At 71.6% G+C, this 115,343-nt stretch carries 72 protein-coding genes and 2 pseudogenes (1 of these 74 running past the window's edge); 44 read left to right on the forward strand and 30 right to left on the reverse strand.

Going from position 1 to position 115,343, the window contains the following annotated elements; all coding sequences use genetic code 11:
• A partial coding sequence (locus NQU55_RS27665; RefSeq protein WP_256791370.1) for a coiled-coil domain-containing protein occupies window positions 1-953 on the reverse strand: 953 nt, incomplete at its 3' end.
• 199 nt (window positions 954-1,152) lie between these two features.
• Between NQU55_RS27665 and NQU55_RS27670 the strand changes: the two genes are divergently transcribed.
• The 4 genes from NQU55_RS27670 (at window position 1,153) to NQU55_RS36620 (ending at window position 10,191) form a co-directional block, all read left to right on the forward strand.
• Complete coding sequence (locus NQU55_RS27670) at window positions 1,153-1,482, forward strand: CU044_2847 family protein (RefSeq protein WP_168093748.1); 330 nt, start codon at window positions 1,153-1,155, stop codon at window positions 1,480-1,482.
• 4 nt (window positions 1,483-1,486) lie between these two features.
• Entirely contained in the window at window positions 1,487-5,929 is a 4,443-nt protein-coding gene (locus tag NQU55_RS27675; protein ID WP_256791371.1) for a tetratricopeptide repeat protein, read from the forward strand.
• A gap of 210 nt (window positions 5,930-6,139) precedes the next feature.
• Window positions 6,140-6,943, forward strand: a complete 804-nt coding sequence (locus tag NQU55_RS27680) for a GNAT family N-acetyltransferase (RefSeq protein WP_256791372.1) — start codon at window positions 6,140-6,142, stop codon at window positions 6,941-6,943.
• Window positions 6,944-7,143: 200 nt separating this feature from the next.
• On the forward strand, window positions 7,144-10,191 hold the full coding sequence (locus NQU55_RS36620; protein WP_168094983.1) for an AfsR/SARP family transcriptional regulator: 3,048 nt from the start codon (window positions 7,144-7,146) through the stop codon (window positions 10,189-10,191).
• A 16-nt stretch (window positions 10,192-10,207) separates the two neighbouring features.
• On the opposite strand, the gene NQU55_RS27690 is transcribed toward NQU55_RS36620, so the two are convergent.
• The 11 genes and pseudogenes from NQU55_RS27690 to NQU55_RS27740 all read right to left on the reverse strand — a co-directional run bounded on the left by NQU55_RS27690 (window position 10,208) and on the right by NQU55_RS27740 (window position 35,345).
• Complete coding sequence (locus NQU55_RS27690) at window positions 10,208-11,437, reverse strand: MFS transporter (RefSeq protein ID WP_256791373.1); 1,230 nt, start codon at window positions 11,435-11,437, stop codon at window positions 10,208-10,210.
• Window positions 11,434-18,558: pseudogene (locus NQU55_RS27695) on the reverse strand (amino acid adenylation domain-containing protein); the annotation flags it as partial. The gene NQU55_RS27690 and the pseudogene NQU55_RS27695, both read right to left, overlap by 4 nt.
• Before the next feature lie 40 nt (window positions 18,559-18,598).
• The gene (locus tag NQU55_RS27700) at window positions 18,599-26,650 is read right to left on the reverse strand and encodes a non-ribosomal peptide synthetase (protein WP_256791375.1); all 8,052 of its coding nucleotides are present in this window, start codon (window positions 26,648-26,650) and stop codon (window positions 18,599-18,601) included.
• Complete coding sequence (locus NQU55_RS27705) at window positions 26,647-29,838, reverse strand: non-ribosomal peptide synthetase (RefSeq protein ID WP_168093123.1); 3,192 nt, start codon at window positions 29,836-29,838, stop codon at window positions 26,647-26,649. Before NQU55_RS27705 ends, NQU55_RS27700 begins: the two co-directional genes overlap by 4 nt.
• A 100-nt stretch (window positions 29,839-29,938) precedes the next feature.
• Window positions 29,939-30,751 carry a thioesterase II family protein gene (locus tag NQU55_RS27710; protein ID WP_168093122.1) on the reverse strand — a complete coding sequence of 271 codons (813 nt, stop codon included), beginning with the start codon at window positions 30,749-30,751 and terminating at the stop codon, window positions 29,939-29,941.
• Window positions 30,748-32,622, reverse strand: a complete 1,875-nt coding sequence (locus NQU55_RS27715; RefSeq protein WP_168093121.1) for a non-ribosomal peptide synthetase — start codon at window positions 32,620-32,622, stop codon at window positions 30,748-30,750. Before NQU55_RS27715 ends, NQU55_RS27710 begins: the two co-directional genes overlap by 4 nt.
• Window positions 32,615-33,646, reverse strand: a complete 1,032-nt coding sequence (locus NQU55_RS27720) for a TauD/TfdA family dioxygenase (RefSeq protein WP_168093120.1) — start codon at window positions 33,644-33,646, stop codon at window positions 32,615-32,617. Before NQU55_RS27720 ends, NQU55_RS27715 begins: the two co-directional genes overlap by 8 nt.
• Complete coding sequence (gene ddaH, locus NQU55_RS27725) at window positions 33,643-34,491, reverse strand: dimethylargininase (protein ID WP_168093119.1); 849 nt, start codon at window positions 34,489-34,491, stop codon at window positions 33,643-33,645. Before ddaH ends, NQU55_RS27720 begins: the two co-directional genes overlap by 4 nt.
• A 59-nt stretch (window positions 34,492-34,550) precedes the next feature.
• Window positions 34,551-34,763 carry an MbtH family protein gene (locus tag NQU55_RS27730; protein ID WP_168093118.1) on the reverse strand — a complete coding sequence of 71 codons (213 nt, stop codon included), beginning with the start codon at window positions 34,761-34,763 and terminating at the stop codon, window positions 34,551-34,553.
• A gap of 150 nt (window positions 34,764-34,913) precedes the next feature.
• Entirely contained in the window at window positions 34,914-35,195 is a 282-nt protein-coding gene (locus NQU55_RS27735) for a hypothetical protein (RefSeq protein WP_168093117.1), read from the reverse strand.
• Window positions 35,196-35,222: 27 nt separating this feature from the next.
• Window positions 35,223-35,345 (reverse strand): hypothetical protein, encoded by a 123-nt coding sequence (locus NQU55_RS27740; protein WP_256791376.1) that lies wholly within the window; start codon window positions 35,343-35,345, stop codon window positions 35,223-35,225.
• Between the two features lie 266 nt (window positions 35,346-35,611).
• On the opposite strand from NQU55_RS27740, the gene NQU55_RS27745 reads away from it, so the two are divergent.
• Window positions 35,612-36,580 (forward strand): helix-turn-helix transcriptional regulator, encoded by a 969-nt coding sequence (locus NQU55_RS27745; protein ID WP_256791377.1) that lies wholly within the window; start codon window positions 35,612-35,614, stop codon window positions 36,578-36,580.
• Between the two features lie 110 nt (window positions 36,581-36,690).
• Complete coding sequence (locus NQU55_RS27750) at window positions 36,691-37,314, forward strand: TetR/AcrR family transcriptional regulator (protein ID WP_168096890.1); 624 nt, start codon at window positions 36,691-36,693, stop codon at window positions 37,312-37,314.
• 85 nt (window positions 37,315-37,399) lie between these two features.
• On the opposite strand, the gene NQU55_RS27755 is transcribed toward NQU55_RS27750, so the two are convergent.
• Window positions 37,400-40,636, reverse strand: coding sequence for a bifunctional cytochrome P450/NADPH--P450 reductase (locus tag NQU55_RS27755; protein ID WP_256791378.1), 3,237 nt, complete (start codon window positions 40,634-40,636; stop codon window positions 37,400-37,402).
• A 534-nt stretch (window positions 40,637-41,170) separates the two neighbouring features.
• Between NQU55_RS27755 and NQU55_RS27760 the strand changes: the two genes are divergently transcribed.
• The 33 genes and pseudogenes from NQU55_RS27760 (at window position 41,171) to NQU55_RS27920 (ending at window position 92,148) form a co-directional block, all read left to right on the forward strand.
• A complete protein-coding gene (locus NQU55_RS27760) occupies window positions 41,171-42,202 on the forward strand; it encodes a hypothetical protein (RefSeq protein ID WP_168095207.1) in 1,032 nt (343 codons plus the stop codon).
• Window positions 42,203-42,487: 285 nt separating this feature from the next.
• Window positions 42,488-43,156 (forward strand): TMEM175 family protein, encoded by a 669-nt coding sequence (locus tag NQU55_RS27765; protein WP_256791379.1) that lies wholly within the window; start codon window positions 42,488-42,490, stop codon window positions 43,154-43,156.
• Between the two features lie 516 nt (window positions 43,157-43,672).
• Window positions 43,673-46,315: a DUF6603 domain-containing protein gene (locus NQU55_RS27770; protein WP_256791380.1), complete on the forward strand. Its 2,643-nt coding sequence runs from the start codon at window positions 43,673-43,675 to the stop codon at window positions 46,313-46,315.
• A gap of 7 nt (window positions 46,316-46,322) precedes the next feature.
• Entirely contained in the window at window positions 46,323-48,644 is a 2,322-nt protein-coding gene (locus tag NQU55_RS27775) for a hypothetical protein (RefSeq protein ID WP_168093752.1), read from the forward strand.
• Window positions 48,641-52,132, forward strand: coding sequence for a hypothetical protein (locus NQU55_RS27780; RefSeq protein WP_168093753.1), 3,492 nt, complete (start codon window positions 48,641-48,643; stop codon window positions 52,130-52,132). The genes NQU55_RS27775 and NQU55_RS27780 overlap by 4 nt, the downstream gene beginning before the upstream one ends.
• Window positions 52,133-52,161: 29 nt before the next feature.
• Window positions 52,162-53,661 (forward strand): hypothetical protein, encoded by a 1,500-nt coding sequence (locus NQU55_RS27785; RefSeq protein WP_168093754.1) that lies wholly within the window; start codon window positions 52,162-52,164, stop codon window positions 53,659-53,661.
• A gap of 174 nt (window positions 53,662-53,835) precedes the next feature.
• Entirely contained in the window at window positions 53,836-54,792 is a 957-nt protein-coding gene (locus NQU55_RS27790; protein ID WP_168093755.1) for a ComEC/Rec2 family competence protein, read from the forward strand.
• An 84-nt stretch (window positions 54,793-54,876) separates the two neighbouring features.
• Window positions 54,877-55,827 (forward strand): scabin-related ADP-ribosyltransferase, encoded by a 951-nt coding sequence (locus tag NQU55_RS27795; protein ID WP_168093756.1) that lies wholly within the window; start codon window positions 54,877-54,879, stop codon window positions 55,825-55,827.
• 47 nt (window positions 55,828-55,874) lie between these two features.
• Window positions 55,875-57,605: a hypothetical protein gene (locus NQU55_RS27800; protein WP_168093757.1), complete on the forward strand. Its 1,731-nt coding sequence runs from the start codon at window positions 55,875-55,877 to the stop codon at window positions 57,603-57,605.
• A 191-nt stretch (window positions 57,606-57,796) separates the two neighbouring features.
• On the forward strand, window positions 57,797-58,930 hold the full coding sequence (locus NQU55_RS27805) for a M91 family zinc metallopeptidase (RefSeq protein ID WP_256791381.1): 1,134 nt from the start codon (window positions 57,797-57,799) through the stop codon (window positions 58,928-58,930).
• A gap of 57 nt (window positions 58,931-58,987) precedes the next feature.
• Window positions 58,988-60,730, forward strand: a complete 1,743-nt coding sequence (locus NQU55_RS27810; RefSeq protein WP_168095955.1) for a hypothetical protein — start codon at window positions 58,988-58,990, stop codon at window positions 60,728-60,730.
• Between the two features lie 58 nt (window positions 60,731-60,788).
• Entirely contained in the window at window positions 60,789-63,674 is a 2,886-nt protein-coding gene (locus NQU55_RS27815; RefSeq protein ID WP_256791382.1) for a type III secretion system effector protein, read from the forward strand.
• Window positions 63,675-64,476: 802 nt separating this feature from the next.
• Complete coding sequence (locus NQU55_RS27820; protein WP_256791383.1) at window positions 64,477-65,892, forward strand: sugar transferase; 1,416 nt, start codon at window positions 64,477-64,479, stop codon at window positions 65,890-65,892.
• Window positions 65,893-65,965: 73 nt separating this feature from the next.
• Window positions 65,966-67,282: a nucleotide sugar dehydrogenase gene (locus NQU55_RS27825; protein ID WP_168093910.1), complete on the forward strand. Its 1,317-nt coding sequence runs from the start codon at window positions 65,966-65,968 to the stop codon at window positions 67,280-67,282.
• Entirely contained in the window at window positions 67,272-68,537 is a 1,266-nt protein-coding gene (locus tag NQU55_RS27830) for a glycosyltransferase family 4 protein (protein WP_168093911.1), read from the forward strand. Before NQU55_RS27825 ends, NQU55_RS27830 begins: the two co-directional genes overlap by 11 nt.
• Window positions 68,534-69,934: a Wzz/FepE/Etk N-terminal domain-containing protein gene (locus NQU55_RS27835; RefSeq protein WP_168093912.1), complete on the forward strand. Its 1,401-nt coding sequence runs from the start codon at window positions 68,534-68,536 to the stop codon at window positions 69,932-69,934. The genes NQU55_RS27830 and NQU55_RS27835 overlap by 4 nt, the downstream gene beginning before the upstream one ends.
• On the forward strand, window positions 69,931-71,484 hold the full coding sequence (locus NQU55_RS27840) for a Wzz/FepE/Etk N-terminal domain-containing protein (RefSeq protein ID WP_168093913.1): 1,554 nt from the start codon (window positions 69,931-69,933) through the stop codon (window positions 71,482-71,484). Before NQU55_RS27835 ends, NQU55_RS27840 begins: the two co-directional genes overlap by 4 nt.
• A gap of 3 nt (window positions 71,485-71,487) precedes the next feature.
• The gene (gene asnB, locus NQU55_RS27845) at window positions 71,488-73,422 is read left to right on the forward strand and encodes an asparagine synthase (glutamine-hydrolyzing) (RefSeq protein WP_168093914.1); all 1,935 of its coding nucleotides are present in this window, start codon (window positions 71,488-71,490) and stop codon (window positions 73,420-73,422) included.
• A 29-nt stretch (window positions 73,423-73,451) separates the two neighbouring features.
• Window positions 73,452-75,665 (forward strand): bi-domain-containing oxidoreductase, encoded by a 2,214-nt coding sequence (locus tag NQU55_RS27850; RefSeq protein ID WP_168093915.1) that lies wholly within the window; start codon window positions 73,452-73,454, stop codon window positions 75,663-75,665.
• On the forward strand, window positions 75,662-77,689 hold the full coding sequence (locus NQU55_RS27855) for an alginate lyase family protein (RefSeq protein ID WP_256791384.1): 2,028 nt from the start codon (window positions 75,662-75,664) through the stop codon (window positions 77,687-77,689). The genes NQU55_RS27850 and NQU55_RS27855 overlap by 4 nt, the downstream gene beginning before the upstream one ends.
• A complete protein-coding gene (locus tag NQU55_RS27860) occupies window positions 77,683-79,230 on the forward strand; it encodes a right-handed parallel beta-helix repeat-containing protein (protein WP_168096485.1) in 1,548 nt (515 codons plus the stop codon). The genes NQU55_RS27855 and NQU55_RS27860 overlap by 7 nt, the downstream gene beginning before the upstream one ends.
• A gap of 1 nt (window position 79,231) precedes the next feature.
• Window positions 79,232-80,521: an O-antigen ligase family protein gene (locus NQU55_RS27865; RefSeq protein WP_168096486.1), complete on the forward strand. Its 1,290-nt coding sequence runs from the start codon at window positions 79,232-79,234 to the stop codon at window positions 80,519-80,521.
• A gap of 8 nt (window positions 80,522-80,529) precedes the next feature.
• Window positions 80,530-81,807 carry a glycosyltransferase gene (locus tag NQU55_RS27870; protein ID WP_256791385.1) on the forward strand — a complete coding sequence of 426 codons (1,278 nt, stop codon included), beginning with the start codon at window positions 80,530-80,532 and terminating at the stop codon, window positions 81,805-81,807.
• Window positions 81,804-83,039: a class I SAM-dependent methyltransferase gene (locus tag NQU55_RS27875; protein ID WP_256791386.1), complete on the forward strand. Its 1,236-nt coding sequence runs from the start codon at window positions 81,804-81,806 to the stop codon at window positions 83,037-83,039. Before NQU55_RS27870 ends, NQU55_RS27875 begins: the two co-directional genes overlap by 4 nt.
• A complete protein-coding gene (locus NQU55_RS27880) occupies window positions 83,036-83,830 on the forward strand; it encodes a glycosyltransferase family protein (RefSeq protein WP_168093728.1) in 795 nt (264 codons plus the stop codon). The genes NQU55_RS27875 and NQU55_RS27880 overlap by 4 nt, the downstream gene beginning before the upstream one ends.
• Window positions 83,827-84,504 (forward strand): PIG-L deacetylase family protein, encoded by a 678-nt coding sequence (locus tag NQU55_RS27885; RefSeq protein WP_168093727.1) that lies wholly within the window; start codon window positions 83,827-83,829, stop codon window positions 84,502-84,504. Before NQU55_RS27880 ends, NQU55_RS27885 begins: the two co-directional genes overlap by 4 nt.
• A gap of 3 nt (window positions 84,505-84,507) precedes the next feature.
• Window positions 84,508-85,542 (forward strand): NAD-dependent epimerase/dehydratase family protein, encoded by a 1,035-nt coding sequence (locus tag NQU55_RS27890; protein ID WP_168093726.1) that lies wholly within the window; start codon window positions 84,508-84,510, stop codon window positions 85,540-85,542.
• Entirely contained in the window at window positions 85,530-86,813 is a 1,284-nt protein-coding gene (locus NQU55_RS27895; RefSeq protein WP_168093725.1) for a DUF4910 domain-containing protein, read from the forward strand. The genes NQU55_RS27890 and NQU55_RS27895 overlap by 13 nt, the downstream gene beginning before the upstream one ends.
• A 5-nt stretch (window positions 86,814-86,818) precedes the next feature.
• Window positions 86,819-88,109: pseudogene (locus NQU55_RS27900) on the forward strand (hypothetical protein).
• Complete coding sequence (locus NQU55_RS27905; protein ID WP_168093723.1) at window positions 88,106-89,053, forward strand: glycosyltransferase family 2 protein; 948 nt, start codon at window positions 88,106-88,108, stop codon at window positions 89,051-89,053. Before NQU55_RS27900 ends, NQU55_RS27905 begins: the two are co-directional and overlap by 4 nt.
• Complete coding sequence (locus tag NQU55_RS27910; protein ID WP_168093722.1) at window positions 89,050-90,267, forward strand: polysaccharide pyruvyl transferase family protein; 1,218 nt, start codon at window positions 89,050-89,052, stop codon at window positions 90,265-90,267. Before NQU55_RS27905 ends, NQU55_RS27910 begins: the two co-directional genes overlap by 4 nt.
• On the forward strand, window positions 90,264-90,815 hold the full coding sequence (rfbC, locus tag NQU55_RS27915; RefSeq protein ID WP_168093721.1) for a dTDP-4-dehydrorhamnose 3,5-epimerase: 552 nt from the start codon (window positions 90,264-90,266) through the stop codon (window positions 90,813-90,815). The genes NQU55_RS27910 and rfbC overlap by 4 nt, the downstream gene beginning before the upstream one ends.
• A gap of 7 nt (window positions 90,816-90,822) precedes the next feature.
• The gene (locus NQU55_RS27920; RefSeq protein ID WP_168093720.1) at window positions 90,823-92,148 is read left to right on the forward strand and encodes a glutamate-1-semialdehyde 2,1-aminomutase; all 1,326 of its coding nucleotides are present in this window, start codon (window positions 90,823-90,825) and stop codon (window positions 92,146-92,148) included.
• A gap of 27 nt (window positions 92,149-92,175) precedes the next feature.
• Here the strand turns inward: NQU55_RS27920 and NQU55_RS27925 are convergent, their stop codons facing one another.
• The 10 genes from NQU55_RS27925 to NQU55_RS27970 all read right to left on the reverse strand — a co-directional run bounded on the left by NQU55_RS27925 (window position 92,176) and on the right by NQU55_RS27970 (window position 103,636).
• The gene (locus NQU55_RS27925; protein ID WP_168093719.1) at window positions 92,176-92,844 is read right to left on the reverse strand and encodes a phosphatase PAP2 family protein; all 669 of its coding nucleotides are present in this window, start codon (window positions 92,842-92,844) and stop codon (window positions 92,176-92,178) included.
• A 1,056-nt stretch (window positions 92,845-93,900) separates the two neighbouring features.
• The gene (locus tag NQU55_RS27930; RefSeq protein WP_168093718.1) at window positions 93,901-95,007 is read right to left on the reverse strand and encodes an HBL/NHE enterotoxin family protein; all 1,107 of its coding nucleotides are present in this window, start codon (window positions 95,005-95,007) and stop codon (window positions 93,901-93,903) included.
• A gap of 36 nt (window positions 95,008-95,043) precedes the next feature.
• Entirely contained in the window at window positions 95,044-96,090 is a 1,047-nt protein-coding gene (locus tag NQU55_RS27935) for a hypothetical protein (protein WP_256791388.1), read from the reverse strand.
• Between the two features lie 135 nt (window positions 96,091-96,225).
• Window positions 96,226-96,915 (reverse strand): hypothetical protein, encoded by a 690-nt coding sequence (locus NQU55_RS27940; protein ID WP_168097014.1) that lies wholly within the window; start codon window positions 96,913-96,915, stop codon window positions 96,226-96,228.
• 652 nt (window positions 96,916-97,567) lie between these two features.
• Window positions 97,568-98,788 carry an MFS transporter gene (locus NQU55_RS27945; RefSeq protein WP_168096526.1) on the reverse strand — a complete coding sequence of 407 codons (1,221 nt, stop codon included), beginning with the start codon at window positions 98,786-98,788 and terminating at the stop codon, window positions 97,568-97,570.
• Between the two features lie 127 nt (window positions 98,789-98,915).
• Window positions 98,916-99,446: a MaoC family dehydratase gene (locus tag NQU55_RS27950; protein WP_168096525.1), complete on the reverse strand. Its 531-nt coding sequence runs from the start codon at window positions 99,444-99,446 to the stop codon at window positions 98,916-98,918.
• Between the two features lie 101 nt (window positions 99,447-99,547).
• Window positions 99,548-100,789, reverse strand: a complete 1,242-nt coding sequence (locus NQU55_RS27955; protein ID WP_256791390.1) for an 8-amino-7-oxononanoate synthase family protein — start codon at window positions 100,787-100,789, stop codon at window positions 99,548-99,550.
• Window positions 100,786-101,667, reverse strand: a complete 882-nt coding sequence (locus tag NQU55_RS27960) for an HpcH/HpaI aldolase/citrate lyase family protein (RefSeq protein WP_168095860.1) — start codon at window positions 101,665-101,667, stop codon at window positions 100,786-100,788. The genes NQU55_RS27955 and NQU55_RS27960 overlap by 4 nt, the downstream gene beginning before the upstream one ends.
• Window positions 101,668-102,218: 551 nt before the next feature.
• Window positions 102,219-102,464: a hypothetical protein gene (locus NQU55_RS27965; protein WP_240976908.1), complete on the reverse strand. Its 246-nt coding sequence runs from the start codon at window positions 102,462-102,464 to the stop codon at window positions 102,219-102,221.
• Between the two features lie 140 nt (window positions 102,465-102,604).
• A complete protein-coding gene (locus NQU55_RS27970; protein ID WP_168095861.1) occupies window positions 102,605-103,636 on the reverse strand; it encodes a helix-turn-helix transcriptional regulator in 1,032 nt (343 codons plus the stop codon).
• Between the two features lie 305 nt (window positions 103,637-103,941).
• Here NQU55_RS27970 and NQU55_RS27975 point away from each other — a divergent pair, with 305 nt between their 5' ends.
• Together NQU55_RS27975 and NQU55_RS27980 are read left to right on the forward strand one after the other, a co-directional pair.
• Window positions 103,942-104,349: a VOC family protein gene (locus tag NQU55_RS27975; RefSeq protein ID WP_256791392.1), complete on the forward strand. Its 408-nt coding sequence runs from the start codon at window positions 103,942-103,944 to the stop codon at window positions 104,347-104,349.
• 188 nt (window positions 104,350-104,537) lie between these two features.
• Complete coding sequence (locus tag NQU55_RS27980) at window positions 104,538-104,861, forward strand: TfoX/Sxy family protein (protein WP_168095863.1); 324 nt, start codon at window positions 104,538-104,540, stop codon at window positions 104,859-104,861.
• Between the two features lie 824 nt (window positions 104,862-105,685).
• On the opposite strand, the gene NQU55_RS27985 is transcribed toward NQU55_RS27980, so the two are convergent.
• Complete coding sequence (locus NQU55_RS27985; RefSeq protein ID WP_168095573.1) at window positions 105,686-106,246, reverse strand: exonuclease/endonuclease/phosphatase family protein; 561 nt, start codon at window positions 106,244-106,246, stop codon at window positions 105,686-105,688.
• A 126-nt stretch (window positions 106,247-106,372) separates the two neighbouring features.
• On the opposite strand from NQU55_RS27985, the gene NQU55_RS27990 reads away from it, so the two are divergent.
• Window positions 106,373-106,618 carry a hypothetical protein gene (locus NQU55_RS27990; RefSeq protein ID WP_168095572.1) on the forward strand — a complete coding sequence of 82 codons (246 nt, stop codon included), beginning with the start codon at window positions 106,373-106,375 and terminating at the stop codon, window positions 106,616-106,618.
• Window positions 106,619-106,750: 132 nt separating this feature from the next.
• Here the strand turns inward: NQU55_RS27990 and NQU55_RS27995 are convergent, their stop codons facing one another.
• Window positions 106,751-108,019, reverse strand: a complete 1,269-nt coding sequence (locus tag NQU55_RS27995) for a glycosyltransferase family 4 protein (protein ID WP_168095571.1) — start codon at window positions 108,017-108,019, stop codon at window positions 106,751-106,753.
• 33 nt (window positions 108,020-108,052) lie between these two features.
• Window positions 108,053-108,886 (reverse strand): polysaccharide deacetylase family protein, encoded by an 834-nt coding sequence (locus NQU55_RS28000; RefSeq protein ID WP_168095570.1) that lies wholly within the window; start codon window positions 108,884-108,886, stop codon window positions 108,053-108,055.
• Between the two features lie 202 nt (window positions 108,887-109,088).
• On the opposite strand from NQU55_RS28000, the gene NQU55_RS28005 reads away from it, so the two are divergent.
• Together NQU55_RS28005 and NQU55_RS28010 are read left to right on the forward strand one after the other, a co-directional pair.
• On the forward strand, window positions 109,089-109,778 hold the full coding sequence (locus tag NQU55_RS28005; RefSeq protein ID WP_168095569.1) for a response regulator transcription factor: 690 nt from the start codon (window positions 109,089-109,091) through the stop codon (window positions 109,776-109,778).
• Window positions 109,778-111,346, forward strand: a complete 1,569-nt coding sequence (locus NQU55_RS28010; RefSeq protein ID WP_168095568.1) for a sensor histidine kinase — start codon at window positions 109,778-109,780, stop codon at window positions 111,344-111,346. Before NQU55_RS28005 ends, NQU55_RS28010 begins: the two co-directional genes overlap by 1 nt.
• A 276-nt stretch (window positions 111,347-111,622) precedes the next feature.
• Here the strand turns inward: NQU55_RS28010 and NQU55_RS28015 are convergent, their stop codons facing one another.
• From NQU55_RS28015 to NQU55_RS28030, 4 genes are all read right to left on the reverse strand, one after another.
• On the reverse strand, window positions 111,623-112,246 hold the full coding sequence (locus tag NQU55_RS28015) for a UbiX family flavin prenyltransferase (protein WP_256791394.1): 624 nt from the start codon (window positions 112,244-112,246) through the stop codon (window positions 111,623-111,625).
• Complete coding sequence (locus NQU55_RS28020; RefSeq protein ID WP_256791395.1) at window positions 112,243-113,226, reverse strand: Ppx/GppA phosphatase family protein; 984 nt, start codon at window positions 113,224-113,226, stop codon at window positions 112,243-112,245. The genes NQU55_RS28015 and NQU55_RS28020 overlap by 4 nt, the downstream gene beginning before the upstream one ends.
• 1,180 nt (window positions 113,227-114,406) lie before the next feature.
• Window positions 114,407-114,604, reverse strand: coding sequence for a DUF8189 domain-containing protein (locus NQU55_RS28025; protein ID WP_168096140.1), 198 nt, complete (start codon window positions 114,602-114,604; stop codon window positions 114,407-114,409).
• Window positions 114,605-115,082: 478 nt separating this feature from the next.
• Window positions 115,083-115,343 carry the end of a helix-turn-helix transcriptional regulator gene (locus NQU55_RS28030; protein ID WP_168096142.1) on the reverse strand. Its footprint extends 492 nt past the window's final position, so 261 of the gene's 753 nt are visible here — the last part of the coding sequence; its start codon lies beyond the right edge, outside the window — the gene reads right to left on this strand; it ends in the stop codon at window positions 115,083-115,085.

Genomic DNA, 115,343 nt, shown 5'->3' on the forward strand with positions numbered 1-115,343 from the left:
AGCATGACCCGCCCCTCCGTGTCCTGCTGCCGGTGTTCCTCCAGCACCCGCCGCAGCACCTCGTCCGCCTCACGGAGCCGCCGCCCGACCGCCTCCGTGACGCTCTCCACGTCCGCTGCGGTGACGAGCCCGCCCGGGGGGACGGCGGTGCTCCCGGCCGCTCCGGCGGCCTCGCGGAGCGCTCGTGCCAGCTCGCGGTCGGCCTGCGCGTGGCGGCTCAGGGCGGCGAGCTGCGCGCCCCGCTCGTCCCGGATGCGCTGCAACCGCTCGTGGCAGGAGGAGAGTTCCATGGCGTTCGCGCGCTGCTCGCCCTCCGCCGCGGCCAGCTCCGCCTGCGCCTCGGCGGCCCGCTCCAGGGTCCGGCGGGCCTGCGGGGCCAGGATCGCGAGCTGCTCCTCCGTGAGCCGTACGAGCGCGTCGCTGCTCGTGCGGAGCGCCTCCTCGGTCCCGGTGTCCCGCCCGCGCAGCTGTGCCAGCCGCTCGCCGATGACCTCCTGCTGTTCGCGCAGCGCGTCCAGCGCGACGACGAGCCTCTCCAGGCGGCGCAGCTCGTCCACCTGCCGGCGCAGCACCTCGTACTCGGCCAAGCGGCGGCGCAGGGCCTCCTCGGTCGCCAGGAGCTTCTCCAGGCCGGCGCGTTCGCGGGCGACCTGGTCGGTCGCCTCGGCGAGCTCCCGCACCAGCTCCTCCGTGCCGCGGGCCACTTCGCGTCCGGGCCGGGCCGCCGCCAGCAGCCCGGGCAGCACGCCGGGCAGGCAGCGGCCATCCTCCAGCGCGTCGTCCAGGTCGTACAGGGCCGCCAGTGCGGCGCTTCCGCTCTCCCCTCCGTCCACCCGGCCCAGGGCGGCCGCGGCCCACTGGAAGGCGAGGCCCAGTGTGCGCAGGGCGGCTTCCTGGTCGCTGAGGCCGGCGGTGGCCAGAAGGTCCGCGATCTCGCGTCGGGCGTCGTCCACGTTGTCCCCCCGTCGGGCCGGCCCCGGCCGGACCGCGAACGCGGCCGGTCCCGCCCCGCCCCGTTCCGCGCCGTCCGTCCGGCCGTCAGCGTGTCCGTCGATCAGTCTTTCCGACGGTCAGCGTATCGCCGCGAACCCGCCCGGAGCCGGTGCTCCCGCGACTATCCTGCACGCACGACAACCGGTGTTCGGGGGACTCATGGCCGAGTTGGTGCGTTTCAGCGGTCCTGACGGGGCGGCTCTGCTGGTCGAGGTGGACGACGACGGCCCCGGGCTGGAGCTCATCTCCCGGGACGCGAACGGCGTCGTGCAGGCCGCAGGGCGGCTGGAGGACGCGCTGACGGCCATCCGCCCGGCCCTCCGCTCCGTCGTCGACTCCGTCAAGGCCCTGGCGCCGGACGAGTACGAGGTCGAGTTCGGGATGAAGCTCAACGCCGAATCGGGCGTGGTGATCGCGAAGACGGCCGTCGAGGGGCACTTCAGCGTCAGGATCCACTGGAACCGCTCCGCCTCGCGCCCCGGCATGTGAACCGGTGTCCGCGGCTGCCCGGGAGCGCCCGCCCTGGCTGGTGGGCGTCCGCCGGTCCCCGGCGGAGGACCCCGTCGGCGCCGGGCTGCTGGTCACCCCGCGCCATGTGCTGACGTGCGCGCACGTCGTACGCCCGGGCCCGGCCCCCGAGGTGCCCGGGGCGCCGGTGTTCGTCACGTTCCAGTACGCCGGGGCGCACGACCCGGTCCCCGCCACGGTCGTGCCCGGCGGCTGGCACCCGGCCGGCGGTGCCGAAACCGGCGACGTCGCCGTCCTGGAGCTGGCCGGCCCGCCACCCGCCGGGGCCGGGCCGGCCCCGCTGCGCACCACGGACCCCGGCACCTGGGACCACCGCTTCCGCGCGTACGGCTATCCCAAGGAGCGTTCCCGCCAGGGGGTCCCCGTGCGGGGCGAGATCATCGGTCACGCCGGCAGCGAGTGGCTGCAGGTGGAGGCGAACCCGCACGGCGGCTGGGCGCTGGAACAGGGCTTCTCCGGCTCCCCGGTGTGGGACATGACGAGCCGGGGCGTGGTCGGCATGCTGGTCGCCCGCGACTCCGTGAAGAAGGCCGACCGGCGCACGGCTTACGCGATCAGGGTCGAGACGCTGGTCCGGTACTGGCCCCCGCTCGCCCCGTACGTGCACGACGCGACCACCGAGGAACTGCGGAGCCGGCTCGAAAGGCTGCTGTGGCTCCCGCTCACCGCGGAAGGGGAGATCCCCCGGATCGGCCGGGTGGACCCGTACGACATCGGCGTCGCCCGCTCCAAGTACGGCGACCGCCCGGGCGACGCCGCCCCCTACGTGCCCCGGCGCCGCCAGGACGAGGAGCTCGCCGCCGCCCTCACCGACGCCCGGTTCGTCCTGCTCGTGGGGCGCTCGAAGGCAGGCAAGTCCCGCACGCTGTACGAGGCGCTGCGAAGCGCGCTGCCCGGCGCACGGCTGATCGTGCCGCGCCGGCACGGACCGGACCACCGGGTCCTCGACGACATCAGCCGCCTCGTCCTGCCGACGGGCGGTGACCGGTCCGTGCTGTGGCTGGACGACCTGCACCACTACCTGCAGCCCGGCGGCCTGGACCTGCAGATCCTCGACCGGCTGGCCCGGCGGGACCCGCCCGTCACCGTCGTCGCCACCCTCCCGGCCAGGCAGCGGGCCGCCCTGACCGCCATGGAGAACGACGTCGGCCGCGTCGCCCGCACCGTCCTGGGCAAGGCGCGCACCGTCGAACTGCCGGCTCGCCTCGCCACGGAGGACGCCGAGCTCGCCCGGCAGTTCTATCCGGCGGAGGACTTCACCGCCCGCGGAATCGGCGAGCTGATGGTCGCCGCCACCGCCCTCGAACAGCGCTTCGACGACGCCGCCGACAGCTGCCCCGCCGGCCGGGCACTGGTCAAGGCGGCCACGGACTGGCACCGGATGGGCATGGCGGCACCCGTCCCGGAAGCCGCTCTGCGAGAACTCTTCGACGCCTACCTCTCCGCCGCCCGCTCCCCGTTCGACGCCGACGAGTCTCTGTTCCGGTCGGGCCTGACGTGGGCGCGCGAGCCGGTGGCCGGGAGCATCGCCCTGCTGGAGCGCGTCCCGGACGCCGACGGCGGTCCCGCGTACGCCGGGTCCCCGTACCTGTCCGAGTACCTGGACAGCCGGGCCGAGGACCCCTCCGCCGCCGTGCCCCTGTTCGCCTGGGAGTACCTCGCCGCACGGCAGCCGCACGCAGAACTGCTCCGGAGCGCGTACACGGCGCTGATCCGCGAGGAGCCCGGCATCGCCGTGCGGATGCTCCAGCAGGTCGCGCGGGCCGCGGACGACCCGGAGAGCTCGGCCCGGGCGTCCCTGATGCTCGGCGAGATACGCCTGTACGAGGGCGACTTCGCCCAAGCGGTGACCTTGCTGGGCACGGCGGCCTCCTCGGCCGTGGAGGACGTGGCCCCGCTGGCTCAGGTCGAGCTGGCCGGAGTGCTCGGCATGACGGGCGAGCGGGCCCGGGCGCGCGGACTGCTGGAAGCGGCCCTCGGCTCCCGGGACCCCCAGGTGTCGCAGCTGGCCCAGGTCGGCCTCGCGGGAGTGCTGGCCTTGCAGGGCGAGACACAGCGGGCCGAACAGCTGCTGGAGGCCGTCCTCGCCGCGGGGGACACCGAGGTGGCCGTCCTGGCCCGGACGCAATGGGCCCGTGTCCTCACCGGCAGCGACGCCCGGGGAATCCGGTCCGCCCATGCCGAGGGCCGCGAGAGCGGCAAGCCGGGCACGAGGAGCGGCGGTGTCCGCGCCGGCTCCGCCGAGCCCACCGAGCGGCCATGGGCGCTGTCCCGGACGGTGGGCGAGTCGCTCGCGGGCCAGATCACCGCACTGGCCGAGGCGAACCTCGGCTCGCTCTACGCCGGCCGGGGCAGACTGGACCGGGCCGAGGAACTGCTGAAGTCGGCGGTGAGCAGCGGCGGGTACCACGCCGCCCCCCAGGCCCAATGGGGCCTGGGGGAGCTGTACATCCTGCAGGGCCGGCATGCCGAGGCCCGGCGGATGCTGGAGTCCGTGCTGCTGTCCGGGCATCCCCTGCTGGTCCCGCCCGGCAAGGTCAGCCTGGGCATCGTGCTGCTGCACCAGGACGAGGCCGGTCAGGCCCTGCCCCTGCTGCGCGAGATCGCGGACCTGGAACACCCAGACCAGGGGCCGCGGGCGGCCTGCGTCCTCGGCGAGTGGTACGCCGCCCTGGGCGAGGCCGGCACCGCCCGCAGCTGGCTGGAGCGCGCCGTCGCCTCCGGCCACCCGGACTGGGCGCCCACGGCCCGCGTCGATCTCGCCGTCGTGGCGACGGCGGAGGACAGCAGGGCGGCCCGGCCGGAGGAGTTGCTCAGGGAAGTCATGGAGTCCGGCCACCCCCACCAGGCGCCCCGGGCCGCCGACTTCCTGGGCGACCTCCTCGCAGCCGACGGCCGAGTGACCGAAGCCGAGGACGCCTACCGGACCGCCATCGACTCCGGCCACCGGGACTGGGCGCAGATCGCCCGGATCGACCTGGCCTCCCTCCTGGCGGCCGCCCGGGGCGGCACGGCCCGGGCACGAGAACTGCTCACGGCAGTCATGGAGTCCGGCCACCCCCACCAGGCACCCCGGGCCGCCGACTTCCTGGGCGACCTCCTCGCAGCCGACGGCCGAGTGACCGAAGCCGAGGACGCCTACCGGACCGCCATCGACTCCGGCCACGGCGAATGGTCGCTGATCGCCCGGATCGACCTGGCCGTCATGCTCGCCGACGGCGGAGACTTCGCACGCGCCGAGGACCACCTGCGGGTCGTCGCCGCGTCGGACAACACCACGGTGGTGCTCTGGGCCACGGCCCTGCTCGGCATGGTCCTCGTGCACGACGACCGGCCGGCGGAGGGATTTCGCTGCCTGCGCCAGGCAGCGGCAGGGGGCGACACTCCCCCGGCGCAGCTGGCCCGCTTCCATCTGGCGAAGTTCCTGCTGGAGGGTGCTGCGACCGCCGACGAGGAGGCCGAGGCCCGGGAGTTGCTGCGGTCCGTGGTCGACGGCACTCCCTCGGACGTCACCGAGGCGGCTCGCGCCTACCTGTGCATGCTGCTGCTCCGCAGGGGCGACCACGCTGCCGCGGAGGAGCTCCTGCTCGGCTCGGACGGGGGCGGGGGCACGGGCAGAGACGGCACCGACGCCGACATGGTCGCGGCAGCCTTGCTCGACGCGGGCGAGTACCTGCTCGACGCCGGCGAACTGGAGGCAGCGGGGGAACTCCTCGAAGGCGCCCTGAACCGGAACGCTCCCGCGTCCGCGCCCCGGGCCACGGCCCTGCTCGGCGTCGTACGGCGCTCCGCCCATGACTTCGAGGCGGCGCGGCGGTTGCTGAGCGACGCCCTGGCCACCGGAGAGCCCGGAATCGAACCGATGGCGCGACGCTACCTCGGCAGCACGCTCTTCCGCATGGGCCGTTTCCGGGAAGCCGAGGAGGTGCTGCTCCCCCTGGCCCGCTCGGAGAACGCCGAGCACCGGCCCCAGGCACTGCGCCTGCTGGGCCAGGTCCTGGCAGCGGACCGCCGCCCGGAGGAGGCGTACCCCTGGTTCGAGCGGGCCGTCGCATGCGGCGACGCGGAGACGGAGTCCGCGGCACGCTACGACTTCGCCGAGCTGCTCCTCAGCACGGGGCAGCGGAAGCGCGCCGAGGAGGTCTGGGGCCCGGAAGTGACCGGAGATGCTCCGCCGGAGTCGCTGACGCCGTCGGAAGCCCCCTCGAACCCGAGCACACACCCGCACACCACTCCGTCCAAGCCCCCCGAGCTCCCGGGGGCGGCCCCGCCGCATCCTCTTCCCGCTGCCCTGCTCTCCCTGCTGGGCGACGTCGCATCCGCCGAGGACGACGAACAGGAAGCGCGGTACTGGTACGACCTCGCGGAGGAACGCGCAGCCGCAGACGCCCGAAGGGCCTGTGACTGACGGTAAGCAGGACGGGACTCCTGACTGACCGTCGGGCCATGCCCACGAGGCCACCTGGTGCCCGAGCAATATCGGTTGAGATCCGTCCGCCTATCAGCGACATTACGTCGTTGGGCCGGAGGCGCGACGTAGGCCCGAGTCACTTCTCCTCGGGCCCCGCCCGCGCCCCTTCACCCGGATCACCGCACATTGACCGAACAGGAGCCATCCGTGGCCAACACTTGGCAGACCGCCCCCGACGCTCGTGTCGAGGATCGAAGCAGGCAGGACGGTCCGGATCGCCCCGCGGCCTTCGACGAGGCGGTGATACGCCAGGCCCGCAACTCGGCCGCGTTCTGGACCGCACTCGGAGACTCCCGCGGCCACGAGGTGATCCGCCGGCGCAGCTTCCTCGCCGTGCTCGGCGACGAGCGCGCCGGGACACGTTTCCTGCTGCAGGAACCCGATCTCGACGCGCACGAGCTCGCCGAGCTGACCGAGTTGGTCGGCCGATCGACCGGTCCGGTGGATGCCGAGGATCCGTTCAGTACCACCGACCTGAGCCACCTGGGCATGCGCAACTGGCAGATGCCGATCATGGTGCGTCCGCCCGGCCCTGTCGCCGCCCCCGCGATGGACGTGATCCGGGTCCGGCGCACGGACGAGCTGCAGACTACCGAGCAGATCGTGATCGACGGCTTCGAGCTGACGAGATTCGACCCCTACCGTCCCGGCGAGTTGTTCCCCTCGGCGCTGACCGAGCAGCCGGGCGTGGACGTCTTTCTCGCGGTCCTCGACGGCGAGGCGGTCGGAGCCGGTGTCACCGTCGTCCACGACGGGGTCGGCTGCCACTACTGGGTCAGCACGTCGTCGGCGCACCGCTCCCGCGGCGTCGGGCGGGCGGTCATGCTCGGCTCGCTCGCGCCCATGGCGAACCTTCCGGTGACGCTCACCGCCTCACGGCTCGGACGGCCGCTGTACGAGTCGCTGGGCTACACCGCCGTCACCGAGTCGACCTGGTGGTCCTCCCAATGACCGGCACCACGGCGTGACTCAGCGTCCCCGGCCAACCCGCGTGTAACAGGAATGTATGAGTGAGGGGTCGGGCGGAACGGTTCGCAAAGCGCTCCCTGACCCCCGCCCTCCGCGTCTCGCCGGTCAGGGCGGCTGATCGGCGCGCCGCCCCGGTCAGCACGCCCCATATGATGGGCAGCTGTCCGTCGGGACAGGAGGAGATGTCGCAATTGCCCGCGCCGCACGAGGTGACCCGCATCCGTTTGCTCGGTCCCGTCCAGTACGTTTCGGCGCAGGGCACGGCCACCCGTCCCGGCGCTCCGGGGGCGCAGACCGTACTGGCGGCCCTGGCCCTGCGCGCGGGCACCCTGGTGACCTTCGACAAGTTGATCGACGGTCTGTACCACGACGATCCGCCGTCCACCGCCCGGCGCGTGGTCGTGAACTACGTGCACCGGCTGCGGACGCACTTCGACCGGGTGGACACGGACGGCGGCGGGCGCCCGTCCTCGGTCATCGAGACCACGGCCGACGGATACGTGCTGCGGCTTCCCGAGGAGTGCGTCGACGCGCTGCGGTTCGGCCTGCTCACGGCGCGGGCCAAGCGGCAGGCCCGGGGCGGCGACCTGTCGGGCGCCGTGGCCTGCCTGGAGGAAGCCCTCGGGATGTGGCGGGGCCCGGCTCTGGCGGGGCTGCCCGGGCCCGGTGCGGAGGACCAGCGCCGTGCGCTGGCCGAGCAGCGCGCGTCCGCGGTGGAGCACCGCCTGGAGCTGCTCCTGGAGTGCGGGCACACCTCGGAGCTGGTGCCGGACATCCTGCGCGCTCTGGAGTCGTACCCGTACCGGGAGCGGCTGTACGGCGCGCTGATGGTGGCGCTCTACCGCTCCGGGCGCGGTGCCGAGGCGCTGCTGGCCTACGACGATGCCCGTCGGGTACTCGCGGACGAGCTGGGCATCGAGGCGGGGCCCGCGCTGCGGGGGCTGCACGCGGCCATCCTGGCGGAGGACAGGGCGCTCCTCGCGTCCCCTTCCGTGGTGGGCGGGGGGACGCCTTCGCGGGGCGAACAGGTGCGGCCGGCTGTTCAGGGGCCGCCGGTGCCCGCCCAGCTCCCGCCCGTGCCCTGTGACTTCACCGGGCGTCACGACCAGATATCCGCGCTGGTCTCCGCGCTCACCGGCGGCGCCGAGCACGCCGTCGCGGTCATCACGGGGATGGGCGGGGTCGGCAAGACCACCCTGGCTCTGCGAGCGGCGCACGCCGTTGCCGGGGCCTATCCCGACGGCCAGCTGTACGCGAATCTGCGCGGGCCGGACGGGACGCCGTGCGACCCGGCCGCGATCCTGACGGGCTTTCTGACGGCCTTGGGCGTTCCGCACGAGCGCTTCCCGGTGTCGCTCGCCGACCGCACGGCGCTGTTCCGCACCATGCTGGCGCAGCGCGCCGTGCTGGTCGTACTGGACAACGCCACCAGCGTGGCGCAGGTCGAGCCGCTGCTGCCGGGCGCGGCCCGGTGCGCCGCGCTGGTCACGGCCCGGGCCCTGGCGGCGATGCCCGCCGTCCTCACCGTGCCGTTGACGGGCCTGGGTCCCGACGATGCGGTGGAGCTGATCGGCAAGGTCGCCGGGGCGCGGCGGATCGAGGAGGAGCGGGATGCCGTCGCGGCGCTGGCGGCGGCCTGCGGGTATCTGCCGCTGGCGCTGCGCGCGGCCGGGGCCCGTCTGGCGGCCCGGCCCGCGTGGACCGTCGCGACGCTGCTGGAACGCATGTCGGACCAGGCCAGGCTGCTCGGGGAGCTCCGGGTGGGCGAGCTGACGGTCGAGGCGGTCTTCGAATTGTCGACGTCGCAGCTGGCTCCCGGGCAGGCCCGTGCGTTCATGACGCTGTCCGTGCCGCACTGCGCGGCCTTCGACATCAGGAGCGCGGCCGCGGTTCTCGAACTGCCGGAGTACGACGCCGAAGAGGTGCTGGAAGCGCTGGTCGACGCCGTGCTCCTGGAGACCCGGGCGCCGGGCCGCTACCACTTCCACGACCTGGTCGGCGCGTACGCACGGGCCAAGGCGCAGGCCGAGCTGACCGAGGGGGAACGCCGTACGGTGGTGCGCCGCGCGGCCGACTACATGTGCGCCAGTGTCGTCGCCGCGGTGCGGGCCTCTCAGCCGCTGGCCGGGCCGCTGACCGCGGAGATCCACCCGCGGCGGTCGGCGGGCGCGGAGGTGGGCGGCGGGCGCGAGGCGATGGTGTGGATGCAGGGTGCGCTGCCCACGCTGGTCGCGGTGGTCGAGCAGGCGGCGGCCAGTGGCGACCCCGACGCGGTGGCGCTCGCCGTGGACATCGTCACGCTCGTGCCCTGCTTCGAGGACGTCGTGCCGCTGGCGCCGTTCGCGCAGGCCGCGAGCGCGCTGGTCCCGGCCGCTCTGGCACACTGCGGGGGGCACATCGCGGGCACCGCCCAGTACGCGGCGGGGGTGATCCTCAAGAAGCACTCCTCCCCCGAGTCGCTCCGCCGCTCACGGGCACACCTGCTGAAGGTCCTGGAGATCTTCGAGGACGTCCCCGCGCCGGGCGGCGGCCACCGGCCCTTCCTGCTGGTGCTGTTCTCGCTGGCGATGCTGGCCGAACTGGACCTCCAGGTCGGCGACTTCGCGTCGGCCCGCACCTTCGCGGAGCGGTCGGTGGCTCTGGCCGCGGTCAGCGGCGACCGGGAGCTGGTGGCGCGGAGGCGCACCGTCCTGCTCCAGATCGAGGTCGAGGACCCGGACCGGCGTGTGGACCTGGACCGGATCGCGGCGCAGTGCCGGGAGCTGACGGGGGTCTTCACCCGGAGCGAGGACGAGAAGTGGCTGATCAGGGTGATGATGACGGAGGCGGACAGTCTCCTGCTCGGTGGCGGCCACGCGGAGGCGGCCCGGTTGTACCGGCAGGTGCTGGAACGTGCCCGGTCCAGTGGCCAGGCCCGCAACGAGACGGAGTGCCTGTTCCGGCTCTCCGGGGCTCTCCTGGCGACGGGGGACACCGCGGCTGCCGTCGACACCGCGCGCGGTGCCCTGGCCGGCGCTCGGCTGACCCAGGAACCGCTGCTGACGGCCCGTAGCCACGACGCTCTCGGCAGGGCCCTGCGGGCGGTGGGCGACGAGGACACGGAGGCGGACGCGCACCTGGTGCGGGCCGCGGAACTGTACCGGGGGCTGAGAGGGGCCGCGGATACGACGGCGGGCGCCGCGGCAGGGTCCCGTCCGGGGCCGGTGCCGCAGCACCCGGACGGGACCTGATCGCCTCGGCTGGAATTCACCCCACCGGCAGCTCCCTGCGGTTGCGGACCGGGCCGGGGAGGAGGAGCAGGGCGCACAGGGCGTTGCCCGCGTAGAGGATCCACAGGGCGCCGCGGTCGCCGAGGACGGTGGCGAGGGCGCCGCCCAGGAGGCTGCCGACCGGGACCGTTCCGTACATGACGAAGCGGATGCTGGAGCTGATCCGGCCGAGCATCCCGGGCGGGCAGTACGCCTGCCGGAAGCTGACGATGATCACGTTTCCGGCGACGATGCTCGCGCCGAGGCAGAAGTCCCCGACGAGGAAGGCCGCCAGCCCCGCGCCGTCGGTGGTGAGCGGGACCAGCAGCCCGAACGGGCCGCCGCAGAAGGCGCACAGCAGCACGGCCCGGGCGGTGCCGAACGTGCGGGCCAGCAGGGGCGAGACCACGGCCCCCAGCACCCCGCCGAGGCCGACGAGGGCGATCAGCACGCCGATGGTGCCGCCGTCGACGCCGACCGTGCGGCTCAGGAACACGATCGAGAGCGCCTGGGTGCCCGCGAGGAAGAGGTTCATGCCGGCGTCGCACAGCAGGATCGTCCGCAGGAAGGGGTCCCGGGCCAGGAAGGCGAAGCCTTCGCGGATCTCCGGGAGGAGGGCGGGGGCCCTGCGCCGCTCGCCGCCCGGCGGGCCCTCCTGCGCCCGGATCCGGGTCAACAGGAGCGCCGACGCGAGGAAGCTCAGGCCGTCCGCGAGGAATCCGAAGACCGCTCCCCCGGCCTGGACGAGCGCGCCGCCCGCGCTCGGCGCGACGACTTCGGCGGCCGATTCGCTGGTTTCGAGCTTGGCGTTGCCGTCCGCGAGGTCCTCGCGCGGCAGCAGGGCCGGGACATAGGCGCTGTAGGCCGCGCGGAAGAAGACGTCGGCGGTGCCGGACAGGGCGGCCGCCAGGAGCAGCTGGCCGACCGAGAGGGCGTCCAGCCAGGCGGCCGCCGCCACGGAGAGGAGCAGCACCCCCGAGACGGCGTTGCACACGATCATCACGGGGCGGCGGCGCATGCGGTCGACCCAGGCCCCGGCGGGCAGGCCGATCAGCAGCCAGGGCAGCCATGCGGCGGCGTTCAGCACGCTCATGGTCATCGAGCTCGCGTGCAGGGTGCCCACGGCGATCAACGGCAGCATCACGCGCGTCGCCGCACTGCCGGCCTGGCTGATCGACTCCCCCGCCCACAGCAGCCGGAAGTCACGGTGTCGCAGGGAGCCCTTCACCGGACGGGCCTGTCCCGGAGGACCGCGCCGATCCGCGCGAGCGGCTGCTCCGCCATCATCTCGCCGTGGGCGCAGTCGAGGTCGTGCCGGTCGATGCGGCCCGTCACGTAGGGCCGCCACGACTCGGGGCCGCCGGCGTCGGTATTGGTATCGGTGCCGGTATCGGTGTCGGTATCGGTGTCGGATTCCGCGTCGAGTGCCGCCGTGAAGAAGGTGACGTCGCCGTGGAAGCGGCCGGGACGGTGGTGGTCCGCGAGCGTGCCGTGGTGGACGAAGGCCTCGCCGACGGCCGCGATCACGTCCGTCCCGAGGCCGGCCAGCGGTCCGCCGGGGGCGCCTGCCAGCCGGGCGAACCCGGCTTCGTCGACCGGGGTGTCCGCCGCCACCGGGCAGCCCAGGGAGGCGAGGAGTTCGGCCAGCGCGTCCCCTTGGGAGCATTCCTGCGCGCCGTCCTCGGTGGGGTAGCCGTCGAGCATCACCAGTTCGGCGACCTCCGCTCCCCGTGCCTGGAGGTGGACCGCCACGGCGTGCGCGACGACCGCGCCGAACGACCAGCCGAGGAGGTGGTACGGGCCGGCCGGCTGGACGGTACGGATCAGGTCGGCGTAGTCCTCCGCCATGGCTTCGACGCTCGCGGGCCGGGCGGCCGGGTCGCGCAACGCCCGTGCCTGGAGGGCGTACACCGGCCGGTCGGGGCCGAGGTGCCCGGGCAGCCCCGAGTACACCGAGCCGATCCCGGCGCCGGGGTGCACGCAGAACAGCGGGGGCTGCCCGCCGCCGGTCCGGAGGGGGATCAGGGGAGTGAGCGCGTCGTGCGCGCCGTCCGCGGCGATGCGCGCGGCCAGCCCGGCCGCGGTGGGCGCCTGGAACAGGTCCAGGACACCGAGCCCGGTCCCGAGCAGGGTGCGGGCGCGGGACATCAGCCGGGCCGCGAGGAGCGAGTGCCCGCCGAGGGCGAAGAAGTTGTCCTCGACGCCGACTTCGGACAGGCCCAGGACCTCGGCGAACAGACCCGTCAGCGTCGCCTCCTCGGGCGTGCGGGGCGCACGGGAGCCCGCGCCCGCCACGTGGTCGGGACGGGGCAGCGCGGCCCGGTCCAGCTTGCCGTTCGGTGTCAGCGGAAAGGCCTCCAGTACGGAGAACGCCGACGGCACCATGTGCTCCGGCAGCAGCGACGCCAGCTCACGGCGCAGGGCGGCCGCTTCGAGCGTGCGGCCGGCCACGGGCACGACGTGGGCGACGAGCCACTTGCCGCCGGGGCCGTCCTCGCGGACGCTCACCGCGGCCCCGCCCACGCCCGGGATCCGGGCCAGGGCGGCCTCGATCTCACCCGGTTCGATGCGGAAGCCCCGGATCTTCACCTGCTCGTCCGCCCGGCCGAGGAACTCCACGACGCCGTCGCGGTCCCACCGCACCAGATCGCCCGTGCGGTACATCCGCTCCCCCGCCGCGAACGGACACGCCACGAACCGCTCCGCCGTCGCGGCCGGCCGGTTCAGGTAGCCGCGGGCCAGCCCCGCACCGGCGATGTACAGCTCGCCCGCGACGCCGGGCGGTACGGGCCGCAGCGCCGCGTCCAGGACGTACGCCCGCGCGTTGGCGACCGGGCGGCCCACCATGGGCCGGGTGCTGTCCGCCAGGTCCCACCACAGGGCGTCGACCGTGCACTCGGTCGGGCCGTAGAAGTTGAAGGAGAGCATGTCGTCCACCTGCCGCAGCCGCTCCCACAGGGCGGAGCCGGCGGCCTCGCCGCCGATCTCGAACACCCGAGGGGGACGGTCCGCCAGACCCTCTTCAAGGAGCTGTTCGGCGTGGGTGGGCGTGAGACCGATGACGTCGATGCGGGCGCCGGCGATGTGGCGCACCAGGGCGCCCGCGTCCCGGCGGACGTCGTCGCCGATGACGTGCAGCTCATGACCGGCGACCATCCACAGCACGTCGTCCCAGAAGGCGTCGAAGGACAGCGAGGTCATCAGGGCCACGCGCATGGGCCGGGCCCCGTACGCCTCCTCGGCGCGGGTCATGACGCCTGCGCGGTGGAAGGCATAGAGGTTGCGCAGCCCGGCATGGTCGGTGACGACGCCCTTGGGCCGGCCGGTGGAGCCGGAGGTGTGGATGATGTATGCGGCGTCACCGGGCCGCACTTCGCGCCCGAGGTTGCCCGCGGACTCGGCGGCGGTGGCGGGATCGTCGGCCGCCAGCCGAGGGATGTCGCCGAGCGGCAGTCGGTCCGCCGTCAGCGCGTCCGTGACGACGAGCGCAGGGGCGGCGTCCTCCAGCAGCAGGGCGATGCGTTCCGCCGGATAGCCCGTGTCGACGGGCAGGCAGACGGCGCCGGACTTGAGGACGGCGAGCAGCGCCACCACCGACTCCTCGGACCTGGGCAGCGCCACCGCCACCACCCGCTCGGGCCCCGCCCCGGCCCGTACCATGCGGCGGGCCAGCCGGTTGGCCCTGGCGTTGAGCTCGCTGAAGGTCAGCGCCGAGTCCTCGTGCACCACGGCCGTGGCCTGCGGTGTACGCGCCGCCTGGGCCTCGAACAGCTCCGGCAGGGTCGCACGGGGTGCAGGCAGCCCGGTGTCGTTCCACTGCACCAGCACCCGGTCGCGCTCCTCGGGTGAGAGCGGGTCCGCCGCGCTCACCGGCCTGGCCGGGTCGGCGGCGAGTCCGCCCAGGACCTGTGCGAGGGCCGCGCCGATGCCGGCCGTCGTGTGCGGGTCGAAGAGGTCCGCCGCGTAGTGGAGGGAACCGCTGATCCCGGCCGGGCCGCCTTCGGCGTCCCGCCGCTCCTGGACGTCGACGGTCAGGTCGAACTGCGCCACGTCGAAGCGGAGCGGCTCGTCGCGGACGTCGAGGCCGGTGAGGGACAGGGTGTCGTCGACAGTTTCCTGGAGCTGGAACATGACCTGGAACAGGGGGTGGCGGGCGAGCGAGCGGTCGGGGTTGAGGGCCTCCACGACGCGCTCGAAGGGAACGTCCTGGTGCTCGTACGCCGCCAGGTCCGCCTCCCGGACGCGGGCGAGGAGGTCTACGAAGCTGGGATCACCGGAAACGTCCGTCCGCAGCACCAGGGTGTTGACGAAGAAACCCACCAGATCGTCCAGGGCCTCGTCCGCACGACCGGCCACCGGAGTACCGATCGGAAGATCCGTACCCGCCCCCAGACGCGACAACAACACCGCCAGGCCCGCCTGCAACACCATGAACAACGTGCAGCCGCTCGTCCGCGCGAGTTCCAGCAGCCTGGCGTGCAGCGCGGCGTCCAGCTCCACCGGAACCGAACCACCCGCGTGACCCGCCACCGCCGGACGCGGGCGGTCGAAGGGAAGAGCCAGCTCGGAAGGGGTGCCGGCGAGGTGCTTCCGCCAGAATTCCAGCTGCTGGGACGCGACGCTGTCCGGGTCGTTCTCCTCTCCCAGCAGCTGACGCTGCCAGAGGGTGTAGTCCGCGTACTGCACCGGCAGCGGCTCCCACTCCGGAGCCCTCCCCTGCGTGCGGTCCTCGTACGCCCGCGCCAGGTCGCGGAAGAGCGGTCCCCACGACCATCCGTCGAGCGCGATGTGGTGGACCACCAGGGCCAGCACGTGCTCGTCCTCGCCCAGCGCGAACAGCGTCGCGCGCACCGGAGGCCGCCGGGCGAGATCGAACTCCTCCGCCACCAGACGCTCCAGCGCCTCGCCCGGACCGGCCGACCCGCAATCGACGACGTCCATGTTCATGGCGGGGGCCTCCGCCGCGAGCACCTGCTGGCAGGGCTCGCCGTCCACTTCGGGGAAGACCGTGCGCAGGGCCTCGTGTCGACCGGTGACGTCGATCAGTGCGGCGGCGAGGGCGGCACGGTCCAGCGGGCCGCGCAGGCGCAGGGCGAACGGGCAGTTGTAGTTGACCCCTTGCCCTGTACGGCTCAGGAACCACAGGCGTCGCTGGGCGAACGACAACGGCAGCACATCCGGGCGGTCGACGGCCCGCAGCGGCGGCCGGGCCGGGCCGAAGCGATCCAGGCCGGCCGCCAGGCCCGCGACGGTCGGGGTCCGGAAGAGGTCGCGGATGCCGAGCTCCACGCCGAGGCCGGTCCGGGCGCGGGAGATCAGCCGGGTCGCGAGGAGCGAGTGTCCGCCGAGGTCGAAGAAGTTGTCCTCGACGCCGACTTCGGGCAGGCCCAGGACCTCGGCGAACAGGCCCGCCAGGATGTCCTCGCGCGGCGTGCGCGGTGCACGGGAGCCCGCGCCCGCCGCGTAGTCGGGGCGCGGCAGTGCCTTGCGGTCCAGCTTTCCGTTCGGTGTCACCGGGAACGCGTCCAGCACCACGAACGCCGACGGCACCATGTGGTCGGGCAGCGTCGTCGCCAGCTCCCGGCGCAGTCCGGCGGCCTCGACCGTGCGGCCGGTCGCCGGCACGACGTACGCGACCAGCCGCTTGCCGCCGGGGCCGTCCTCGCGGACCGTCACCGCGGCCTGCGCCACGTCCGGCAGCCGGGCCAGCGCCGTCTCGATCTCACCCGGTTCGACGCGGAACCCACGGATCTTCACCTGGTCGTCGGCACGCCCGAGGAACTCCAGGGCGCCGTCGCGCCGCCGGCGGACGAGGTCGCCCGTGCGGTACATCCGCTCCCCCGCCGCGAACGGGCAGGCCACGAACCGCTCCGCCGTCAGGGCGGGCCGGCCCAGGTAGCCGCGGGCCAGGCTCACGCCCGCGATGTACAGCTCGCCCGCGACGCCCGGCGCCACGGGCCGCAGCATGCGGTCGAGGACGTAGACGCGGGTGTTGTCGAGGGGCAGGCCGACCAGGGGGCGTTCGCTGCGGGCGGCGTCCCACCACAGGGCGTCGACCGAGCACTCGGTCGGACCGTAGAGGTTGTAGCAGAGCATGCCGTCGGCTTCCCGGACCCGCGTCCACAGGGCGGCTCCGGCGGCCTCACCGCCGAGCAGAAACACCTTGGGGCGGTGCCGGGGGTCGGCCAGCAGGCCCTCTTCGACGAGCTGTTCCGCGTAGGTCGGCGTGACGTCGAGCACCTCGATGCCGCCGTCGGCGATGTGGCGGGTCATGGCGCCCGCGTCGCGGCGGATGTCGTCGCCGATGACGTGGAGTTCGTGCCCGGCGACCATCCAGAGCAGTCCTTCCCAGGACGTGTCGAAGGACAGCGAGGCCGTGAGCGCCACCCGCAGGGGCCGGGGCCCATGGGTCTCCTCGGCTCGGGCGATGACGCCGGCGCGGTGGTGGGCGTAGAGGTTGCGCAGCCCGGCGTGGTCGGTGACGACGCCCTTGGGCCGGCCGGTGGAGCCGGAGGTGTGAATGATGTACGCGGCGTTGCCGGGCCGCACCTCGCGTCCGGGGTTGCCGTGCGGGAACCGGGCTGTCGCCGGGTCGTCGACCAGTACCGGGTGCGTGCCGTCCGGCGCCGGCAGAGTGCCGGCGGTGGCGGAATCGGTGACGACGAGCGCGGGGGCCGCGTCCTCCAGCAGGAGGGCGATGCGCTCGGCCGGGTACTCCAGGTCGACGGGAACGAACGCGGCGCCGGCCTTGAGCACCGCGAGCAGTGCCACCACCGACTCCTCGGATCGCGGCAGGGCCAGTGCGACGACGGTCTCGGGCCCCGCGCCGCGCTCGACCAGGGCGTGGGCCAGGCGGTTGGCGCGGGCGTTGAGCTCGGCGAAGGTCAGTGCAGTGTCGCCGTGCACCACCGCCGTCGCCTCCGGTGTCCGCGCGGCGCGGTCCTCGAACAGCTGCGGGAGCATCGCCTCGGGGGCGGGCCGGGTCGTGTCGTTCCAGCCCGTCAGGACCCGCTCGCGGTCCTCGCCGGACATCGGCTCCGCCTCGCTCACCGGGCGGTGGGGGTCGGCCGCCAGCTGCCGCAGCACCCGGGTGAGGCTCGCGGCCATGCTGTCGGCGGTCTCCGGGTCGAAGAGGTCCGTCGCGTACTCGAGGCAGCCGCTGATCCCGGCCGGCCGGTCCTCGCCGTCCCGCCGTTCCTGGAAGTCGGCGGTCAGGTCGAACTTGGCGATGTCCCAGTCGACCGGCTGCTCCTCGGCCGCGACGCCAGGCAGGCTCAGGGCCGTGCCGGAGCCGTTCTCCAGCGTCATCATGACTTGGAAGAGGGGGTGGCGGGCGAGGGAGCGGTCGGGGTTGAGGGCCTCCACGACGCGCTCGAAGGGAACGTCCTGGTGCTCGTACGCCGCCAGATCCGCCTCCCGGACGCGGGCGAGGAGGTCAACGAAGCTGGGATCACCGGAAACGTCCGTCCGCAGGACCAGGGTGTTGACGAAGAAGCCCACCAGATCGTCCAGGGCCTCGTCCGCACGACCGGCCACCGGAGTACCGATCGGAAGATCCGTACCCGCCCCCAGACGCGACAACAACACCGCCAGGCCCGCCTGCAACACCATGAACAACGTACAGTCGTTCGACTGTGCGAGTTCCGACAGGCGGGCATGCAGCGCGGCGTCCAGCTCCACCGGAACCGAACCACCCGCGTAACTGGCCACTGCCGGACGCGGCCGGTCGAAGGGGAGGGAGAGCTCGGCGGGGATACCGGCCAGTTCCTCCTGCCAGAAGCGGAGCTGCTGGGCGAGCGCGCTGTCCGGGTCGTCCTCCGCGCCGAGCAGTTCGCGCTGCCACAGGGTGTAGTCGACGTAGCGGACGGGCAGCGGCTCCCACAGCGGGGCGGTGCCGGTGCAGCGCGCCGCGTACGCCTGCGAGAGGTCGCCCAGCAGGGGCGCCCACGACCAGCCGTCGCAGGCGATGTGGTGGATGACGAGGGAGAACACGTGCTCGTCGGCCGACAGGGCGAAGAGCTCGGCACGTACGGGCAGCTCGACGGTGAGGTCGAAGATGTGGCCCGCGGCCTCTGCGAGGGCGTCGGGCAGCCGCTCTTCGGTGGTCGCCACGTTCGTCAGCGGGGGCCGACGGTCGAGGACGTGCTGCACGGGCTCGCCGTCGGCTTCGGGGAACACCGTCCGCAGCAGTTCGTGGCGGCCGGCGACGTCCTCCAGCGCGGCGGCGAGGACCGCTCGGTCCAGCGGGCCGCGCAGGCGGACCGCCAGCGGGCAGTTGTAGGCGGCGCCCGTCTCGGCCATGCGGTTGAGGAACCACAGCCGGCGCTGGGCGAAGGACACAGGGAACAAGGGATCTCCTTGGGACGCGCGCACTCGGCGGAGCAGCGGATCAGTGGGCCGAGCGGCGCAGCGCGGGGCGCGCCTTCGGTGCGGCGGTCAGGCCGGCGGCGACGCCGGCGGGGGTGGGGTGCTGGAAGACCTGGCGGATGCGCAGTTCCAGGCCGAGCTCGGCCCGGACCCGGCTGATGAGCCTGGTCACCTGGAGGGAGTGGCCGCCCAGGGCGAAGAAGTTGTCGTCCGGGCCGACGGAGTCGACCTCCAGGACTTCGGCGAAGAGCGCGCACAGGGCCTGCTCCGTCGCCCCGCCGGCCGTGGCTTCTCCGGTGGAGGCGGGGGAAGTGGGGGGAGGCTCTTCGGCAGTGCGGTGGACAGTTCCCTGGCGCCGGGCGGGCAGTCCGGTGAGGGCGCTGAACGGCCGGTCGGGGTCGGCAGTGACGATGCCGAACAGCGCTTCGAGGTCGGCGGCCAGGTGCTGTGCGGTTTCGGCGGTGAACAGCTCGGTCGCGTAGGTCAGTTCGCCGTGCAGGCCGTCCGGTGTCCCGTCGGCGCCGTGCCGCTCCGCCATGTCGAGCGTGAGGTCGAACTTGGCGATACCGAAGGGAACCGGCCGGTGCCCGGTGGTGAGACCGGTCAGCTCCAGGCTGTCGGTAGGCGTGTTCTGGAGCTGGAGCATGACTTGGAAGAGGGGGTGACGGGCGGGAGAGCGGTCGGGGTTGAGGGCCTCCACGACCCGTTCGAAGGGAACGTCCTGGTGCTCGTACGCCGCCAGATCCGCCTCCCGGACGCGGGCGAGGAGGTCGACGAAGCTGGGATCACCGGAAACGTCCGTCCGCAGCACCAGGGTGTTGACGAAGAAACCCACCAGATCATCCAGGGCCTCGTCCGCACGACCGGCCACCGGCGTGCCGATCGGAAGATCCGTACCCGCCCCCAGACGCGACAACAACACCGCCAGACCTGCCTGCAACACCATGAACAACGTGCAGCCCTGCGACCGCGCGAGTTCCGACAGGCGGGCGTGCAGCTCAGGACCCAGCCGCACCGGGACCGAACCGCCGTCGTAGCTCGCCACCGCCGGACGCGGCCGGTCGAACGGCAGGGCCAGCTCGGCCGGAGCCCCCGCGAGCTCCTTGCCCCAGAAGTCCAGCTGCCGGGAGGCGACGCTGTCCGGGTCCGACTCCTCCCCCAGCAGCTCGCGCTGCCACAGGGTGTAGTCCGTGTACCGCACCGGCAACGGCTCCCACCCCGGCTGGTTTCCCTGCCGGCGGTCCTCGTACGCCCGTGCCAGGTCCCGCAGCAGGGGTTCCATGGACAAGCCGTCGGAGGCGATGTGGTGCATCACCAGGAGCAGGACGTGCTCGTCGGGAGCGAGACGGAACAGCCGTGCCCGGAGCGGCGCTTCGGCCGCCAGGTCGAAGCGGTGGGCCGTCAGGGACGCGATGGCCCGGTCCAGTTCCGGCCCGGTGACGTCCTCGGCCGTCAGCTCGGGGCGGGCCTCGGCCGGGGGCAGGACGCGCAGGGCCGGGTGACCGTCGATGTCGGGGAACAGGGTGCGCAGCGTCTCGTGCCGGGCGGCGACGTCGGCCAGGGCCTCGGCGAGAGCGGTGACGTCCAGGGTGCCCTGGAGCCGGGCGGCGAAGGGCATGTTGTAGGTGGCGGCCTGTTCCTCGGCCTGGTGGACGAACCACAGGCGGTGCTGGGCGTGGGACAGCGGCGGGTGGTCCGTGTGCTGCCCGCGTACCAGCGGCGGCCGGGCGCTTCCGGCATCGCCGGCCAGTGCGGCGAGCGCGGCCGGTGTCTGTGCCCGGAAGAGGTCGCGGATGCCGAGTTCGACGCCGAGGGCGGTGCGGGCCCGGGAGATGAGCCGGGTCGCGAGGAGCGAGTGCCCGCCCAGGTCGAAGAAGCCGTCCTCGGCTCCCGCTTCGGGCACGCCCAGGATCTCGGCGAAGAGGCCCGTCAGGATCTCCTCCCGTGGTGTGCGCGGGGCGCGGGAGGCCGTGACTGTGCGGTCAGGGGACGGCAGGGCTTTGCGGTCGAGCTTGCCGTTGGGCGTCAGCGGGAAGGCCTCCAGCGTCATGAACGCCGAGGGCACCATGTGCTCCGGCAGGACCGCCGCGACTTCCCGCCGCAGAGCGGCCGCTTCGAGCGTGCGGCCGGCCGCGGGCACGACGTACGCCGCCAGCCGCTTGCCTACGGGGCCGTCCTCGCGGACCGTCACCGCCGCCTGTGCCACACCCGGGACACGGACCAGCGCCGCCTCGATCTCGCCCGGCTCCACACGGAACCCGCGGATCTTCACCTGCTCGTCGGCACGCCCGAGGAACTCCAGGGCACCGTTGCGGTTCCAACGGGCCAGGTCGCCCGTACGGTACATCCGTTCCGCCACGCCGAACGGGCACGCCACGAACCGCTCCGCCGTCAGCGCCGGCCGGTGGAGATAGCCGCGGGCGAGTCCGGCGCCGGCGAGGTAGAGCTCTCCGGCGACACCCGGCGGGACGGGCCGTAGCGCCTCGTCCAGGACGTACGCCCGGGTGTTGGCCAGGGGGCGGCCGACGAGCGGGTGATCGCTGTCCGCCAGGTCCAGCCACAGGGCGTCGATCGTGTACTCGGTCGGGCCGTAGATGTTGACGCCGATGATGCCGTCGGCTTCCCGGACCCTCGTCCACAGCGCCGCGCCGGTGGGCTCGCCGCCGAGCTGGACGACCCGGGGGCGGTGCCGGAGGTCGTCCAGCAGGCCTTCCTCGATGAGCTGTTCGGCGTAGGTGGGGGTGATGTCGAGGACGTCGATGCCGGCCTCGGTGATGTGCCGGGCCATGGCACCCGCGTCGCGGCGGACGTCATCGCCGATGACATGCAGCTCATGGCCGGCGACCATCCACAGCAGCCCTTCCCACGACGTGTCGAAGGACAGCGAGGCCGTCAGCGCCACCCGCATCGGCCGGGTCCTCCCCCGTGCTTCCTCGGCGCGGGTCATGAGACCGGCGCGGTGGAAGGCGTAGAGGTTGCGCAGCCCGGCGTGGTCGACGACGACGCCCTTGGGCCGGCCGGTGGAGCCGGACGTGTGGATGACGTACGCGGCGTTGGAGGGCAGGACGTCGACGCCGGGGTTCGTGTGCGGGTGTCGTGCCGTCGCCGGGTCGTCGATCAGCACCAGGTGGGCGTCGCCCGCCGCCGGCAGGGTTCCGGCGGTGGCGGAGTCCGTGACGACGACTGCGGGGGCCGTGTCCTCCAGCAGCAGCGTGATGCGTTCGGCCGGGTACTCCAGGTCGACCGGGACGGATGCCGCTCCGGCCTTCAGGACGGCGAGCAGCGCCACCACCGACTGCTCGGACCTGGGCAGCGCCAGCGCCACCAGGCTTTCGGGGCCCGCGCCGTGCCGGGCCAGGGCGTGGGCCAGGCGGTTGGCGCGGGCGTTGAGCTCGGCGAAGGTCAGTGCGGTGTCGCCGTGCACCACCGCCGTCGCCTCCGGTGTCCGCACGACCCGGTCCTCGAACAGCCGCGGGAACGTGGCTTCGGGGGTGGTGAGGGCCGTGTCGTTCCAGTCCACCAGGATGCGCTCGCGTTCCCCGGCGGTCATCGGCTCCACCCGTCCGACCGGACGCAGCGGCTCGGCCGCCAGCTGCTCCAGTACCCGGGGCAGGCTCGCGGCCAGGCTCTCGGCGGTCTCCGGATCGAAGAGTTCCGCCGCGTACTCCAGCGCGCCGCTGATCCCGGCCGGTCCGCCCTCGGCGTCCCGCCGCTCGCGGACCTCGACGGTCAGGTCGAACTGCGCCGTGTCGAAGCGCAGGGGCTCGTTGCGGACGTCGAGGCCGGCGAGTTCCAGGGTGCCGGTGGTCTCCAGGAGCTGGAACATGACCTGGAAGAGGGGATGGCGGGCGAGCGAGCGGTCGGGGTTGAGGGCTTCCACGACGCGCTCGAAGGGCACGTCCTGGTGCTCGTACGCCGCCAGATCCGCCTCCCGGACGCGGGACAGCAGCTCCACGAAGCTGGGGTCGCCGGAGACGTCCGTGCGCAGCACCAGGGTGTTGACGAAGAAGCCCACCACGTCATCCAGGGCCTCGTCCGAACGACCGGCGACCGGCGTGCCGATCGGAAGGTCCGCACCCGCCCCGAGCCGCGACAACAACACCGCCAGGCCCGCCTGAAGCACCATGAACAAGGTGCAGCCCCGCGAGCGCGCCAGCTCCAGCAGTCTGGCGTGCAGGGCGGCGTCCAGCTCCACCGGGACCGAACCGCCCGCGTGGCTCGCCGCTGCCGGACGCGGCCGGTCGAACGGCAGGGCCAGCTCGGCCGGAGCCCCCGCGAGCTCCTTCCGCCAGAAGTCCAGCTGCCGCGCGACGACGCTGCCCGGGTCCGACTCCTCCCCCAGCAGCTCACGCTGCCACAGGGTGTAGTCCGCGTACTGCACCGGCAGCGGCTCCCACCTCGGGCCGTCCCCGGACCTGCGGGCCGCGTACGCCCGCGCCAGGTCGTCGAAGAGCGGTCGCCACGACCAGCCGTCGAGGGCGATGTGGTGGACCACCAGGGCCAGCACGTGCTCGTCCTCGCCCAGCGCGAGGAGCGTGGCCCGCACCGGCGGCCGGTGCGCGAGGTCGAACTCCTCGTTCGCCAGCCGCTCCAGGGCCCCGCCCAGGTCGCCGTCCCCGGCCTCCACGATGTCCAGTTCCACGTCCGTGGCCTCCGCCGGCAGCACCCGCTGGAACGGCTCGCCGCCGGACTCGGGGAAGACCGTACGCAGGGCCTCGTGCCGGCCGACGACATCCGCCAGGGCGGCGGCGAGGGCCGCCCGGTCCAGAGGTCCGCGCAGCCGGAGGGCGAACGGGCAGTTGTATCCGGCGCCTTGTCCCGAGCGGCTCAGGAACCACAGGCGTCGCTGGGCGGACGACAGTGGCAGGGCGTCCGGGCGGTCCACGGTCCGCAGGGCCGGCCGTGCCGGGCCGAAGCGGTCCAAGCCGGCCGCCAGAGCGGCGACGGTCGGGGTCGCGAACACCTGGCGGATGCCGAGTTCCACGCCGAGGGCGGTACGTGCCTGGGCGACGAGCCGCATGGCGAGGAGGGAATCACCGCCCAGGGCGAAGAAGTCGTCCTCGGCGCCCACCTCGGGCAATCCCAGCACGGTGGCGAAGAGACCCGCGAGGATCTCCTCCCGTCCCGGGCGGGGCCTGCGGCCGCCGCGTCCGGTGCCGTGCTCGGGGGCGGGCAAGGCCTTGCGGTCCAGCTTGCCGTTGGCGGTCACCGGCAGGGCGTCCAGGACGACCACGGCGGACGGCACCATGTGTTCCGGCAGCGTCCCGGCCAGTTCTTCCCTCAGCCGGGCGGGCCGGAGTTCGGCGCCGGGTGCAGGCACGGCGTAGAGGACCAGGCGGCGGTCGCCCGGCCGGTCCTCACGGACCACGGCGGCGGCCTGTGCGACGCCTCCGCAGCGGACGGCCGCGGTCTCCACCTCGCCGGGTTCGACGCGGAATCCCCGGATCTTCACCTGGTCGTCGGCACGGCCGAGGTATTCCAGGGTGCCGTGGCCGGTCCAGCGGACGAGGTCGCCGGTGCGGTACATGCGGGAGCCGGGCTCGAAGGGGCACGCGACGAACCGTTCCGCGGTGAGGGCCGGCCGGCCGGTGTAGCCGCGGGCCAGCTGGACGCCGGTCACGTAGAGTTCGCCGGCGGTTCCGGGGGCGACCGGCCGCAGCCGGGTGTCGAGGACGTAGACGCGGGTGTTGGCGGCGGGGCGGCCGATGGGGACGGTCGTCGCCGCGGGATCGGGGCGGCAGGGCCACAGGGTCACGTCGACGGCGGTCTCCGTGGGCCCGTAGAGGTTGTGGAGCTCCACTCCGTCGAGCGTGTCGAAGAAGGCCGTCCGGGTCTCGGGCCGGAGTGCCTCGCCGCTGCACACGACCCGGCGGAGCGTGCTCGCGGTGGCGCGGGCGGCCGGTTCCCGGAGGAAGACGCTGAGCATCGAGGGGACGAAGTGGGCGGTGGTGACGGATTCGCGGCGGATGAGGTCGGCGAGGTAGGCGGGGTCCTTGTGACCGTCCGGCTCGGCGACGACGAGCGCGGCCCCGGTGATCAGGGGCCAGAAGAACTCCCACACCGAGACGTCGAAGCCGCACGGCGTCTTCTGCAGGACGCGGTCGGCTGCGGTGAGCGCGTACTCCTCCTGCATCCACAGCAGGCGGTTGACGATGGCCGCGTGCGGCACCAGAACGCCCTTGGGACGACCGGTCGACCCGGAGGTGAAGATCACGTAGGCGGGGTGGTCCGGGGCGGGCGGAGTGCGCCGGGCGAGGGCGGCCGGGACGGTGGACGACGGCCCGCCGGGGCCGGGATCCGGTCCGTCGAGGACGAGTCTCGGGACGGGGCCCGGCGGCAGGTTCCGCCCCGCCTCGCCGGTGGTGATCAGCAGGGCCGGTGCCGCGTCGGCCAGCATGCCGTCGATGCGCTGCGCGGGCAGGCCCTGGTCGATCGGCAGATAGGCGGCGCCCGCCTTGATCACTCCGTACAGGGCCACGACGAGGCCGGCCGAACGCGGCACGGCCACTGCCACGACGTCCTCGGGGCCGATGCCGCGCGCGGTCAGCAGCCCGGCCAGGCGGGTCGCCCGGGCGTCCAGGGCGGCGTAGCTGAGGCGTTCGTCCCCGAAGACCACGGCGGTCGCGTCCGGGGTGCGGGCGACCTGGGCTTCGAACAGCTCCGGCAGGGTGGTGCGGGGCAGCGGCCGCGCGGTGTCGTTCCACGCGCGCAGGATGCGGTCGCGCTCGTCCCCGTCGAGGGGGTCGAGCTCGCCGAGGGTGCGACCGGGGTCGGCGGCCCACTGCTCCAGGAGGCGGGCGAGGCGGATGGCGAGCCGTTCCACCTGTGCCCGGTCGATGAGCTCGCCGCGGTAGTTCAGGCGCACTTCGAGCCGGGGTCCCGGTTCGACGACCAGGGTGAGCGGGAAGTGCGTCGGAGTGTCCCGGAACCTGATGGACACGTCGAGGTCCCGGCCCGGCAGGGCGGGAGTGGTGTTCACCGGGAAGTTGTCGACGACGACGTTGGTGTCGAACAGCGGCCCCTGGAGGCCGGCGGTGCGCTGGATGTCGGTCAGGGCCCGGTGATCGTGCTCCAGGAGCCCCACGCGCTGGTCCTGGAGCTGTTCGCCCAGGGCGCGCAGGGTGAGGCCGGGGGCGAGCCGGGCGCGGACCGGAACGGTGTTGATGAGCAAGCCGATCACGGTGTCGGCGCCGGGGAGCTCGGGGCTGCGCCCGCTGACGGTGCAGCCGAAGACCACGTCGTCGCGGCCGGTGACCTCGCCGAGCACCACCGCCCAGGAGGACTGGAAGACGGTGCTGAGCAGCACCCCGTGCCGGCGGGCCCGCTCCGTGAGGGCCGTGCCGGTGGTTTCTGCGAGCCGCACGACGACGGTTTCGGCCGTCGTCCCCGCCGGGTTCGCCGCTGCTCGGTCCGGCGGGGCGACGAGCGTGGGTTCCTGAAGCCCGTCCAGGGTCGTGCGCCAGGCACGGTCGGCAGCCGGCCGGTCCCGTCCGGCCAGCCAGGCCAGGTGGTCGCGGTAGGGGCGGGCCGGGGGCAGGAGGGCGGCGTCCGGCCGCGCTGCGGGCCCGGTGGAGTCCTGCGCGTACAGGGCGAACAGCTCGTCGAAGAGGATGGTGAACGACCATCCGTCCACGACGATGTGGTGGGCCGTCAGGATGAGCCGGTGGTGCCGGGGAGCCAGGGTGATCAGGGTGTGGCGCAGCAGGGGCGGGGTGCCGAGGTGCACGCCGAGCGCCCGGTCCTGATCGGCCAGTTCGTCGGCCCGCGCCTCGGCGGCTTCGGAGTCGAGCCGCTGCAGGTCGGTCTCGCGCCAGTTCACGGGGACGTCCCGGTGGACGACCTGGACGGGCTCGCCGGTCCTGCGGTGGGTGAATCCGGTCCGCAGTGCGGGGTGGCGTGCCGTCAGGGCGGCGGCCGATGCCTTCAGGCGCGCCGCGTCGAGTTCGCCCCGCAGCTCGACGACGTACTGGTCGACGTAGAGGCCGTGGTGCTCGCGGTCGAGCCGCGTGTGGAACAAGAGTCCTTCCTGGAGCGGGGTCAGCGGCAGGATGTCCTCAATCTTCGGCTGTGTCACGCCCACGTCCCCCCTTCGATGCCGCGCACGATCTCGTCGAACTCGTCCTTGTCGATCACCGGCAGGGCGTCCTCGCCCGGTCCGGGGTCCTCCGCGCCGGGTGATCCGGCGATCCTGGCGAGGGCCTCGACCGTCCGGTGCCGGAAGATCTCCCGAGGGGTGATCACCAGGCCGGCCTCGCGCGCCCTGGCGGCCAGTTGGATGGAGATGATGCTGTCGCCGCCGAGCTCCACGAAGGAGTCGTCGACGCCGACCGAGGCGAGGCCGAGCACCTCGGCGAAGACCGTGCACAGCAGTTGCTCCCGCGGGGTGCTCGGCCCGCGGCCCGGGGCGCCCGCGCGGAGGTCCGGGGCGGGCAGGGCCTTGCGGTCGAGCTTCCCGTTCGGGGTGAGCGGCAGCGCCTCCAGCGGTACGAAGACGGCGGGGACCATGTGTTCCGGCAGCCGCTCGGCGAGGTGCTCACGGAGCTCGGAGACCAGCGAGCCCACCCGGCGGGAGCCGACCGGGTCGTTGGTGTGGGCCGTGAGCGGCACCCCGTCCGATGCGGTGCGGCGGTAGGCGGGCACCGGATCGGCCACCGCGTCCGTACGGCCGGAGGCGCCCGCGTCGACGAACAGCGCCTCCATGGCACCGGTGTGAGCGGCGGGACCGCAGGTGACGGCGGTCCGGTATCCGAGCCGCTCGCCCAGCCGGTAGAGCTCCTCGGCGTCCACGGCGGCGGACCGGTCGTCGAGCGGGCCCTGGCCGTGCAGGGCGGCCACGACGGCTTCGGCGTCCTCGCCTGCGTCCAGCTTGCGCAGCGCGGCCAGTTCACCGGAGAGGCCGAGGTGCGGCACCCCGGTCACCCGGAGCGCGGCCGGGCGGCGGGATTCGAGGTACGCGGCCGTCTCCGCGACGGAGGTGAGCTCGTCGCCCCAGCGCAGCACGGTCTCCGCGGCCGGGGCGAGCGGCGCCCGGGGGTGCTTGTGCAGGACCACGTCGTAGCGGTGGCGGGAGAGCTCGTTGTGGTAGCGGCCCCGCTTGAGCTGGATGTCGACGGCCGCCACCTGGTCGGAGCCCTCGCCGAACGCCGCGAAGAGGTCGGGGTCGACCAGGAGCTCCTTCTCCATGACCAGGGCCTGTTCGACCGCGCGGCGCACCGCTCCCAGGTCCGTGTCACCGCCACGGCGGTGCAGCTCGACGGCGGTCATGAGGCAGCGGTGCAGCCGCAGGTTGCGGACGTCGCCGACGAAGAGCCGGCCTCCGGGGGCGAGCAGCCCGACGGCCCGTTCGATGACCTCCACGAGGTAGTCGGCGTTCGGGAAGTGCTGGAGGACCGAGTTGAGGATGATGGTGTCGAAGTAGTCCTCCGGCAAACCGTCGACCACGTGGGCGGCCTGGGCCCGCAGTTCGACCTTCCCCGTCAGGTGCGGCTGTCCGGCGAGTCCTTCGCGGAGTCCGTCGATGACCTCCGCGGAGAAGTCGGTGCCCCAGTACGCCTCGCAGTGCGGCGCCAGGTGGGCCAGGATGAGGCCGTTGCCGACTCCGAGCTCCAGGACCCGGCGCGGGCCGAGCGAACGGATACGATCCAGGATGTGGCCCCGCCAGACGTGCATCTGCTCCAGCGGGATGGGGGTGCCGTCGTAGACGCTGGTCCATACGGCGAAGTTCTCGCCGAACTCGCCCGCGGTCGCTTCGTCGCGGTAGACGTCCTCGTAGACGGTCAGCCACTCCTCGACCTGCCGGAGTTCACTCGCCTCGTCGCGCTCGGCCCGCCCGGTGGGTACGACGTAGGCGACCAGGCGCGGCTCGCCGGGGGTGTCCTCGCGGGCCACCACGGCGGCCTGCGCGACGTGGTCGTGCCCGGCCAGGACGGCCTCGATCTCGCCCGGTTCGATCCGGTGCCCGCGCACCTTCACCTGCTGGTCGGTGCGTCCCAGATACTCCAGTTCACCGTCCGTCCCCCAGCGCGCGAGGTCGCCGGTCCGGTACATCCGGCTGCCGGGCGCGCCGAACGGGTCGGCGACGAAGCGCTCGGCCGTCGTCCCGGGCCGGTCCAGATAGCCGCGGGCCAGGCCGGCTCCGGAGATGTAGAGCTCGCCGGGGACCCGGGGAGCGACCGGGCGCAGGGCCTCGTCCAGGACGTGGACGAGGGTGCCGCGCAGCGGACGGCCGATGGCCGGGGTTCCGGGCCGCGTGCCGAGGCGCGCGGTGGTGGACCAGATCGTCGTCTCGGTGGGACCGTACAGGTTGGTCACTTCGCTGCCGGTTGCCGTCATCGTCGCGGCCAGGTCGGGCGGCAGTGCCTCGCCGCCGACGAGCATCCGGAGCCCGCGCAGCGCCTGCGGGGCGTGGGTGAGCAGGAGCCGCCACAGCGAGGGGGTCGCCTGGAGGACGGTGCCTCCGGCCGAGGTGACCAGGTCGCCGAGCACCGCCGGGTCGCGCACCGTGTCCCGGTCGGCCAGCACCACGGTGGCGCCGGAGACCAGAGGCAGGAAGATCTCCAGGGCCGCGATGTCGAAGGACAGGGTCGTCACCGCGACCATCCGGTCCGCGGGCGTCAGGGGGATCCGGCTGGACATGTCGGTGAGGAAGGCGTCCAGCGCGGAGGCGGGGACGACGACGCCCTTGGGCAGTCCGGTGGAGCCCGAGGTGTGGATGGCGTACGCGGGGTGACGGGGGTCGCGCGGCGACCGGAGGTCCGCCTCGGCCGGGTCGGAGCCCGGGCAGTCCACGAGCAGGAGCCGGCACTCGGGCTCGTCCAGGACGAGCCTGCGGGGCCCGTCCTCGGCGTCCGGCAGGGCTCCCGCGGCCGCGCGGGTGGTCAGCAGCAGGTGGGGTCGGGCGTCGGCCAGCGTGAAGGCGATCCGGGCGGCCGGGTGCTCCGGGTCGACCGGCAGGTAGGCCGCTCCGGTCTTCCGCACGGCCAGGAGCGCCACCACCATGTCCACGGAGCGCGGGACGGCCAGGGCCACGAACCGCTCGGGTGCGGCGCCGTGCATGACGAGCAGATGCGCCAGCCGGTTGGCCCGGGTGTTGAGCTCCTCGTAGGTCAGCTCGACGCCTCCGGCCACGACCGCGGTGGCGTGGGGGGTGCGGGCGGCCTGGCGCTGGAACGCCTCGACGAGGCGGATGCCCGTTGCGGCCCGGTCGCAGCCGGGGTCGTGGTGTGCGAGGCGGTCGGTGCCGTCGTGCTGGTCCGTGGGCATGTCACATCACTTTCTGGAACCGGCCTGTCGGCCGGGAGGTCGAGGATCGGCGGGCGGCATCGACGGGCCCCTGGATCAGGGGGCGTCGCCGGTCATCCGCTCAGGCCGCCTTCTCCGGGTCCCTGTGCCCGGTGGCCGGGGCGTGCGGCAGTCCGTCCGGAGCCGTGAGGGCCGGAATGCGGTCCGGGAGGGTCCGCCACACCTCGGGGGTGTAGAAGTGGCCGCCGGGCAGCACGTCGTGCCGGTGGGCGGCGGTGGTGAGGGCGCCCCAGCGAGCTCCGGTGTCGTCCCCGACGACCGGGTCGTCGGCGCCGGAGAGGACCTGGAGGGGGACGCCGACCTTCGCCCCGCCGTAGGTGAAGGAGTCGCGGACCCGGAGGTCGGCGCGCATCAGCTCCACGGCCATCTCCGTCAGGTCCTCGTCGGCGAGGACGTACGCGGGCAGCAGCCCGTGGGTGCTCATCCAGGTGAGGAGTTCGTCGTCCGTCCCGCGCCGGTCGGGGAACCGGTCGCGCGCGGTCAGGCCCCGGTCGGGGGCGTTGCACGAGGACACGACCAGGGTTCGGGGCAGGAGGTCGCCCGCCGCGGTGAGCCGGGTGGTGACGTCGAACGCCATCCAGCCGCCCATGCTGTGCCCGAAGAGGACGTACGGGACACCGGGCGCGGTGGCGGCGCGGACGGCGGCCGCCGCGTCCTCGGCGAGGGCCTCCCAGCTGTCGGCGAAGTCCTCGGCGAAACGCCCTTCGCGGCCGGGGTAGCAGACGGCGAGGAGGTCGGTGCCGGCCGGCACGGCCGCGGCCCACTCGTGGTAGGCGGCCGTGCCGCCGCCGCAGAAGCCGAGGCACACCAGCGTCCGCTCCGCGCCCTCGGTCCGCTTCAGGGCGACCACCGTGGTGGCCGGTGCGGCGCTCATGCCGTCCTCCCCGCGCGCAGCGACTCGGCGTGCCCGGCGAGGTCGCGCAGGCGCGGGTGCCGGTAGATGTCCTTCGTCGGCACGACCACGCCGATCCGTTTCTTGAGCCGGGAGACGACGCGCAGCGCCACCAGGGAGTGGCCTCCGAGGGCGAAGAAGTCGTCGTCGGGGTGGATGTCGTCGCGGCCGAGGACCTCGGACCACACTCCGGCGATCAGCTCCTCGATCTCGCCGTGGAGGCCGCCGGGGCTGTTGGAGCTGCTGGAGCTGCTGGAGCTGCTGGAGGTGCTGGAGGTGCTGGAGCTGTTGAAGCTGTTGGAGCTGTTGGAGCCGTCGGCGCTGCTGGCGCTGCTGGAACCGTCGGCTCCGGAGCGTTCCGTCACGGCTTCCGGCGCCGGCAGGGCGCGTACGTCGACCTTGCCGCTGACGGTCATCGGCAGCACGTCGAGGGCGACGAACGCGGCCGGGACCATGTAGCCGGGCAGCGCCGCCGCGGTGTGCGCCCGCAGTTCCTCAGGGGTGGGGCCGCTGCCGCCGGACGTCACGTAGTGGGCGAGGAGGACGGTCCCTTCGCGTACGGTCGCCACCGCGCCGGTGACGCCGGGGTGCGAGCGCAGCGCCGCCTCGATCTCGCCGAGCTCCACCCGGAAGCCGCGGACCTTGACCTGCCGGTCGGTGCGGCCGAGGAACTCCAGGGTCCCGTCGGCGCCTTGGCGGACCTCGTCGCCGCTGCGGTACATGCGGGTGCCGTCCGCGGCGAAGGGGTCGGCGACGAACCGCTCGGCGGTGAGCGCGGGCCGGCCGGTGTAGCCGTTGGCCAGGCCGGGCCCCGCCAGGTAGAGCTCGCCGGCGGTGCCGGCGGGGGCGGGGCGCAGGGCAGCGTCGAGGACGTACGCCCGTACCCGCGGCAGAGGGCTGCCCAGGTGCGGGCCCGGGCCCTCGATGCGGCAGGCGGTGGCGTCGACGGTGGTCTCGGTGGGCCCGTAGAGGTTGTACGCCTCGATCCGGCCCTCGGTGTACGCCTCGGCGAGCTCGCGCCACATGCGCGGCGGCACCGGCTCGCCGCCGATGAGGAGGCGCAGCATCCGCTCGGGGGCTGCCTGCGGCAGCAGGTGGGGGGCGAGGGCTTCCCAGTGGGAGGGGGTGAGGTCGAGGTCGGTCACCCCGTGCTCGGCGAGGAGCGCGGCCAGCCGGTGGGGGTCGGTGCGGTCGGCGTCGTCGAGGACGACCAGGGTGTCACCCCGGCACACGCGGACCCACTGCTGGACGGAGGCGTCGAAGGACATGCTCGCGTTCCAGGCGACGACCCGGTGGCCGTCCGCGTACACGCCCCGCTGCTCCAGGCCGGCGACGAGGGCGGCGACGCCGCCCCGGCAGGTCTCGACGCCCTTGGGGGTGCCGGTGGAGCCCGAGGTGTGGATGACGTAGGCCGGGTCCTGGGCGGCCGGTGCCACGCGCGGCGGCGCGGTGGTCCCCGTCGGGCCGGGTACGAGGACCGGGATGCCGGTGGACCAGGCGGGGGCGGCGTCCGTCACCAGTGCGCGCAGACCGGCGTCGGCGGCGACGCGGGTGAGCCGGGCTTCGGGGTGGGCCGGGTCGAGGGGGACGTACGCGGCACCCGCGCGCCACACGGCGAGCGGCGCCACGACCCAGTCCGTGCCCCGGGGCAGGCCGACTCCGACCCGGTCGCCCGGCCCGATGCCCAGGGCGTGGAGGCGGCCGGCGAGATCCGCGGTGCGGGCGTCGAGTTCGGCGAAGGTGAGGGCGCCATCCGGCCCGATGACGGCAGTGCGGCCGGGCACGGCCCGGACGGTCTGCCGGAACCGGTCCACCGGGTCGGCGGGGAGCGGGAGTTCGCGTGTCTCAGCCATGCGAGGGCACCGCCTCCGGTACCGGGCGGGGCGCGTCGGCGGCGGGCGGGACGGTGGGACGGCAGTCGGCCAGCGCCACGGGGGCGCCCATGGCGACCACGATCCGGCGGTCGCCGCGGAAGGGGTCGCGGCCGTGGGTGCTGAGGACGTTGTCGACGAGCAGCAGGTCGCCCGGCTCCCACGCCCGGCGGACGGTGGCCGCCTCGTAGGCGGCGTTGACGGTGTCGAGCTCGTCCCGGGTGAAGGGCAGGCCGTCGCCGAAGCCCGTGTTGAACGGCAGGCCGTCGTGGCCGAGCTCGTCCACGAGGGTCTCGCGGACCTCCTCGTCCAGCGACCACTCGTTCCAGAAGGCCAGGTGGTTGAACCACACCTCCTCGCCGGTCTCGGGGTGGTGGATGATGCCGGGGCGCAGCTGGCGGGTGCGGAGGTTGCCGTCCTCGTCCCAGGAGCAGGAGATGCGGTTCTCGGCGCAGTAGCGCTCCACCTCGGCCGGGGAGTCGGTGGCGAACGCGGACCGCCAGTCCAGCGAGAGGTGGTCGGAGTAGGTGCGCCTGAGCAGCCAGCCGTGGGCCCGCATCCGCTCCACCATGTGCGGGGGGAGGTTGCGCAGCACGCTCCGGCAGTCGGCGACGGGGGTGGCGCCGCCCTGCTCGGGTGCGGTGAGGCAGCCGAAGAGCAGCAGCCCGGGGAAGGTGAGGGTGTAGCTGTTCTCGTTGTGCATCCTGATCGGCTGGGCGGCCGGCAGGTCCGTGGAGGAGTAGACGTCGCCGCCGAAGTCGCTGCGGGGCGTGGCCTTCTCCCGGTAGGGGGTGCGCTGCGGTATGAGCACGTCGCGGACCCGCGCGAAGGTCTCCACGCTGTGCACGGGCAGGCCGCGCACGTACACGGCTCCGTACGCCCGCAGGCCTGTGCGCAGTTCGGCGTGCGTGTACTCCAGCCAGGCGAGCGCCTCCTCGACACCGGCCGGGCGGGGGGCCACGAGGGTGGCGGGCCCACCGCGCTCGACGGTCCAGTGGGCGGTCACCGGTCGCCGCCCGGGGCGCGGTGGCGGATCTCCAGGGTGCAGCACTTGACGCTGCCGCCGCCCTTGAGGAGCTCGGACAGGTCGACGCCCACGGGCCGGAAGCCGCGGGCGGCGAGCTTGCCGGCGAGGCCGGTCGCGGCCTGCGGCAGGATGACGTTGAGCCCGTCGGAGACGGCGTTCAGGCCGAACACCTCGGCGTCCGCCTCGTCGGCGAGGATCGCGTCGGGGAACAGCTCCCGCAGCGTCCGCCGGCTGTCCTCCGAGAAGGCGGCCGGGTAGTACATGATCTCGTCGTCGTCCAGGACGGCGAGCGCGGTGTCGAGGTGGTAGAAGCGCGGGTCGACGAGCGTCAGGCTGATGACGGGGACGCCGAACAGCTCGCGGGCCTCGGCGTGCGCGGCGGGGTCGGTGCGGAATCCCGTACCGGCCAGCACGCGGCCGCCGGCCACCAGGTAGTCGCCCTCGCCCTCGTTGGTGTACTCGGCCTCCTTCACCTCGGTGTGGCCGGCCTTCTCGAACCATGCGCGGTAGGCGGGGGCCTCGGCGGCCCGCTGCGCGTACCGGAAGTTGGCCACCAGGACGCGGTCGTCGAGGACGGTGGCGCCGTTCGCGGAGTACACCATGTCGGGCAGGCCGGGGACCGGCTCGATCAGCTCGACGGTGTGGCCGAGCTGCTGGTAGAGGTCGTACAGCCGCTCCCACTGGAGCACGGCCAGCGCGGTGTCGACCGGCTTGGCGGGGTCCATCCAGGGGTTGATGCAGTAGTCGACGGCGAAGTACGTCGGACGGCACATCAGGTAGTGCCGGGGCCGGGTCGTACGGGCCGGCTGCCGCTGTTGGTGCATGGAGGGTCTCCGGGTCGGGCGGATCGGGAAGGAAGAAGAGCCGGGACGGGGAGGCTCGACTACGGCTCGCGGGTGAGGGCGACCAGGGAGGCCGGGCGCATGTCGGTCCAGGTCCGCTCGATGTAGTCGAGGCAGGCGGCCCGGGTGTCCTTGCCGTGGACGGTGGTCCATCCGGCGGGCACCTCGATGCCCGCGGGCCAGAGCGAGTGCTGATTCTCCTCGTTCGTCAGAACCAGGTACTCGCCGTCGTCGCCTTCGAAGGGGTTGGTCATGGGGAATTCCCTCTCTGGGATGGGGATGGGGATGGGGGGATGAGGGTGTACGAGTCCGGGGTACGGCGGGCGGCCGGCGGCGGCGCACCGGCGCGGCGTGCATGCCCGTGCCGGTGGCCGACGGGCTGTTACGGGGGGCGGATGCCGGCCCTACGTGGTGCGGACGGCGTGGACGCTCCAGTCGCGCAGGAGCGGGGACATGGCCAGCGCGCGTCGGCAGATGCCGAGGGCTGCGGCCTCTGCGGCGGCCTCGGAGCGGGCCGTGGTGAAGATCCCCAGGTGGAGACGGCCGGGAGCACAGCGCGTGCTGATGTGCTCCAAGTGGTCCTCGGCGGTTGCCGCGACCCACAGCACGGCGGCCACCTGCGCTCCGTCGAGCACCTGGCGGGCGCCGGCCCCGGTGGCGGCCAGAGTGATGACGGTCAGTCGCATCGCCGGGGGTACGTCGTCAGTCCCAGATCACAGCGGCCGCACCGCCTGAGAGGTCTCGGGCTGCCGGGCTGCGGTGGCCCGGACGGCCGACGAGGCGGGCGGACAGCCGGGGGTGCGGTTGCGGCTGCGGATGCGGCTGCGGACTGCCATGGGAAGCGCCTTGTCTGATCGAGCGGTTCGGGCATGTGCTCCTGCTGGAGCGGATCGGGCGGCCGGTCGTTGCACGCCGTCCCGCCGGACACCATCCTGCTCGGCCGACCACGGGCCCGGGAACCGGTTCAGGCCGGTCTAAACCGTCCAGGCCGGTTTATGCCACGGGGCAGCAGAGACAGCCCCGGACGGACGTTGACTCGCTGGTTACCGGCTCCGCCCAGACTGTCCGGCACGGGGCACCCACCGCCCGGAAAGGGGAACTCATGTTCACAGTGCTCGGCCTGGAGACGAAGGACGAGGCGGTCTACCGGGAGATGCTGGAGTCCCCCGCCCTGGGAGTCGAGGAGATCGCGGCCCGCCTGGCCACCTCCCCGGACCGGGTCCGCGCCTGCCTGGACAAACTGTTCGAGCTCCAGCTGATCCAGGAGTCCTTCGAGGCGCCCGGCCGCTTCCTGGCGGTCGAGCCGGCCGTGGGCATCCAGCAGTTACTGGCCCGGCAGCGCGACGAACTGATCGAACGGCAGCGGCAGATGGCCGACAGCCACGCCTCGTTCATCCGCATGCTCGCCGGTACGGGGTCCGCCTCCTCCCGCGGCAGCGGCGTCGAGCGGCTGGAGGGCATGGACGCGGTGCAGCAACGGCTCCGGGAGCTGGCCCGCGACGCGGCCCGCGAGGTGCTGACGTTCATGCCCGGCGGCCCCCAGTCGGCGGCGGCCCTGCAGGCGGCGCGGCACAACGACGAACACGCCCTCGCGCGCGGGGTGGCGATCCGCACCATCGGCCTGGACGGGGTCCGCGACGACGCCGCGACCCTGGACTACGCGCGGTGGCTGACCGAACAGCGCGGCGAGTTCCGCACCGCGGCGAGCCTGCCGCCACGGATGGTCCTCGTCGACGGGGCGTCGGCACTGATCCCCATCGACCCGGACAACACCCGCAAAGGCGCCCTGTGCCTGTCCGACCCGGCCCTGCTGGCCCCCTTGCTCGCCCTCTTCGAGCAGACCTGGGAACGCTCCGCTCCCCTCGGCACCGAACACCGCCACACGCTGACCGACCGCGAACGCGCCCTGCTCACCTACATCGCCCAGGGCCACACGGACGAGTCCGCCGCCAAACAACTCCACCTCTCACCACGCACCACCCGCCGCATGATGGCCTCCCTCATGGACCAACTCGGCGCCCGCAGCCGCTTCGAGGCGGGCCTGAAGGCGGCACGGCTGGGCTGGCTGTGAATCGACAGGCGCCGACATCGATCCCCCGCCGTGCGCGGCTGAGGTGACGGCTCCGCGCTCCGACTTGGTCTGCCGACTTGTTCGTAAGACCAAGTCGATACACTCCACCCATGGCTCATGTTTCCGCGGTCGAGCGCCGCCCCCAGCTCATCAAGGCGGCCATCGACCTCATGGCCAGAAAGGGCGTGGCCGCCGGAAGTACGCGTGCCATCGCTGCCGAGCTCGGCGTCGCGCAGGCCACGGTCCACTACACCTTCGGCACGAAGGAGGACCTGTACCGGGCGGTCATGGACCGGCTGACCGAGGATCTGATCGCGCAGGTCGAGCAGGCGGCGCCTGAGGACGCCGGTTTCGAGGAGACGATCGCCGCCCTGGCCGGCGCGCTGTGGCGCTCGGTGAGCGGGGAGTCGACCAGCTATCACCTGCTCACGGAGCTGTCGTTGCTGGCGCTGCGTACCCCTGGGCTGAGTGAGGCCCGCCAGGCCCACTATCGCGGAGTCATCGACGTGACGGCGCGGCTGGTGAGCGAGGCGGCGGCGCGCGCCGGACGCGAGCTCTCCCGGTCTCCGGAGACGGTCGCCCGTTTCTTCCTCGCCGGCTTCGACGGTCTGACGATACAGCGCCTCTATGCACCGGACGAGACCGCTGAAACCCTGGGTCTGAGGGGCCTGGTTTCCGCGACCACGGCTCTGGCCACGGGACAGTTGAGCCTCGCGGACGTACCGATGGGCTGAATCGCCACAACGGCCGAGGCCACGGGGCACGCCGTGCGCCCGTGGCCCTGCCGTGCCCTGCCGTGCCCTGCCGTAGCAGCTGTGGTCAGCCGGCCCAGACGTCCTCGACGTAGTGACCGGACTCGGTGAGGGCGGTCAGCCAGGCGGCGGACTCCTCGTCGGACGCCCCGGTGTTGTTGCGGTAGATCGCCATGAAGGCCTCGCGCACCGCGGGGGCCATGCGGCGGCCGTCGCCGCAGACGTAGACCCGGCCGCCGGCTTCCAGTACGGCCCAGACCTCCGCGCTCTCGCGCGCGATGCGGTCCTGGACAAATCGGACGCCGTCCGCGGGTGCGTGCATGAAGGTGGGGCGCATGCTGACGGCCCCGGCCGCCTCGGCGCCTTCGAACTCCTCTCGGTGGAGGTAGTCGACGTCGGGGTGGTCGCAGCCGAAGTAGCACAGCAGCGTTCCGGTCGACCGGGCGTGCAGCCGGTCGAGGACGGCGCCGCGGAAGGGTGCCAGTCCGGTTCCCGCGCTGACGAGGATGACCGGCACTGCTGGGTCCTCGGGGAGGCGGAAGGAGTCGCTGCAGGGCAGCACCCGGGCTTGGAGGGTGTCGCCGGCCGTCACGGTCTGGACGTAGTGGGAGGCGATGCCGCGGAAGGTGCCCTCGCCGCCGCGGTGCGGGGCCGCGAGCAGCGACACCATCAGGTCCACCTCGCCGGGAGAGGCTGCGGCGGAGGACGAGATCGAGTAGTGGCGCGGGCGCAGGACCGGCAGCAGTTCCAGGAAGCGTTCGAAGGTCAGCTCGCAGGCGCGGTGGTCCTCCAGCAGGTCCAGGACGCTGCGTCCGGCAAGTGTCACCTGCTCGCGGAAGGTCTCGGGGTCCGCGGCGGCCAGTGCGGCCAGGGGCTGCTTCTCGGGCGGACATGCGGTGTGCTCGGCGAGCACGGCGACGTGCTCCCGGGTGGCGGGGTCCTGCAGTTCCACGAAGTCCGTCAGCAGCCGGCGCAGGGTCAGCGGGCGGTCGACGGGCAGGGTGTTCCGGCTGCGGCGGCGCGCCCGCAGGCGGACGGTGCGGTCCAGGTCGAGGCCGAAGCGGTCGGCGACCCGCTGGACGAGGGCGTCGGGGTTGCCGGGCAGGACGGCCAGGTGGTCGGCAGTGCGGTAGGTGACGCCGTCGGGCAGCCGCAGCTTCAGGAAGCGCTTGGGGCGGCCGAGCTCGTGGGTCGTGTCGACGAGTTCGTACGCCTCCAGCGCCTCCATCGGCTGGACTCCGTGCCGTGCCGCGAGTCCGTCGATGACCGAGCCGGTGGTGTCCTGGAGCTCGTACAGGCCCTGATCCCGATCCTGATCCTGACCCTGGTCCTCTTCCGGTTCCACGGCCGGAGCCGGAACGGCCGTCGGGTCGCCGTAGCGATCCAGCAGGGCGGTCCACAGGTCGCCCGTCCAGCGGTCCACCGTGCCCGCGAAGTCTCCGGAGGCGTCGGCCATGCCCCGCTCCAGCAGCGGCGTGGCACCGGCCGCGGCCAGGCGATCGTCGATGAGGGCAGGGACGCGCTGATAGGTGGCCGCCCAGTTGCGGTCGCCGACACCGAGCACGGCGTACTGGACGCCGTCCAGCGAGCCGGGCTCGAGGCCCTCCAGCGACGCGACGAACTCGGCGGCGTCATCGGTGGGCCTGCCGTTGTAGGAGGCGGCCACGATCACCACCGGGCCCTCGGCGGAACGCAGCTTGCCGGCGTGGTCGTCGAGGGACGCCACGGACGGGGCGAACCCGTACTCGTCGCCATCCGCCGCCAGGTCGCGGGCGACGCCCGCGCAGGTGCCCAGATTGGAGCCGTGCAGAAGGGTCAGCACGGTACCGCCGGCCCGTCGGCCCGCGGGTCCGTCCTGGCCGGCGGGGGCGTTGCTCACGGCAACGGCGGGCAGTCGGCGCTCGCCACCGGCACGCCGGGCCAGCCTGAGGGTGAACCCGTCGGGCTTGATGGTGAGCGACTGCTTGATCTTCAGCTGGTAGTCGGTGTGGTCGATCAGCCGGTAGCGGTGCACCAGCAGACCGAGCAGCAGGGTGGCCTCGTGCAGAGCGAACTGGCGGCCGATGCAGGCGCGTTCACCGTTGCCGAACGGCTTGAAGAGGTGAACGGAGCGCTTCTCCTCCTGCGCCTGCGTGAAGCGCTCGGGGTCGAACAGCTCGACGTTCTCACCCCAGGCCGGGTCGCGGTGCAGGGCCGGGGTGAGCACGGTCAGCGCCTCGCCCTTGCGCACGGCGTACTTGCCGCCGATGACGGTGTCCTCAAGGGGCTCCACGGCGAAGCCGGGCGCGGTCGGCCACAGCCGCAGGCTCTCATTCAGCACCTGGCGGATGTAGGTCAGCTTGCCGATGTCCCCGTAGCCGGGATCCGGGGCGTCCTCGTCACCCCACAGGGCGTCCACCTCGGCCTGGGCCCGAGCGAGCACCTCGGGGTGCTTGGTCAAGTAGTACAGGGCGAAGGACAGAGCGCCGCTGGTGGTCTCGTGCCCGGCGATGAGGAAGGTGATGACCTGGTTGCGTACGTTCGTGTCGTCCAGCGGCTCGCCCGTCGCCGCGTCCCGGGTGTGCAGCATCCGGCCCAGCAGGTCGTCCGTGCTCGTGTCGCCCGACGCCCTGCGCTGCCGGATGACCTCGTCGACGAGGTCCGTCATCAGCATGTTGTCCTGATGGAACCGCTCGGCCTGCTTGCGCTTGAACAGTTCCGAGCCCGGCATGGACTCGACCTTGTCCTGAGCGAAGGCCAGCGCGCGTGCCATCGCGTCGACGAACGGGTGCGTGTCGTCGCGGCGGAACGACTCGAAGTCGAAGCCGAAGCCGCACAGCCCGATGGTGTCGAAGGTCAGCCGGGTCATGTCCTCGGGGACGTCCACGGGGTGGTCCGCCCCGGCCCGGTCCCACTTGGCGATCAGGGAGCGGGCGACCTGGAGCATGGTGCCGTGATAGTCGCGCATCGCGCCGAGCGAGAAGGCCGGCATCAGGATGTCGTGGGCCTTGCGCCAGTTGGGCTCGTGGTTGAAGGCGGTGAACAGGCCGTCCCCGGCGATCTCGCGAACCTCGACCAGGTCCCGGTTCACGCTCTTGCGGAACCTGGTCTCGTCCGACAGCTCCGTCACCAGATCCAGACCGGCGACGACGACGATCTCGGACCCGAAGAGGCGTAGCCGGAAGACCGGCCCCAGCTCCTTGGCCTCCTTCATCAGGTGGACGAGCCCGTCGGCGCCACGGGGCAGGTCGAGGGCGTGGCCGATCAGGGGCAGCGCCCGGCGCTCGGGTATCGACTGGGCCATGGCAACGGGCGCATGAGTCATCAGCGTGCCTTTCGTTCCGCGTCAACGGTCGCTTCCAGACCAACGTACAGGCGACATTGTCACCCGACCAAGTCTGTCGATTGTGTCGAGTGACGCATCCACGCGGCGGAACTGCGGACAGGCGCAAAACGTTGGCTACTGCCGGCGCGACATCCGGCTTCCCCGGTCAACGTGGCTGATCGGACCGGCCGTTCGCCCACGTCAGATGCGCGCTACCCCGTCCGTGCATTCCCGGCACAGGAACCGAGGGTCACGCCATGAGCACCACGCTTGGCCCGGCGGCTTCGGCCGACGCGCTGTGCCGTCATGACCATCAGAGCGGCGGACTGCGAGGCTCGTACAGCCAGGTCCGCGGCCTCCGCCGCGCCTTCGACCCGGTATCCCGGCCGGTCCGCGCCCGCCGCACCGGTCCGGGCCACCGGTCGTCGCACTCCCCGCCCTCCGGGCTCAGGACGGGACCGAGCGGACCATCGGCCACGGGCGACCGGGGGAACCGTCCGACCTGCGCAATCGTCGGTTACGGATGTGACTGAAGTGACGCCCACGCTGCCTGACGACCACCGCGAACTGATCTCCGACCTGTCCGGGATCGTCTGCGACTACCCCTCTGTAGATCCCGAATCGACCCTCGCCGTCCTCGCCGCCGACGCGGCAGAGGCGCTCGGCCACGACGCCACCCCGGAGGGCCGCCGGGAGCGGACCGGGTACACGATCCTCCTGCATGCCACCTGCTGGTACGTCTCCGCGCGTGTCTTCAGCAAGTCACTGTTCGCGTCGTACGTACGGGCGCTGGACGGGTTCCGTGCGCAGTTGGACCAGGCCTCCTGCACCTGCCCGGCCGGCGCCCACCCCGCGCAGCTGGACTCGGAGTACCAGGTCGAGGCCGGGGTGAGCATGCTGACCGAGACCGGACGGGCCGCCTTCGCCGAGGACTACGGCCTCGGCGAGGAGGAGTCGGCGGTGTTCGACTGCGAGGGGTTCCTCGCGGAGCTCGCCGATGAGGCCCTGGGCCGCTTGCACGAGGCACACCGAGAGCTCTTCGGCGGCATCGACGTCTCCCACCTGGACGCGCAGTTCGTCCGGGACGACGGCCGCCTCGACGTCGTCGCCATGCAGGAGTCGATCAGCCGTACCTGGGAGAACAACACCGGCCCGGTGGCCCTGTGGTCCGCCCGCCGCTGGCTCACCGGGCAGGTGCGCGACGAGGAGCGGATCGGCGTGTTCCTGTGCCTGTGGATGGGCATCGCCCAGACGTACGAGGGTCTGCCGCCCTCGTACGCGCGCGACCTGGCCGCCGCGCTCGCCACCATCGATCTGGACGTCTCCTGCGATCATCCGCAGCACCCCTGGTCCACGGCCGATTCCACCACCCGGTCCCGGTACCGCGCGGTGGTCCACCTGTACGCGCCGGACGACCACCCCGACACCCCCGTGCCCGCCGAGCTCTCGGCCCGCGAGTTGTGGGAGTGCCCGGTGCAGTACGCCCAGTTGGCGCGGAAGGCGTTGGAAGACCTTGAGGGATGGCGCACCATGCGCGGCGGCGACGACGAGGACTGGGAGGCCTGAGCGGGACCGTCACACGCGACGGTTGTCACCGAGGCGGGGTTGTTGTCACCAGGAACCGTCGGAAAGAATGGGATGGATCGGGCTGCCGGGGCCGCGCAGCCTCAGGTGCCAACACGCCACGTGCGTACGAGCGAGCCCCCCTCCGGACAACTCTGGAGGGCCCTTTCCTGCCCAACGATCGCCGACCCCTTGCACACCAGGGCCGGCCTTGACCTGCTTCCCCCTCGCAACCAGCACTCCCTGAGACCACATACGCAGCCCTGATGTAGATGCAAGGGAGTCCGGATGAGCGGGCGTGCTCGGTCGGAGCCAGGGTCCTCGCCCGAGAGGCTGGCCTTTTTCACAGACGCGATCTTCGCGATCGCGATGACGCTGCTTGCTGTCGAGCTGGAGCGCCCGCACGAGAAGGAGCTGGCGTCGGCCCGTGCGCTGGGGAGCTTTCTGGCGGACCAACAGGGCTCCTACCTGGCCTTCGCGCTGGCCTTCGTCCTTCTCTGGTCGGTGTGGCGCCGCCACCACAAGCTGATGGACCAGATCGGCGGGCTGTCGAAGGCCTTCACGGCCTGGCACGCGCCGCTCCTGCTGCTGGTCGCCTTCCTCCCCTTCCCGACAGCGCTCATCGGCGCATCGATCGGCAACCCGCTGGCGCAGACCCTGTTCGCCGGCACGATGGCAGCCATGGTCTTCTGCGAGGCAGTCCTCAAGGAGATCGCCGGCAGCGCCGGCCTGGTCACCGGCGATCCCGCAGAAGCCCACCGGCACGCCGGCGACTCCTGGGGAGTCGGCCTCTGGTTCGCCCTCAGTATCGGTTTCGCCTGGCTGTTCTCCTACGCCTTCGTCCTGTGGTTCGTCGCCCCGCTGGCCGCCACGTACGGCGGAGCGCTGATTTCCCACCTGCGTCTCTCCCCCGCGGGCCACCCGATCCCGGACGACGAAGACGCGCCGCGAACCTGAGTGTCCGCCCAGGACGCACCCCCGGGGGACTTCACCTCCGCCACCGCTGCCGCGTTGACGGAGTCTCAGGAATCCTTTCGGGATGTGAAGCACACCACACGCCGTCAATTGGCTTGCGGATCAGGTGTGCGCATAGGTTTAAGAGGTTGCACCATCGCTCGCTTTGTGCGCGCATCCGGTCGCCGATAATTCAGTCAACTATTGAACAAAATGATTCAGTTGATCCTTAAACACAATTGACGCCCGGCTCCCGCCCGCCGGGCGGCGTACCGTAACCAACGGAAGAAATACCGAGGAGGGGAAACGGCAGCGCCTCTGTTCGTTGCGGCACTTGCGGAGAGGGCGCGGAGCCGATGAGGCGGATCGCGCTCACCAGGGCGAACTCACCGAGAAATCAGCCTGGTGCCGGACGGCTCCCGCCCCGAGACCAGAAACCTGCCGGGATTCCCGAGCGCGCAGCAATCTCTCCTTTTCAACTCCCCTCCGTTTCCCCGTTCCCGGCCCGGAAGGTGCCTCTTGTTCGCCCTGCTCGTCGATGCGCGACTCGCCGCCAAACTCAGCGACCTCCCTCTGGTCGGCGACCGCATCTCCCCCGACCATGACCTCGGTATCACCGGCGTGAAAGCCGTCATCGCCTCCGAGGCCCTCACCGCCGATCAGGTGAAAGCGCTCAACGAACAGATTTCTCATCTCGACGGCGCCCACCCGACGTTTCCCGAGGAGACCCGCGGGCGCGCTCTGGTGGCCCTGGACTACGAGTGGGGAGGCGAGAAGCGCACCCCTCTGATGTTCCGTCTCGCCGGCGCGAAGCCCACCGAGGCCCGCGAGGAGTCCCACGAGCAGGAAGCCCCCTCCCCGAAGCTGCTCAACGCCGCGCCGGCCGCCGCGCCGTGGGCGGCACCGGCCACGTCCGACGTCCCGGCCACGTCCGACGTCCCGGCCGCATCCAACGCCCCGGCCGCACCCGACGACCCCTCGGCCCCCGCCGCCGCATGGGTCACCCTCGACCGCTCCTTCGGCCCGCTGCTCCTGCGGCGTCTGGGTGCGAGCTACCAGGACGAGAAGATCTGGGTCCTCTGTGACGCCGCGGTGCACGCCGGCCCCTTGGAGCTCGGCGTGGACGGGCTGGGGCTGGGCATTCCCCTGGACGGCAAGGACTTCACGCCCTCCGGCCGGCTCGACGGGCTGAGTCTGTCCTTCCGCAAGCCTCCGCTGGAGATATCCGGCGCGTTCGTGAACAAGCCGGTCACCGCCGACTCGCCCTACGACCGGCTGATCGAGGGCAGCGCCCTGATCAAGACTCCGAGTGCATCCTTCGGGGCGATCGGCGCCTACGAGCACCTCAAGAGCGGAACCCATTCGCTTTTCCTGTACGCGGAGTTGGGGGCCGCGTTCGGCGGCCCTCCGGCCTTCAGGGTCACCGCGGTGAAGGCGGGCTTCGGTTACAACAGCGCCTTGCGGGTGCCCGCCATCGACCAGGTCGCCGAATTTCCCCTGCTGCGCGGGCTCGCCGAGGCAGGCGGGAGCGGAACGCCGCCCGAGCCCCTGGACGTGCTCAAGGAGCTGACCGAGGGGACCGACGACGCTCCCGCCTGGGTGACCCCCGACGAGGGCCGGATATGGCTGGCCCTCGGGCTGAACGCGGACGTCTTCGAAATCGTCCACTGCAAGGCCCTGGCATTCGCCGAATTCGGCCCGGACGACCTGGTGGTGGGGCTGCTGGGCTCGGCCAAGGCCCAGTTCCCCGACCCGGCGAAGAAGATGGGAGAGCCGTACGCCAGTGTCGAACTGGACATCTCCGCGGTCTACCGGCGCTCCGCGGACATGCTGGCCGTCGACGCCCGGCTCGCCCCCGACAGCTTCCTGCTCGACCGCTCCGTGCACCTGACCGGCGGGGCGGCACTGCGCCTGTGGTTCGGGAACAGCGACCATCCCGGCGACTTCGTCTTCACTCTCGGCGGCTATCACCCGCACTTCGCCGCGCCCGCCCACTATCCGAAGGCGGAGCCGGTCGGCGTCAACTGGACCTCCGGCTCCGAGCTGACGGTGAAGGGCACCAGCTACTTCGCCCTCACCCCTTCGGCCGCGATGGCCGGGGGCCGGCTGGACCTGCGCTACGACGGCTCGTGGGCCAAGGCCCGGGTCGACGTCGGGTTCGACGCCCTGGTGCAGTGGGCGCCGTTCCACTACGAGGTGGACGTGTGGGCGGAGATCACCGCCCAGGTGTGGCTGCTGTTCGGCTGGAGCGGCGAGGCGTCGCTGGGCGCACGGCTGTCGGTGTGGGGCCCGCCGTTCGGCGGCACCGCGCACGTGAAGGTGCTCGGCATCTCCATCCCGATCGACTTCGGCGAGCCCAGGTCCGGGCCCGCGCCCATCGGCTGGGACCAGTTCCGCACGCTGCTGCCGCAGCACCCGCTGACGCTCGCCCCCGTCGACGGCCTCCACCCCGACCACGCCGCGCAGGCACCACAGGCCGGGCCGTCCGGGCCGTCCGGCGGCGGCTCCGGCATGTGGACGGCCACCGCCGACGGCTTCGCCTTCACCGTCGGCACCGCGTTCCCCGCATCGGCTCTGAAGGTCAACGGAGTGGACGAGACGGGGGACGGCCCCGCCGAGGTCCACATCCGCCCGATGGCCAAGACCGGCCTCGACGTCACGCTCTCGGTCACGGTCGAGGAGGAGACGGCCGACGGCGGCTGGCGGCAGCTGCCCGCCGACCGCTTCCAGGACTGGACGGTCACCGCACAGCGCGCCCCGCAGCCGACGGCGCTGTGGGGCGCGGGGAAGGCCGATGACGCGCTGAAGGCGGACCCGTTCGTCCACGGCCTGGTCAGCGGAGCACGCATCGCCGTACCGGCCCCGCGCCTGCCCGAGGCTGCCGCGTCCAGCCGGAGCGGCCGTCTCGACCACGCCCCGCTGCCCGGCGGAACCCTGCCGCTCGACCCGGGCGCATTCCCTTCCGGAGTCCGCGGGGAGCCGGAGGAGAGCGCCGGCACCGGCGCGCTGCGGGTCGACACGCCCGAGCAGACCGCGCTGCGGCGCGCCGCGCTCGCCTCCCTGTCCGCCGCCGGCTACGCGCTCGACGCCGCCCCGGAGCTCGACCGCTACGCCCGCGAAGCGGCCTTCTCCTCCCCGCCCCTGCGACTCGCCCACTCGTGAGGACCTCATGACCACGCACCCGACCGAGCGGTCCGCACCGGCGGACGACACCCCCGTCTCCTTCCACGACCATCTGCTGCCGGGCATCGAAGCAGGCCGCTACCGGATCACCGTCGACCAGCAGCTCCCTGCCGAGGACCTGCCGGGAGCACGCCTCGACCCGGTGGAACAGATCGTCAACGTACGAGCCGCGCAGTTCCGTCTCGACCCCTCATGGGTGCACGCCGTGTACCCGGCCGCGCACAGCCAGGGCCCCTTCGGCGGCCTGCTTCCGCACATCACGCTCAACCCGGCGGCCCTGCCGTGGGAGCGCGAGCCCTTCACCAGCGGCGTCCAGAACCCCGCCCGGGACGCCCGGGCCCCCTGGCTGGCGCTACTGCTGTTCGGCGAGGGCGAGCTGCCCGGGGATCCCAACGCGCTGGGCACCACCGCTTCGGTGACCGTACGCGCGCTCCTCGACGGCGACGCCGCGGTGTACGGGCCCGCCCTGGACCGGAACGCCGTCGACCCCGCCCTGTTCGACACCCCCTGCCAGGTCGTCGATGTACCGCGGGACCTGCTGGCACAGCTGCTCCCGGAGCCGTCCGACCTCGCGTTCCTCGCCCACGTCCGCACGGGCGGAGAGGACGCCGCGCCCGGTGCCGCGCCCGATGCCTCGCCCGACGCCGCGCCCGCGGAAGGCCACGACGGCCGGCTGAGCCACGACGGCCAACGGAGTCAGGACGGGCGGCTGAGCCACGACGGCCGGCTGACCCAGGACGCGCACGCGGTCATCACCACCGCCCGGTTCCCCGGCACGGGCCGGGGGCGGTATGCGGCCCACCTCGTCTCGCTGGAGGGCCACGTACCGCCGCCCGGACCGCAGGCCGCCGACGACAAGCCCGTACGCCTGGTGTCCCTGCACAGCTGGACGTTCACCTCCTGCCCCGCATCCGGGGACGGCTTCGGTCGGCTGGCCGGGCGCTTCACCCCGGGGAACGGCGAGCACAGCGCGGCCCCCCTGCGCCCGGCCCCCACCGCGGGCAGCGGGCTGCCGGATGAGCTGGCCACCCTGCTGGAGCAGGGCATGGTCCCGATGACCCACATCACCGAGTCGGGCGAGCGCGCCCTCGCCTGGTACAGCGGCCCGTTCCTCCCCCGCGTCGCACCCGGGCTGCCCCGCCCGGAGCACGGACACTTCCCCGACGCCGACGGGCTGTTGCTCCACGAACCCCGCACGGGCACCTTCGCCACCGGCTACGCCTGCGCCTGGAACGTGGGCCGCGCCCTGGCCCTGGCCGACCCCGGATTCGCCACGACCCTGGTCCGCCTGCGCCACCAAGGGCGGCTGCGCCGGGCGACCGAGCGCCAGTACACGACGTACCGTCGGCAGCTCTTCCACAGCGCCCCGTCCGCCGGACCGTCCGGACCGGCCCCCCGCGCAGCCGTCCGCGCGGCCGCCCCGACGCCGCGCGAGCAGTTCGAGGAGCTGCTGCGCGGCGACGCCCTGAGCGCGCTGGCCGCCTCCTTCGGCACCCCCGGCGATGACGATGCCGAGCCGCGCCCCCGGACCGCGCCTGCGGCGCCTGCCACCTACCGCCTCCACGCCCCGCCGCGCTCCGCGGCGCCGCAGCCGCCGTCGTCGGACGCGCGGGAGACGGCTGCATGGCTGGCCAGGCTGCGCACGCTCAGCGGAGTGCCGTTCGACTGCCTCGTACCGGACCAGCGGATGCTCCCGCCCGAGAGCCTGCGCCTGTTCCACGTCGACCGCGGCTGGCTCGACGCCCTGCTCGACGGCGCGCGCAGCCTGGACCGGCACCCCGCTGCCGACACCGCGACCGACGCCGAACTGGACGGTCTGCTCGACGACCAGGGGTCCGTGCCGGCCGCCGGTCTACTGCTGCGCTCGGCCCTCGTCCCGGGCTGGCCGACGCTGCGCGTCGAGGCCCGCACCGCATCCGGGACCGTTCCGGTCAAGGTGATCCGCCGCGAGCCCCTGGGCGGTGACGTCCTGCTGATGCTCTTCGACCGCATGCCCGACCGCCTGACGATCAGCGAACCGCACCAGGGGCTGCACTTCGGCGTGGACGACCAAGGGAACGTGGCCCTGCGCAGCCTGGCCCCCGGCGAGGTCGGCCGGCCTCTGGAGCGCTCAGTGCCCGTCGGCACGGACCCGGCCCTGACCGTCACCACTCCCGCCGGGGCGCGGGTGCTGGACATCGGCCGGCTCGCGGTCCGCCTCGCCGAGGACGTCAAGCCCGGATCCCCGCTCTCCCCGGCCGAGCTCGCCGTGCAGCTGGTGCGCGCGCCCGAGCAGCTGACCCTCTCCTTCGAAGGAACCACCCGATGAACACCGACCTCCTGGTCCCCGTAAGGCTCCGGGCCCTGGTCGTCAACGACCAGGTGCGGGCCAGGGACACCTTCCTCCGCTGGATCCCCAACTACCACCTGCTCGGCGTCCACCGTTCCCCCGAGCCGTCGCCCTACGCGAGCACGGACACGGAGTTCTCCCAGGAGGCGGGCCATGACGGCGTCCACCTGCACTGGGAGCTTCCGGCGGCGCTGCGCCGGGCGGCCACGCCCGGTGGCGAGATCACGCTTCCGCCCGCACCGAACCGCTGGCTGGTCGTCCGGCACGCCTACACGGCCGCGGGCGAGTACGCCACCGCCGCGTGGGTCGTCGAGAGCGACTTCCTCGACAAGCGCACGGGTACCGTGCCCTATCTGCGCCCCGGCCGGGGCCACGTCACACCGACCCGGATCGGACGCCGCACCGAGGCCGCGCAGTGGACGGAATCCGCGGCGGACCGGCCCACCTTCCTGACCGCGACCGGCCCGGGGACCCTGACGTTCGCCGCGTTCCAGCCGCACTGCCAGGACGTCTTCTCCTTCCACGACCCCCTGGCGCAGCTCCCCCGCCAGTTCGACCGTCTGGGCTACCAGGTCATCGGCTGGCACGCGACGGCCTCCGACGACCCGCTCGCCGACCCGAAGGTACGCGAGGCGCTGGAAGGCGTCCTGGGCTGGCAGACGGACCGCGCCCCGGCCCCGGATGCCCGTACGGTCTACACCGGCCGCGTCCACGGCGTGCTGCCCCACTACGACCCCTCCGGTGAGGAGCGGCCCGACCCGACGGTGTCCGTCGCCGACAGCGCCCGTTCCGCGTTCACCGCCCTGACCACGAACAAGGCGGCCGCCACCCCGGCACTCACCCTCGCGCCCGCGCTGTTCGACCAGCTCCAGTCCAACACCCTCACCCGGGCGGACGACCCGGACAATGCGCACCGCCTCGCCGACATCCTGCTCGGCGCCGGCTTCGGCGAGGGCACCGCCTCCTACGCCTGGCACGCAGTACCGCCCAGCACCTCGGACGAGCCCGCCTCCCCCGAGGACGAGCGGCGGGCCCGGTCCGTCGAGGCCGCCTTGAACGCCGCGCAGCACGCCCACGACCGGGCGGACCGCGAACTGGCCGGGCTGCGCCGGCGGCTGTACGGCATGTGGCGCCTCCAGGGCCTGCCCGTGCTGCCGCGCGGCTATCACCACCAGCAGCTGACGCAGGAGCTCGACCCCGGGCGCGAGGGCAGCCTCGCGGCGCGCGTACGCGCCGACCGGGAAGCGGTCGACCGCATGCGGGCCGCCCTCCCCGCCGGAGACACGCCCGCGCAACTGGCGGAATCGGTCCGCCGGTACGCCGACGGGCACGGCCTGCCCACCGGCTGGGACCTCAAGCGCGTGGCCCCCGCCCCCTTCCAGCGGGCCCTGGACCCCGCCGTCGTCCTGCAGGGAGCCGGCTCCCTGCCCCTCTCGGACGACACGACGCTGCGCTGCCGGTTCGGTGGCCAGACCGTGACCGCCGTGGGACTCCCCGGCACGGACGTGGTGTTCACGGCGGAACGGCCGGACCTCGCGTGCAACACGCTCGACCTCGGCGCGGGCGAGCACTCCGCCATGCCGGGCTCCGCCCGCGCCCTGCTGCGCGAAGCGTTCCTGCTCGACCCGCACGGCGCCGCCGCGCAGCCGCGTCCGACGGGCGGCCCGGCGGACACGGGAGCGCCGACGCCGCGCACCGGCACCGCCCCGGCCTTCGGCGGCGAACCCTGGGAACAGCCGTGGCACCCCCTCCACCTGCTCTGGGAGGTCGAGTACCACCCCCTCCCCCACGACCAGTGGGAGTTCGACGGCGACCGCTACACCTGCCCGCAGCCCCGCCCCGAGGCCGCGCGCACCTACACCGGCCGGACGCTGCTCAGCGACCACCTGCCGCGGAGCCTGGCCGACCAGCTCCGGCAGTACGCGCCCGAGGATCCCGAACTGGCCTCCTACTGCGACACATTGGCCGACCGGATGGTCCGCGGGGACGTGTTGTCCAGCTCGCTGGCGGGGCTGCGCGACATGCTCATCGGCCAGGACCCCGGCCAGGGCGTCCCGCCACTGGGCGCGCCGCCGGAGCTGGCGGAGCTGATCGGTGACGCCTACCGCACCAGCCCCGACCCGGGCCCCCTGCCCGTACCCTTCGAAGGCTGGCCGGACTCCGGCTTCCAGCAACTGCGCGCGGGCCAGTTCCGCTTCCTGCGGCTGACCCTGGTGGACTCCTTCGGGCGCGCCCTCGACGTCATCACCCCGGCGGGCACCGGCGGGGCGAGCAGCCTCCGGCACCCCGTGGTCGCCGACGCACTGCGCCCGCAGCACGTCGCCGAGGCCCTGGGCACGACCCCGGAACACGTCGTCCAGCTGCCGCCGCGCCTGCCGCAGGCCGCGCGCCTGGGGCTGGACCTCATGGACGCCGACCGCGGCGCGCACCCGGCCACGCACCTGGACGACGGCAGTCCGCTCGCCGGATGGATCGTCCCCAACCTGGTCGACGGCTCGCTCACGGTCCACGCGCCCGACGGCACCGCCCTGGGCCTGCTGCGCTGGGCGTACCGGATCGGCCGGCCGGCCCGGGAAGCGGTGTGGACGCCGCTGCCCGGCGACGCTCCCGCCGGTCTCGACGCCCTGCGCACCGCCTTCCCCCACCTGCACACACTCGTCACCTGGCTCCAGGGCACCGGTGCGGACGGCAGCCCGCTGCCCGCCGCGATGGATCTCCTGGAGACCTCGCTGGTGGACATCGTGCCCACCGCGGGCGCCGCCTCGGCCGCGCTCGCCGGGCGTCCGCTGGCCCTCGTCCGCTGCCGCCTCCACCTGGACCTGGACGGACCTCCGCCCACCGACCCGGGCTGGCAGCACATCTTCGACCACGACCCGCCGCGCCCCGAGTTCACCGGCTACTCCTGGCCGGTGCGCCTGGGCGAGCAACTGCGCATCGGAGACGGGCTGGTGGGCTACTTCGCCGACACCGACCCCGGCGTGCTGCGCACCGTGGTCGCGCCGTCCGACGCGCATCCGCGCATCGCCGCCATCGGCGACGGAACCCACCTGCGCGTCGCGGCGGGAGCGCCCCAGCACCTGACCCTGCTGGTCGACCCGCACGCCCCCGTGCACGCCACCACCAACCTGCTGCCCACCGCGACGCTGGAGATCCCCCACCGCTTCACCGACGGACCGCTCAACCGCATGCGCACCGTCCTGCGCACCGGGCCGCTCCTCACTCCGGCGACCGCCCTTCCGGAGGATGCCGTCGCGCTGCCGGTGCGCACCGTCGACGACCAGACGTGGACATGGGCGGAGCGCGCCGGCGACGGCACCTGGGCCCGCTTCGCCACCTCGGCCGCGAGCACCACCCCGCGGTGGGACGGCCGGGCCCCCGTGCTCCGCTCCGGCCTGCTCACCTCCCGCGGCCCGCTCCCGCAGGGCGACGCCGCCACCTCCGACGACGACGACGCCGCATCCGAGTAACTCCCGCAAGCATCCAAGGAAACGCCACCATGAGCACCCACCTCGGCGGCACCAGCCGCCTGACCTACAGCCTGGCCACCGTCCCGGCACCACTGGCCACCGACCGGCCGGCCCACATCGACGTCGTCGTGTCCAACTCGGGCACCGAGGCCGTCCTGTGCAAGCAGATCCTCCTCGTGCTCCCCACCGGCGACCTCGCCCAGGACCTCGTCCCCGCGGGCCATCGCGTCGTCGCCACCGTCGAACCGAGCGACCAGTGGACCACTGACGAGATCGAGAGCGGGGTCCTCCTCACCCTGCCCCAGGACGAAATGGCGGCCTTCGCGCCGGGCGGCACGCCCGTCACGGTCCGCCCCGCCACCGGCGAGTCCGTCTCCCTCACCACGCACGGACTCCTCCTGCGTCTCAAGGACTTCAAGGCCAACGCCCTCGCGGGCACGGCCCTGCTGCGCATCCGGGAGACCGTGAGCGTCGACAACGGCAAGACCTGGGAGACCCACCAGGTCACCCTCCCGCTCGCCAAGTACCCCCCGGCCGAAGCCCTCACGGCCGACGTGGTCGGCGATCTCGTCCTCCGCGAGGCCGACGTCGACGACAACCCCGACTCCGCCCCCGTCACCCTGCTCACGCCGGGCCAGAAGGCCGTCCTCACCTGGACCGCGCCGTCCGACGCGACCTGCTACGTCTATTACGGCGACGGCGAGCGCTCCGAGCCCCTGAGCGGCCGGGACAAGTGGCGGTTCCCCGTCACCGGCCTCACCCGCGACACCCAGTTCCAGGTCCGGGTGACGCTGCAGCGCTCCGGTGAGACGATCACGCACCACCTCTCGACGGCCGTCGCCGTCGCGGAGCCCGTCTTCCCGCAGCTGACCGTCACCAAGATCACCGCAGGTGGCCGGAAGGGCAAGAACGAAGCCCCGCTCCTCACCATCGACGGAGCCGTGGAAGTGGAAAAGGACAGCCACTTCCGCGGTTCCCTGGGAGTGGCTCAGGAGAGCCACTTCTACGGAACCGTGTACGGCGGAGACGGCACGCTCACCGTGGGCGATGCCCTGGTCGCGAAGAAGAGCGTCTCCGCCGAGGCCGGCGTCACCGTGACGGGCTCCCTCGCCGTGACCGAAAAGGCGCTCGTCGGCTCGACGAACTTCGACGGCATGAACACCGGCGACCTCTGGATCAAGGGCAAGCTCTCGGCCGATCGCGCCGACCTCACAACCGTCCTCGGCACCCCGCAGAAGCTGGCCGACGCCTTCGACGGCAGGGAGCGCTCGGCGCCGTCCAACGGCCTGCTGCTCCTGTGGGTCAGGACCGTCGGGCACCACGCCACCAGGACGATCTACGTCGACGTCCACAACGGCCAGGAGTACGAGACCGTGGCCGCCGCGACAATCGACTACGGAAACGCCCCGGACGTCAAGGGTTCCTCGGCCACCGTCCCCCTGCGCAAGGGGCAGAAGTACACGATCTGGCAGGAGGGCAGCGGCGGCGGCACCACCGACGCGTACTTCTTTCCCCTCCTCTCCGGCTGACACCGGTCACCGGCCGACCACACGCGAACCGGGCCGCCGGGCACGGCGCAGCACACGCCGTGCCCGGCCGCGGAGCGGCCCCGCACGGGCTTGCTCGCCCCCTGTCCCCCGCCCGAGAACCCCGGCCCCACCCCGGCCGCGTGCCCCGACCGCATGTCCCCGAAGGAGAACAACTTGAGCCCCCACCACGGGCCACTGGCGGATGGAATTCCTGCCCGTAAGCCGGCCGATATCGTGCTCACGGACACCAAGGACACGACCTGCGCCGTCATCACATTCCCGGAAGCGGACGACCCGCAAGCCGGTCCGCCGCCGGCCGTGATGATCGATTGCGGGAATTCCCTCGGGGCGCAGGAGACCACCGAGAAGATGCGCGCCACCGTGCGGCGGGCCCTCGCCGGGCGCACGCGCATCGATCACGTGTTCCTCACGCACCCTGACTCCGCCCATTGCAACGCCTTGCTCCCGGTGACCGCGGGACTGGAGATCGGGCAGGTCTCCTGCGGCGGAGACCTGCGGCAATACGCCGGTCTCCAGGGAGGGGTGGACCTTCACCGGTGGCTGGTCGGCAACAGTGCGCGCACCTTTCCCCCGTCCTTCCGCGGATTGGGCGCGCCGGTCGTCTCGTACGCCGGAATGCGGCTCTATGTGCTCGCGGCGAACTCCACCGGCCATACGGAATCGTCCGACGCGGATGCGAACGGGACCGTCCTCCTGCTGGTCTACGGTTCGCTGCGCGTCGTCTTCCTCGGAGATGTGCCGGGCTCCGTCGTGGTGGGCCTTCAGGCGGAGGCGTTCCCGGCGGATGGCCCAGGCGAGCCCACGGGTCATCCCCTCATGCCTCAGGGGCAGCTGCTCGTGCTCGGTCACCCCTCGGCCGACGGCGCCTACGGGTGGCCCTGGGGCCCAGAAGGGAAGCACCGGTACGCCCTCGTGCGGGAGCACGCTCCGGCTGACTCGGAGAGTGGCTCGGCCACCGGGCACGCCAGCGCCGCGGTGCTGCTGTCGGACCCGTCGGCGGAAACGGCGTCCGCCGCCGAGGCGGAGGAGAAGGACCGGTTCGCCTTCGCCTCCGTCGACTCATGGGCCACCGCCCCTCAGCCGTCGATGCCGCTGGGACTCTCCGGCTGACTCCCGGCACGGAATCGCGTTCACCGGTCCGTCGCCGCGCCGTGAAGCGATGTTGTTCACTCTCTTCCCGAATCAGGATCACAGATGCCGAACGGCAGTCAGAAGAAGCTGCTCCCCATTTTCCCGTACGTGCTGAAGAGGGTGCCGGACTGGGTGTACCGGATCGACAGCCGGGGCCCGGAGGAGATATTCAAGGACGGATTCACGGGCTGGGACACGTACTACGACATCCCGGGCCATCTCGCGGACTGGAAGCACTTCAGCAGGAAGAGCGGATTCGTCAGCGTGGCACGGGACATCGACACCGCCATGAAGATGTTCGTCCGATGGGAGCTCGGCCCGCTGCTGAAGGAGATGAAGGAAACCGACCTCAACGCCGGACTGGCCGTCCAGGAGCTCGTGAAGAAGGGGTACGAGAGCGAGAAGGAGCTCTCGAAACTGCGGAAGATAGCGCGGGAGCTGGCCGAGGACCGGGACGGCACCTATTTGAAGAAGTGGCTGTATGTGATCAAACCGTCCAAGTACTTGGTCAGCATGGAAGGCAATGTGCTCGATCCCGGACGGATCCGCCACTCCGGGGGCCGGGCCCGGAAGCTGGTGAAGGAGGCCACCGAGTGGGACGCGCCGTGGCACATCCCCCCGCAGCGGATCCTTGAGGCGTACCAGGTGGACATCACCCTGCGCTTCACCTTCACCGAGCGGCCCGACGGCCGCCTCCCCGTCAAGCAGCACGCATGGTCCTCGGCGACGGACTTCATCAAGCATGAGCGGGACCGGAGAAGGGGATTCCCGGGATTCGACAAGAACTTCCCGTACAACCCGTTCGAGGACGAAAGGGCCCGCTGGACAGGGCTCGTCGGCTATTGGACGAAACTCGACGAAGCGCCCTGGACCCCCGGATCCGGGAAGTTCACCGCTCCCCGAGGGTGGCGCGGGGAGAAGGAGTTCTGGCCGGTTAAGGGGCAGGCGAGTCCCGGCCATCCCTTCGGCACTCCGGCAGAGGTGCCCCCGATCGTCCCCCAATGGGCCCGTTGACGGCCGCGCGCGGCGCGGAAGAGTACGCAGAAGCGAAAGGCGAAGTGGTGTCCCTGTCGATCGCGCAGGTCCGGACGATCCTCACCGAGGCGAAGGGAGAATTGACGCTCACTCCGGAGCAGTTGGTGCATGAGAACGCGCTGGAACTCTTCGACGACTACCTCTTCACGGACACGCTGACCGTCCGTGACCCCGAGGCGGACCCCGAAGCGCCGGCCGTCACCGGCCGGTTGACACTGGCCGGCCACGGCGCCGACCTGCCCTGCGCCCTGCGGTTCCTCGGCGATGCCCGGGGAGTGGACGTGAGCGCCGTCGTCCTGGACGTGCAGTTGCCGGACTGGCGGTTCCGACTGGGCGATCTCGACCTCGACCTGGGGTTTCTGGGCACCATATGGAGGACGGGACGGCTGCACGCCGTCCTCACCCTCGGCCTGTCCGATGACGCGGGCACGGCCGTCGTGCCGCGCTGTGTGGTCCGCCTGCCGGGAATCGGCGCAGGCCATCAGGAGTGGGAGTTCGACGTCACTCCTTCCGAGGCGTCGACGGTCACCGCGTCGCCGGTGCTGGGAGAGGGACTTCCCTTGTCCGGCCTCGCCGATCTCGCTCAGTTGCCGTTCGGTTCGGGCGCCGATTTCACCCTTCCGGCAGAGATACCCGTCGGCACTCCTCGCATCCGGCAGATCCAGGTGGTCGTCGACACCGGCCGAAAGCGACTGCGCAGCGTCTGGTTGCGGGTGAGCCTGGCCGATCACGTGCCGGTGATCCCGGGCGCGGCGGAGCTCACCGCTGTCGAGGCGGAGTTCACGCTGACCTTCCCCGAGGGCGGCCCTGTACGGACCCGGGCCGCTCTGCGCGCCGGTATCGGCGTGCACGGCTGTACCCTGAGCGGAACCATCACGGTTCCGGAGCTGGAGGTGACGGCCGAAGCGGCCGGCCCCTTCCCGGAGACCGGCGCACCGGCCGAATTCGCCTCCGGGAGCGGTCTGGAGAGTCTTCCCGTCGCCCGTGCCACGGTCAGGGCCGATCTGCGGGAGGGAAGCTACGCCCTTGCGCTCGGCTATTCGACCCCCGCACCACTCGCACCACCTGCGACACCCGCGGCACCCCCGGCACCTGCGACACCCGGTGCCGACTTCGCCCTGGAGAACGCCTCCCTCGAAATAGCCGGCCACGGGAGTGGGGCTCCGGATGTACGGAGCCTCGGCGAGCTGGCCGTCGGCTCCGCCCGGGTCCGCGCCGTCGCCGCCCGTACGACGGACGGCCGGTGGGAGCTGGCCGGCTCGGTGCGCCATGTGGACTTCGCTTCGGTCGCCGACTGGCTGTCGGAGCGCATGGGAGTGACAGTGCCGGACTTCCTGCGCGGCGTCGTTCTCGACGACCTGTCCGTGGTCCGGAGGGCCGACGGTTCCTTCGAGTTCTCCGCCGACAGCCTGTTCTCTCTCGGCAGCCGCAAGACAGAGCTCGTCATCAGCGCTGCCAGTGGCAGCGGTTCGAGCGCCGGGCACCTGAAGGCCACGCTGTCCATCGATGTGCCGGCGGCCGAGCCCATGGTTCTGGAGCTCCGGGCCCAGGCGGGCGGCCGCGTGCGGGCTTCCTGGCACGGTGACGCCGCGGCATCCGTGACGGACCTCGTCGAATGGCTCGGGGGGACGGTGGACGATTCCGTACGGAAGCTCCTGCCCGAGGTCACCGCACTCGACCTCGTGACGGGGGACGGCGGTCTCGTCATCGCCGCGGACGCCGGAACCGTGCGTGCCGTATTCGCCGTGACGCCGTGACGCCGTCCGGAGCGACGCCCGCCCCGCTCGCGAACACCCGCCTCGGCCGACTGACCATCTCCTCACCTTCGGAGCCCCCAGTGACTCACCCTTCCACCCCCGGGACGCCCCCCGCGCGCATGCGGATCACGATGGGCAAGCGGGGTTCCTGCACGGCCGTGGAACTCCGCCCGGGAATCGCCGTCACTTCCGTGGACCGCACGACCATGCTGTCCCACCCGACGGCCTCTCCCGATCAGGCGTTCCTGGACCATGTGGACGACCTCCTGACCCGGCTGGAGGCCATTCCCTCCGGGAAGCGCCTGGTGGACTTCTTCGGGCAGACCGCTCCGCTGCCCGGCCCCCACGGTTTCGGTGAATCCGCCTTCACGGCCGAGTACGAGTCAGGGGATTCCCGGCCGAGCATCACCACGGTGATCCTCTCCCGAGGGGCCAGGTTGTCCGCGGACACCCGCGCCCTTACCGACGAGACGCACATCGCCCGCAGCGGCCTCGGCTACTTCTCGTACATCGAGTTCAACCCGCGTTTCGCCGTTGTGCAGGACCGGGTCGTGCTGGCGCCCGAGGTCGTCCTCGGCCATGAGCTGATCCACGCTGCCCACATCGTCGCCGGGTCGATGGAGACGAACGAGGAGGAACAGCCCTACTTGGCGGGATCCCTCAACGGCGCTCTCGCCTTCGACACCAGCCCGCTCGAAGAGATCGTGACCCACGGCAACCCCATCGCCCTGGAGTGGCTGTTCGGCACCGCGACCGACGCCGAAACGGGCCGGAAGGTCCTGCGCAACACCCCCGGACAACTTCGGAGCATCGAAGCGGTCGACCATCATCTGGCCGACGCACGCGACGCCGTCGAAGCCGCGCGGGCAGAGCGCATACGCACACAGCGGACCGAGTTGTTCGACGTCAGCGAGCGGCGGCTGGTCAAGGAGCTCGGATTCGCCGCACGCCCCACCTACGGCCCGTTGGCGAAGGACGATCAAGCTGCGGGCATCTGGAAGCAGGACTGGCAGCGGCCCGAGGGGGACGCGATGTTCGGAAAACCCATCCCCAAAGCCTCCAAGGACGTGATCAAGCCACTCCTCGCCAAGAAGTACTTCGACCGCTTCTCCTACGAGCCGGCCGGTTTTCTCGCGGATCGCACGACGGCCGAGCCCCACGTTCGGCAGGAACTCGTCCCCGAGCACACCGAACGGGCCGAGCGCATCATCGCGAGCCACGACGGCCTTGCCCCCGTGCTGAGCTTCGCCCGCCCGAAGCCGACCGTCACCGACCCCGGCCACGGCCCCGCCGTCATCCGGATCAATGAAGACATCTACGCCTGACCTCCGTCGAGTGGACGGCCGCAGGTGAGCACAGAACATCGAGGACAGGATTCGGCAATGCCATTGTCCGTTGAGGAAATCACCGAGAGAGCACGGAACGGAAGTCTGCGGCTCCAGGCCGAGGACTTCACCGACCCCGCTGTCCGCGGAGCCTTCTCCACATACTTCGGCTCCACCGAACTGAACTTCGCGGACGCGGAATTCACCGCGGAGAGCATGACCGTCCGGGGGCACTGCGCCGTGCCCGCCCTCGGGCCGGAGCCCTGCCCGGCCGTGGCGGAGTTCCTGGCCGACACCTCGGGCAGGGCGGTCGTGGGGTTCGTCCTGGTCGTGGACGCCCCGAAGTGGCGGCTGCCCGAGCCCTTCCCCGCACACGACCTGAGTCCGCTCCAGGCCCTGGGGGCCCAGGCGGCCGTCGTCGTACTCGACGCCACTCCCCGTACGGACAAGGAAACGGAGCAGGAGCGGACACCGGTCGTCGCGGGAGCCCGGTGGGAGCTGCCTGGCCTCGACGAGCCGGTGCTGTTCCTCGCCTCGGTGCACGAAGGTATGTTCACGGTCTCCGCCCGTTTCCCCGACGGGCTCTCCCTGCCGTCCTTGCGGCACGTGGCGGACCTGCCGGGGTGCACGGGCGCGGACGCCGTCACCGACCACTTCCCCGAGGAGTGGCAGGGGCTCCTCGCCTCGGCCCTGCCCGCGCTCCGTGAAGTCACCGTCTCGTACGCCCCCGGGGACGGGCGGGTGACCGGAGAAGTCGAGGTTGACCTGGCCGACGAATGGCCGCTGCTGGCGGGAGTGACGCTCGGCCGGGTCCGTGCCCGGGTCGCCTTGGACTCCGCCGCCCGGCAGAACGGCCGGGGAGGGCTGTCGGTAGAGCTGAGCGCACATCTGTCCGTGGGCGGGCTGGAAAGCGCCGTCACGATCGACCTGCCCGCCTTGACGGCGCACGGCGAACTCGCCGACGGCAGCGGCCTCTTCGAGCGCGCCGCCCCGGACCTCGGCAAGAACGGCTTGGGACGGCTCTCCTTCCTGTGCGACCTCCGGGAAGGAGCCTTCGTCGTCGCGGGAGAGCTCCTGAGCCCCTTGGAGATCGCGGGCGTACGGATCGAGGACCAGACGGTCCTGGTGTCCGGCGGCGGGGACCGGGCGCTCGAGGTCACCCTGGCCGGCACGCTCGTCGTGGGCGGAACCCGGATCGGGGTGAAGGCCGCCAGGAGCGCCCAGGGCTGGGGGCTGACCGTGGAGGCGGACCGCATCGCCTTCCGCGACATCAGCACCTGGACCGAGCAGGCCATGGGCAGCGGCCTGCCCGCCTCCCTGGCGGAGCTGACGTTGCAGGAGCTGTGCTTCGAGGTCGTCCCCACACCCTCCGGACGGCTGTTCGCCGCGGCCGGATCCGCCGAGTTCCCCCTGCCCGCCGGGCTGCGGGCCCGCGCCCACCTCACGACGCGGATCAGCACCGGGGACGGCCCGTCCGGCGTCGAGGCCACCGGCTCCCTCCTCCTCAGCGGCCCGGAGTCGTCGCTCATGGAGCTGGACCTCGTGGCGGACAAGGATCCGGACGCGACGAGCTGGACCGCGACCTGGGCCGCCGAGGAAGGCATCACGCTCGCGGAGGCGCTCGCCCCCCTGCTGCCCGCGACGGGCTCGCCGACGGCGGGGTTGCCGAACCTGCTGCCCGCCGTCGAGAAGATCTCGCTGCGGTACACCGCGCCGACGGCGGCCGGCGCCGCCCCCTCCCTGGTCCTGACCACCGAGACCCGCCGGCAGGCGCGGGCCGTCCTGGTCGTCACGGACTGAATCCCGCGGACTCCCCGTAAGGAATCAACCCACCAACAACGTAAGGAATCACCCCGTCATGCGTCGCCTCACCGGGCTCGACCCTGCCCGTCTGACACCACCGCAGCCGGTCCGGGCGGCCGCGGAGTCGCCCATCGAGATCGCCTGGCTCGGCGGCAAGCCGCTCCCCCTCACCGTGATACGGCCCGGCATCGCCGTGTGCCCCGACGCGGACGCGCTCGACGTGCGCGACGACACCTCCAACCCCGAGCCCGGCCTCGAGCTGGACGACGAGGACTACGTAGGAGAGATCGACTTCCTGCTCCGGCGGATCGAGTCCTCCGAAGCGGGCAAGCGCCTCGTTGAGTTCCTGGGCCACGCCCGGCCGCTGCCCGACCCGGACGGCACCTACGGCGGGCCGGAGGACTGGGACACGGGCATCAGCACGCGGGTCCTGTGCCGCCACGGCGGCTCCCGGAAGAACGGTGCGACGCCGAAGCAGCCGAAGCAGCGGGACCTCGCGGGCATCAACGTCATCATCACGCAGGCCACGGACGGCAAACCCGCCCAGTGGTCGCTGAACTCCAGGCTCAAGGGACCGCTCTACAACGGCCTGGGCGTGTACTCCATCGTGTCCTTCCACCCCCGGGTGCTGCTGCTCTCGGACGACGTGGCCATGGCTCCCGAGGTCACCCTCGCGCACGAGCTGATCCACGCCGCGCACGCCCTGGCCGGGACCCTGGACGACACGGGTCACGACGACGACGAACGCGCCAGGGTCCGGCAGGCCGCGCTGGCCGAGACCGAGCGGCTGTTCCGCGAGAGGTACGGCACCGGCCGCGACGCCAGCATGGAGGACCCGGGCCCGGTGACCGTACGCGGCACCGGGAAGTCCGAGACGCGCCAGGAGCGCGAAGCGTTCTACAGGGCGACCCTCAGCGAGCTGTCCCTGAGATACCTCAACCCGCTCCCGGTCGCGGAGACGGAGCAGGGGCTGGTCGTGCTGCGCGGCGTGAACTGGGAGGAGATCCGCACCCACGGCAGCGATGTGGCCCTGGAGTGGATCGACGGCGTGGTGGAGCGGCACAAGGGCCGCCGGATCTCGTCCTCCGCGGCCGAAGTGCGAGCCGAGCGGGTGGCCTTCGATCACCACGCCCGCGCGGTCGTACGCGCCGGGCGGCGGGACGCCGACAGCCTCGCCGCCCTGCGCGACGCCGCCGCCACCTGGCAGCAGCGCACGCGCGTGCGCGGGGTCACGGAGGTCGCCATCGCCCGCGACCTGGGATTCCGGCACCGCATCGCCTACGTCGCGCTGACGAGGGTGGAGCGCGTGCACCATTTGGCCGTGCCCCGCCGACGGATCCCCCACCACCTCTTTGCCGGCGCAAGCAGCTTCGTGTACAGACGCGACCTCTCCTCCCTGAACGCGCTGGCAAGGTTCCTGAGTACTGCCGACCCGGCCGCCGCAGTCCAGGTGTGGGATCACCGGGACAAGATCGGAGCCGCCCGCCTGGAGCAGGGCTACCTGGTCGAGCAGCGCGCGTGCCATCGCAGCCCGGGCACTCCGGTCGAGACTTCCCGGCCTCAGTGGACGAGCCCCGACAGCCTGCCCGAGGAGCAGCGGAAGCAGGCCGGGGTGATCGTCAACCGGGCCCGGCCCAAGACCCCGGCCACCGGCAAGGCGCCCTGGGAGCCGATCACCGACGTGTACGCCGGACAGGCGGTCGGCACCCCCCAGCCGCTCAAGGGGAGCGTGGGCTTCGTCGCCATGGTCCCGGCCAAGGTCGGCGACCACCGGACGCTGCTCGCCCTGGCGCGCCGCTACCGCGACGAGGCCACCGCGACCCGGCAGGGGTGCGCGCTCGTCATCGGACTCAACGAGGGCTACTCCTACGGCGAGAGCGACGCCAAACGTGCGGAACGCGTCGCAGGGCAGCGGCGGATCATCGACGAATTCACCAACGCCTGGCGGCAGGAGAAATCCGCTTTCCCGGTCGCCGTCCTTTCCTTCCTCTGGTGCGCGCCCAAGGGCAGGACGAGTCTCCACGATCAGAAGACCATTCCCTACGGCGCCATACGGCAGGCCATCGCCGGGAGCGACCGGACGCAGGAGTTCGTGAAGGCGCTGTACGCCGACGGAAAGGGATACGAGCGGATCTACTTCCACACCGGCGACGCCGATGTGCTCTCGCTCCGGACTCCCGGGGGCACCCCGCTGTTCGACGCGGCGGCGGACCGGCTGCAGAAGGGAAACTGGCCCGACCTCTTCAGCGGGGGATACCGCCTCCCCGAGGGTGGCGATCCACGCGTGGACATCGCCACCGCGATGGACCGGGACGTCCGCGTCGCGATGGCGGACGTCGACCCCAGGACCGTCTATTTCCCGGAGCCCAACACGTTCATCAAGCTTCTGGACGGCCTCACCCGCTTGGAGGACGGCGTCACCTTCGGCACGGGTGACCAGGAAGGAGAGGCCCTGGCGAAGTCTCTCGGGAATCTCCGCGGCGAGGACAAGGAGAACAGGGTGTTCGCCCCAGACTGCTCCGTCGTCACCGACGGCGAAAGGCTCGTCAAGGCCATCCTGGACACGCCCGGAACAGGCCCCGTCAGCGGCCGCGTCGTCGCGCTCCGCCAGTCCTACACCCAGAGCCATGCCCGCCGTGAGGAGTGGCGCAAGCGTGTCCTCGACTTCTACCGGGTGGCGCCTGATGCGGCGCTGGGCCTGGCGGATCTCGTCTTCGAGGTTCCGGACGACACCAAGCTGGCAGAACTCGCCGGAATGGACCGGGAATCGTTCGAACAGTACGTCACCAAGGACAGAGCGACGGAGCTCTTGAAGCGCATCAAGAAAAACAGCCTCGGCGACCCTCTCCGGGCCCAGCCCTCACTCGGCACCATCATCAACGGCACCCACCAGGCCCTGCTGCGCAATTACGTCGATGCATATCGTCGGCTCCCGCACTGAGCACGGAAGGACCAGGGCCTGATTCCGATACCGGAATCAGGCCCTCGGCCTGCTCCCCGGGGCCGCGATCTCGTAGCAGGAGCCGGGGATCCGGATCATGGGAAGGCCGGCCGAGCCGACGGTGATCCAATAGTCGTCGCGCGCCACCGGCAACCGGGAGGACGTTGGCAAGCGGCCCCCTCCGGTACGGGACTGTCGATCAGCCGTGCCGACAGCCCGGAAACTCCCGTCATCACAGGTCACAGGACACGCCTTCGTCGTCGAGGCGCCCACAATCGATCACCGTCCGGTGGTTCCGGGTTCAAAAGCCGAGCACAAGTTACACACATCCCCCTCTCCAGACGGGCCTCAATGGTCTACATTGACCCTCGCTTCGCACGTTTGGACACGAGCCGAAAAAGTGATCTACAGATCCGGTGCCACGGAGATCTACAGGTCCGGTGCCACGGACGGCCGGCAGCCGCATCCCGGGCGCCGGACGTGGGGTTGATCAATTCTTGGAGCCCGAAGGGGCCTCGGTTGTGGGGAGCAACCGGCAACGGGTTCTCAGGTAGCGCTGCAATAGCCGGTATGCCATTCACGGGGGCGGGGCCTCCCGGGGGAAGAAAAGCGCGGCGCGGGGGGCGGGGGCCTTCCGAGGGGAGGAACAGTGCGGGGGGCGAGGGCCTCCCGGGGGGAGGAAACAGTGTGGAGCGAACACGTCGAGCCCACTGGAGACCTGGAAGGGGCTGTGCAGGAGGGGGAATTAGGGGAATTAGTCAACCCGTTCCCACCGGCGCGCGGGCGTCGGGCGAACGGGGCAATGAGCCGGCCCGCGATCGACTGGGAGCAGCGGTACCGCCGTGCCGTGATCACCAGCGATGCCGTGGTCACCGCCTTCGTAGTGGCGGCGATCGGCGGCTTCTTCGGGGCCCGGGACGCGGCCGACTGGCACGAGAAATGGAGAATTCTCGCCTTCGGCACCGAGCTGCTGGTGCTGGGGGCCCTTGCGGTGACCCGGTCGTGGGCTCCGGCCGTGCTCGGCCAGGGTGCCGAGGAATTCCGCCGGCTGGGACGCTCGCTGTTCGCGGCGGCCGTCGTGCTGGCGCTCGGCGGGATCGCCCTCACGTCGCACAACATCAAGCTCTGGATCTTCGTCGCGATTCCGGCGATCGCGCTCGCCACCATGACCGAGCGATATCTGCTGCGCCTCTGGCTGCACAAACAGCGCAATGAAGGACGGTGCCTGCGCCCGGTGCTCGCTGCCGGGAGCCTGGCCACCGTGCACGACCTGATCACCCGGACCCGCAAGTTCCCGCACCTCGGCTGGCGGGTGGAGGCGGTGTGCACGCCGGATGGTCTCGGGTTCGATGGTGACCAACTGGACGGAGTGCCGGTCGTCGGCCGGCTGACGGACGTCGCGGGTCACGTCCGCCGCGACGGCTACCGTGTCGTCGCGATCACATCGGACCCGCACTGGTCACCGGACCGGCTGCAACGGCTGGCGTGGAACCTCGAAGGCAGCGATGCCGAGATGGTCGTGGCCCCCGTGCTGATGGAGGTGGCCGGCCCGCGGCTGCACGTCGACGCGGTGCTCGGGATTCCGCTGCTGCGGGTCAGCATGCCGACCTTCACCGGGGGCCGCCGGGCGGTCAAAGGCGTCGTCGACCGGACGGGCGCGGCGATCCTGCTGGTCCTGTTCGCGCCGCTGATGCTGCTCGTCGGGCTCCTCGTGCTCGCGGACAGCCCGGGTGGAGCGCTCTACCGCCAGCGCAGAGTCGGCAAGGACGGCCGGGAGTTCACCATCTTCAAGTTCCGCACCATGACCGCCGGGGCCGACCGGGCACGCGCCGACCTGGCCGGCCTCAACGAGGGCGCCGGCCTGCTGTTCAAGCTCCGCCGGGATCCGCGGGTGACCCGGGTGGGAACGGTGCTGCGCAGGTACTCGATCGACGAGCTCCCGCAGCTCTTCAACGTGCTCACCGGATCGATGTCGCTCGTCGGTCCGCGGCCCCCGCTGCCGGAGGAGTGCGCCGCGTACGACCCGGACATCCGGAGGCGGCTCCTCGTCAAGCCCGGGCTCACCGGCCTGTGGCAGATCAGCGGGCGCAGCGACCTGCCGTGGGAGGAGGCGGTCCGCCTCGACCTGCGGTACGTGGAGGACTGGTCGCTCGCCCTCGACACGGTGATCTTGTGGAAGACGCTGCGTGCGGTGCTTCAGGGGCAGGGGGCCTACTGATGCGCGGGGGCGTCGTCCGGTCGGTGCACGGACGGCAGGCCACAAGGGCCTGCCCGGGGGGAGGAACGGGATCATGAGAGTCAGCGTCCTGGGGCTCGGCTACGTGGGCTGCGTGTCGGCCGCGTGCCTGGCCGGCCTCGGTCATGAGGTCATCGGGGTGGACGTGAACCAGGTGAAGGTCGACCTGGTCAACGACGGCAAGGCCCCGGTGGTCGAGGAGCGGATCGGTGAGCTCATCGCCGAGGTCGTGCGGACCGGGGCGTTGCGCGCCACCACCGACGTCCGCGAGGCGATCACGGGCAGCGAGGTGTCACTGGTCTGCGTGGGCACGCCGTCGGAGCCCAACGGCAGCCTGTGCACCACGTACTTGGAGCGGGTCACCGAGCAGATCGGTGCCGCGGTGGCCGAGCGGGGCGGGCGGCAGACCGTCGTGTTCCGCAGCACCATGCTCCCGGGCACCTGCCTGAACCTGCTCGTGCCGATCCTGGAGAAGTACGCCGGCGGCACTGCCGGGGTGGACTTCGGGGTCGCGGTCAACCCGGAGTTCCTGCGCGAGGGCACGAGCGTGCGGGACTTCTTCGACCCGCCCAAGACCGTCATCGGCGAGCTCGACCCGGCGAGCGGCGACGCGGTGGCGGCGCTGTACGACGGCCTGCCCGGCGAGGTGTTCCGGGTGCCGGTCCCGACGGCCGAGGCGATCAAGTATGCGGACAACGCGTTCCACAGCCTCAAGATCGGCTTCGCGAACGAGCTGGGCGCGGTGTGCCAGGCGCTCGGGGTGGACTCCCACCAGGTGATGGACGTCTTCCTGGCCGATCGCAAGCTGAACATCAGCCCCGCCTACCTGCGGCCCGGCTTCGCCTTCGGCGGCTCCTGCCTGCCCAAGGACCTGCGCAGCCTGGTCCACGCGGCGCAGCGGGCCGACGTCTCGGTGCCGATCCTCGCCCACGTGCTGCCCTCCAACTCCGAGCATCTGCAGCGCGCGGTGGAACTGGTCGAGCGCACCGGCAAGCGCCGGGTCGGCCTGTTCGGGCTGTCCTTCAAACCCGGCACCGACGACCTGCGCGAGAGCCCGCTCGTGGAGCTGGCGGAGCGGCTCTTCGGCAAGGGGTACGACCTGCGGATCTACGACCCCAACGTGATCCTCTCCCGGCTGCTGGGCGCCAACCGCGCCTACATCGAGACCCGGCTTCCGCACCTCGCGCACCTCCTCACGGACTCCGTCGGCGAGGTGCTCGAGCACGCCGAGGTCTGCGTGGTCGGGACCAGGGACCCGGCCGTGCTGTCGGCGCTGCCCCATGGCACAGGGCCGGCGATCGTCGACCTCATCCGTCTTCCCGACGCCGAGGCGCGCCGGACCGAACCGGGGTACGTGGGCCTTGCCTGGTGACGCGACGAGCGGCGACCGGCCGGTCCGGCGCGCGCTGATCCTGGTGGAGAACCTCTCGGTGCCGTTCGACCGGCGGGTGTGGCAGGAGTGCACGACGCTGCGCGACGCAGGCTGGGAGGTCCACGTCATCTGTCCCCGGGGGGAGAAGCGGGACACGGAACCGGAAGCGGTGATCGACGGGGTGCGGATCCACCGCTACCCGTTGCGCGCGGCCACCGGAGGGCCGGCCGGCTACCTGCAGGAGTACGGATCGGCGCTGTGGCACACCGTCCGGCTGGCCCGCAAGGTCGGACCGGTCGACGTGGTCCACGCCTGCAACCCGCCCGACCTGCTGTTCCTGCCGGCCCTGTGGCTGAAGCGGCGCGGCGCGCGGTTCGTCTTCGACCAGCACGACCTGGTGCCCGAGCTGTACCTCTCCCGGTTCGGCCGCGGCGAGGATCTGCTCTACCGCGCCGTGTGCGCACTGGAACGGCGGACCTACCGGGCCGCGGACGTCGTGCTCGCCACGAACGAGAGCTACCGGGACGTCGCACTGCGCCGCGGGGGGCGGAGGCCGGAGGACGTCTTCGTGGTGCGCAGCGCGCCCGACACCGACCGGTTCCGGCCGGTACCGCCCGAGCCGGAGCTGAAGCGCGGCAAGCGTCATCTGCTGTGCTACCTCGGCGTCATGGGCCCGCAGGACGGCGTCGACTACGCCTTGCGGGCCCTGGCGAAGCTGCGCGACGAGTTCGGGCGGAGCGACTGGCATGCGGTGTTCGTCGGCGCCGGCGACGCCTTCGACGCGATGGTGGAGCTGTCCCGGCGGCTCGGGCTCTCGGAGCAGGTGCAGTTCACCGGGCGCATTCCGGACGCCGACCTGGTGCGCTACCTGTCCACCGCGGACGTGTGCCTCTCCCCCGACCCGTGCAACCCCCTCAACGACGTGTCGACCATGAACAAGGTCCTGGAGTACATGGTGATGGGCCGGCCGATCGTCTCGTTCGACCTCCGGGAGGCGCGGGTCTCCGCCGGTGACGCCGCCGTCTACGCGCCCGCCGACGACGAGGCCGAGTTCGCCAAGCTCATCACGCTGCTCCTGGACGATCCGGAGAAGCGGGCCCGGATGGGCAGGATCGGCCAGGAGCGGATCAGCGGGCCCCTCTCCTGGCGGAACTCCCAGAGATCGCTGCTCGCCGCCTACGCCGCTGCCTGCCGTGACGACGCTCCACGGTCGGCCGGCGCCCGGGGCCGGGCGGGGAGGAGGCCGCACCGTTGAGCGATGAAACGATACGCCTGGCCACCATCGGTCGGATCATCCGCCGGCGCCTGCGACTTCTCCTCGTCCTCGCCGTGGTGGGTGCGCTCGTCGGCTACGGCACCTCTTTGCTGTTTCCGCCGCGCTACACGACCTCGGCATCGATCCTGCTGCCGGGGGCGTGGCAGGAGCGCGAACTGCTGACCCAGGCGGAGATCGCGACGAGTTCGGTGGTGGTCGACCGCGCGGCCGCCGCGCTCCGCTGGAGCGGGGCCGACGGCGGCAAGCTGCGCGAGCGGGTGAGCGCCAAGGCCGCCGACGGGAACATCATCAAGATCTCGGGTACGGCCGAGACCCCGGAGCGCGCACAGCGGCTCTCCGACCAGGTGGCCAAGGAGTTCGTCTCGTTCGCCGCACGGATCGCAGGCGACAGTGCCAACCCCGGGGCGGCGGGGCCCGAGGCGCTGCGCCAGCTGGTGGCGCAGGCCGGCCGCCGCATCACCGAGCTGGCCGATGCGGCCGATCCGGGGCGGACCGTCGAGAGCGTGCAGGGCCGCACCGAGCTCACGAAGTTGCGCACCGCCCTGCAGGAGGCCATGAAGAAGCTGGACCAGGCCAACCCGGCTGCCGGCAAGGCCACCATGGTCGTCATGGGGCCGGCGGCCCGGCCGGCCGGCGAGGCGCCGCCGACGAGGGTGCAGCTCATCGTCGCCGGGGCGCTGCTGTTCTTCCTGCTCGGGGTCATCGGCCATCTCACAGCCGCACGGACGAGTCGCCGGCTGCGCACCGAACCGGAGATCGCCGCTGCGCTGGGCTCGGCGCTGCTCGGCACCGTCGACGTCCCCGGTGAACGGCCCGTCCACCGGCCGGAAGGCCGTGGCCCGCAGGCCCGGATCCGCCGGCTGCTCGGCACCGACATCCCGTGGGACATCACAGCCCCGCAGGCCTCCGGCGACGAGGCCGGCAGACAGCTCCGCTACCGGCGGGTGTGCGCACGCCTCCGGGACCAGCTGCCGGCCGCCCGGCGGCTGCTGGTCGTCGTCCCGGACGGCGACGAGATCGCCCGCCGGGCCGCCGGGCAGCTCGCCGCCGAGGCCGAGGCCGAGAACGATCCTTCCGCAAGCTCTTCGAGCAGGGGATGCCCCGCGCTGCGGGTGGTGGGGGTTTCGGTGTCCCGGCCGCTGGTGCCGGACCGTGACGCCGAATCCGGTGCCCTGGTCGTGCTCAGCGCGGGCAGCTGGACCCCGGAGGAGCTCGCCGGCATCGCCGGGGCGTGCGCGGACGCCCGGCACGAGGTCGTCGGCGTCGTCGTCGCCGCCCCGGTCCGGGCCCGTCCGACGCGGTCCGCCGATGACCCTCCGGACGGCGCCGCGGCGGCTATCGCGGTCGGCCTCGCCGCGCGGGGAGGTTCGGTGTGACGACGAGCACGGCTTCGGAGTCGTCGTCCGCCGCTCCGCTCATCGACGTGCAGGCCCTGGTGGTCGCGGTGCGCAGGCGGCACCGCCTCTGGTCTTCCCTGGCGCTGCTCGGGCTGCTCATCGGCGCGGCGGTGGCGGTCCTGATGCCGCCGCGGCCGACCGCGGTGACCAAGGTGCTGGTCGCGCATCAGGCGGATCAGCCGAACGACTCCGGAACGCTGATCCGCACCGACGTCGCGCTGCTGCAGACCACCGGGATCGCCGGTAAGGCCCTGCGGTCCCTGGGGTCCCCGGAGAAGCCGGAGGACTTCCTGCGGGACTACGGGGGCACCGGCTTGACCAACAACCTGCTGCAGATCACTGTGACAGGTGACAGCGACGCGAAAGCGGTGGCCCGGGCCAAGGCGCTGGCCGACGCGTTCGTCGCGGACCATGTGAAGCGGATCCAGGAAGCCGCGAACGCCCAGGCCAAGGCTCTGCTCGACCAGCGTGACCGCATGCGCGACGAACTCGCCGGGCTCAACAAGGCGATCGGGGACAGACCGCCGCAGAGCGGGCCCAAGGCGTCGGCGGACATGGAGTCGCTCTTCGCCCGCCGGGCCGAACTCACCTCGCGGATCACCGATTTCGGCCAGCGCGCCGCGGAAGCGCGCGTCGGCACCCCGCAGCTCATCGCCGGCACCCAGGTCGTGGACGCCCCGCGCGCGGTGCGGCACTCCCTGCCCAAAGCCGCTGTCACCGACGCCGGGATCGGGGCCGTCCTCGGGCTCGTCCTCGGGCTCGCGGTGGCCGCGGTCGGCACGGTGGTGGCGGACCGTCCCGTGCTGCGCCGGGACATCGCGGCGAACCTCGGCGCCTCGGTCATCGCGGAGCTGCCCCGCCGGCCGCCCCGGCTGTGGCGGCGCCGGCGGTCCCGGGCGGCCCGCGAACGGCTCACCACGACCCTGGCCCGCACCGTGCGCGGCTGCGCGGAGCCGGTGTCGCTGCTCGAACTGGGCTGTGTGCGCAGCACGATCGCGATGGCCCTGGACCTCGCCGGTGCGCTGGCGGAGGAGGGGCCGGTGGTCGTCGTCGACGGCCTGCCCGGCGAGCAGCTCGCCGACCGCCGCCCGAAGCCTGGAGACCCGGCCGTGGTCAGGGGCGAGCGTGCCGCGGCCGCGTCGCATCAGGAGCGCCGGCTCGGCGTCGGCTCGGTGGCGCCCGGCGCGGCGTGGACCGACCTCCAGTACCTCGGCACCCGGACCGTGCTCGTCGTGCGTGCCGGGCACGGCAGCGCCGCATGGCTGCACACGGTGGCGCGGCAGCTCGCGGACCAGCACATCGCGGTGATCGGTGTGGTGCTGATCGACCCCGACCCGCGTGACCGGACCGACGGCACGCTGTGGGACGGGCTGCACACCGCGCTGCGCGGCCGCAACGAACGGACGGCCCGGCAGAACGGCGGGGGTACCTCCCACGCCGTTCAGGCAGTGAGGGAGGGCCGGCGGCGAACCGAGCGGCTACCCCTGTGGACCGCACCGGTCCCGGACAGCGACCAGGAGGCGCGGTAAGACGTGTGTGGCATCGCAGGCACCTACCGATGGCCGGACGGGAAGGCCGTCACCGACCGGCTCACCGATACCCTCGCCCACCGCGGCCCGGACGGGGCGGGCCGGTACAGCCACCCCGCCGGTGACGGCGAAGTGCACCTCGGGCACCGCCGGCTGGCGATCATCGACCTGTCCGGGACCGGCGCCCAGCCGATGGTCTCGGACGGCCTCGCCCTGACGTACAACGGCGAGCTGTACAACGCGCCCGAGCTGCGCGCCGAACTGGCGGCCGCCGGGGTGCGCTTCCGCGGGACCTCCGACACCGAGGTGCTGCTGGAGGCCTGGCGGCGCTGGGGCACGGACTGCCTGCCCCGGCTGCGCGGGATGTTCGCGTTCGGGATCTTCGACGAGCGCACCGGTGAACTGGTGCTCGCCCGCGACCAGCTCGGCATCAAGCCGCTCTTCCTGCTCCGGCGCGGTGAGGGCCTGGTGTTCGCCTCCGAGCTCAAGGCGCTCGCCGCCGCCACCGGCGGGTCCTTGCAGGTGGACCACGCCGCGCTGGTGGCCTCGCTCCTGTACTACTGGGTGCCGGACTCGCGGTGCGCGTTCCGCGAGGCGGAGAAGCTGCCGCCGGGGAGCTGGCTGCGGTGCCGGCCCGACGGCCGGGTGGAACGCGGCCGGTACTGGCACCTCAAGGACGTCGCCGCCGAGGGCCGGGAGCGCGCACGCAGCGGCGAGCGGCCCGACCTGGCTGCCGTCGTCGAGGAGTCCACGCGGCGCCACCTGCTCTCCGACGTACCCGTGGCGACCTTCCTCTCCGGCGGCCTCGACTCCAGCTATCTGACCGCGCTGGCGGCCCGCCGAAAGCCCGGCATCTCCGCTTACACGATCGGCTTCCGCGCCGAGGACGCGAAGTTCGAGGCGATGCCGGACGACCTTCGCTACGCCCGGCAGGTGGCCGAGCGGTTCGGCGTCGACCTGCACGAGATCGAGATCGCTCCGGACGTGCTCGACCTGCTGCCGCGGATGACGTACCACCTGGACGAGCCGATCGGCGACCCCGCCGCGATCAACACCTTCCTGATCTGCTCGGCCGCCCGGGAGGCGGGGGTCAAGGTGATGCTCTCGGGGATGGGCGCCGACGAGCTGTTCGCCGGATACCGCAAGCACCTGGCCAATCTGATCGCGCTGCGCTACCAGCGCGTCCCGCGGCCCCTGCGGCGCGGCCTGTCCAGGGCCGTGGACCGGCTACCGGTCGCCACGGCCCGCCGGGGGTTCCGCTCGGTGCGGTTCGCGAAGCGTTTCCTCTCCTTCGCCGATCTGCCGGAGGAAACCGCGTTCCGGCGCAGCTACACCATGTACGACCAGGACGAACTGCTCGCCCTGATCGATCCGGACCTGGCCGGGACCGTCGAGGACGTGCTGACCGAGCACACGGACGTCTACCAGGACAACGACCTCGACGACTTCGTCAACCGCATGTGCCTGGGCGACGCCCGGATGTTCCTGCCGGGCCTGAACCTCGCCTACACGGACCGGTCGAGCATGGCCGCGTCGACCGAGGTGCGGGTGCCGTACGTGGACGTCGAGGTGGTCAGGGCGGCGTTCGCCGTGCCCGGCGACCGGAAGATCGTCGGACGGCAGGGCAAAGCCGTCCTCAAGGAGGCGGCCACGTCGGTCCTGCCCCGGGAGATCGTCTACCGGCCCAAGGGTTTGTTCAGCGCCCCGCTGCGCGCCTGGATGAGCCGGGATCTGGCACCCCTGGTGCGCGAGGTGGTGCACGACGGCGTGCTCGTCGGTTCCGGGTTCCTGCGCCGTGACGCGCTGGCGCGCATGGTCGCCGAGGACGCCGCCGGGCAGCGGGACTTCTCCAAGCATCTGTGGCACGTGCTGACCCTCGAGTACTGGTACCGCGACGCGACCTCCGGCTCCGGCCGGGACGCTCGTTCTGCGGCGTAGAAGACGGCTGAGAAACAAGGGGACTTCGGGTGAAACAGGTCGTGCAGAACTACAAGAGCGGCGAGCTGGCGGTGCTCGACGTGCCGGTGCCGGGGTGCAAGCCGGGGGGTGTGCTGGTCCGCACCGCCTACTCGCTGATCTCCACCGGGACCGAGCTCATGAAGGTGTCCGAGGCGGGCATGTCGATGCTGGGCAAGGCCCGCTCCCGGCCGGACCAGGTGGCCAAGGTCATGCAGAGCGTGGCCACCAACGGGGTGCCCGCCACCTACCGCAAGGTGATGGGCAAGCTGGACTCGTACACGCCGCTCGGCTACTCGCTGTGCGGGGTGGTCGAGCAGGTCGGCACCGGGATCGACGACGTGAAGGTCGGCGACCTCGTGGCCTGCGCCGGCAACGAGCACGCGCTGCACGCCGAACTGAACTGGGTGCCGAAGAACCTCTACGCCCGGGTGCCCGACGGCCTCGCCCCGCGGCACGCCGCCTTCGGCACCGTCGGGTCGATCGCGATGCAGGGCGTCCGCCGCGGCGAGCCGCAACTCGGCGACGTGGCGCTGGTCATCGGCCTCGGCCTGATCGGGCAGCTGGTGGTGCAGCTCCTCGCCGCCTCGGGGGTCCGCGTCGTCGGGGCCGACCCCGATCCGGTGCGCTGCGAACTCGCCGAACGCCTGGGTGCCGCGGCCTGCGGCGACCCCGCGTCCGCGGCCGTGGAAGCCGCCGTCGCCGAGCTCACCGGCGGTCACGGCGTGGACCAGGTGTACCTGGCCGCCGGAGGCGGCACCAACCAGCCCGTCGAGCTGGCCGCCCGGCTGAGCCGGGACCGCGGCCGGGTCGTCGACATCGGCAAGTGCCGCCTGGACCTGCCGTGGAACGCGTACTACGAGAAGGAGCTCGACGTCCGGTTCTCCCGCAGTTACGGCCCCGGGCGCTACGACCCGGAGTACGAGCTCGACGGGCGTGACTACCCGATCGGCTACGTGCGCTGGACCGAGCGCCGCAACCTGGCGTGCTTCCTCGACCTCGTCGCCCGCGGCCGCGTCGACGTGGAGCCCTTGGTCTCCCACGTCGCCGACTTCGACGACGCCGTCGAGACGTACCGGCGCCTGAAGGACGGCGAGCTGAAGGCCGTGGCCGTGCTGTTCCGGTACCCCGAGCACGTGGGGGAAGGGGAAGGGGCGGAAGCGGAGGCCCCGGCGGTGGCGGTGCCCGCGGTGCGACGCGACGGCACAGCGTCCGCCCCGGCCCGGCCCGTCAGGGCGCCGGTGCGGCTGGCGTTCGTCGGCGCGGGGAACTACGCGACGTCGATGCTGCTGCCGCACCTGGCGCAGCGCGACGGCGTCGCGTTGGCGACGGTCGTCACCACGACGGCGCTGTCCGCGGCCAACGCGAAGCGGAAGTTCGGTTTCGCCGGGGCGACCACCGATCTCGACGCCGTGCTCGGCGACCCGTCCGTCGACGCGGTGTTCGTGGTCACCCGCCACAGCTCGCACGCCGAACTGACCCGGAAGGCGCTGCTGGCCGGCAAGGCGGTGTTCGTGGAGAAGCCGCTGGCGCTCACCGAGGACGAGCTGGCCGGCGTGCTCGCGGCGGTGGAGGAGTCCGGCAACGACCGGCTGCAGGTGGGCTTCAACCGCCGGTTCGCGCCGCTGCTGCGGGAGGCCAAGGAGCGGTTCGGCGCCCGGACCGGGCCGGCGAGCCTGCGCTACCTGGTCAACGCGGGCCGGCTGCAGCACGGCAGCTGGTACCTCCGGCAGGGCACCGAGGGCTCGCGGTTCGCCGGAGAGGGCGGGCACTTCATCGACACGGCGAGCTGGCTGCTCGGGGCCGACCCGGTATCGGTGTACGCGGTCGCAACGTCCGGAAACGAGGATCTACAGGTCGTGCTGCGCTACCCGGACGGGTCCACCGCCACCATCAGCTACGTCACCACCGGCGCGCCCGGCTTCCCCAAGGAGACGCTGGACCTCGTCGCGGACGGCAAGGTGCTGCGGCTCGACGACTTCGTCCGTGCCTCGGTGTATTTCGAACAGAGCACAGCCGGCCGCCGGCGATGGGTCAGTTCGCGGCTGCCCAAGGCCCGGGACAAGGGCCAGAACGCCGAGCTGGCCGCGTTCGTCAAGGCCGTGCGGACCGGAGGGCCGATGCCGGTGCCGCTGGAGTCGCTGGTCGCCACCACCGCGGCCACCCTCGCCGTGCGGGCCGGCCTGGCCGGCGGCGCGCCGGTGACGCTGGCGGGGGCGCGATGACCATGAGCGCGGGCTGGTACCTGCGGCGGTTGTCCCGGATGGGGCCGCGGGAGGTCGGCGGCCGGGCGGGCGACGCGGTGCGCAGGCGGCGGTGGCGGTCGGCGCCGCCGGACGGCCCGAGCGTGACCGGCGCCCGGTTCACCGCGGTACTGCCCGCCGGGACGATCGCCGCGGTGCCGCCGGACGCCGCGAAACGTCTCGTCGCCGAGGCGGACCGGCTGATGGCCGGGCACGCCGAGTACTTCGGGGTGGACCGCGACGACCTGGCCGACCCGGACTGGTGGTACGACCCGAAGACCGGGCGGCGGGCTCCGTGGGGGTACGCCTTCGACGTGCCGTACCGCAACGAGGACGCGGTCGGGGACATCAAGCAGATCTGGGAGCCGTCCCGGCACCAGCACCTCACCGTGCTCGCCGCCGCCTACGCGGTCACCGGGGACGAAAGATACGCCGAGCGGGTGGCCGGTCACCTGCGGTCGTGGTGGGCGGCCAATGCGCCGCTGCGCGGAGTGCACTGGATCAGCGGCATCGAGCTGGGGATCCGGCTGCTGTCCTGGGTGTGGATCCGCCGGCTGCTGGACGGCTGGCCGGGCGCGGCCGGGCTGTTCGAGGGCAACCCGGTGGCGGTGCACCAGATCTGGCACCACCAGCGCTGGCTGGCCGCCTTCCCCAGCCGGGGGTCCTCGGCGAACAACCACGTCATCGCCGAGGCCGCCGGGCAGTTCGCCGCGGCCTGCGCGTTCGCGTGGTTCCCCTCCTCGGCGCGGTGGCGGGCCGGCGCGCTGCGGTCGCTGGAGCGGCATCTGCGCAGCAACACCTTCGGCTCCGGCCTCAACCGCGAGCTGGCCACGGAGTACCACGGGCTGGTGCTGGAGCTCGGCCTGGCCGCGGTGGCCGAGGCGGATGCCGCCGCCGTGCCGGTCCCCGCGTCGGTCCGGCTGGTGCTGCTGCGGATGACCGACGCGCTCGCGGCCGTCGTGGACGGCCGGCTGCGGCCGCCGCGTCAGGGGGATGCGGACGACGGGCACGGTCTGGTGGTGGACGGCGCGGGCACCGACCGCTGGGCCTCGCTGCTGGCGACCGGGGATGCCGTGTTCGGCCGGCTCGCCTGGTGGCCGGTGGTGACCGGCACCGATGTGCGTACCCCGCTGCTGGCCGCGCTCATCCGGCCGTACTCGAAGAACGGAGCCGCGCCGGCCGTGTCCCGCCCGGCGGGCCGGCCGGCCCACTTCGCCGACGCGGGCATGACCATCCTGCGCGGTCCGGCGGAGACGGGAGAGATCTGGTGCCGCTGCGACGGCGGTCCGCACGGGTTCCTGTCCATCGCAGCGCACGCCCACGCGGACGCGCTGTCCGTGGAGGTCCGGCACGACGGGGTCGACGTGCTCGCCGACCCGGGGACGTACTGCTACCACGGGCAGCCGGAGTGGCGGCAGTACTTCCGGTCGACCCTCGGCCACAACACCCTGCAGTGGGACGGCGGTGACCAGTCCGTCTCCGGCGGCCCGTTCCTGTGGACCCGGCATGCCTGCAGCCGCGTCCTGGTCGCGGAGGCCTCCGGTTCCTCTGACGGCGGGACGGTCCGCTGGTGCGCCGAGCACGACGGTTACCAGGGCGTCGTGCACCGCCGACGGGTGGAGCTGACCGCCGCGAGCCGGGAGCTACGGGTGGTCGACGAGGTGCGGGTGGTCGACGAGGTGCGGGTGGCTGACGAGGGGCGCGGCCCGCGCCGGGCCGTGCGCCTTGCGTTCCACCTCGGCCCGGCGATCGCCGCGGACCTGGTGGGGAACCGGGCGGTGCTCACCTGGACCCGGGACGGCGAGGACCGCTCCGCGGTGCTCGACCTGCCCGGGCAGTTGTCCTGGCGGGCCCATCGCGGCGAGACGGACCCGCCGCTGGGCTGGTACTCCTCCGGCTTCGGACGCAAGGAACCCTCCACCACGCTGGTCGGTACCGGCTTCCCCGACGGCACGGAGGAGTTCACCACCGTACTCAGGTTCCTCGGCCGGGGAGACGCGTGGTGATCAAGAAGTGGCACTGGGCGTTGCCGACGGCACCACTGGTGCTGGTCCTGCTGGTGGCGGCCGGCTGCACGAGCACGTCGGAGGCTCCGGCCGAGCCGGCCGAGCCGGCCGGTGCGCCGTCCGCGTCCGGGGCACCCGCCACGTCCGTGGCCCGGGTGTGCGCCAAGCCCGGGGCCGGGCCGGCGCAGGCGCCGCCCGGCGCGGTGACGGTCGACCCCGCGGTGGTCGGTGACCTGGCCGCGAAGACCAGGAACAGCCCGCCGAACACCACGTTCTGGCTCCGTCCGGGCACGCACAAGCTCGACCCGGACCGCTTCTCCCAGGTCATCCCCAAGGAGGGGAACAGCTACCTCGGCGCGCCGGGCGCGGTGCTCGACGGCCGGAAGACCAACCAGTACGCGTTCGGCGGTACCGCCGGCGACGTCACCATCCGCCACCTGACCGTGCAGGGTTTCGTCGCGCCGAACAACGAGGGCGTGGTCAACCATGACATGGCCGACGGGTGGGTGATCGAGCACGCGGCGATCCAGTACAACTCCGGCGCCGGGCTGATGGCCGGTGCCCGTCAGCAGCTCCGCGCCAGCTGTCTGCGCGGCAACGGGCAGTACGGAATGAACGCGTACAAGACCGGTGACTCCATCCGCGGCCTGGTGATCGAGGGCAACGAGGTCGTCGGCAACAACACCGACGACTGGGAGCGGCAGCGGCCGGGCTGCGGCTGCACCGGAGGCATCAAGTTCTGGGCCGTCGACGGCGCCGACGTCCGCGGCAACTGGGTGCACGACAACCGTGGAGTCGGGTTGTGGGCGGACAACAACAACAATGACTTCCGCATCGAGGGCAACGTCCTCGAGGCCAACGACGGTGCCGCGCTGATGTACGAGACCAGCTACAACGCGGTCATCCGGAACAATACGATCCGGCGGAACAACTGGGTCGAGGGCCGCAAGTACGCCGGCCGCGGCGACACCTTCCCGTACGCGACGATCTACGTGTCCGAGGCCGGCGGCGAACCACGGATCCGGGCCCGCACGGACAAGATCGAGATCTCCCGGAACGTGCTGGAGAACAACTGGAACGGGATCACCCTGTGGGAGAGCGCCGACCGGTTCTGCAACAGTCCGGCCAACACGTCCACCGGGTACTGCACGTTGCTGGTGAAGGACACCGGCCGCTGCACGCGGCCGGCGATCGCCACCGCACCGCTCTACGACGACTGCCGGTGGAAGACCCAGCGGGTGGACATCCACCGCAACCGCTTCGTCCTCGACCCGTCCGTCGTCAAGTGCACCGTGGAGTGCGACCGCATGGCGGTCCTCGCCAACTACGGCACCTTTCCGGACTGGTCGCCGTACAAGGGCAAGCGGGTGGCCGAGGCGATCGTCCACAAGCAGGACAACCACTGGCACGACAACGTCTACCGCGGACCGTGGAGCTTCGTCGCCGACGACCCGGGGCGGAAGCTCGACTCCGGGCAGTGGCAGGGCGCGCCGTACCAGCAGGACGCGAGCAGCACCTTCGTCCCGCAGGCCGGTGGTTGAGATGGGCCGGGACCTGATGCGCAGCGGGCCGCCGGGCGGGCCGGACACGGCGGGCTCGCAGGCCGGTGCCGGACCACGCCCTGCGGGTACGCCGAAGGCCGTCGGGATCGTCTGGGCGTTGCTGGCCCTCAACACGCTGGGGTCCGCGGGGGCGAAGACCATCATCCCGCTGCCTCGCTCCCTCATCCAGCTGGCCACCATGGGTGCGCTGGGCGCCGCGTTCGCGCTGGCGCTCGTGCTCAATCTCCGGCTGCGCATCCGGGCCAGTGCCTTCGTGTTCCTGCTGACGCTGTTGCTGGTGCCGAGCGTGATCTCCAGCGCGAACCTGGAGGTCGGCTACGGCGCACTGTTCCGCTGCACCCGGCTGGCCCTGTTCGTCGGTTCGCTGTGGCTGCTCAGCCGCTGGTGGGACGGCAGCATGACGTTCGTCCGGTACCACATCCGGATGTACTTCGCGGTGCTCGTGCTGGTGGCCGCTGGTCTGGTCGTCTCACCGGGCACGGCGATGCCCGAGTACTACGGCGGGCGCCTGGTCGGCGCGTTGTGGCCGCTCACCCCGCCGCAGATCGGACAGTACGCCGCGGTGATCATCGGTCTCACCGTGCTGCTCCTGCTGGGCCGCCGGACCACCGGGGCGGGCGCTGCGCTGGTCATCGTGCCGTCGCTCGTCCTGCTCGCGATGACCCATACGCGGACGGCCACGCTCGGCCTGATCGTCGGGCTGGTGCCGGCGATCGGCTCGCTCGTCCTGACCAGTGCCGCCGCCCGCCGGTTCTTCGCCTGGACGGTGCTGTGCGCCACGGTGGCCGCGGTGGTGTTCAGCTCCGCGCTGCAGGCGTGGTTCCTGCGCGGGCAGAGCCAGGAGAACTTCTCCAACCTCACCGGCCGGGCCAAGGTCTGGGACGCCCTGCTGGCGGCGCCCCGGACGCCCGGGGAGAAGGCGTTGGGCACCGGCCTGGGCGACAAGTCGTTCGGCGGGCTGCCGATCGACAACAGCTGGCTGGCCGTTTACCACGAGCAGGGTCTGATCGGCGTCACCATCGTGGCGGCGATCCTCATCGTCCTCGGCGGCGTCGCGTTGCTGCGGCCGCCGTCGCTGCCGAGGGCCTGCGCGATCTTCCTGATCAGCTACGTCGCGATCTCCTCGTACACCGAGGCCGGTCTCGGCGACGCCTCGCCGTATCTGCTGCACCTGGCCCTGGCCGCCTCGCTGCTCGCGGCACCCGCGGCCGCGCCCCTCTCGACGGCCGCGGCCCTTCGACGACGTATCCCGCTATGGGCCAGGAGGTGACGTCAGACATGCACGTCCTTGTGGTGCACAACCGCTACTCCTCGGCACAGCCGAGCGGGGAGAACAGGGTCGTCGACGAGGAGGTGGGGCTGCTGCGCGAGGCCGGCCACCGGGTCGGTGTGTTCGATCGGCGCAGCGACGACATCGCCGCCCGGTCCCTGCTCGCCAAGGCCGCGGTGCCGCTCCTCGTGCCGTGGAATCCGGCAGTCCGCACAGAGCTCGCCGCCCGGCTCCGCGCCGAGCGGCCGGACGTGGTGCACGTCCACAACGTCTTCCCGCTCCTGTCGCCCGCGGTGCTTGCCGCCTGCGCCGACGCCGGTGTGCCCGCCGTCGCCACGCTGCACAACTACACCCAGGTCTGCCCGCCGGGCACGCTGCACCGGGACGGCCGGTCGTGCACCGAGTGCGTCGGGTCGGCGGCGGCGCTTCCCGCCGTCCGGCACGGCTGCTACCGGGGTTCCCGGCTCGCGACGGTGCCGCTCGCGGTCAGCCTGTCGGTCAACCGGCGGCGGTGGTGGTCCGGCGTGGAGCGGTTCTTCTGCATCTCCGCGGCGCAGCGCGACGTCCTGGTGCGGTCCGGCATGCCGCCCGAGCGGCTGGCGGTGAAGCACAACTTCGTGCCCGACCCGGGCGTCTGCCGGGCGGGCACCGGCGAGCACCTGCTCTTTCTCGGCAGGCTCGCGGAGGCCAAGGGCGTGCAGCTGCTCATGGCCGCGTGGGACGAGATCGCGGCGAGCGGCGGTGTGGGCGTGCCGCTCGTGCTCGCCGGCGCGGGGCCGCTGGAGCGGGAGGTGACGGCCTGGGCGGCAGGCCGGGACGACGTGCGGTACGTCGGCCTGCTGGACCCGGCCCGGTGCCGGCAGGCCGTCGCGCGGTCGGTCGCCGTGGTGGCTCCCTCGACGGCCATGGAGACGTTCGGCCTGGTGGTCGCGGAGGCGATGGCGGCAGGGGTTCCGGCCGTCGCCGCCCGTCACGGCGCCTTCGTCGAACTCGTCGAGGACGGGGTGACCGGGCTGCTGCACCGGCCGGGTGATCCCGCCTCGCTCGCGTCCTGCATGCGCCGGATCGCGACCGGGCCGGCCCGCAACCGGGAGATCGGCCGGGCGGCCCGGCGCCGTTACGAGCAGGGGTTCAGCCCGGCTGTCGGGCTGGAGCGCCTGGTGGAGGGGTACCGCACCGCGATCGCGGGGCGGTCCGGCGGCGAGGACGTCCCGCCGCCGGCAGGGAAGGGAAACGCTGGCTCGCGGCGGGGCACCCGCGCGGGCAGGGATGGGGGCAGTAGATGACACGATGCAGACTCTGCGGCTCGGCGGCGATGGGGAGCGTCGTCGATCTGGGGGCGACCCCGCCGTGCGAAAGCTTTCTCGCCGCGGACCAACTGGACCGGCCGGAGCCGGCGTACCCGCTGCACCTGCGGGTCTGCACCGAGTGCTGGCTCGCGCAGATCCCTCCGCTGATCACGCCGGAGGAGACGTTCAAGGAGTACGCGTACTTCTCCTCGTACTCGACCTCCTGGGTGGAGCACGCGCGCCGGTTCGTCGCCGACGCCGCAGCGCGGGTGGGTCTCAGCCCCGACGCCTTCGTGGTCGAGGTCGCGAGCAACGACGGGTACCTGCTGAAGCACGTGGTGGACCGCGGGATCCGCTGCCTGGGCATCGAGCCGTCGGTGAACGTCGGTGCCGCGGCGCAGGAAGCGGGTGTGCCCACGCTCACGGAGTTCCTGAGCCCGGAGACGGGCTCGGCCGTCCGCGCCGAGCACGGCCCGGCGGACCTGGTCGTGGCGAACAACGTGTACGCGCACATCCCCGACGTGATCGGGTTCACCCAGGGACTGCGCGCCCTGGTCGCCGACGACGGCTGGGTCTCCATCGAGGTGCAGCACCTGCTGACCCTGATCGAGAAGAACCAGTACGACACGATCTACCACGAGCACTTCCAGTACTACACGGTCGCGTCCGCGATCCGGGCGCTGGCGAGCGGCGGACTCGCGCTCGTGGACGTCGAGCTGCTGCCCACGCACGGCGGCTCGGTCCGGCTGTGGGCCCGGCCGGCCGAGGTGGCCGGCGAGCCGTCCCGGAAGGTGGCCGACGTGGTGGCCCGGGAGAAGGCCGCCGGGCTGCAGGAGCTGTCCGGGTACACGGAGTTCTCCGCCCGGGTGGCCAAGGTGCGCCGGGACCTGTTGCGGTTCCTCATCGAGGCGGCCGAGCGCGGCGAGACGGTGGTCGGCTACGGCGCCCCGGGCAAGGGCAACACCCTGCTCAACCACTGCGGCATCCGGCCCGACCTGCTCGCGTACACGGTCGACCGCAACCCCTACAAGCACGGCAGGTTCACCCCGGGCACCCGCATCCCGATCCTGCCGCCCGAGCGGATAGCCGCCGACAGGCCCGACTACGTGCTCGTCCTCCCGTGGAACCTGCGGGACGAGCTGATCGGGCAACTGTCCTTCATCAACGAATGGGGCGGCCGGCTGGTCTTCCCCATCCCGGAACTGAGCATTGTCGAGGTCAAGCGATGAAGGTCGTACTGTTCTGCGGGGGCTACGGGATGCGGATGCGCAGCGGCGCCGCGGACGACGTGCCCAAGCCGATGGCGATGGTCGGCCCCAGGCCGCTGATCTGGCACGTCATGCGCTACTACGCGCACTTCGGGCACACCGAATTCATCCTGTGCCTCGGATACGGGGCGCACCACATCAAGGACTTCTTCCTCAACTACGAGGAGACGACGTCCAACGACTTCGTGCTGCGGGGCGGGCGGACCGAGCTGCTGTCCACCGACATCGCGGACTGGACGATCACGTTCGCGCAGACCGGCATCGAGTCGCCGATCGGGGAGCGGCTGCGCCGGGTGCGGCACCACCTGGACGGCGACGAGATGTTCCTCGCCAACTACGCCGACGTGCTCACCGACGCCCCGCTGGACGAGATGATCGACCGGTTCGCCCGGCGCGACGCCGGGGCGTCGATGATGGTGGTGCCGCCGCAGTCCTCGTTCCACTGCGTGGACCTGGGCGAGGACGGCCTGGTGGGAGGCATCACCGCGGTCAGCGAACTGCCGCTGTGGGAAAACGGCGGCTACTTCGTGCTCCGCCAGGAGGTCTTCGACCACATACCGGAGAACGGGGACCTGGTCGCCGACGGATGCGCCCAGCTGGCCAAGCGCGGCCGGCTGGTGGCGCACCAGCACCGCGGCTTCTGGAAGCCGACCGACACCGTGAAGGAGCGGGCCGCGCTCGACACCGCCTACGCACAGGGCGACCGTCCGTGGGCCGTGTGGGAACGGGACACCGCCGGAGCGAGGGCGTGATCCGGCTCGGGGCCGGGCGGCTGGAGCGGATCGTCGCGGTGGGTGCGCACTGCGACGACATCGCCATCGGCGCCGGCGGCACGCTGCTGACGCTGTGCCTCGCGCGGCCGGGCATCCGCGTCGACGCGCTGGTGCTCTCCGGCGGTGGCGGCGAGAGGGAGCAGGAGGAGCAGGCCGCGCTCGCCGCCTTCTGCCCGGGCGCCGATCTGCGGCTGACCGTGCTCAAGCTGCCGGACGGCCGGATGCCCGCGCACTGGGAGGAGGCCAAGGCCGCGGTCGAGGAGCTGCGCGGGCGGACCGAGCCGGACCTGGTCCTCGCGCCGCGCACCGACGACGCGCACCAGGATCACCGCGGCTTGGCGCAGCTGCTGCCCACCGCGTTCCGCGACCACCTCGTACTCGGCTACGAGATCGTCAAGTGGGACGGCGATCTCGGCCGTCCGTCGGCGTACCAGCCGCTGTCACCGGAGGTCGCCGAACAGAAGGTGCGGCTGCTGCAGGAGCACTACCCCTCCCAGCGGCACCGGCCCTGGTACGACCGGGAGGCCTTCCTCGGTCTCGCACGCATCCGCGGCATCGAATGCCACGCGCGCTACGCCGAGGCGTTCGCCGTCACCAAACTCACGCTCGATCTGGGCACTTCCCATCCGGGCACCTTGAATGTGGGGGAATGAACCTTGCGCGTACTGCTGACCGGACACCAGGGCTACCTGGGCACCGTGATGGCCCCGGTCCTCGCGGCCGCCGGGCACGAAGTCGTCGGTCTCGACGCCGGCCTGTTCGCCGACTGCCTCCTCGGCCCGCCGCCCGCGGACCCGTCCGGACACCGGGTGGACCTGCGCGACGTCACGGCCGAGCACGTGGCCGGGGTGGACGCCGTGATCCACCTGGCCGCGCTGTCCAACGACCCGCTGGGATCGCTGGCGCCGGAGCTCACCTACGACATCAACCACCACGCGTCCGTACGGCTGGCCCGGCTGGCCCGCGACGCCGGAGTGCGGCGCTTCCTGTATGCGTCGACGTGCTCGGTCTACGGCGCCGCCGGCGACCCCGACTTGTCGAACTTGGTGACCGAGGACGCCCCGCTGCGCCCGGTGACGCCGTACGCGGAGTCCAAGGTGCGGGTGGAGGACGACCTGCACGCGCTGGCCGACGGCGACTTCAGCCCGGTGTTCATGCGCAACGCCACCGCCTTCGGCTACTCGCCCCGGCTGCGCGCCGACATCGTGCTGAACAACCTGGTGGGCCACGCGCTGTTGTCCGGCGAGGTGCTCGTGCTCTCCGACGGCACCCCCTGGCGCCCGCTGGTGCACGCCGCCGACATCGCCCGGGCCTTCACGGCCGCGCTGACCGCGCCGCGCGAAGCGGTGCACGACCGGGCGTTCAACATCGGAAGCGAGACCAACAACGTCACGGTCGCCGAGATCGCCGAGCAGGTCGCCGAGGCGGTGTCCGGCGCGAAGGTGAGGATCACCGGGGAGACCGGTGCCGATCCGCGGTCGTACCGGGTGGACTTCTCCCGGTTCCGCGCCGCGATACCCGGCTTCGCCTGCGAGTGGACGGTGAAACAGGGCGCGTACGAACTCGCCGACTCCTACAGCAAGTTCGGGCTGATCCGGGAGGACTTCGAGCGACGCTTCACCCGGCTCGCCGTGCTGCGCGCGGCGTCCGAGGCCGGCACTGTCGACGACACCCTGCGGTGGCGCCGATGACCTCGGCCGGCGAGGAGATGCACGCACTGGTCGAGCGGCTGTACCCGCTCTGCCGGAGCATCACCGGCAATGGTGTGCGCGCCACCCTGGGCATCGTCGGCGAGTACGTCCCGCTGCAGGTGCACGAGGTGCCGACCGGGACGCAGGTGCTCGACTGGACGGTGCCGCAGGAGTGGAACATCCGGGACGCGTACGTCGCCGACAGCACCGGCCGCCGGGTCGTCGACTTCGCCGCGTCCAGCCTGCACGTGCTCGGCTACAGCGTGCCGGTCTCGGCGACCATGCCGCTGGCCGAGCTTCGCGAACACCTGCACACCCTGCCGGACCACCCGGCCTGGGTGCCGTACCGCACCAGCTACTACAAGCCGGAATGGGGATTCTGCCTGGCCCAGGAGACCCTGGACGCGCTGCCGGACGGCGAGTACGAGGTGCGCATCGACTCCACTCTCGCCGACGGCCACCTCACCTACGCCGAGCACGTCGTCCCCGGGCAGGTCCCCGACGAGGTGATCGTCTCCTGCCACGTCTGCCACCCGTCGCTGGCCAACGACAACCTGGCGGGCATCGCGGTGGCGACGTTCCTGGCCCGGGCGCTGGCGGAGCAGACGCCCTACTACACCTACCGGTTCATCTACGCGCCCGGCACCATCGGGGCGATCACCTGGCTGGCCCGTAATGCGGAACGCATCGAGCGGGTCAAGCACGGGCTCGTGCTGGCCTGCGCCGGAGACTCGGGGCAGCTGACATACAAGCAGAGCAGGCGCGGCGACGCGGAGATCGACCGGGTGATGCGGCATGTGCTCGCCGCGTCCGAACGCCCGCACAGCGTCAAGGTGTTCACTCCGTACGGCTACGACGAGCGGCAGTACTGCTCCCCCGGGTTCGATCTCGGCGTGGGCTCGCTCAGCCGGACCCCGTACGCCGGGTACCCCGAGTACCACACCTCGGCGGACAACCCGGACTTCGTCTCCCCGGCGGCGTTGGCGGACACCCTTGCCGTCTGCCGCGAGGCGGTCGCCGTCCTCGACCGCAACCGGCGCTACGTCAACCTCAGCCCCTGCGGCGAACCACAGCTGGGGCGGCGCGGGTTGTACGACTCGCTCGGCGGCCGCAGCGACGCGAAGCAGGCCCAGATGGCCATGCTCTGGGTGCTCAGCCTCTCCGACGGCGAGCACAGTCTGCTGGACGTGGCCGAGCGGTCCGGGCTGCCGTTCGACACGGTCGCCGCCGCGGCCGGGGCCCTGCACGGCGCCGGGCTGATCAAGGCATGACGCCGATGACCACTGAGGGGGAGAAGGCGAGGCCGACGACGGCGACTGCCAGGCGGGCCGTCGTCGGCCGGTTGTCCTGGGGGCTGGCCGACCAGGCGGCCTCCAGCATGACCAACTTCGCGGTGGGGCTCTACGTGGCACGCTCGCTCGGACTGACCGCGTTCGGCGTGTTCAGCCTGGCCTGGCTGACCTACGGCGTGGTGCTCAACGTCGCCCGCGGGCTGGCCACCGACCCGCTCGTGGTGCGCTTCAGCGGCGTGCCGGAGGCGCCCTGGCGCGCGGCGGCGGCCCGGTCGTCGGGTGCCGCCCTCGGCGTCGGTGCCGCCCTCGGCGCAGTGTGCCTGCTGTTCGGCCTCGGCCTCGGAGGCCGTGTGGGGTCCGCGTTCGCCTGCCTCGGTGTCGTCCTGCCGGCGCTGCTGCTGCAGGACGCCTGGCGGTTCGCGTTCTTCGCCGCCGGCACCGGGCGGAAGGCGTTCGTCAACGACCTCGTGTGGGGCGTCGCGCTCGTCCCGGCCATGGTCGTGGCGGCCCGCGTGGGCACCGTGGCCGCCTTCGTTCTCGCCTGGGGCGCGGCCGCGGCGGTGGCCGCGGGGTACGGCTGCCTCCAGTCGGGCATCCGGCCCCGGCTGTCCGATGCGCGCGGGTGGCTTCGCGAACACCGCGATCTCGGCTACCGGTACCTGGTCGAGAACGTCAGCCTCAGCGGCGCGAGCCAGCTGCGGGCGTACGGGCTCGGCGCGATCGCCGGGGTCGGCGCGGTGGGTGCGGTCCGGGGCGCGGAGCTCCTGCTCGGCCCGTTCCTCGCCCTGCTGATGGGGCTGTCGCTGGTCACCGTCGCGGAGGCGGCACGGGTGCTGCGGCAGGCACCGCACCGCCTCGCCAGGTTCTGCCTCCTGCTGGGCGGCGGGCAGGCCGCCGCCGCGCTGCTCTGGGGCACGGCGCTGCTGCTGATACCGGACCGGGCCGGCGAGCTCGTACTCGGCGGTGTCTGGCACTCCGCCTCTCAGCTCATCGTGCCGGCCACGCTCGGCGTCGCGGGCGCCGGCCTCGGCAGCGGCGCGGCGGCCGGGCTGCGCGCGCTCGCCGCCGCCCGGCGCAGCCTGCGCTGCCAGCTGTTCGCCTCCGCCTGTTACGTCACCGGCGGGCTCGGCGGGGCGGCCGTGGCCGGCACCGTCGGCTCGGCCTGGGGCGTCGCCGCCGCGACCTTGAGCAGCTCGGCCGTGTGGTGGCTGCAGCTGCGACCCGCCTTGCGCGAGCACCACCCGACCCCCCATCCGTGAAGTGAGGACGCCATGACCGCCCACCCCCGGCTCAGCATCGGCCTGCCCGTGTACAACGGCGAGGAGTACCTCGCCGAGGCGCTCGACGCCCTGCTCGGCCAGACCTACGAGGACTTCGAGCTGGTCATCTCCGACAACGCCTCGACCGACGGAACCCGGGACATCTGCCGCCGGTACGCCGAGAAGGACTCGCGCATCCGGTACATCCGGCTGCCCCGGAACATCGGCGCCGCGCCGAACCACAACTACGTGTTCACCCAGTGCCGCGGCGAGCTGTTCAAATGGGCCTCGCACGACGACCTGTACGCCCGGGACCTGCTGCAGCGCTGCGTATCGGCACTGGACGAGCGGCCCGACATCATCCTGGCGCACGCCGACCAGGCGGTCATCGACGGCGACGGCCAGGTGAAGGTCCCGTACGAGTACACGCTCGCCACCGACTCGCCGCTCGCGCCGGAGCGCTTCCACAGCATGCTGTTCGAGCCCGGCGGCGACGACTTCTACGGCGTGATGCGGGCCGACGTGCTGCGCCGGGTGAAGCCGCACGACAGCTACCACCACGCGGACCGCACGTTCGTCGCCGAGATCGGCCTGCACGGGCCCTTCCACCAGGTGCCGGAGCTCTTGTACTTCCGCCGCGACCACCCCACCCGCGCCGAGCGGGCGAACCCCTCCAAGCGCTCCCGGTGCGTCAACCTGGACCCGCGCCGGGCCGGACTGCTGCACCCGACACCCCGGCTGCTCGCCGAGTACGTCTGGGGCTTCGTCGCGGCGATCCGGCGGGCGCCGTTGTCCCCGGACGACCGGCGCGCGTGCTACCGCCACCTCGTCAGATGGATGGTCAGCCGGGCCCGGCCGGGCGCCGGCGAGCGGGTCGAGGACCGCGCCCCGGTCGACCCGGCCCGGCTCACCGTCTCCGTCGACGACCTCGTCGCCGGCCGCGAGGGAAGGCAGAGGTGACTCTGTTGCGGGTCGGGGTGTTCGGCCTGCTCGGCTCCGGCAACCTCGGCAACGACGGGTCGCTCGAAGCCGTGCTCGGATACCTGCGCGCCGAGCACCCGGAGGCGGTCGTGGACGCGCTGTGCGGCGGACCCGAGGTCGTCGCGGCCCGGTACGGAATCCCCGCGACGCGGCTGCACTGGAACCGCGGGGAGTACCGGACCGCGTCACGTGCGGGCGCGATCGCGGCGAAGGGGCTCGGCAAACTCGTCGACGCCGTCCGCACCGCCGCCTGGGTGCGCCGGCACGACGTGGTGATCGTGCCGGGCATGGGCGTCCTGGAGGCCACGCTGCCGCTGCGGCCGTGGGGCTTCCCGTACTCCCTGTTCCTGCTCTGCGCGAGCGGCCGGCTGTCCGGCACCCGGGTGGCACTGGTCGGCGTAGGCGCCGCTCCGATCGGCAACCGGCCGACCCGGGCCCTGGTGCGCTGGTCGGCACGGCTGGCCACGTACCGGTCGTACCGGGACGCCCTGTCCCGCGACGCGATGCGAGAGATGGGGGTGGACACCACGCGCGACGAGGTCTACCCGGACCTCGCGTTCGCGCTGCCGGTGCCGCCGCCACCTGATCCCTCGGGCCCGCCGGGCCCGGTATGCGTCGGCGTCATGGACTTCCACGGCGGCAACGACGACCGCGCCCGGGCCGAGGAGATCCACCGCCGCTACCTCGACGGCACGACCCGGTTCGTCCGCGCACTGGTGAAAGACGGCAGGCCGGTCCGGCTGCTCACCGGTGACGCGTGCGACGCGTCGGTGGTCGACGCGATCCGTGAGGCGGTGGACTCGCCGCTGGTCACCGCAGCCGAGACGGCCTCGCTCGCCGACCTGATGAAGGAGACGGCGGCTGCCGACACCGTGGTGGCGACCCGGTACCACAACCTGATCTGCGCGCTGAAGACCGGCACACCGACGCTCGCCGTCAGCTATGCGGCGAAGAGCGAAGCGCTCATGGCTCGGATGGGGCTGGGCACATACTGCCACCCGGCTCGCGAGGTCGACGCCGACCGGCTGCTGGAACAGTTCCGGGAGTTGGAGAAGCGCTCGGCGCAGCTGCGGAAGACCCTCGCCGAGCGGAACCAGGTCGCCACCCGGCGCTTGGAAGACCAGTTCACCGCCTTGACCGCGGCCCTGTTCCCGGCGGCCGACCACGCTCACGCCCTGCGGGAGACCCCATGAAAGCGACCGAAGTCCCGGCGATCACCGGCGCCTACCTGTTCGAGCCGACGCCGTACGCCGACGAGCGCGGCTTCTTCTGCCGCACCTTCGACGCCGACGTGGTCCGCTCGGTGGGCCTCGACCCGGACGCCTTCATCCAGGACAGCGTGTCCCGCTCGGTCCGGGGCGTGCTGCGCGGCCTGCACCTGCGCTCCGGCGCCGGCGAGGCCAAGCTGGTGCGGTGCTCGTACGGGAAGATCTTCGACGTCGTCGTGGACCTGCGACCGGACTCACCGACGTACCGCAACGTGGCCTCCTTCGAGCTGTCCGGCGAGACACAGACGACCCTGTACATCCCGGCAGGATGCGCCCACGGCTTCCAGGCACTGACCGAGACCGCCGACACCTCCTACCGGATCGACCGCCCGCACGACCCGTCCGAGGACGTGACCATCGCCTTCGACGACCCGGAGCTCGCCATCCCCTGGCCGCTGCCGATCACCTCGATGTCCCCACGGGACCGGGAGGCACCGAGCCTCGCCGAGGCCCTGAAGCAGAAGGAGAGCTGAAGCCACCGTGGACACCGAAGAGTTCAGCCTGCCCCGATCACTGGTGGCGAACGAGCGGCTGCACGCCCTGATCCCCGGGGGCGCGCACACCTACGCCAAGGGCGACGACCAGTACCCCGAAGACCTGGCCCCGGTCATCAGCCACGGCCACGGCGCCCACGTGTGGGACGTCGACGGCAACCGCTACATCGAGTACGGCTCCGGGCTGCGGGCGGTCAGCCTCGGCCACGCCCACCCCCGCGTGACCGAGGCGGTGCGGCGGGAACTCGACCGCGGCAGCAACTTCGTCCGGCCGTCCATCGTGGAGGTCGAGGCCGCGGAACGTTTCCTGGCCACGGTGCCGACCGCCGAGATGGTGAAGTTCGCGAAGAACGGCTCCGACGCCACCACCGCCGCGGTGCGCCTCGCCCGCGCGGTCACCGGGCGCCCGCGGGTGGCCGTCTGCGGCGACCATCCGTTCTTCTCCGTGGACGACTGGTTCATCGGCACGACGCCGATGCCCGCCGGCATCCCGGCGGCGACCACCGACCTCACCGTGGCATTCCCTTACGGGGACTTGCCCGCCACGGAGGAGCTCCTGACCCGCTATCAGGACGAGGTAGCCTGCCTGATCCTCGAACCGGCCACCCACACCGAGCCCCCGGCCGGATACCTTGAGGGCCTCCGCGCACTGGCCGACCGGCACGGCTGCGTACTGGTCTTCGACGAGATGATCACCGGCTTCCGCTGGTCCGAGGCGGGCGCCCAGGGCCTGTACGGCGTCGTCCCCGACCTCTCCACGTTCGGCAAGGCGCTGGGCAACGGGTTCGCCGTCTCCGCGCTGGCCGGGCGCCGCGACCTGATGGAGCGGGGCGGACTGCGCCACTCCCACGACCGAGTGTTCCTCCTCTCCACCACGCACGGCGCGGAAACCCACTCCCTGGCAGCCGCGATGGCAGTGCAGACCGCGTACGTCGAGGAGGGCATCACCGCGCGCCTGCACGCCCTCGGCGAGCGGTTGGCCGCCGGCGTCCACGAAGCCGCTGCCTCCATGGGCGTCGGTGACCACGTCGTCGTCCGGGGCCGGGCCAGCAACCTGCTCTTCGCCACCCTCGACGAGAACCGGCAGCCGTCGCAGCAGTACCGCACGCTGTTCCTGCGCCGGCTCCTCGCGGGCGGAGTGCTGGCCCCGTCGTTCGTGGTGAGCAGCGCGCTCAGCGACGCCGACATCGATCGCACCGTCGACGTGGTGGCCCAGGCATGTGCGGTGTACAGGAAGGCGCTGGATGCCGCTGACCCCACCCCGTGGTTGGGAGGGCGACCGGTGAAGCCCGTATTCCGCCGCTTGGCGTGACGTGGCGTGACGTGGCGTGGCGTGGCGTCAGTGACGCTCCCGCCAATCGACCAGCTGGTCGGCCACCCGGTCGACCAGCCACGCGGTTACCGGGATCACCGCCAGCGCAGTGCACCAGCCGCCGAGGACGTCGGTCGGGTAGTGCGCGCTCAGGGCGACCTGCGCCCAGCCCATGGCGGCGCCGGCAACCAGCGCCGCGGCGAGCACGAGCACCATGCCGGCGGTCCTGCCAAGGCCGAGCCGGCCGGTTGCAAGCAGCGCCACGACGAGGGCGAGCGCGGTAAAGAAGGCGGTGTGCCCGCTGGGGTAGGACAGGTTGTCGGCGCCGTGGATGGTGCGTCCGGCCAGGGACTTGATCAGCGTCGCCGCCCCCACGCTGACGCCGACCCCCGCAACGACGAACACCGCCGCCCGGGGACACCGCAGCAGCAGGCAGCCCATCACAACGACCACGACCAGCGCCGCCGCCCCCACGGGCTCCCCCAAGAAGTCCACGGCCAGAGCAACGCGCCGCCACGGCGGCCGCACACTGTCAGCCGTCGGCTCGATGACCCACCTGTCCACCCCGCCGGGCTCGCTGTGACCGGCGTACAGGACCCCGAGCACGACGACCACCAGCCCGGCGAGGACCGCGATCAGCCCGAGCCACGCGCGCAGCGACGCGGGCAGCGCCGCAGACACCGACCGCCCGCTCATACGCCCACCGCGCCCGGTCGACCTACGGCAGTGACCGGGCCCGCGCCAAGGACATCGCGCTTCGAGCGCGGGCCGCCGACCGCCCCTACCCGCTGCCGCCCTTCGGCATGGCCGGGATCGTCAGCCTGTACGGGCTGCGCGGCTGGACTGAGCAAGCTGACCAACCCATCAAGCCCCAACTGGACTGCGCCGACTTCCAGATCCGCTCCGGCCAGACGATCCAACGCGAGCCCCCTCGTGTCCGCCCCCTCCAGCAACCATAAAGACTCGCCACTGGAGACCTCCATCCGGCACGCGTCCTCAGCTCTGCTGTCCACCGCGCCGATCCCCCAGCCAAACCTCGGCCCGCTGTGCCGGATCGCGCAACCGGCAGACCTCCTGCGGGAGCGAGAACCCAGGACAACAGGCACGACCGGACGCTCCTTCCGCTCACTGATCGCCGGTAAATCGGGTGGCCGTTTGCGCCCTCGGCGGCGGCGTTGTCGTTGGCCCCTTACGACCTTCCGGGACGCGGTGTGCCCGGAGGGCGCCGTGCTGTTGCTGCCGACAAACGGACTCGCCGATACCGGGTGACCACCCGACCCGGCACGAGCGGTGCTCACAAGGCGAGACGTGAGCCATCCCGTTCGACGGATCTTCTCGCATGACTCGCCCGAAGATGTCTGCGGTCCGTCCGAGCTTCACGTACGGGACCAGGCCTGCGAAAGAGACATAGAGGCGTGGCTTGCCTTTGCCGAACCCGCCGCTCGCCGCGCTGATCCGGCCCAGGACGTGTTCCTCGAAGAAGACCACGGTCCACGACAGGGGCGATGCCCTCTCGTGAAGCAGCTCGTGGTGTCGGCAGGTGCGCTCACGAGGTACGGCTCTTCGGCTCGTGCCGGCTGTTGTGCTCCCACGAGCCCCCTCCAGTACTGCCTTTGTTCACACATCCCGCAAACAGTCGTGCCTCCGCCGGCCGTCACGGCAGGCGGAGGCACGAAGGGGCAGGGTATGCCGGGTCCGAAGCTGTTCAACGCCGAAGCGGCGGGTGAGTTTGAGATCGCCGCGTGGGAATCGTCACGCGTACTGGACGAGCCCGGCCTGGATCATGCTGCCGGTCGTCGTACTGGGGTTCGTCAGCACCTGCGTGCTGGTCAGGTTGTTCTCCATGATGGTGACCTTGTTGAGGATTTCGTCCCTTCGCCCGAGTGCAGCGTCCAGATAGAACTGGCGGACGATGCCGGTTGCTTGGCTGCCGCTACCGACAAAGTTGGCGACGGATTCCAGTGACGCTTTCAGGCTGTTCCATCCGTTGGCGACGTTCTGCGCCGCGGCGGCTGCCTGGCCCGCCTGCTTCCCGAGATCAATCAGCCCGGCCTGGCAGGTCTGGAGCAGCTTCACCTCGTCCCGGATCCTCTGCTGCTTCTTGAGGAGCTCACTCTTCTGGTTGTAGAGCTGTGCCAGGGCCTGGCCGTTGGTGCGCCCCATCCCCTTGACGAGCAGCGCACCGCCGCCGATGGCCAACCCCAGGGACAGCCCGCCGGTGAACACCGCGCCGAGAACGCCAACGGCTATCAAGGCCAAGCCGCCGAGGATGGCCAAGCCGTTCACAGCCCTGTGGGAGTTGGCGTTGATCTGCGCGTTCACCTGCTGCAGCTGGTCGTCCAGCTGTTTCAGGATCCCTTGGTCGCCGCCTACTACGGAGTGCAGTTTGGCGGCGTAGGAGGCGAACTCCCTGCCACTGTCCTCGAAGGAACCGCGCATGTTCTGCATGGTCGTGGCGTACTGCTGAGCCTTGTCCCTGATCTTGCCCACCTCGTCCCGAAGGGCGCTGAGCAGCTGCGCCGCCTGGTTCGGAGGTAAACCCTGCTGGAGTTGGAGAATGTTGACGAATGCTCCTTGGAGAGCAAAGTACGCGCGGGTCTCGGCAAGCAGCGCCATTGATTGCGGCTGCACATTGTTGAGGTACGTCGTGGCCGTATTCGCGGCTTTACCCAGTTCCGTGTTGATCCCCGCCGCGTAGGCTCTCACCTGGCTGTTGTCGCTCCCGCTCAGGTTCAGCCTCGCCTGCTGCGTTACGCTCAGCGCATACGACTGAACGATCGCAGTCATTCCTCCTTGCTGTACGGCTGCATTTCCTACTTGCTGCTGCAGCGTGATGCTTTCCTGGATGGCCGTGGTCATGTTCTTCCCTTCGGTTTACCTACTCGATGCTCCGCGTCAGTTGCCGGTGATCGCAGCACTCAGATCCTTTGTCTGCATCAGAAGCGATTCCCACTTGACAGCGGCCTTGTCGATGTCTTTGGCCAGCGTGGCGCTGTCACCGGGCTGCGTGTGCTTCACCACGGCGGTCGCGTACTCCGCGTACACCTGCTGCCACATGTTGGCGACGGCCCTGGCCGGCCCTGCGACAGCGCGCACACTGCGCACATAGGCGTTGCAGTCCGAGTCGACCTTCATCACCGCCTGCAACCCGGCCTGCAGGCCGGCAAGCTCCTTGTAGAGTCTCTCGAGCTTTTCGCTGTCCTTGCGGAGCTTCTGCAGTGCTTTGCCGACATCGCCGGACGAGGAGTCCTCGATCCCCCTGTGCACTGCCTCCGAACCACCCGAGACCTTGCCTTCGGCTCCGATTGCCTTGAGGGAGTCCGCAACGGCGTCGAGGATCTTCCGCGTCCCCTTACCGGCCTTGTGAGACGCCTCGATGAGGTCGTCCAAGTCCTTGCTCACGGTCTGCTGCAGGTCCTTCAGCGCACGGGTCGTGGTGGCGATCTTCCCCTTGCCCGCGGAAAGTCTCCTGATTTCGGCACCCACGCGGTCGGCCAGGATGGTTCCTCTGCTCTCCGCCTGCTCGCAGAAACTCTCATGCACCTTGGCGAACTCATCCGCCATCTGCTGGAAGTTTCCGAAGTCCTTCGTCACGGCGTCGAGGCAGACGGCCGACTGTTCCGGGGCCGCTGCGGCCAGCGCTTGCATGCTTTGGAACAGCGCGGCCGCACTCTGGATGTCGACGAGCCTTTTGACGACTCCGGGAACCTGCGCACCTAGGTAGGCGCGAGCGCTGTCCCTGACATCTTCCTGAGCCGTGCGCATGGCCTGCGCCTCGTTTTTGTCCGTGGCCTGCACAGCCACCTCGGCAGCGATGACCAGGCTCCAGGTCTGCGCGGCAAGAGCCGCCGTCACCAGCTTGTCCATGGCGCGTCCCAGCGCGATCGGGTCGAGCGACCCGATCGGCACGATGCCCGGTGCGGTCTCTGACGATGACGTCACGCGTACCTCCCATAGTTGAAGTCCAAAAGCACGGGGTCACGCGGGTCGCAATACCCGTCGTTGCGGTAACTCATGCAAACGGTGAGCTTCTTCAGGCTTGAAGAAGCTCAGTCACGGAGGCTCGATGAATCGCGGTTACGGATTCGGCGCTGCGAGGCCTATCGCGATGAAGGAGAACCCCAGAGGGGCCGGGGCACCGTTCGTTGTGGTCTGCACGACGAACAGGCCCGTATTGACGGATTCAACCGAGACGGCCCCCCGCTCACCGCCCTTCAGCAAAGTGGCCAGGACGGTCGGCCGAGATGCAAAGAGCTTGGCGAAGATTATCTTGTACGCCCCTGTCAGGCCCGGCCCCACGGTGAAGCCATCGCCGGAGAGGACGTTTCCGTTCGCGTCGACGGTCCCGTACACCTTGTGCTCCACGGGCTGCGGCGGGCCGACGCGGAAGCTGAGCGGTGCAGTGGTAGTGGCGCCGATGGTGAGGCCGTCCGGTTGGATCCGGTCACCCTCGGCGGCATTCGGCAGGGCCTGCACGTTGATGGAGTAGAAGCCTTGCGGCTGGATTCCGATCGCCTTGGCCTTGAAGCGCACGAGGCGGCCGCCGTCTTCGAGGCTCTCGACGGGCAGGACCTCGACACTGCCTCCACTGATGTAGCGGATCTGGCCGGTCGGCGGGAAGAACAGGCCCGCCGGGAGCTTCACCCGGATGGTCTCACCCGCGCCGACCGAGCCGGCGTCGACCTTCACCTCGATCGTGAACGAGGCGTGGCCCCCCGGCGGAAGAACCAGCGGGTTCGGGCTTCCCTGAGTAATGATAAATGCCATGTCCTTTTCCTCATCGTTTTCTGCGTGAGCGACCGCCCGTCGGTGACGGGCGCCTCGTGCGAAGTCCGGATCCCGGGGGTGGCTCGGTGGTGAGCCCGGGAGTTGTGCGGCGGCGATCCGACGGACTTGCCGACGCTGCCAATCCCACCGCAGGTGAGCAAATGGTCAATGAACGATCCATAGACGTGCAGGTGGCGGAGCAGACGCCTCCTCTCGCCACCCGGCGGGAGCAGACACTCCCAGGGCCTTATCGGCAGACACAAATCGGAGTCAGCGACTCCGGCCTCATGCCGCGCAGGTCAGGACAGATCAGTCCTTGGGCCGGCGATGTTGGTGGCACAAATTCCCGCACGGGGTACAAGTCCTCCACAAGAGCTGTCAAGTAGGCATTCACCAGGGGTAATTCAGAAGGACATAAGACTGAAAAGCGATGAGCCGATGGTCCACGGGGTTGCGTCTCCATCACTGGACCTGGGTGCGGCCGGCCGACGTCGCGAGGCGCCGATGGAAGATCGCTTTCCAAGTGGCGAGCCCGCGATGGCCTTGCCTTTGGCGCGGGCGGTCTCCTGACCTTCGATGATCTTGTCCCGGATCGGGAATTCAAGGGTGCCACTGTCGAGCCGCGCCATCTCGTGCACGGCGACGGGGGCCTTCACCCGGTCCGGGCACGCTCGCGCTCCTCGGCGGCAGGTGTCGCCCGCCGCAGGCGCCGGGCCGTCAGCAGACCGGTGAGTGCTGCCGCCGCGGCCCAGCAGCCGGCCCAGACCAGGGCCGCCCGCGGTCCCCACAGGTCCACGACCTTGCCCGCCGTGGCGGAGCCGAGGGAGATGCCGATGCCCAGCGACGTGGTCACCAGGGCCATGCCCTCGGTGAGCCGGTGCCGGGGCACGTAGCGTTCGACCGCCGAGAATCCGGCGATCAGAGCCGGGGCCATGGTCAGCCCCAGCAGGACCGCCGCGGGGAAGAGGAAGACGACTCCGGGCGCGACGGCGAACAGCAGCGTGCCGCCCGTGAACAGCGGCAGCGTGGCGGCCAGCCGGCGCTCCGGCGGTGACGACCACGGGCGGGCGCCGTACCAGAGGCCGGCCACGGCACTGCCCAGCGCGAGCAGCCCGAGGACCCATCCGCTCGCCGCTTTCGCGCCGTGCTCCTCAGTGAACGCCACGACACCCAGGTCGATGATGCTCCCGGCCGTCCCCACGGCGACGAACGTGCCCATCAGCAGGGGAAGACCGGGCGCTGTGAGCGCGGTGCCGCGCCCGTGCAGCCCCGCCTCGACGACCGGTGGCTCGGTGCCCCGCTGGAGGGCCAGTGCCGTCTGGCCGGCGACGGTGCAGACCAGGGCCAGCACCAGCCCCGCCATGGGGTCGACACCGGTGACCAGCACGGCCACCGCGATGGGGCCGGCGACGAGGATCACCTCGTCCACCACCGACTCGAACGCCAGGGCGGCGTGCAACAGCGGCGAGCCGTGCAGCAAGTGGCTCCAGCGCGCACGGACCAGCGAGCCGATCGCCGGCATGGTGCCGCCCGAGAGCGCGGAGAGCAGCACCAGGCTCCACGACGGGCCGCCCCACTGGACGGCGGCGAGGAACCCCGCCCGGCTCGCCGCGTTGGCGACCGTGGTGACGGCGAGCACCCTGCCCTGCCGCTGCCGGTCCACACGGCGGCTGAGCAGGGGGCTGACCACCGAGTACGTGAGCGCGTACGCGGCCGACACCAGGCCGGCCAGACCGTACGAGCCCGTGACCGAGGAGACGAGGAACACGGTGCCCAGCACCGTCATCAGGTGCGCCAGACGGGCCACGAACCCGGCCGCGACGAAGCCGGGTGCCCCGGGGACGGAGAGGATCTTGCCGTAGGGGTTGTCCATGGGTGTCCGCAGCCCGTCACTAGCCGGCCGGTCGCCCCTCCGTGGTCGATGAGCCGCCCGTCCGTGGTCGATAAGTCGCCCGTCCGTGGGTCGATAGGTCGCCCGTCCGTGGTCGATGAGTTGCCCGTCAGTAGCCTGCCAGGTCGCCGGTGTCCTCGGCACGCGTCGGCACGAGGAAGCTCCGCTCGAAGGTGAGCACCACCTCTCCGGTCGACTTGGTCCCGGTCGTACGGCAGCTCACGATGCCCTCGCCGGGGCGGCTCCGCGACAAGCGCTTGGCGAGGATCTCGCTCTCCGAGTAGAGGGTGTCGCCGGCGAACACCGGGGCGGGCAGCCGGATGTGCTCCCACCCCAGGTTCGCGATGGCCCGACCGCTCGTGCTGCGCGCCGCCATGCCGCCCACGATGCTCAGCGTCACCAGGCTGGAGACCAGCGGGCGGCCCCACTGGGTCCGGGCGCAGTACGCCGCGTCGATGTGCAGCGGCGCGGCGTTCATGCTGAGCATGCTCATCAGGACGTTGTCCATCTCGGTGACCGTGCGGCCCGGCCGGTGCTCGAAGACGTCGCCGACGGTGAGGTCCTCGAAATGAAAGCCGACCTGCTCCCGGTACCGCTGCTCGCCCACCCGCCGGTAGCCGGTGATCGCCGGTTCGTCCATGGTCTCCTTCTCTCCCTGGCTTTCCTTTGGCTTCCCTTTGGCTTCCCTTGGCTACCCTTGGCTTTCCTCTGGCCGTTCCCCGGCCTCCTCCCGTCCCGGGCTCAGTGGTCGGCGCCGGTGACGTCCTTGACCTCCTCGACGAAGGCGGCGATCTGGTCCCGGCCGAGGTCCGCCCGGAGCATGATCCGCAGGCCGGCTTCACCGCGCGGGACGATCGGGAAGAACACCGCGGAGCTGTAGTAGCCGCGTCGGTACAGTTCGGCCGAGAGCTTCACCGCCCGGTCGGCGTCCCCGACGTCGATCCGGCGTACGGGCAGGCCGTTGCCCGCGTGTGCGGTGGGGAACAGCTCGTCGAAGTAGTCGATGTTGCTCTGGTGGCGGCGCTGCAGCTCGCCGAGCTCGGGAGAGCGGTGCAGCGCCGTGGAGGCGAGGGCCGCGCCGACGATGGGGATCTCCATGTTCGACGACCAGCCGACCGGCCCCGCATGGCGCATGAGCAGGCTCTGGGCCTGCCGGTCGCCCAGCATCGCCACCGCGCCGCTGCCGCAGCCGAAGCCTTTGCTCAGGGTCGCGACGATGATGGTCAGGGGATTGACGCCGAGATGGGAGCGGACGTAGCCCTCGCCGTGCTCGCCGAAGATGGACAGCCCGTGGGAGTCGTCCAGGTAGAGGAAGAGCCCGTAGCGCTCCTGGAGTTCCCGCAGCCCGTCCAGGGCGGCCGCGCCGCCCATGGAGTACGCGCCGTCCGCGACGTAGGCGACGTTCGGATACTTGCGGCAGACGTCCTCGAGGTAGTCGAGGTCGTTGTGCGGGCTGGTCAGGACCAGCGTCTCGTCCGCGCAGATCGGCTTCACGTACGCCATGGAGAAGTGGCACATCCGGTCGAAGACCATCACCCGCGGGCCGCCCGGGGCCAGGTGGCCGGAGGCCAGGAGCGGCAGGATGCCGGCGGTGAGCACGCTGCAGGTGACGCCGGGCAGGATGTACGCGCCGAACAGTTCGCCGAGTTCTTCCTCCAGGCGGAACAGCAGGTCGTGCCGGATTCGGGTGTTGGCCAGCGAGAGGCCCAGGCTGCGGGCCTCTTCCAGTGCGTCGATCGCTCCCTGCACCACCTTGGGGTGGTAGTTCAGACCCAGGTAGGAGCACGAGCACATGTTGACGAATTCATGACCGGTTTCGCGGACGAGCAGCCGGTTGTTCGATTCGGCTTCGACGTGGATGTCGATCAGGCCGTGGTCCGCAGCGGCCTGCCAATAGGGGTCGGACGAGGCCAGCAGTTTCTCGCTGTTGCGGTACTTCCGGGGCCCTTGCCGGCTCTGGTTTTCGTACGTTTCGATGCTCACTGCTGACTCCCGTTTACCGTGGGAAAGGCGGACGGTTCGGTCGTTCCGAATTCTTCGACCAGCCGCCGGGCTGCTTCGAAGAAGGGGGTTCCCACCATTGCGCCGTCCACGACGGCGATGCCGTCGCCGCTCGCCCGGCCCGCCGCGACGACCCGGCGGGCCCTCGCCAGCAGTTCGGCATCGGGCGAGAAGGCTTCGTTGATGGCGGGTACTTGACGGGGGTGTACGGCGATCTTCCCGCTGAACCCGAGATCCCGGGCGAGGGCCGCCTCGTACTTCAGTCCGGCGGCATCGGCGAACGCGAAGAAGGGGGCGTCCACCACGTCGATGCCCGCGGCACGGGCGCTGTTGACGAGCCGGGCGCGGGCATGGAGCAGGGGGTCCCAGGCGAGCCGGGCCCCTATGTCAAAGGAGTAATCGGCCGCGCCGAAGATCAGCGCGCGCAGCCGCGACGACGCGGCAGCGATCCGGTCGGCGTTCTCCAGCCCCCGTGGCGTCTCCACCACGGCGAAGAACTGGGTCTCGGGGCAGGAGCCGTGCAGAACGCGCTCGACGATCTCGACGTCGCGCGCCGATTCCGCCTTGGGGATCACGACGACGGCCGGCTTGACGGCGTAGTGCCGCAGGGCCAGCAGGTCACGCAGCCCGTCCGGCTCTATCACGGAGTTGATACGTATCCCGCACCGGGTGGCCGCGGCCGAGGGGCTGGTGAAAAACAGCTCGGCCCGTCGGCGCGCCTCCTCCTTGTCCCGCTGCGGAACGGAATCTTCTAGGTCTACGACACACATATCCGCGCCCGCGTGGTGGCTCTTCGGATACCGGTCCACATCCGACGCCGACGTGGACAACAGAGAACGGCAATAACGGGTGTACTTCATGAGCAGGTCTCCGACCCGGCTGATGATGCTGACAAGGCACCGGTGCTGCCGCGTCGTGCCGGCTGGCCGGAATTCATCCTCCGGTTATTGTGGGCGCGAGCCGTTGCGGTGGGCGGCAATCGACGGTGGTGCCGGAACCGACAGTAGCCTCCGCGGGGATGATTTGTCGCTCCCTATTTCTTAATAAGTCGTCTTATTCCGACACAACGGATATCTCCTGCCTCAAAAGGAGTTCCCCAATATCAGGCGTCCCGCACACACCCGGAGCAGCGCGTAAAACAGCGCCGTGGCGCGGAGTTGAGCGCGAGTGTGGACACGGATGTCTCTGCAAGGAACGGGAATGCGACTCGGGTCCGGCGCTGGAGCGGGGCGCCGACCGGTCCGAACAGGCGGCCGTCCGGCGTAGCTTCCGACGGACAGCACCACTTCCGACTCCCGCTTCCCGCTTCCCGCTTCCCGCTTCCCGCTTCCCGAGTGAGGTACTGCGTTCCGTCAGCGGTCACTACGCCGGCAGACGTGACTGAAGGCTGAAGGACTTCGACGGGGCACGTTCAGGACTGGACGGCCGGCTTCAGGACGTCCTGGCACCACTGGCGGAAGCCGGTGGCAGTGACAGAGGCCGGGTCACGGGGTTCCGCCTCGTAGATCCCGTTGTTCCGTGCGTCGACCATGTCCGCCATGTCCTGCGCCAGCGCCGGGCTCGCGCCGCGCTGCACCATCCGCGCCCGGAAGTCCGCGAACGGTACCTGCTGGTAGCGCACCGCGCGCCCCAGGGTCTCGGTGATGATCTCGGCCACAGGGAGGGTCGCAAGAGGTGGACCCAGCGCTGGAGGCGCCGCTCAACGCCTTGCAGATCGCCTTCGAAGGCCGACTGGCCCCCGCCGACAACTGACCAGTCAACAACCAAGTCCAGCCGTTGAATTGACACTCCCGCCGTCTACTGCTCGTGTCGGGCGTCCAACTCCGCCTGCTCTTCGCTCTTCTCGTCCTGTTGGGCGAGGGCGCGTGCGGCGCGGAACAGGCGCCGGCCCAGTTGCTCGAGGTGGGGGGCGAGTTCGGGGGTGCCGTGGATGGTGCGGGTGGGGCCGAGGTCGATGCCGAGGAGTTGTTCGGCGATGTGGTGGGGGTTGTCGGCGGCGAGGTCGAGGGTGCTGGTGGTCTCGTCGAGGGGGTGTACGCGGTCGGGGAGGGCGTAGGTGCGGGCGCGGACGGTGGCGGCGTCTGCGGGGACGGTGGCATGGAAGGTGTAGCGGGCGGGGGCGGCGGCCAGGCGCGTGGCGACGTAGGCGGCCGCGTCGGTGGCGGGCAGTTCGCGAGGGGCGGCGCGGTGGCCGGTGGGGGTGGGGTCGGTGAGGCGGTCGACGCGGAAGAGGCGCCATTCGTCGTGGTCGGTGTCGTAGGCGACGAGGTACCAGACGGGTGCGGCGGCGACCAGGGCGTGCGGTTCGGCCCGGCGCCGGCCCGTGACGCCTTTGCCGGTCCGGTAGGTGAAGGTGGTGATCTCGTGGTCGCGGCAGGCCGCGGCCAGGGTGGCCAGGACGGTGGGGTCGGCCTCGGGTCCGGTGCTCCAGGGCACGGGGAGCGGGGTGGCGGTGGCCTGGATCGCGGTCACCTGGTGGCGCAGCCGCTGGGGTAGGACCTGTTCGAGTTTGGCCAGGGCGCGGACGGCCGTCTCCTCGATGCCGGTGACACCGCCGGCAGCGGTGCGCAGGGCGACCGCGATGGCGACGGCCTCCTCGTCGTCCAGCAGGAGCGGGGGCAGGTCGGTGCCGGCGGCCAGGCGGTAGCCGCCCGCGGTGCCGGTGGTGCCCTCGACGGGGTAGCCCAGATCGCGGAGCCGGTCGATGTCGCGGCGGATGGTGCGCAAGGTGACGCCCAGCCGTTCGGCGAGCTCGGTGCCGGACCAGGTGCGGCGCGTCTGGAGCAGGGAGAGCAGGCGCAGCATGCGGGCGGGCAGGTCCTGGGACATGTTTTCCAGACTGCCAGGCATTGGTGACGCGAGGTGTCCTAAAGGGCCTCTACCGTGGGAAACGTCCGGGCGCCGAGGAGCCTGATCGGCGAGATGGCAGGAGCCCGTCCCGCGGGAAGCGGCGGATGCGGGCCGGGCGGCATCCGGTTGCCTCCGCGCAGCCGCGTGGTGCGGAGCGGTCCGTTCAGGACCAGCCGGACATCCGCACGCCCGGACCCGCTCCCCCGAAACCACACCGGCACATCGCCACCGAGCATGAGCTCAGAATGTGCCGCACACGAATAGGAAAGATCATGATTGCTGGAGTGAACACGGCCACGGTCTGGGTGCTGGACCAGGATGCGGCCAAGGCGTTCTTCACCGACAAGCTGGGCCTGGAGGTACGCGCGGACGTGCCGTTCGGCGAGGGCATGCGCTGGGTCACCGTGGGCGCCAAGGAGCAGCCCGAGGTTCAGGTCACCCTGATGGTCCCGGGGCCGCCGATGATGGACCCCGCCTCCGCCCAGCAGCTCACTTCGCTGCTCGAAAAGGGCGTCCTGATCGGCTGCACGTTCACCGTCGCCGACTGCCATGCGGCCTTCGCCGAGCTGTCCGCGCGGGGCGTGACCTTCCTCCAGGAGCCGCAGCCCAGGCCGTGGGGCATCTCCGCGACCCTGCGCGACGACTCCGGCACCGTGCACGAAATCCTCCAGCCGCACCACCAGGGCCGGTGAGCAGCCGGGCACAGCCCCTGACCGCTGCCGGCGCGGCAGCTGACCGCTCCGGCAGCCGGGAGGGCGATCCCCGCCCTCCCGGCCACCGCGCGACCTACGGGTGGCCGCATCGACGACCAGCAGAAACGATGACGACAGATGACCACAGCCGGCCCTGCAGGGCCGCTCGGCAACAGGGTGGTGGAGCCATGGCTTACGACGAAGTGCTCGCAGAACGCGTGAGGGAACGCCTGGAGCCCGAGGGGGTGATCGCGAAGAAGATGTTCAGCGGCCTGACCTTCCTCCTCCAGGGAAACGCACTGGCCAACCTGTACGACGAGGGCCTCATGGTCCGCGTCGGCAAAGAAAGAACCGACGAGGCCCTTGCACGCCCCGGCGCCGCGCCCTTGGTGATCCGGGGCAAGGAACAAAGAGGCTGGGTCGTGCTGGCGGAGGAAACCCTCGACGACGATGTCCTGGACGACTGGCTGACCTGGGCCATGGAGGTCACCGCCGAGCTCCCGCCCAAGTGACCCCGGGACCGACCCGACGGAGTCCCAGGGACCGCGCGTCGGCACGACCGCTGAACCGACCCGGCCTCACCGACGGCGTACCGCCGCCTACCGCCCACTGCAACCCCATCACCACGCGTCTGAGCGAGGCCGCTCTCGGCCTTCCAGCCCTGGCACTGCTCTTTGCCGCAGCCGCCGCCCGCCTGGGCACAGCCCGGACAGCCGCCGAACGCGGCACTCTCGACAACCTGCCCGCCGACCCGGCCCACCTGCGCCGGCACCTGGCCCGTGCGCCCCGCGTCGGCACATCGACTGCCGCCACCTCTCCCCCGGCGCCCACCAGCCTGCCGACCGCACGGCCACAGCCCAGGAATACGCCCTCACCCCACGCCGGCCTGGCCCCCGCCTAGAAGACGATCGCATCCCGTCGCTGCCAAGGAACCCATGGATCCCTTGGCTTCCCATACCGCCCCACACACTCAGGGCGTCGTTGAGCACCTCTACCGGGCCTGCGTTGCTGCGGTGAGATGACGGCACGCTGCTCGACTCCGGTCGGCACTAGCCGCTCAGAGCGGTCTCGCGCTGGCCGAGACCGCCGCCTGGGCCATCACACCTGCCCCGTCGTACGCCGCACAGCCGCACATCGAAGCAGGGGAGGACCGTGGCCCAGTCCTAACCGACGCCACGACCACCGGTATCCGGCACCCTCGCCCCTCGAACCAGGAGATCCAACACGCTCTGAGCTCGGAGAAGGCTCCCTCGGGCCGACGCGCCCCGCCAGAGGACACCCCAGAAGCCAACACGGTCGGTTCCGGGAGGGCCACAGGAACGAGGCGGGCCACGGGTTAGCGGGTCCAGCACGCCGCAGTCCCGGCGGCGGTGTCCGGGCGAAGTCCACGGGCACGTGGTCGGACCGGAGCCCCTCGGAATGGTCGCGGTGAACCCTCCTGGCAGGCCGTGCGGTTGACGTGCATGTTCCAGTACCAGGTGTTCCCGAACCGCAGACCGAGCGGGGGACGCGCCCGGTAGCGGCTGTTCGGGGCGTTCGGGTCGGGGTCGCATCTCGGGTTCTCGAGCACGCGGACCTCATCGGCCCGGGAATCAGTGACGGCCGCCAGATTCATCTGCCCGCAGTCCCACGTGTCCTGGCCTGCGGCCCCCGTCCTGCGAGGGTCGGTCTGCAGAAAGCACACGTAGCGATCGCTGCCGACCCCCTGCAGGGCCACCACTACGTTGTGCGCGGTCAGCCTCTCGATCTCCGCCCGCCAGTTCATGCCGTTGCCGGATCCGTGCATGTTGTACGTAGCGAAGGGCGAACTGCCGATTTTGTTCACGGCGTGCGCCGCCGTGCCGGTCAGCCTCACGTTCGTGACCAGTGCCGCCAGCACTGTCAGGACGGCGGTCACGGCAGCCCTCCGTCGCCGACTACGGTCCCGCTTCGTCAGATGGTTGTGTCTCGTCAATGATCCGGCTTCTCAGATCGACCCCCGCGCCCAGCGGCCCAGGGGGACTGTCAACGCCACGGACTCCGCGTGGCGCACCGAACCGTCGTACCCTCAGCAGCCGGCCGCGCCGCCCACGCCAGGAAGGGCAACCGAAGCCCGGCGGCCTTCGCCCGCGCGACCGCCGCGGACCGGCGAGTGCGCGCCCCCTGCCACGACGTCAGGCACGCCTTCAGCACGGGCAACGCCCTGCGAAACGCGGCGGAGGTACTCGACGTATTCGACGTATCCGACGGCCCGGTCGAGAAATTCGGCGGCGTAGTTGTCGTGCCGTGAAAGGGGGAGCCAGGGCCTGCGAGGTCGCGGCGGCCTTCTGCCGCGCTCGCCGCTGGAACGCGACCGGATGCATGCGGGTCAGCCAAAGCGTTGCCACCAAACCGTTACCACCAAACCGTTACCACCACAGCATTACCTCTTCGTCGCGCGGCGCGCAGTGGATCGCAGGCTGTGCGCGGTGTCGATGGCGGCGGTACGCGTCCGGTGGGCGGCTTCCTGCAGCGGACCGAGCGAGCGCCGGCCGGGGCCGCGCCCGAGCAGGTCCCGGTAGAGGTCGAGGTGTTGCTCGGCGATGTGGTCCGGGGCGTAGCGGGCCGAGTTGTGCCGAGCTGTTTCTCCCATGCGCCGGCGCAGGGTGTCGTCGCGGATGAGGTCGCACAGCGCGGCGGCGAGGCCTTGCGTATCGCCGGGGCGGACCAGGAGTCCGTCGACTCCGTGGGTGATGATCTCGCGCGGCCCGTTGGGGCAGTCGGTTGCGACGACGGGAAGACCGCAGCGCATGGCCTCGACGATGGTCATGCCGAAAGACTCCCGGTCGGAGGCGGAGACGGCGATGGACGCCTTCGCCAGCTCGTCCTCCAGGGCGCCGACATGGTCGTTGAGGAAGACGTGGCCGTTCAGCCCCAGGCTGTCGATGAGGGCGGTCAGAGTGCTCTTCTCGTTGCCGGTGGTGTCGCCTTTGCCGAAGATTCGTAGTTGCCAGTCCGGGTGGGAGGCGACGACCTCGGCGAAGGCCTTGATGAGGAGGTCGTAGCGTTTCACCGGGATGAGCCGCCCTGCGGCTACGACGACTTTGCCGGTGTGCTCAGCCGGCCGTGGGGTCATGGCAGGGACGCTGTTCGCAATCGCCCGCACCTGCACGTCAGGCAGGCCGAGTTGCCGGTAGGCACGCGCGTCGGCTTCGGTCACGGTGGTGAGCGCGTCCAGCAAGGGGTAGCGGTGGCGTATCTCATGGCGCATGCGCAATCCGTGGCCGGAGAGGGTGAGGTGTTCCTGACCCACTCTGATGGCGGCGGGATGAGCCTGCCGGGCGATATGCACGTTCAGGCCCGGTCTGGTGCCGACGATCACGTCTGCCTCCAGGCGGGAGAGATAGCGGCCGATGCGTTCATCCGTAAGGCGGCTGTACTGCCTGTGGCGGCCGTCCGCGCGGGGAAAGACACGGGCGGGCTGTGCGTGGCGGGGATCGTCGCCGTCGTAGTGCGCCGAATTGCGGCGCATATCCACCAAAGGCGTCAACTGCACATGTGGTGGTGCGCCCATGGCCGGCGTCCGGCGGTAGCGGAAGACCGAGATGATCTCCACCTCATGGTGGGCGGCCAGTGCAGCGGCGAGGTTGAACGTCGATCTGATCGTGCCGCCAAAGGTGTAGGCGTTGTGGAGCAGGAAGGAAATACGCATGTGTCTGCATCTCCGGCTGGCTGGTGGGACGGGTCACGGGTGGTAGACGGTGCCGGGCTGCGGACTGGCTGGAGCCAGGAGCTGGGGGACGGTGACGAAGGTGTACCCCCGGGCGCGTAGCTCGTCGACGATCCTGGGGACGGCGGGAACGGTGCCGTCGTAGATGTCGTGGAGCAGGATGATGCCGTCGCGGGATGCCTGATTGAGGATGCGGTCGCCGATCAGGCGGGTGTCGGTGGTGGCGTAGTCGCTCGCGGTGGCACTCCACAGGACTTCGGACAGGCCCCGTGAGCGGGCGACCGACCCCACCGTCTTGTTCGTGCCGCCCTGCGGCGGTCGCATCAGGGTGGGGGCCTTGCCGGTGATCTTTTTGATCGCGTCCTGGGTGTAGTCGAGCTCGTCGCGTATCCGGTCGGGGGTGAGGTGGTCGAGGCGCTGGTGGGTCCAGGTGTGGTTGCCGATCTCGTGCCCTTCGGCTGCTTCCCGGCGCACCAGGTCAGGGTGGGCGAGGACGTGATTTTTGCCCAGGAGGAAGAAGGTGGCGTGCACTTTCTTCGCTTTGAGGATGTCCAGGAGCTCGGCGGTGCGGGGCCCGGGGCCGGCGTCGAAAGTCAGCGCGATGCACTTCGCCTTCCGGCAGTCCACCGGCGCCTCACCTGTGTCACTCTGTGTGACGAGTGCACTTCTGTCCGCTTGTGTGCGCGCCTGGGCCGGCGTGAGGCGCTGCACCCCGCATCCGGTCAGAAGGGCTGTCCCGGTGATGAGGCAGAGTGCCGCGGTCACTGCTGGATGCCGCCGGGCAAGGCCGCGGCGGCAGGAGCGAATGGAGCGGACGGGGCGGACGGGGCGGACGGCAAGGCTCGGCATGACGGCGGCTTTCGGAGCGATCAGGGTGCGGAGGAGTGCCGGCTCGGAACGGTCCCGTAGAGCCCTGGTCGGCTGTGAGCAGGTGGGCACCTCTGTCCGGTGTGGCGGAGACACACCATGCAGGAACCAGCCCAAAGATGATCTAAAGAACCTAAAGATCACCTTCAGGAAAAAGAGCGTGCGGTATGAAAGGCTCAACTGCGTGAAAGGCATCCTGGTCGTCGAGGACGATCCGCAGCTCGGGCCCGCCCTGCAGCGCGGATTGACAGCGGAGGGCTACCGCGTCGAACTCGTCCGTGACGGCACCACCGGACTGGAACGAGCACTGACCGGTGACCATGCGGTCATCGTGCTGGACATCATGCTCCCCGGCCTGAACGGCTACAGAATCTGTTCCGCTCTACGCGCCGCGGGCCTCACTACGCCCGTGCTGATGCTGACCGCGAAGGACGGCGAGTACGACGAGGCGGAGGGCCTGGACACCGGTGCCGATGACTATCTGGTCAAGCCGTTCTCCTCAGTGGTCCTGCTCGCGCGGCTGCGGGCCTTGCTGCGCCGGGGCACCGCCGCCACGACCGGTCAGTCCGTGCTGCGCGTCGGCGACCTGTGGGCCGACCTGGCCTCCCGCCGCGCGGGCCGAGGTGCCGTCGAGTTCGCCCTGACGCCGAAAGAGTTCGCGATCCTCACCTGCCTGCTCCACACACCGGATCACCCGGTGTCGAAGGAGGCGATCCTCGACGAAGTCTGGGACCCGGCCTACACCGGGGGCACCGCCATCGTGGAGGTCTATATTTCCGCACTGCGCAAGAAGGTCGACGCCCCCTTCGCCGTCCGCAGCATCGAAACCGTCCGCGGATACGGATACCGCCTCACGCCCCGCGAACAGCCGTAATGACCGCCCGGCAGCATCCCTCGCGCCGCACACCAGCCCTGCTCCGTGGCCTGCCCGGCCAGGTGCGCATCGCACTCGTGGCAGGCGTCGCCGCCCTCGTGCTGTTCGGCAGCGGGGCGTGGTGGCTGTTCCAGCACGTTCGCGCGGACGCCTACCGGACGACAGAGAACCGGGCATTCGAGCTGTCTGTTCAACTCGCCGCCCAGGCGGCCGCCGGCAAAGAAATCCTCAGCGACCCCCTGCGCGGCTGGCCCCTCATCGAGGTCGACCGAGCAGGCCGCACCACTGCCGCAGCCGGCGGCACCCAATACCTTGCCGATCTGACGGCGCTGCTCCCCGCGCCCCCCGCCCAGCCACCCCGCCGGACAACCGGCAGTCCGCAGCGGGGCACGGTCCACGTCGGCGCGGTCGACGAACGCGAGCGCGACCGCTTCCACCGTTCCGACGGGATGCTCAAGCCGCCCCCCAGCAGTAACACCTCTGCCCAGCAGAAGGCTCTGCTCGCCCACCGGCAGGCTCACACTCTCGCCCACCGCACCATGACCGTCTTCGCCACCGCCGTGCACACCCCCGCAAACGCATGCGGCCTGCCTACCGAAGCCGACGGCTCGTGCCGCTCCACCCTCTACGTCTTCGTGCCCCCCGACGATGCCAAGCAGGCCACCGCCTCATTGCAGACCCCGCTCATGACAGGTGTCCCCCTGGCCGCACTGCTGGTCGCCACCCTCGCCTGGACCGCCGCACGCCGCTCCCTGCGTCCGGTCGAGGCCATCCGGCAGGAGGTCGCCGAGATCACCGACACCAGCCTCGACCGCCGAGTCCCCGTCCCCGACGCCCGCGACCCCGTCCGCCTCCTGGCACAGACCACCAACACCACCCTGGACCGCCTGGAGACCGCTGTAGAACGCCAACACCGCTTCGTCGCGGACGCCTCACACGAACTGCGCTCCCCCGTCGCCGCCCTGCGCTACGAACTCGAAACCGCTCTCGCCCACCCCGACACCATCGACCCCCGCCAGACACTCCACGACGCCCTCACTGCCACGCGACGCATCCACACCCTCACCGAAGACCTGCTCCTGCTGGCCCGCCCCGACCACCCTGCCGCCCACTCCCTGATCGACCTGGCCGGCCTCGCCGCAGAACTCGTCTACGAGTACCGGCACCGCGGCCACCCTGTCTCTCTGCGCAGCAGTCCCGACCAGGCTCCCGTCCGCGGCGACGGCGCGCAGCTCCACCGGCTGCTGCGCAACCTCCTCGACAACGCCGTACGGCACGCACACACCGCCGTCGTCCTGGACATCACCACCGACGGTCAGACACACACCGTCAGCGTCCACAACGACGGCACACCTCTGACCCCGGACGAATGCGAGCACGTCTTCGAACGGTTCACCCGTCTCGACGAGGCCCGCGCCCGCGACACAGGCGGCAGCGGCCTCGGACTCGCCATTGCCCGCGATATCGCCGAGCGCCACCACGGCACCCTCACCGCCCACTCCGACCACCCCCGCCCCGGCACCACCTTCACCCTGACCCTCCCAGGCCCACCGGATGCGATTCCATGAGCGTCCTCATAGGCGTAGCCGACCGACCAACGAGGGGACCTGTCCGGGACTTCGTGCAAGCGTGTAAGCCCTCGGGTTTCATGTGGTGTCGAGCCGGTCCTCGAAGAAGAGTGGGAACTGGTTCAGCGCCTTCTTCAGTGTGGCGCGACGTACCCGCGCCCGCTGCCTCCCCGGTAGGGGCCCAGGCGGCCGTCGCTCAGGCTGATACACGAGGTCCGGATGCCCCTTGGGCCCACTGCCAGGGGTGCCGGCGGAACCCTCGGCATGGGCGTCCTGCTACGCGGGCGCATCCGAGTGTCCCTCCGTGATCGGGTCCGTCGCGGGCTCGACCCGAGGTCTGCTGAGCCCGCCCTTCCAACGGAAGGCGGAGGGGAGTTCGAGACCGAAGTGGTCGAAGATGCGGGCCACGAGGTGCATCACGATGTCGTCGATGGTCTCGGGGTGGTTGTAGAAGGCCGGCATCGGCGGAAGGATCAGGGCGCCCATGCGGGCCAGGGCCAGCATGTTCTCCAGGTGGATCTCGTTCAGTGGTGCTTCACAGGGAACGAGGACGAGTTTCCTCCGCTCCTTGAGCGTGACGTCGGCCGCTCGTACGACGAGGTCTTCCGCATACCCCGCCCGGATCGCGGCCAGCGTCTTCATGCTGCACGGGGCGATGATCATCCCGTCGGTCGGGTAGGACCCGCTGGATATCGCGGCTGCCTGGTCAGCGGGCCCGTGGACGTGGTCGGCCATCTCCCGCAGATCCTGCACGGTGTAACTGGTCTCGTATTCCACCAGCGCACGCCCCCACGGGGTGAGCACGAGGTGGGTCTCCACCTCCAGGGCCTGCAATGCCTGCAGGGTGCGCACGCCGATGATGGCACCCGATGCGCCGGTCATGCCGACGATGAGGTTCACGACCGTACCTTTCCGTTGTCGACTACGTCAGTGGCGGGAGAAGCGGTGTGCAGCGGCCGTTCACCGAGCGACCAGGCGATTCCGTGCAGAAGTCCGTGCCGGCTGACGACCATCGTCTCCTTGCCGGTGTGCTTCATCGTGGCGCGCACCACCAGCGCGCTCGCGACGATCACGTCCACCATGCCCGGGTGCATGCCGGGTATCCGGGACCGCTGCGCCGCTGTGGTCCCCAGCAGATCGTTCACTACTCGGTCCACGTCGAGATAGGTCAGATATCCGGGGCAGGGTCCGGACGAGGAGGATTGCCGTGCCCAGGCGATCGCTGCCACTGTGGTGACCGCTTCGGAGGCCCCGATCAGAGCGGCGTCCTGCCATCCCGGCAACGCCGCCAGCGCCTCGTCGAGCTTGGTCTCGATGGCCCGCTCGGCCGCGGCGATCTCCTGTGGTGTCGGCGGGTCGGTGCGCAGATGCCGTTCCGCGATCCGCACGCATCCAAGGTCGGCGGAGACGGCATGCTCGGCGTCCGAGGATCCGAGGGCGAACTGGGTCGATCCGCCGCCGATGTCGGCCATCAGGTAAGGGGCGTTGACCTCACCGGTCAGGGCGCGAGTGACTCCCGCGAAGGCCAGGTGAGCCTCCTGCCTGCCGGACAGCGCCTCGCTCGTCAGACCGAGCGTGTCGCTCACCAGGGCCAGAAACTCCTCACCATCGGCAGCGCCGCGCGAGACCCAGGTGGCGCACATCCGCACACGCTCGACATCGAACGCGACGATCAGCGCCGCGTAGTCGGCCAGCACCGCCCGCGCCCGGTCGACGGCCTCTCGCGCCAGTCTCCCGGTGTGCCCGACGTCCTGCCCCAGGCGGATGATGTCGAATCGTTCCACCACCTCGACCATTCGCGCGGCCGGGCCGTGGCCTGCCGAGGGCAGATCAGCCACGAGGAGCCGGATCGAGTTGGTACCGCAGTCGATTGCCGCCACCCTGGTGTATGCGTGGCCGGGCAGCTCGGATTGCCGGCGCGTTGCGCCGCCGCCGGCGTCTCCTCCGTCCTGTGCCACAAGGGCCGGAACACTGGCCGGCCCGCTGTTGGCACGAGGCCGGCAGAACCGGGGGCCAGGGCGGCTGGGTCGATGGACTGGATGTCGATCTTGGTCATCCAGTCGTCCTCCGGCAGAGACCCGATGACATAGATCTTCTTCCCGGTGCCCGCGGCGTAGCCGAGTTCCCAGGCGCAGTCACGGCCGATCGGCGGCTGGCAAATCACGCAATCAGCTTCGTCAATGGCCTGTCGGCACGCCAGGGCACCGTCGGGAAATCCGAACGAACCGGCCTTGTCGTTGGGTAACCACAGGGATAAGCCAAGGAGACCGGCGAGGTGTTCGGCGTCGCTGGGGTCGGTCTGCTCGTTCTTGCATTTGGCACAGTAGTAGGCATGCGGCATACGAATCGCTCCTCCAGTCAGGGTGCAAGCGACAGCGTTTCTACAGCGGTGTCCCAGGTGATGGACTCCGCCTCCCGCCCGGCGGCCGCCCGACGCATTCCATGAAGGTGCCCCCACCGGGAACAGGGGCCCACACCTCGCGAGACATGCGAACCGCGGAGAACGCCTCCACCTTCAGGTGACGTACGGACAGCCGATCGGACAGGCCCAGCCCTTCGTCGGGCACCGAAGACGGTTTCTCAGTCGGGCGGTGAGGCTGTGATCGACTCCTACGGGGCCGCTGTTGACCTCTGGCGGACTGCGGAGAGCTATGCAGGCCCGCTCAGCAAGGGTGGTGGTCTGCCCATGTCGCACCAGGAGATCCCGGCCGAGCGTCTGGGCGTCCTGCAAGCTCGTCGACGAGAATCCGTACGTGCCAAGCGGCCGGGCCGTCCAGGGCTATAGCTGTGACGACATCTAGGCGCAGATGGACGGCTACTTGTTCGGGGCCCGGATGCAAAGCGACGTGGAACCCTTCGCGGGGTGGCATCCGGCCCTTCGCAGGAGGCCTCGCTCAACGCCAATCCCATAACGGAAATCGGGCCTCATACGCCCTCTCGCACAGAGAGTGCCTTCCGATGAGACCGACAGAGACAGTCGAAGGCCACACCGTCCCTGTTCAGAAGGTACTTTCGGGTTTCCGGCCTGCAGCCGGACCAGCCTCAACTGAAACAGCGGGGTTAGGGCCTCAACACACCGTCGAACTTCTCCCAGCCGGACCAGTCGCCACCGGGGCGCCTCTGCCATCGGTGCCACACGCCCTGGGTGCGATCGGCGCCGAACAGCTCCAGCCGGCCGTCCGCGTTGCGCGCCGCAGCAATCGAGGAGCCGAAGTGGCCGACACCTTGCTGGGGCGCGGCCGCGAGGGTGCCGGGCATCGCGACCAGTAGTGCCGCGACCGCCGCAGAGGCAAGCAGACTCGCCCGGAGAGTCCTGACCAGCCGACCGATGCGTCTGTACCCTTTGCCTGATCTCTTTCGCATGCGACTGCCCTTTCACATAAGGCGAGCGCGAACGATGCAGGCATGACAGTGCCTCAGGCCGGTGCCAACCGTCCAGCAGCTGGCCCACTCAATGGAAGATGGCGACTCCCTGACGGCCTTTCCCAGCCATACGGCGGCCCGTGTGAACTCATGCGACAGGAAGCCCCGCTGGCAGCCGGTGCGGTTCTGGCACCGGATCGCGTTCACGACCTCCCGCATCTCGTGGACGCTCTGGTATCCGGTCGCGGAGAGACGTGCGGCCCGCCTCGACGAGGGTTCTGCACATCGGCCTCGCCCAGTGCCAATGGCAGGTTCGTCACGGTTTGCCACGAGTGACGTTTCCCAAACTGTCGTGCGGGCGAGGCGAGTGCGTTCAGGCCGCGCTGTGTTTCGAGTGAGCTTCGCAGACCGGGCAGCCTGCGCCCTCCCGGACCGATGCCAGCCGGAAGCGGCTGAGCTGCCCGCACCCGAGGCACCGCGCGGCCCAAGGCGTGTGCTCTCCCGGGTAGCTGTCGAGCGGCCTGAGGCCGCGCTCCTGCATGGTCTCCCTGGCCTTCGCCATGGCGATCCACCGGTGCTCCCGTGCTCCGCCCGCCGGACGAGCCGGTGCCAGCGACTTCTCGTGGGCTCGCAC

This window comes from Streptomyces telluris (assembly GCF_024519335.1).
Taxonomy (GTDB): Bacteria; Actinomycetota; Actinomycetes; order Streptomycetales; family Streptomycetaceae; genus Streptomyces; species Streptomyces telluris.

Coding starts and splice junctions, on each gene's coding strand:
- NQU55_RS27670 (WP_168093748.1), top strand. CDS start 1,153: ATGGCCGAGTTGGTGCGTTTCAGCGGTCCTGACGGGGCGGCTCTGCTG.
- NQU55_RS36620 (WP_168094983.1), top strand. CDS start 7,144: ATGTCGCAATTGCCCGCGCCGCACGAGGTGACCCGCATCCGTTTGCTC.
- NQU55_RS27705 (WP_168093123.1), bottom strand. CDS start 29,838: ATGCCCACGGACCAGCACGACGGCACCGACCGCCTCGCACACCACGAC.
- NQU55_RS27710 (WP_168093122.1), bottom strand. CDS start 30,751: ATGAGCGCCGCACCGGCCACCACGGTGGTCGCCCTGAAGCGGACCGAG.
- NQU55_RS27715 (WP_168093121.1), bottom strand. CDS start 32,622: ATGGCTGAGACACGCGAACTCCCGCTCCCCGCCGACCCGGTGGACCGG.
- ddaH (WP_168093119.1), bottom strand. CDS start 34,491: ATGCACCAACAGCGGCAGCCGGCCCGTACGACCCGGCCCCGGCACTAC.
- NQU55_RS27730 (WP_168093118.1), bottom strand. CDS start 34,763: ATGACCAACCCCTTCGAAGGCGACGACGGCGAGTACCTGGTTCTGACG.
- NQU55_RS27735 (WP_168093117.1), bottom strand. CDS start 35,195: ATGCGACTGACCGTCATCACTCTGGCCGCCACCGGGGCCGGCGCCCGC.
- NQU55_RS27740 (WP_256791376.1), bottom strand. CDS start 35,345: ATGGCAGTCCGCAGCCGCATCCGCAGCCGCAACCGCACCCCCGGCTGT.
- NQU55_RS27745 (WP_256791377.1), top strand. CDS start 35,612: ATGTTCACAGTGCTCGGCCTGGAGACGAAGGACGAGGCGGTCTACCGG.
- NQU55_RS27750 (WP_168096890.1), top strand. CDS start 36,691: ATGGCTCATGTTTCCGCGGTCGAGCGCCGCCCCCAGCTCATCAAGGCG.
- NQU55_RS27755 (WP_256791378.1), bottom strand. CDS start 40,636: ATGACTCATGCGCCCGTTGCCATGGCCCAGTCGATACCCGAGCGCCGG.
- NQU55_RS27765 (WP_256791379.1), top strand. CDS start 42,488: ATGAGCGGGCGTGCTCGGTCGGAGCCAGGGTCCTCGCCCGAGAGGCTG.
- NQU55_RS27775 (WP_168093752.1), top strand. CDS start 46,323: ATGACCACGCACCCGACCGAGCGGTCCGCACCGGCGGACGACACCCCC.
- NQU55_RS27780 (WP_168093753.1), top strand. CDS start 48,641: ATGAACACCGACCTCCTGGTCCCCGTAAGGCTCCGGGCCCTGGTCGTC.
- NQU55_RS27785 (WP_168093754.1), top strand. CDS start 52,162: ATGAGCACCCACCTCGGCGGCACCAGCCGCCTGACCTACAGCCTGGCC.
- NQU55_RS27795 (WP_168093756.1), top strand. CDS start 54,877: ATGCCGAACGGCAGTCAGAAGAAGCTGCTCCCCATTTTCCCGTACGTG.
- NQU55_RS27810 (WP_168095955.1), top strand. CDS start 58,988: ATGCCATTGTCCGTTGAGGAAATCACCGAGAGAGCACGGAACGGAAGT.
- NQU55_RS27815 (WP_256791382.1), top strand. CDS start 60,789: ATGCGTCGCCTCACCGGGCTCGACCCTGCCCGTCTGACACCACCGCAG.
- NQU55_RS27820 (WP_256791383.1), top strand. CDS start 64,477: ATGAGCCGGCCCGCGATCGACTGGGAGCAGCGGTACCGCCGTGCCGTG.
- NQU55_RS27825 (WP_168093910.1), top strand. CDS start 65,966: ATGAGAGTCAGCGTCCTGGGGCTCGGCTACGTGGGCTGCGTGTCGGCC.
- NQU55_RS27855 (WP_256791384.1), top strand. CDS start 75,662: ATGACCATGAGCGCGGGCTGGTACCTGCGGCGGTTGTCCCGGATGGGG.
- NQU55_RS27865 (WP_168096486.1), top strand. CDS start 79,232: ATGGGCCGGGACCTGATGCGCAGCGGGCCGCCGGGCGGGCCGGACACG.
- NQU55_RS27870 (WP_256791385.1), top strand. CDS start 80,530: ATGCACGTCCTTGTGGTGCACAACCGCTACTCCTCGGCACAGCCGAGC.
- NQU55_RS27875 (WP_256791386.1), top strand. CDS start 81,804: ATGACACGATGCAGACTCTGCGGCTCGGCGGCGATGGGGAGCGTCGTC.
- NQU55_RS27880 (WP_168093728.1), top strand. CDS start 83,036: ATGAAGGTCGTACTGTTCTGCGGGGGCTACGGGATGCGGATGCGCAGC.
- NQU55_RS27905 (WP_168093723.1), top strand. CDS start 88,106: ATGACCGCCCACCCCCGGCTCAGCATCGGCCTGCCCGTGTACAACGGC.
- rfbC (WP_168093721.1), top strand. CDS start 90,264: ATGAAAGCGACCGAAGTCCCGGCGATCACCGGCGCCTACCTGTTCGAG.
- NQU55_RS27925 (WP_168093719.1), bottom strand. CDS start 92,844: ATGAGCGGGCGGTCGGTGTCTGCGGCGCTGCCCGCGTCGCTGCGCGCG.
- NQU55_RS27930 (WP_168093718.1), bottom strand. CDS start 95,007: ATGACCACGGCCATCCAGGAAAGCATCACGCTGCAGCAGCAAGTAGGA.
- NQU55_RS27940 (WP_168097014.1), bottom strand. CDS start 96,915: ATGGCATTTATCATTACTCAGGGAAGCCCGAACCCGCTGGTTCTTCCG.
- NQU55_RS27945 (WP_168096526.1), bottom strand. CDS start 98,788: ATGGACAACCCCTACGGCAAGATCCTCTCCGTCCCCGGGGCACCCGGC.
- NQU55_RS27950 (WP_168096525.1), bottom strand. CDS start 99,446: ATGGACGAACCGGCGATCACCGGCTACCGGCGGGTGGGCGAGCAGCGG.
- NQU55_RS27960 (WP_168095860.1), bottom strand. CDS start 101,667: ATGAAGTACACCCGTTATTGCCGTTCTCTGTTGTCCACGTCGGCGTCG.
- NQU55_RS27970 (WP_168095861.1), bottom strand. CDS start 103,636: ATGTCCCAGGACCTGCCCGCCCGCATGCTGCGCCTGCTCTCCCTGCTC.
- NQU55_RS27980 (WP_168095863.1), top strand. CDS start 104,538: ATGGCTTACGACGAAGTGCTCGCAGAACGCGTGAGGGAACGCCTGGAG.
- NQU55_RS27995 (WP_168095571.1), bottom strand. CDS start 108,019: ATGCGTATTTCCTTCCTGCTCCACAACGCCTACACCTTTGGCGGCACG.
- NQU55_RS28000 (WP_168095570.1), bottom strand. CDS start 108,886: ATGCCGAGCCTTGCCGTCCGCCCCGTCCGCCCCGTCCGCTCCATTCGC.
- NQU55_RS28010 (WP_168095568.1), top strand. CDS start 109,778: ATGACCGCCCGGCAGCATCCCTCGCGCCGCACACCAGCCCTGCTCCGT.
- NQU55_RS28025 (WP_168096140.1), bottom strand. CDS start 114,604: ATGCCCGGCACCCTCGCGGCCGCGCCCCAGCAAGGTGTCGGCCACTTC.